104 protein-coding genes and 7 pseudogenes (2 of these 111 only partly in view) are annotated in these 114272 nt (G+C 59.4%); 46 read left to right on the top strand and 65 right to left on the bottom strand.

The features are described from left to right. Together ACVDG8_RS29950 and ACVDG8_RS29945 are read right to left on the bottom strand one after the other, a co-directional pair. Window positions 1-569, bottom strand: the 5' portion of a protein-coding gene (locus ACVDG8_RS29950; RefSeq protein ID WP_455707344.1) for an ABC transporter permease. 337 nt of this gene lie to the left of the window's left edge; the window shows 569 of its 906 coding nt (coding positions 1-569); it begins with the start codon at window positions 567-569; its stop codon lies beyond the left edge, outside the window. Window positions 570-740: 171 nt separating this feature from the next. Continuing rightward, entirely contained in the window at window positions 741-2318 is a 1578-nt protein-coding gene (locus ACVDG8_RS29945) for an ABC transporter substrate-binding protein (protein WP_447251670.1), read from the bottom strand. A 188-nt stretch (window positions 2319-2506) separates the two neighbouring features. Between ACVDG8_RS29945 and ACVDG8_RS29940 the strand changes: the two genes are divergently transcribed. The 6 genes from ACVDG8_RS29940 to ACVDG8_RS29915 all read left to right on the top strand — a co-directional run bounded on the left by ACVDG8_RS29940 (window position 2507) and on the right by ACVDG8_RS29915 (window position 10184). Next, window positions 2507-3481, top strand: a complete 975-nt coding sequence (locus ACVDG8_RS29940) for a GntR family transcriptional regulator (protein ID WP_447251669.1) — start codon at window positions 2507-2509, stop codon at window positions 3479-3481. Beyond that, on the top strand, window positions 3478-4179 hold the full coding sequence (locus ACVDG8_RS29935) for a creatininase family protein (protein ID WP_447251668.1): 702 nt from the start codon (window positions 3478-3480) through the stop codon (window positions 4177-4179). Before ACVDG8_RS29940 ends, ACVDG8_RS29935 begins: the two co-directional genes overlap by 4 nt. Further along, window positions 4170-5222 carry a ketopantoate reductase family protein gene (locus ACVDG8_RS29930; RefSeq protein ID WP_447251667.1) on the top strand — a complete coding sequence of 351 codons (1053 nt, stop codon included), beginning with the start codon at window positions 4170-4172 and terminating at the stop codon, window positions 5220-5222. Before ACVDG8_RS29935 ends, ACVDG8_RS29930 begins: the two co-directional genes overlap by 10 nt. Continuing rightward, complete coding sequence (locus ACVDG8_RS29925) at window positions 5219-5977, top strand: SDR family NAD(P)-dependent oxidoreductase (protein ID WP_447251666.1); 759 nt, start codon at window positions 5219-5221, stop codon at window positions 5975-5977. Before ACVDG8_RS29930 ends, ACVDG8_RS29925 begins: the two co-directional genes overlap by 4 nt. Next, window positions 5974-7386, top strand: a complete 1413-nt coding sequence (locus ACVDG8_RS29920) for a dipeptidase (RefSeq protein ID WP_447251665.1) — start codon at window positions 5974-5976, stop codon at window positions 7384-7386. Before ACVDG8_RS29925 ends, ACVDG8_RS29920 begins: the two co-directional genes overlap by 4 nt. Window positions 7387-8852: 1466 nt before the next feature. After that, complete coding sequence (locus ACVDG8_RS29915; protein WP_447251664.1) at window positions 8853-10184, top strand: UDP-glucose dehydrogenase family protein; 1332 nt, start codon at window positions 8853-8855, stop codon at window positions 10182-10184. Between the two features lie 200 nt (window positions 10185-10384). On the opposite strand, the gene ACVDG8_RS29910 is transcribed toward ACVDG8_RS29915, so the two are convergent. Further along, window positions 10385-10588 carry a DUF768 domain-containing protein gene (locus ACVDG8_RS29910; protein WP_455707343.1) on the bottom strand — a complete coding sequence of 68 codons (204 nt, stop codon included), beginning with the start codon at window positions 10586-10588 and terminating at the stop codon, window positions 10385-10387. 867 nt (window positions 10589-11455) lie between these two features. Here ACVDG8_RS29910 and ACVDG8_RS29905 point away from each other — a divergent pair. From ACVDG8_RS29905 to ACVDG8_RS29865, 9 genes and pseudogenes are all read left to right on the top strand, one after another. Then, window positions 11456-11833, top strand: coding sequence for a VanZ family protein (locus ACVDG8_RS29905; RefSeq protein WP_447251662.1), 378 nt, complete (start codon window positions 11456-11458; stop codon window positions 11831-11833). Between the two features lie 401 nt (window positions 11834-12234). Then, window positions 12235-14973, top strand: a complete 2739-nt coding sequence (locus ACVDG8_RS29900) for an AMP-binding protein (RefSeq protein ID WP_447251661.1) — start codon at window positions 12235-12237, stop codon at window positions 14971-14973. Further along, window positions 14964-15952, top strand: a pseudogene (nadE, locus tag ACVDG8_RS29895) (NAD(+) synthase). Before ACVDG8_RS29900 ends, nadE begins: the two are co-directional and overlap by 10 nt. A 4-nt stretch (window positions 15953-15956) precedes the next feature. Beyond that, window positions 15957-17969, top strand: coding sequence for an asparagine synthase (glutamine-hydrolyzing) (gene asnB / locus ACVDG8_RS29890; RefSeq protein WP_447251659.1), 2013 nt, complete (start codon window positions 15957-15959; stop codon window positions 17967-17969). Beyond that, on the top strand, window positions 17966-19519 hold the full coding sequence (locus ACVDG8_RS29885) for a class I adenylate-forming enzyme family protein (protein ID WP_447251658.1): 1554 nt from the start codon (window positions 17966-17968) through the stop codon (window positions 19517-19519). The genes asnB (ACVDG8_RS29890) and ACVDG8_RS29885 overlap by 4 nt, the downstream gene beginning before the upstream one ends. A 52-nt stretch (window positions 19520-19571) precedes the next feature. Continuing rightward, the gene (locus ACVDG8_RS29880; protein WP_447251657.1) at window positions 19572-19838 is read left to right on the top strand and encodes an acyl carrier protein; all 267 of its coding nucleotides are present in this window, start codon (window positions 19572-19574) and stop codon (window positions 19836-19838) included. 48 nt (window positions 19839-19886) lie between these two features. Further along, window positions 19887-20600 (top strand): N5-glutamine methyltransferase family protein, encoded by a 714-nt coding sequence (locus ACVDG8_RS29875; protein ID WP_447251656.1) that lies wholly within the window; start codon window positions 19887-19889, stop codon window positions 20598-20600. Between the two features lie 326 nt (window positions 20601-20926). Further along, window positions 20927-22633, top strand: coding sequence for a type I secretion system permease/ATPase (locus ACVDG8_RS29870; RefSeq protein ID WP_447257136.1), 1707 nt, complete (start codon window positions 20927-20929; stop codon window positions 22631-22633). 11 nt (window positions 22634-22644) lie between these two features. Next, on the top strand, window positions 22645-24003 hold the full coding sequence (locus ACVDG8_RS29865; RefSeq protein ID WP_447251655.1) for an HlyD family type I secretion periplasmic adaptor subunit: 1359 nt from the start codon (window positions 22645-22647) through the stop codon (window positions 24001-24003). A gap of 38 nt (window positions 24004-24041) precedes the next feature. Here ACVDG8_RS29865 and ACVDG8_RS29860 read toward each other — a convergent pair whose 3' ends face one another. From ACVDG8_RS29860 to ACVDG8_RS29830, 7 genes are read right to left on the bottom strand one after another with little or no spacing between them, the layout of a single operon-like run. Then, complete coding sequence (locus ACVDG8_RS29860) at window positions 24042-24683, bottom strand: hypothetical protein (RefSeq protein ID WP_455707342.1); 642 nt, start codon at window positions 24681-24683, stop codon at window positions 24042-24044. After that, on the bottom strand, window positions 24632-25264 hold the full coding sequence (locus tag ACVDG8_RS29855) for a polysaccharide biosynthesis/export family protein (protein WP_455707341.1): 633 nt from the start codon (window positions 25262-25264) through the stop codon (window positions 24632-24634). The genes ACVDG8_RS29860 and ACVDG8_RS29855 overlap by 52 nt, the downstream gene beginning before the upstream one ends. 53 nt (window positions 25265-25317) lie before the next feature. Beyond that, window positions 25318-26565 (bottom strand): hypothetical protein, encoded by a 1248-nt coding sequence (locus ACVDG8_RS29850; RefSeq protein WP_447251653.1) that lies wholly within the window; start codon window positions 26563-26565, stop codon window positions 25318-25320. Continuing rightward, the gene (locus ACVDG8_RS29845) at window positions 26562-27566 is read right to left on the bottom strand and encodes an SDR family NAD(P)-dependent oxidoreductase (protein ID WP_447251652.1); all 1005 of its coding nucleotides are present in this window, start codon (window positions 27564-27566) and stop codon (window positions 26562-26564) included. The genes ACVDG8_RS29850 and ACVDG8_RS29845 overlap by 4 nt, the downstream gene beginning before the upstream one ends. A 55-nt stretch (window positions 27567-27621) precedes the next feature. Then, window positions 27622-28311, bottom strand: a complete 690-nt coding sequence (locus tag ACVDG8_RS29840; protein WP_447251651.1) for a sugar transferase — start codon at window positions 28309-28311, stop codon at window positions 27622-27624. After that, a complete protein-coding gene (locus ACVDG8_RS29835) occupies window positions 28308-29444 on the bottom strand; it encodes a DegT/DnrJ/EryC1/StrS family aminotransferase (RefSeq protein ID WP_447251650.1) in 1137 nt (378 codons plus the stop codon). Before ACVDG8_RS29835 ends, ACVDG8_RS29840 begins: the two co-directional genes overlap by 4 nt. A 58-nt stretch (window positions 29445-29502) precedes the next feature. Continuing rightward, the gene (locus ACVDG8_RS29830; RefSeq protein WP_447251649.1) at window positions 29503-30225 is read right to left on the bottom strand and encodes a nucleotidyltransferase family protein; all 723 of its coding nucleotides are present in this window, start codon (window positions 30223-30225) and stop codon (window positions 29503-29505) included. Window positions 30226-30859: 634 nt separating this feature from the next. On the opposite strand from ACVDG8_RS29830, the gene ACVDG8_RS29825 reads away from it, so the two are divergent. Continuing rightward, the gene (locus tag ACVDG8_RS29825; protein WP_447251648.1) at window positions 30860-31534 is read left to right on the top strand and encodes a LuxR C-terminal-related transcriptional regulator; all 675 of its coding nucleotides are present in this window, start codon (window positions 30860-30862) and stop codon (window positions 31532-31534) included. Here ACVDG8_RS29825 and ACVDG8_RS29820 read toward each other — a convergent pair. After that, window positions 31531-33198, bottom strand: coding sequence for a PAS domain S-box protein (locus tag ACVDG8_RS29820; RefSeq protein ID WP_447251647.1), 1668 nt, complete (start codon window positions 33196-33198; stop codon window positions 31531-31533). The genes ACVDG8_RS29825 and ACVDG8_RS29820 overlap by 4 nt on opposite strands. 347 nt (window positions 33199-33545) lie before the next feature. On the opposite strand from ACVDG8_RS29820, the gene ACVDG8_RS29815 reads away from it, so the two are divergent. Both ACVDG8_RS29815 and ACVDG8_RS29810 read left to right on the top strand, forming a co-directional pair. Further along, window positions 33546-34232 (top strand): helix-turn-helix transcriptional regulator, encoded by a 687-nt coding sequence (locus ACVDG8_RS29815; protein ID WP_447251646.1) that lies wholly within the window; start codon window positions 33546-33548, stop codon window positions 34230-34232. Window positions 34233-34465: 233 nt separating this feature from the next. Next, window positions 34466-35542: an NAD-dependent epimerase/dehydratase family protein gene (locus ACVDG8_RS29810; RefSeq protein WP_447257135.1), complete on the top strand. Its 1077-nt coding sequence runs from the start codon at window positions 34466-34468 to the stop codon at window positions 35540-35542. A 386-nt stretch (window positions 35543-35928) separates the two neighbouring features. Here ACVDG8_RS29810 and ACVDG8_RS29805 read toward each other — a convergent pair whose 3' ends face one another. From ACVDG8_RS29805 to ACVDG8_RS29780, 6 genes are all read right to left on the bottom strand, one after another. Continuing rightward, window positions 35929-37047: an acyltransferase family protein gene (locus ACVDG8_RS29805; RefSeq protein WP_447251645.1), complete on the bottom strand. Its 1119-nt coding sequence runs from the start codon at window positions 37045-37047 to the stop codon at window positions 35929-35931. Between the two features lie 234 nt (window positions 37048-37281). After that, a complete protein-coding gene (locus ACVDG8_RS29800) occupies window positions 37282-39501 on the bottom strand; it encodes a lipopolysaccharide biosynthesis protein (RefSeq protein WP_447251644.1) in 2220 nt (739 codons plus the stop codon). 28 nt (window positions 39502-39529) lie between these two features. Next, the gene (locus tag ACVDG8_RS29795; RefSeq protein WP_447251643.1) at window positions 39530-41752 is read right to left on the bottom strand and encodes a GumC family protein; all 2223 of its coding nucleotides are present in this window, start codon (window positions 41750-41752) and stop codon (window positions 39530-39532) included. Between the two features lies 1 nt (window position 41753). Further along, the gene (gene asnB / locus ACVDG8_RS29790; protein ID WP_447251642.1) at window positions 41754-43748 is read right to left on the bottom strand and encodes an asparagine synthase (glutamine-hydrolyzing); all 1995 of its coding nucleotides are present in this window, start codon (window positions 43746-43748) and stop codon (window positions 41754-41756) included. A 2-nt stretch (window positions 43749-43750) separates the two neighbouring features. Beyond that, window positions 43751-45004, bottom strand: a complete 1254-nt coding sequence (locus ACVDG8_RS29785) for an O-antigen ligase family protein (protein WP_447251641.1) — start codon at window positions 45002-45004, stop codon at window positions 43751-43753. Then, window positions 45001-46212 carry a glycosyltransferase family 4 protein gene (locus ACVDG8_RS29780; protein ID WP_447251640.1) on the bottom strand — a complete coding sequence of 404 codons (1212 nt, stop codon included), beginning with the start codon at window positions 46210-46212 and terminating at the stop codon, window positions 45001-45003. Before ACVDG8_RS29780 ends, ACVDG8_RS29785 begins: the two co-directional genes overlap by 4 nt. A 905-nt stretch (window positions 46213-47117) precedes the next feature. On the opposite strand from ACVDG8_RS29780, the gene ACVDG8_RS29775 reads away from it, so the two are divergent. Then, window positions 47118-48575 (top strand): calcium-binding protein, encoded by a 1458-nt coding sequence (locus ACVDG8_RS29775; RefSeq protein WP_447251639.1) that lies wholly within the window; start codon window positions 47118-47120, stop codon window positions 48573-48575. Between the two features lie 272 nt (window positions 48576-48847). On the opposite strand, the gene glmS is transcribed toward ACVDG8_RS29775, so the two are convergent. Beyond that, on the bottom strand, window positions 48848-50668 hold the full coding sequence (gene glmS / locus ACVDG8_RS29770) for a glutamine--fructose-6-phosphate transaminase (isomerizing) (RefSeq protein ID WP_455707340.1): 1821 nt from the start codon (window positions 50666-50668) through the stop codon (window positions 48848-48850). A gap of 278 nt (window positions 50669-50946) precedes the next feature. On the opposite strand from glmS, the gene ACVDG8_RS29765 reads away from it, so the two are divergent. Further along, on the top strand, window positions 50947-51885 hold the full coding sequence (locus ACVDG8_RS29765; RefSeq protein WP_447251637.1) for a hypothetical protein: 939 nt from the start codon (window positions 50947-50949) through the stop codon (window positions 51883-51885). An 87-nt stretch (window positions 51886-51972) separates the two neighbouring features. On the opposite strand, the gene ACVDG8_RS29760 is transcribed toward ACVDG8_RS29765, so the two are convergent. From ACVDG8_RS29760 to ACVDG8_RS29740, 5 genes are all read right to left on the bottom strand, one after another. Next, entirely contained in the window at window positions 51973-53172 is a 1200-nt protein-coding gene (locus ACVDG8_RS29760) for an IS256 family transposase (protein ID WP_023780675.1), read from the bottom strand. A gap of 191 nt (window positions 53173-53363) precedes the next feature. Beyond that, complete coding sequence (locus ACVDG8_RS29755) at window positions 53364-53735, bottom strand: hypothetical protein (protein WP_447251636.1); 372 nt, start codon at window positions 53733-53735, stop codon at window positions 53364-53366. A 915-nt stretch (window positions 53736-54650) separates the two neighbouring features. Beyond that, window positions 54651-54995, bottom strand: coding sequence for a hypothetical protein (locus tag ACVDG8_RS29750; protein ID WP_447251635.1), 345 nt, complete (start codon window positions 54993-54995; stop codon window positions 54651-54653). A gap of 332 nt (window positions 54996-55327) precedes the next feature. Beyond that, window positions 55328-55621, bottom strand: coding sequence for a hypothetical protein (locus tag ACVDG8_RS29745; protein ID WP_447251634.1), 294 nt, complete (start codon window positions 55619-55621; stop codon window positions 55328-55330). 251 nt (window positions 55622-55872) lie between these two features. Beyond that, the gene (locus ACVDG8_RS29740; RefSeq protein ID WP_447251633.1) at window positions 55873-56667 is read right to left on the bottom strand and encodes a class I SAM-dependent methyltransferase; all 795 of its coding nucleotides are present in this window, start codon (window positions 56665-56667) and stop codon (window positions 55873-55875) included. 974 nt (window positions 56668-57641) lie between these two features. Between ACVDG8_RS29740 and ACVDG8_RS29735 the strand changes: the two genes are divergently transcribed. From ACVDG8_RS29735 to ACVDG8_RS29710, 6 genes are all read left to right on the top strand, one after another. After that, on the top strand, window positions 57642-57845 hold the full coding sequence (locus tag ACVDG8_RS29735) for a CsbD family protein (RefSeq protein ID WP_027162011.1): 204 nt from the start codon (window positions 57642-57644) through the stop codon (window positions 57843-57845). Between the two features lie 653 nt (window positions 57846-58498). Further along, entirely contained in the window at window positions 58499-59038 is a 540-nt protein-coding gene (locus ACVDG8_RS29730) for an inorganic diphosphatase (RefSeq protein ID WP_447251632.1), read from the top strand. 418 nt (window positions 59039-59456) lie between these two features. Continuing rightward, window positions 59457-59633, top strand: coding sequence for a hypothetical protein (locus ACVDG8_RS29725; RefSeq protein ID WP_447251631.1), 177 nt, complete (start codon window positions 59457-59459; stop codon window positions 59631-59633). A gap of 238 nt (window positions 59634-59871) precedes the next feature. Then, the gene (locus ACVDG8_RS29720; protein WP_447251630.1) at window positions 59872-61182 is read left to right on the top strand and encodes an NRAMP family divalent metal transporter; all 1311 of its coding nucleotides are present in this window, start codon (window positions 59872-59874) and stop codon (window positions 61180-61182) included. Between the two features lie 157 nt (window positions 61183-61339). Beyond that, window positions 61340-61852, top strand: a complete 513-nt coding sequence (locus tag ACVDG8_RS29715) for a YciE/YciF ferroxidase family protein (RefSeq protein WP_447251629.1) — start codon at window positions 61340-61342, stop codon at window positions 61850-61852. 121 nt (window positions 61853-61973) lie between these two features. Next, window positions 61974-62183 carry a hypothetical protein gene (locus ACVDG8_RS29710; protein ID WP_447251628.1) on the top strand — a complete coding sequence of 70 codons (210 nt, stop codon included), beginning with the start codon at window positions 61974-61976 and terminating at the stop codon, window positions 62181-62183. Window position 62184: 1 nt separating this feature from the next. Here the strand turns inward: ACVDG8_RS29710 and ACVDG8_RS29705 are convergent, their stop codons facing one another. The 3 genes from ACVDG8_RS29705 to ACVDG8_RS29695 all read right to left on the bottom strand — a co-directional run bounded on the left by ACVDG8_RS29705 (window position 62185) and on the right by ACVDG8_RS29695 (window position 64962). Further along, on the bottom strand, window positions 62185-63228 hold the full coding sequence (locus tag ACVDG8_RS29705) for a YihY/virulence factor BrkB family protein (RefSeq protein WP_447251627.1): 1044 nt from the start codon (window positions 63226-63228) through the stop codon (window positions 62185-62187). 11 nt (window positions 63229-63239) lie between these two features. Continuing rightward, window positions 63240-64343 carry a flavodoxin family protein gene (locus ACVDG8_RS29700; protein WP_447251626.1) on the bottom strand — a complete coding sequence of 368 codons (1104 nt, stop codon included), beginning with the start codon at window positions 64341-64343 and terminating at the stop codon, window positions 63240-63242. A gap of 313 nt (window positions 64344-64656) precedes the next feature. Then, window positions 64657-64962: a hypothetical protein gene (locus ACVDG8_RS29695; RefSeq protein ID WP_447251625.1), complete on the bottom strand. Its 306-nt coding sequence runs from the start codon at window positions 64960-64962 to the stop codon at window positions 64657-64659. A 130-nt stretch (window positions 64963-65092) separates the two neighbouring features. On the opposite strand from ACVDG8_RS29695, the gene ACVDG8_RS29690 reads away from it, so the two are divergent. Both ACVDG8_RS29690 and ACVDG8_RS29685 read left to right on the top strand, forming a co-directional pair. After that, window positions 65093-65236 carry a DUF6894 family protein gene (locus ACVDG8_RS29690; RefSeq protein WP_455707339.1) on the top strand — a complete coding sequence of 48 codons (144 nt, stop codon included), beginning with the start codon at window positions 65093-65095 and terminating at the stop codon, window positions 65234-65236. Between the two features lie 42 nt (window positions 65237-65278). Next, the gene (locus tag ACVDG8_RS29685) at window positions 65279-65569 is read left to right on the top strand and encodes an alpha/beta fold hydrolase (RefSeq protein WP_447251624.1); all 291 of its coding nucleotides are present in this window, start codon (window positions 65279-65281) and stop codon (window positions 65567-65569) included. Between the two features lie 1718 nt (window positions 65570-67287). Here ACVDG8_RS29685 and ACVDG8_RS29680 read toward each other — a convergent pair. The 14 genes and pseudogenes from ACVDG8_RS29680 to ACVDG8_RS29615 all read right to left on the bottom strand — a co-directional run bounded on the left by ACVDG8_RS29680 (window position 67288) and on the right by ACVDG8_RS29615 (window position 81156). Continuing rightward, entirely contained in the window at window positions 67288-67689 is a 402-nt protein-coding gene (locus tag ACVDG8_RS29680) for an ArsR/SmtB family transcription factor (protein ID WP_447251623.1), read from the bottom strand. A 181-nt stretch (window positions 67690-67870) separates the two neighbouring features. Next, the gene (locus ACVDG8_RS29675) at window positions 67871-68113 is read right to left on the bottom strand and encodes a hypothetical protein (protein ID WP_447251622.1); all 243 of its coding nucleotides are present in this window, start codon (window positions 68111-68113) and stop codon (window positions 67871-67873) included. A 90-nt stretch (window positions 68114-68203) separates the two neighbouring features. Continuing rightward, the gene (locus tag ACVDG8_RS29670) at window positions 68204-68956 is read right to left on the bottom strand and encodes a Ku protein (protein WP_447251621.1); all 753 of its coding nucleotides are present in this window, start codon (window positions 68954-68956) and stop codon (window positions 68204-68206) included. Between the two features lie 298 nt (window positions 68957-69254). Beyond that, window positions 69255-69503 (bottom strand): cytochrome C oxidase subunit IV family protein, encoded by a 249-nt coding sequence (locus ACVDG8_RS29665; RefSeq protein WP_447251620.1) that lies wholly within the window; start codon window positions 69501-69503, stop codon window positions 69255-69257. Beyond that, a complete protein-coding gene (locus tag ACVDG8_RS29660; protein WP_455707338.1) occupies window positions 69500-70135 on the bottom strand; it encodes a cytochrome c oxidase subunit 3 in 636 nt (211 codons plus the stop codon). Before ACVDG8_RS29660 ends, ACVDG8_RS29665 begins: the two co-directional genes overlap by 4 nt. After that, a pseudogene (gene ctaD / locus ACVDG8_RS29655) lies at window positions 70132-71774 on the bottom strand (cytochrome c oxidase subunit I). The gene ACVDG8_RS29660 and the pseudogene ctaD overlap by 4 nt, the downstream one beginning before the upstream one ends. After that, window positions 71771-72730: a cytochrome c oxidase subunit II gene (gene coxB, locus ACVDG8_RS29650; protein WP_447251617.1), complete on the bottom strand. Its 960-nt coding sequence runs from the start codon at window positions 72728-72730 to the stop codon at window positions 71771-71773. Before coxB ends, ctaD begins: the two are co-directional and overlap by 4 nt. Further along, window positions 72727-73482, bottom strand: a complete 756-nt coding sequence (locus ACVDG8_RS29645; protein ID WP_447251616.1) for an SCO family protein — start codon at window positions 73480-73482, stop codon at window positions 72727-72729. The genes coxB and ACVDG8_RS29645 overlap by 4 nt, the downstream gene beginning before the upstream one ends. Next, complete coding sequence (locus ACVDG8_RS29640; RefSeq protein ID WP_447251615.1) at window positions 73479-73961, bottom strand: hypothetical protein; 483 nt, start codon at window positions 73959-73961, stop codon at window positions 73479-73481. Before ACVDG8_RS29640 ends, ACVDG8_RS29645 begins: the two co-directional genes overlap by 4 nt. Window positions 73962-73965: 4 nt before the next feature. Continuing rightward, window positions 73966-75105, bottom strand: coding sequence for a hypothetical protein (locus tag ACVDG8_RS29635; RefSeq protein WP_447251614.1), 1140 nt, complete (start codon window positions 75103-75105; stop codon window positions 73966-73968). Further along, window positions 75102-75641 carry a c-type cytochrome gene (locus ACVDG8_RS29630; protein WP_447251613.1) on the bottom strand — a complete coding sequence of 180 codons (540 nt, stop codon included), beginning with the start codon at window positions 75639-75641 and terminating at the stop codon, window positions 75102-75104. Before ACVDG8_RS29630 ends, ACVDG8_RS29635 begins: the two co-directional genes overlap by 4 nt. Next, on the bottom strand, window positions 75638-77539 hold the full coding sequence (locus ACVDG8_RS29625; protein ID WP_455707337.1) for a quinol:electron acceptor oxidoreductase subunit ActD: 1902 nt from the start codon (window positions 77537-77539) through the stop codon (window positions 75638-75640). Before ACVDG8_RS29625 ends, ACVDG8_RS29630 begins: the two co-directional genes overlap by 4 nt. Beyond that, the gene (locus ACVDG8_RS29620) at window positions 77532-80516 is read right to left on the bottom strand and encodes a TAT-variant-translocated molybdopterin oxidoreductase (protein ID WP_447251610.1); all 2985 of its coding nucleotides are present in this window, start codon (window positions 80514-80516) and stop codon (window positions 77532-77534) included. Before ACVDG8_RS29620 ends, ACVDG8_RS29625 begins: the two co-directional genes overlap by 8 nt. Next, entirely contained in the window at window positions 80500-81156 is a 657-nt protein-coding gene (locus ACVDG8_RS29615) for a cytochrome c3 family protein (RefSeq protein ID WP_447251609.1), read from the bottom strand. Before ACVDG8_RS29615 ends, ACVDG8_RS29620 begins: the two co-directional genes overlap by 17 nt. A gap of 193 nt (window positions 81157-81349) precedes the next feature. Here ACVDG8_RS29615 and ACVDG8_RS29610 point away from each other — a divergent pair, with 193 nt between their 5' ends. Together ACVDG8_RS29610 and ACVDG8_RS29605 are read left to right on the top strand one after the other, a co-directional pair. Then, window positions 81350-83797, top strand: coding sequence for a membrane-bound PQQ-dependent dehydrogenase, glucose/quinate/shikimate family (locus ACVDG8_RS29610; RefSeq protein ID WP_447251608.1), 2448 nt, complete (start codon window positions 81350-81352; stop codon window positions 83795-83797). 418 nt (window positions 83798-84215) lie between these two features. After that, the gene (locus tag ACVDG8_RS29605; RefSeq protein WP_447251607.1) at window positions 84216-84401 is read left to right on the top strand and encodes a hypothetical protein; all 186 of its coding nucleotides are present in this window, start codon (window positions 84216-84218) and stop codon (window positions 84399-84401) included. Window positions 84402-84460: 59 nt separating this feature from the next. Here ACVDG8_RS29605 and ACVDG8_RS29600 read toward each other — a convergent pair whose 3' ends face one another. Beyond that, a complete protein-coding gene (locus tag ACVDG8_RS29600) occupies window positions 84461-84622 on the bottom strand; it encodes a hypothetical protein (RefSeq protein WP_447251606.1) in 162 nt (53 codons plus the stop codon). Between the two features lie 234 nt (window positions 84623-84856). Between ACVDG8_RS29600 and ACVDG8_RS29595 the strand changes: the two genes are divergently transcribed. Next, window positions 84857-85303, top strand: coding sequence for a PPC domain-containing DNA-binding protein (locus ACVDG8_RS29595; protein ID WP_447251605.1), 447 nt, complete (start codon window positions 84857-84859; stop codon window positions 85301-85303). Window positions 85304-85311: 8 nt separating this feature from the next. Here ACVDG8_RS29595 and ACVDG8_RS29590 read toward each other — a convergent pair whose 3' ends face one another. Then, complete coding sequence (locus ACVDG8_RS29590) at window positions 85312-85920, bottom strand: cysteine hydrolase family protein (RefSeq protein WP_447251604.1); 609 nt, start codon at window positions 85918-85920, stop codon at window positions 85312-85314. Between the two features lie 49 nt (window positions 85921-85969). On the opposite strand from ACVDG8_RS29590, the gene ACVDG8_RS29585 reads away from it, so the two are divergent. Next, window positions 85970-86491, top strand: a complete 522-nt coding sequence (locus ACVDG8_RS29585; protein WP_447251603.1) for a GFA family protein — start codon at window positions 85970-85972, stop codon at window positions 86489-86491. Beyond that, window positions 86485-87497, top strand: a pseudogene (locus ACVDG8_RS29580) (ATP-dependent DNA ligase). The gene ACVDG8_RS29585 and the pseudogene ACVDG8_RS29580 overlap by 7 nt, the downstream one beginning before the upstream one ends. Window positions 87498-87530: 33 nt before the next feature. Here ACVDG8_RS29580 and ACVDG8_RS29575 read toward each other — a convergent pair. Continuing rightward, a complete protein-coding gene (locus ACVDG8_RS29575; RefSeq protein ID WP_447251601.1) occupies window positions 87531-88742 on the bottom strand; it encodes an NAD(P)/FAD-dependent oxidoreductase in 1212 nt (403 codons plus the stop codon). A 147-nt stretch (window positions 88743-88889) separates the two neighbouring features. Here ACVDG8_RS29575 and ACVDG8_RS29570 point away from each other — a divergent pair, with 147 nt between their 5' ends. Continuing rightward, window positions 88890-89168, top strand: a complete 279-nt coding sequence (locus tag ACVDG8_RS29570) for a hypothetical protein (RefSeq protein ID WP_447251600.1) — start codon at window positions 88890-88892, stop codon at window positions 89166-89168. Window positions 89169-89253: 85 nt separating this feature from the next. Here ACVDG8_RS29570 and ku read toward each other — a convergent pair whose 3' ends face one another. Genes ku through ACVDG8_RS29550 form a run of 4 tightly spaced genes read right to left on the bottom strand, consistent with a single transcriptional unit; the run spans window position 89254 to window position 90829 of the window. After that, window positions 89254-90075, bottom strand: coding sequence for a non-homologous end joining protein Ku (gene ku, locus ACVDG8_RS29565; RefSeq protein ID WP_447251599.1), 822 nt, complete (start codon window positions 90073-90075; stop codon window positions 89254-89256). A 56-nt stretch (window positions 90076-90131) separates the two neighbouring features. Then, entirely contained in the window at window positions 90132-90326 is a 195-nt protein-coding gene (locus ACVDG8_RS29560; RefSeq protein ID WP_447251598.1) for a hypothetical protein, read from the bottom strand. Further along, a complete protein-coding gene (locus tag ACVDG8_RS29555) occupies window positions 90304-90621 on the bottom strand; it encodes a plasmid stabilization protein (protein ID WP_447251597.1) in 318 nt (105 codons plus the stop codon). Before ACVDG8_RS29555 ends, ACVDG8_RS29560 begins: the two co-directional genes overlap by 23 nt. Before the next feature lie 10 nt (window positions 90622-90631). Continuing rightward, a complete protein-coding gene (locus ACVDG8_RS29550; RefSeq protein ID WP_447251596.1) occupies window positions 90632-90829 on the bottom strand; it encodes a hypothetical protein in 198 nt (65 codons plus the stop codon). Window positions 90830-91050: 221 nt separating this feature from the next. On the opposite strand from ACVDG8_RS29550, the gene ACVDG8_RS29545 reads away from it, so the two are divergent. Next, window positions 91051-91596, top strand: coding sequence for a DUF4142 domain-containing protein (locus ACVDG8_RS29545; protein ID WP_447257133.1), 546 nt, complete (start codon window positions 91051-91053; stop codon window positions 91594-91596). A 62-nt stretch (window positions 91597-91658) separates the two neighbouring features. Then, window positions 91659-93445 (top strand): annotated as a pseudogene (locus ACVDG8_RS29540) (thiamine pyrophosphate-requiring protein). A gap of 120 nt (window positions 93446-93565) precedes the next feature. Here ACVDG8_RS29540 and ACVDG8_RS29535 read toward each other — a convergent pair. Then, entirely contained in the window at window positions 93566-94006 is a 441-nt protein-coding gene (locus ACVDG8_RS29535; RefSeq protein WP_447251594.1) for a GFA family protein, read from the bottom strand. Between the two features lie 178 nt (window positions 94007-94184). Here ACVDG8_RS29535 and ACVDG8_RS29530 point away from each other — a divergent pair, with 178 nt between their 5' ends. After that, a complete protein-coding gene (locus ACVDG8_RS29530) occupies window positions 94185-94409 on the top strand; it encodes a hypothetical protein (protein WP_447251593.1) in 225 nt (74 codons plus the stop codon). A gap of 297 nt (window positions 94410-94706) precedes the next feature. On the opposite strand, the gene ACVDG8_RS29525 is transcribed toward ACVDG8_RS29530, so the two are convergent. The 10 genes from ACVDG8_RS29525 to ACVDG8_RS29480 form a co-directional block, all read right to left on the bottom strand. After that, window positions 94707-95324, bottom strand: coding sequence for a flavodoxin family protein (locus ACVDG8_RS29525; protein WP_447251592.1), 618 nt, complete (start codon window positions 95322-95324; stop codon window positions 94707-94709). A 42-nt stretch (window positions 95325-95366) separates the two neighbouring features. Next, window positions 95367-95648, bottom strand: coding sequence for a hypothetical protein (locus tag ACVDG8_RS29520; RefSeq protein WP_447251591.1), 282 nt, complete (start codon window positions 95646-95648; stop codon window positions 95367-95369). A 122-nt stretch (window positions 95649-95770) separates the two neighbouring features. Beyond that, complete coding sequence (locus ACVDG8_RS29515) at window positions 95771-95974, bottom strand: hypothetical protein (protein ID WP_447251590.1); 204 nt, start codon at window positions 95972-95974, stop codon at window positions 95771-95773. Between the two features lie 474 nt (window positions 95975-96448). Further along, a complete protein-coding gene (locus ACVDG8_RS29510) occupies window positions 96449-97261 on the bottom strand; it encodes a DMT family transporter (RefSeq protein ID WP_447251589.1) in 813 nt (270 codons plus the stop codon). Between the two features lie 122 nt (window positions 97262-97383). Then, window positions 97384-99663, bottom strand: a complete 2280-nt coding sequence (locus ACVDG8_RS29505) for a xanthine dehydrogenase family protein molybdopterin-binding subunit (protein WP_447251588.1) — start codon at window positions 99661-99663, stop codon at window positions 97384-97386. Further along, window positions 99660-100682: an FAD binding domain-containing protein gene (locus ACVDG8_RS29500; RefSeq protein WP_447251587.1), complete on the bottom strand. Its 1023-nt coding sequence runs from the start codon at window positions 100680-100682 to the stop codon at window positions 99660-99662. The genes ACVDG8_RS29505 and ACVDG8_RS29500 overlap by 4 nt, the downstream gene beginning before the upstream one ends. Window position 100683: 1 nt before the next feature. Next, window positions 100684-101301: a (2Fe-2S)-binding protein gene (locus tag ACVDG8_RS29495; protein WP_447251586.1), complete on the bottom strand. Its 618-nt coding sequence runs from the start codon at window positions 101299-101301 to the stop codon at window positions 100684-100686. 144 nt (window positions 101302-101445) lie between these two features. Then, the gene (locus ACVDG8_RS29490) at window positions 101446-101952 is read right to left on the bottom strand and encodes a YciE/YciF ferroxidase family protein (RefSeq protein WP_447251585.1); all 507 of its coding nucleotides are present in this window, start codon (window positions 101950-101952) and stop codon (window positions 101446-101448) included. 195 nt (window positions 101953-102147) lie between these two features. Beyond that, window positions 102148-102324, bottom strand: a complete 177-nt coding sequence (locus ACVDG8_RS29485) for a DUF2934 domain-containing protein (RefSeq protein ID WP_447251584.1) — start codon at window positions 102322-102324, stop codon at window positions 102148-102150. Window positions 102325-102541: 217 nt separating this feature from the next. Next, window positions 102542-102958, bottom strand: coding sequence for a hypothetical protein (locus ACVDG8_RS29480; protein WP_447251583.1), 417 nt, complete (start codon window positions 102956-102958; stop codon window positions 102542-102544). Window positions 102959-103030: 72 nt separating this feature from the next. Here ACVDG8_RS29480 and ACVDG8_RS29475 point away from each other — a divergent pair, with 72 nt between their 5' ends. From ACVDG8_RS29475 to ACVDG8_RS29460, 4 genes are all read left to right on the top strand, one after another. Next, the gene (locus ACVDG8_RS29475; RefSeq protein WP_447251582.1) at window positions 103031-103213 is read left to right on the top strand and encodes a hypothetical protein; all 183 of its coding nucleotides are present in this window, start codon (window positions 103031-103033) and stop codon (window positions 103211-103213) included. 471 nt (window positions 103214-103684) lie between these two features. Beyond that, window positions 103685-105676 (top strand): protein-L-isoaspartate(D-aspartate) O-methyltransferase, encoded by a 1992-nt coding sequence (locus tag ACVDG8_RS29470; protein WP_447251581.1) that lies wholly within the window; start codon window positions 103685-103687, stop codon window positions 105674-105676. 91 nt (window positions 105677-105767) lie between these two features. Continuing rightward, window positions 105768-105974: a hypothetical protein gene (locus tag ACVDG8_RS29465; RefSeq protein WP_447251580.1), complete on the top strand. Its 207-nt coding sequence runs from the start codon at window positions 105768-105770 to the stop codon at window positions 105972-105974. Between the two features lie 44 nt (window positions 105975-106018). After that, window positions 106019-106495, top strand: coding sequence for a YbhB/YbcL family Raf kinase inhibitor-like protein (locus ACVDG8_RS29460; RefSeq protein WP_447251579.1), 477 nt, complete (start codon window positions 106019-106021; stop codon window positions 106493-106495). A 348-nt stretch (window positions 106496-106843) separates the two neighbouring features. On the opposite strand, the gene ACVDG8_RS29455 is transcribed toward ACVDG8_RS29460, so the two are convergent. Continuing rightward, on the bottom strand, window positions 106844-107728 hold the full coding sequence (locus ACVDG8_RS29455; protein ID WP_455707336.1) for an NADP-dependent oxidoreductase: 885 nt from the start codon (window positions 107726-107728) through the stop codon (window positions 106844-106846). A 586-nt stretch (window positions 107729-108314) separates the two neighbouring features. On the opposite strand from ACVDG8_RS29455, the gene ACVDG8_RS29450 reads away from it, so the two are divergent. Beyond that, window positions 108315-108503 carry a hypothetical protein gene (locus ACVDG8_RS29450; protein WP_447251577.1) on the top strand — a complete coding sequence of 63 codons (189 nt, stop codon included), beginning with the start codon at window positions 108315-108317 and terminating at the stop codon, window positions 108501-108503. A gap of 590 nt (window positions 108504-109093) precedes the next feature. Here ACVDG8_RS29450 and ACVDG8_RS29445 read toward each other — a convergent pair. Both ACVDG8_RS29445 and ACVDG8_RS29440 read right to left on the bottom strand, forming a co-directional pair. Next, window positions 109094-109303 (bottom strand): hypothetical protein, encoded by a 210-nt coding sequence (locus tag ACVDG8_RS29445; protein WP_447251576.1) that lies wholly within the window; start codon window positions 109301-109303, stop codon window positions 109094-109096. A gap of 116 nt (window positions 109304-109419) precedes the next feature. Then, entirely contained in the window at window positions 109420-110202 is a 783-nt protein-coding gene (locus ACVDG8_RS29440; RefSeq protein ID WP_447251575.1) for a gamma-glutamylcyclotransferase family protein, read from the bottom strand. A gap of 156 nt (window positions 110203-110358) precedes the next feature. Here ACVDG8_RS29440 and ACVDG8_RS29435 point away from each other — a divergent pair, with 156 nt between their 5' ends. From ACVDG8_RS29435 to ACVDG8_RS29425, 3 genes and pseudogenes are all read left to right on the top strand, one after another. After that, entirely contained in the window at window positions 110359-110562 is a 204-nt protein-coding gene (locus ACVDG8_RS29435) for a hypothetical protein (RefSeq protein WP_447251574.1), read from the top strand. A 101-nt stretch (window positions 110563-110663) separates the two neighbouring features. Then, window positions 110664-111403: pseudogene (locus ACVDG8_RS29430) on the top strand (DUF4142 domain-containing protein). 22 nt (window positions 111404-111425) lie between these two features. Next, a pseudogene (locus ACVDG8_RS29425) lies at window positions 111426-111668 on the top strand (general stress protein); the annotation flags it as partial. On the opposite strand, the pseudogene ACVDG8_RS29420 reads toward ACVDG8_RS29425, so the two are convergent. From ACVDG8_RS29420 to ACVDG8_RS29410, 3 genes and pseudogenes are all read right to left on the bottom strand, one after another. Then, window positions 111666-111905: pseudogene (locus ACVDG8_RS29420) on the bottom strand (catalase); the annotation flags it as partial. The pseudogenes ACVDG8_RS29425 and ACVDG8_RS29420 overlap by 3 nt on opposite strands. A 536-nt stretch (window positions 111906-112441) precedes the next feature. Beyond that, window positions 112442-112810, bottom strand: a complete 369-nt coding sequence (locus ACVDG8_RS29415) for an alpha/beta fold hydrolase (RefSeq protein ID WP_455707335.1) — start codon at window positions 112808-112810, stop codon at window positions 112442-112444. Further along, complete coding sequence (locus tag ACVDG8_RS29410) at window positions 112807-113256, bottom strand: alpha/beta fold hydrolase (protein ID WP_455707334.1); 450 nt, start codon at window positions 113254-113256, stop codon at window positions 112807-112809. The genes ACVDG8_RS29415 and ACVDG8_RS29410 overlap by 4 nt, the downstream gene beginning before the upstream one ends. A 439-nt stretch (window positions 113257-113695) precedes the next feature. Here ACVDG8_RS29410 and ACVDG8_RS29405 point away from each other — a divergent pair, with 439 nt between their 5' ends. Continuing rightward, complete coding sequence (locus ACVDG8_RS29405; RefSeq protein WP_447251572.1) at window positions 113696-114025, top strand: hypothetical protein; 330 nt, start codon at window positions 113696-113698, stop codon at window positions 114023-114025. Between the two features lie 100 nt (window positions 114026-114125). On the opposite strand, the gene ACVDG8_RS29400 is transcribed toward ACVDG8_RS29405, so the two are convergent. Beyond that, on the bottom strand, window positions 114126-114272 hold the 3' portion of the coding sequence (locus ACVDG8_RS29400; protein ID WP_447251571.1) for a hypothetical protein. 159 nt of this gene lie beyond the right edge of the window; 147 of the gene's 306 nt are visible here — the last part of the coding sequence; its start codon lies beyond the right edge, outside the window — the gene reads right to left on this strand; the stop codon is at window positions 114126-114128.

The raw sequence follows: 114272 nt of genomic DNA, 5'->3' as shown, positions 1-114272 counted from the left end.
GCGCGCAGATTGCGCATGAGCACGGCGGAAAGGCTTAGCGCCAGCGTCGCGGCGGGAAGGAAGAGATGATAGAGATCGTCGAGGAAATTCTGGCCATAGCCGCCGACCGGAAACCAGCGCAATTTTGCGGCAAACACGGTCAGCAGCACCAGCCCGACATAGAAGACGGGCATCGACAGGCCGATCTGGAAGGTGCCGCGGATGATGGCGTCCGGCGCGCCGCCACGGTTGAGGGCCGCGACGAAGGATAGCGGCACCGCCACCAGCAGCGCGATCAAGGCGGCCATCCCCGTAAGCATCAACGTGACGGGGAGACGGTGCGCGATCAGTTCGATCACCGGCAGCTTCAGGCCGATCGAGTTGCCGAGATCGCCGGTAAAGACCGCCTTGGTGAAGTAGAGGAACTGCACAGGGATCGGCTGGTCGAGCCCGAGCTTGGCATTGATGCGCTGGACGTCGGCGTCGATGGCGCGGTCGCCGAGCATGGCGCTGGCCGGATCGCCAGGCAGAAGCCGAACGAGGATGAACGTGACCACCAGGATGAACGCGATGGTCGGAATGGTCTGCAAAACTCGTCGGAAAATGAAGCCCAACAGCGGCAAGAGGCGATCCAGACCTTGTTGACTAGAGCACGATGCCCAAAAGTGTGAAGCGGTTTTCGGGCGACATCATGCTCTATCTCTTGACTTAGAGCCGGATGGCGGCGAACGATCGGACGTTCGCCGCCTCAGGCGATCAGGCTACTTTTGCAGCCACGCTGCACCAAAGATATTGTTGCCGAGCGGTATCTGCACGAAGCCTTGCACCTTCTTGCTCAACGCGACCGGATAAGGGGTTTCGTAGAGCGGGACGATCGGTCCGCTGCTGTTGTAGATGTCCTGCATCTTGGCGTACTGATCGGCACGCTTGGCGGGGTCTATCTCTTTCTGCGAGGCTTCGAAAAGCTTGTCGACCTCGTCGCTCTTCCAGCCGCTGTGCAGTGCGCCGATGGTCGGCGAATAGACGAAGTACGAAGCGATCTCGTTCGGGTCGGCGATGTCGTCGGTCCACGCCGACTCGCGCATCGTGAACGTGCCGTCGCGGTATTGCTGGGTGCGGCTCGGATTGTCGACCTGTTGCAGGTCGAGCTTGATACCAATCTGGCCCCACATCTGCTGCAATGCCGTAGCGATGCCGATCTCGTCCTGGTTGCCGGCGAGCACGAGGAGACTGGTCTGGAAGCCGTTCTCGAAGCCGGCGTCCTTCATCAACTGCTTGGCCTTGTCGAGATCGTAGGGAAAGAGCGGCTTGTCACCCTTGTGCAGCGGCGTCGCCGAGGACATGAACGAGGTCATCTGCGACCCCACGCCATGGGTCACCACTTGGATGATCGCTTCCTTGTTCGTCGCGTAGTTCATCGCCTGGCGGACTTTTTCGTTCGACAGCGGATTGTCCTTGTCGCCGATCTTCGGGCGCACGTTCATGGTGATGTATTCGACGCGGGTCGACGGGTAGAGTTTCATGTCGATGCCGTCGGCCTGCTTCAATTCGTCGACGCGCGCATAGGGGATGAATTCCGCGCCATCGATCTCGCCAGACTGCAATTTCAGGATGCGGGTGGCATCATCGGGGATTACTTCGAAATCGATGCCGTCGAGATAGGGCAGCGGCTTGCCGTCCTCGCCCTTTGCCCAGTAGTTCTCGTTGCGGGTCAGCTTCATCGACTGGCCGTGGTCCCAGGATTGCAGAACGAACGGACCGGAACTGATCGGATGCGCCGAAAAGCTCTTCGCCTTTTCGTCGTCGGTCGTCCCTTGCGAGGCTTCGAACGCCTTCATCGGCAAGATAGCGGTGTTGAACACGGTGAGCGCGGCGAGGATCGCCGGATCGGTGTTCTTGAGCTTGATGATGACGGTATGGTCGCCTTCGGTGGTAACGTCCTGGATCGAGCCGACCAGGAAATTCCAGATGCCTTTCTTCGGATCGGCGGCGCGCTTCAGCGACCATTGCACGTCGGTTGGGGTGATCGGCGATCCATCGGAGAATTTGATGCCGTCGCGCAATGTCAGCGTGACAGAAAGTCCGTCGTCAGAGACCTTCCAGGCCGTCGCCAGGCCCGGCTTCAGGCCCTTGCCGTCGTCGGTGGGCAGGATCAGCGTGTCGTAGAGATTGGACAGGACCCAGATGTCGACATTGGCATCGTTGAGCACCGGATCGAGAAAGAGGCTGTCCGCATAACGGCCGTACTTCAGCGTGCCGCCGCGTTCGACCGCAAGCGCGCTGTAGCTGGTTCCAACGAGAAGTGCCGCGCTCAGCGCAGCCTTGACGAGCATGTTCATAACGGCTCCCATATCTCCGGAGGAATTTTAAGTGTTCTTGTTGGCCATAACGTTTTCATGCGTGGCCTATCCTGTCAACGGGATTGTCCCACCCAATTCGCCGCTCTAGCGCAAGAACACGCTTGTCACCCAAGATCGACCGGACTAAGCGTTATAGGTGAATGATACACCTGATTGGACTGATCTGAATGGAGTTCTCGGTTGACCGCGATCTGCCGGTGCCTCTGCGTACGCAGCTGCAAGGATTGATCGAATACGGCATCGCTTGCGGCCAGTTGGTGCCGGGAGAGCTGCTCCCGTCGGTCAGGGAACTGGCCGAGCGCATCGGCGTGGCCCCAATGACGGTCAGCCAGGTCTATGGCGACCTGAAGGCTTCAGGCATGATCGAAACGCGTCCCGGTTCTGGCTCCTTCGTCACCAGCAGCGGGCGTGCACGGCTCGCCGCCCGTCCGGAGGCGATGGAACTGCATAGGCGGATCGACGCACTGATTGACGCCGGAACGGCCGCGGGGATCCGGCCGGCCGAACTCGTCTCGCTGGTCAGCGCGCGCGCCTTCTATCGCGACAGCGTAGGTGCCCGGACCAGGATCGTCATGATCGGACTGTTCACCGACGCCACCGCCAGCTATTCGCGCTTCATCGCCGCACGCCTCGGAAATAGCGTGACCGTCGAGCCGCTGACGATCTCGGCCATTGAACGTGACCCCGCCGCCCGCGCGCGCGCCAATTCGGCCGATCTCGCCGTCACCTTCGTCAATCGTCAGCGCGAGGTGATGTCGCTTGTCACCAACACCAAGGTGGTGTCGATCAGCTTCATCCCTTCGGAAGAAACGCGAAAGGCGCTGGCCGCGCTGGATTCGCTGGCGCGTGTCGCCGTTATATCCAGGTTTCCGGATTTCCTGCCGATCATGAAAGCCGGCGTGCAGCGCTTCGCCCCCCATGTCGAGCACCTGACTGGCGCCACGCTCGACACGCCGGATCTGGAGGCCCTGCTTGGCAGGTCCGATGTCGTCGTGTTCGCCAGCGGCGCAGAGGATGTCCTGGCGAAATTGCATGCAGGCGTCGCCGCGTTCGAATACCGGCACGCCCCGGACACCGCCGAGATCGAGCGTGTGCTGGTGCCGCTGATCAATGCAACGGACGAGGAAAGGAAGGCGTCGTGAGAATTTCCGAATGCAACTGGCGGCAGGTCGAGCAGTATCTCTCCAAGGACGACCGAGCGATCCTTCCACTGGGCAGCACCGAACAACACGCGCAGCTGTCTTTGTCGGTCGATTCGATCCTGTCCGAGCGCGTCGCTGCGGAAGCAGCCGAGCCGCTCGGCATTCCGGTATTTCCGGTCGTCGCCTACGGGCTGACGCCCTATTTCATGGCCTATCCCGGTTCCATCAGCCTGCGCATCGAAACCTATATACGCCTCGTCAGGGACATCCTCGACGGCATGCGCGCACAAGGGTTCCGTCGCATCCTCATCGTCAACGGCCACGGCGGCAACCAGCCGGCCGGCGCGCTGGCGATCGAATGGATGGCCGACAATCCGGATACCGCGATAAAATTCCACAATTGGTGGGCTGCCCCTGCCACGATGGGCAAGGTGCTGGAGATCGATCCGGTCGCCTCGCACGCCTCCTGGATGGAGAATTTCCCCTGGACCCGGCTGGCCGGCGTGAAACCGCCCACGCAGCAGAAGCCTATGATCGATCTCGCCCGCATGCGTCTGATGTCGCCCAAGGCGGTTCGCGACTATCTCGGCGACGGCAATTTCGGCGGTTACTACGAGCGGCCGGATGAGGACATGCTGGCGATCTGGGACATCGCGGTCAAGGAGACGCGCGATCTGCTCGAAGGTCCATGGTCATGAATGCGACCGGACCGATCCTGATCTGGGGCGCCGGAGCGATCGGCGGCACGCTTGGCGCCGCCTTCATCCGCGCCGGCCATGCCGTCACCTTCGTCGACAGCGATGCCGGCCATGTCGACGCGATAAACGCGAATGGCTTGCGCATAGACGGACCGATTTTCCAGGATACGGTCATGGCACCGGCCTTCTTGCCGGCCACCGTCACCGGCCGCTTCGAGCGGATTTTCCTGTGTGTCAAGGCACATCATACGCGCGTTGCCGCCACGGCGCTGTTGCCTCATCTGGCCGATGGCGGCTGCGTGATATCGGCCCAGAACGGACTGAACGAACTCACCATCGCCGAAATCGTCGGCAACCAGCGCACGGTCGGCTGCTTCGTCAATTTCGGCGCGGATTATCTGGAGCCGGGCGTCGTCCACTACAGCGGCCACGGCGCGGTGGTCATCGGCGAACTCGACGGCAAGCACACCCCGCGCATTTCGGAGCTTCACCGGCTGATGCAGGATTTCGAGCCGAAGGCGGTGCTCACCGACAACATCTGGGGCTATCTCTGGGGCAAGATGATCTACGGCGCGCTGCTCTTCGCCACGGCGCTGACCGACGATGCCATCGCCGATGTGTTTGCCGACCGCCGCTACCGCCCGGTACTGACGGCGATGGGACTGGAAGTCGGCGCCGTCGCCAAGGCGAATGGCGTCAAGGCAGAGGCATTCGACGGCTTCGACCCCGGTGCTTTCGCGCCCGGCTCACCCGCCGCAGCCGCCGACCGCTCCTTCGACGGGATGGTCGTGCACAACCGCCGATCGGCGAAGTCGCACACCGGCATCTGGCGCGACCTCGCCATCCGCAAGCGCAAGACCGAGGTCGATGCGCAGATATCCCCGATCGTCGAGATCGGAAGAAAACTCGGCGTGCCGACGCCGCTGACCGCGCGCACCGTCGAGATGATCCACGAGATCGAGGACGGCAAACGGCGCCTCGTTCTGAGCAATCTGGATGAACTGGCCGAAGTCATGCCCGGCACTCCGGCGGGCGCCAGATGAACATCGTCTTCGACAAGCGCACCGTCATCGTCACCGGCGCCGCACACGGCTTTGGGCGTGCGATCGCCAAAGCTTTCGCCGAACGCGGCGCGGCGGTTCATATGCTGGATGTCAACGAAGCCGGCCTTGCCGAAACGCGCCAACTCTGCGGCGACAACTGCCGCTCGCATGTCGTCGATGTCGGCGAACGCGACGCTGTACAGACAGTCGTCGGCGCGATTGAAGCCGATGCCGGCGCGGCGGACATTCTCGTCAACAACGCCGGCGGCGTGCGCGGCCAGGTCGGGCGACCGCTGGAGGAAATCTCGCAGGCCGACTGGCAGACCATTTTCGACGTCAATCTCTCCGGCGCCTTCTTCATGACGCAGGCCGTGGCCCCCGGCATGAAAAGGCGCCGCTATGGGCGCGTCATCAACATCTCCAGCGGCGCCGGGCTCGGCATCAGCCTCACCGGTATCCAGGCCTATGCCAGCGCCAAGGCTGGCCAGATCGGGCTGACGCGTCAGCTCGCGCATGAACTCGGCCCCTGGAACATCACCGTCAACAACGTCGCGCCGGGTTTCGTGCGCTCCAATCCCACCACCGAGCGACAATGGCAGGCGATGGGCGAAGACGGCCAGCAGAAGCTGCTCCAGAATATCGCGATGAAGCGGCTCGGCTCGCCCGACGACATCGCCGCGATGGTGATGTTCTTCGCCTCCGATTTCGCCGGCTGGGTCAGCGGTCAGGTGATCAGCGTGGACGGCGGCAAATGAGCGCCGTCGAGGCCTATCTCGTTGCCCACGCCGACAAGGCCCTGGAAGACTTGAAGGCGTTCTGCCGCATTCCGAGCGTCAGCACCGATCCGGCCTACCGCGACGGCATCCGTTCGGCGGCAAATTTCGTCGCCCAACGGCTGACACGGGCCGGATTCCCAACCGTCGAGATCGTCGAGACAGATGGCCATCCGGCGGTGTTCGGTGAAATCGTCGGCGACGACGCGGCGCCGACCATTCTCGTCTACGGCCACTACGATGTGCAGCCGCCGGATCCGGTCGAGAAATGGACGACGCCGCCTTTCGAGCCGACGGTCCGGGACAACCGGCTCTATGGGCGCGGCGTTTCGGACGACAAGGGCCCGGTGCTGATCCCGATGCTGGTTGTCGAGGCATTCCTGAAGACCGCAGGACGCTTGCCGGTCAACATCAAGATGCTGGTCGAGGGCGAGGAGGAATCCGGCAGCCCGCATTTTTCGCCGCTGGTTGAAAAAATGCGCCGGCGCCTGGCCTGTGACCTCGTTGTCTCCGCCGATGGCGCCATGTGGCGCGCCGATCGGCCGTCGATGACAGTGGCCAGTCGCGGCATGGTCGCGCTCGACGTGGCGGTGACGGGCGCGGCGAAGGATCTTCATTCCGGCCGCCACGGCGGCAGTGCGCCAAATCCCATTCGCGCGCTCGCCGCCATGCTGGCCACCTTGCATGACAGGGACGGCGCTGTCATCGTGCCGGGCTTCACGGACGGCGTCACACCGCCCGACCCCGCCATTCTCGATGCGATCGACGATGCCGCCTTTGACACCGCCGCCTATTTCGCCGGGATCGGCGCACCGGCGCCCGATCCACTGCCCAGCGGCTACGACCTTCTGGTTCGTCAGTGGCTGGTGCCAACGCTTGAATTCAACGGCATATTCGGCGGCTATTCGGGACCGGGCACCAAGACGGTCATTCCTTCGTCGGCTGGCGCCAAGATCACGTGCCGCCTCGTCGCCGGGCAAGAGCCCGGCAAGGTTGCCGAGGCGATCCAGCGCCACCTCGAAGCGCAATTGCCGACAGGCTATTCGCTTGACGTCAAACGCCATGGCCCTGGAACCAAGGCGTTCTCGATCGATCCCGGCCTGCCGGCGCTTGCCATTGCCGAAACGCTGCTCGGCGAGATGATGGGCGTGAAATCGCTACGCGTTGCCATGGGTGCGACGATCCCGATTGGCAGCGTCTTCAAGGAGCATCTCGGCGTCGGCACGATCTTCTTTTCGTTCTCGACCTCCGACGAGGACTACCACGCGCCGAACGAATTCTTCCGGCTGGAAAATTTCAACATCGGCCAGATCGCCTGGGCACGGCTGTTTCAGCGCTTGGGAATGTCGATGAGCGGAAACTCGAGGTCGGTCGGCGGCTGTCCGTCATGACCGGCGCATCGCGTTTGGTCGCGCGGTTCGGCATTTGCTTCATGGTTCACGTGATCAGGTGTTCTATCCTGATCGGCGGCCTCTCACGAGAATTTTTCGTGCGGAATCGGACAGTTTCGGATCGTCATGCGAATGCGGAGGCCTTGACAGCTGCCGACTAGGGACTGTGGTCTTACCTCGCGGGTCTTTGGTTCCCAGACACGAAACAAAATGCAGGCCGCTGCATTGGGGCACGAACTGGCGAGCAACGTTCCCTTCGTCGTCAGTTGGTTGGATGCCGCCATTTCCCGCGAACTGGCGGGCATCCATCAAAGGCTGGAGGTAACAGTGTCGATACCCGAGGAATTGCGGGATGTGAGCATCCGGTATGACTGCCCTAACTGCCGTCGCCCGATTGTCAAAAAAGGCTCGTGGTTCAAGTCCGTGAGTATCTTCAGGTGCAATGCATGCGGGACCAAACTTCGGCTGGGCTACTCGACTAAGCTGGCCATTTTCGGGAGCCATCGACAGTCGGGATCGTCCGGAGGTGGAGTTTGCGTTTGAGTGCCTGCTCGGCGCCACACTAATTGATCGGAGACAATCATGATCGAAACTTCCAGAGCCTTGCAGCCCTGCGACCGCGGTAACCTCCGCGAGCGTCGGAGGGGCTGTAGGATAATTATCACAACGTCCTTCGTTCAAAGGGCGCGACCATTAGCCAAAGTTGATACGGAAGCGGTCAGCCGACTGTAAGGTCGGTTAGGCCCGGCGGTTCAACCCGATCCCACCCCAAAACGGCGGACTGTCGGGCCGCTCTGCTTTGTTGCGCCTTACGATCGAAATGAAGCGGAGTGCTTCTCGAACAAGGTTATCTTTTCGGCATATCCAAGCCTGCGCATGGCTCCGCAGCCCTGACATTTGAATGTGGAAATCACCTTGAACCACGAGCCCTTCCTTACGAAGGTGTGATTACATTCTAAACACTTGAATTCGAGATCGACATCTTTCAGCGCGGCTCGCAGGGCCATTTTCCTGACCTCCAATTGGCAGAAACGGTTTCCTAATTATGGGCAAAGCTGCTCCAAAACTATGAGCAAGATCACATCCTAGGGCTGAACCATTTCGGCTTGATGACTAGCTGGAGCGGGGTACCGACGGCCCTGCAAGAACGGTGGTGAGCTTCGCCTTGCAAACAACGACGACCATGGACGTGGGCGAAGGGCTTGACCACCCACCCTCGCATTTCGGCTCGACAAAGCCACTTCCGCCCGGACGCCTAAAACCCCGGTTTAGCGAGGGGGCTTCTTCAAGGGCTTCTCCAAAGGCTATGCACCGATGCCGATGGGAACCAACCGCATCCCGACAATCGAATGAGGCGCAGGGGCTCGCATGCAGTATAAGTAACAGCAACTAGGCTTCTAGGCTTGGGCTATATCTGAACCGGCCGGATCGCTTTGTGGCCCGGCCTCGAGCAGGAACTATGCCGAATGAACTTGACGGTGTTTGGGATTGGCTATGTCGGTCTCGTCCAGGCTGCGGTGCTAGCCGAGGTTGGCCATGATGTGGTTTGCGTGGACATCGACGCGGCCAAGGTAGAGCGGCTCAACCAGGGCTTCATCCCGATTTTCGAGCCGGGCCTCGAAAGCCTCGTCAAGGAAAACCACGCCGCGGGCCGCATTCGTTTCACCACCGACGCCGTCATGGCGGTCAAGCATGGCGAGATCCAGATGATTGCCGTCGGCACCCCGCCGGGCGAGGACGGCTCGGCCGATCTCAAATATGTGCTGGCCGTCGCCGAGACCATCGGCCGTGAGATGGAGACAGCCAAGATCGTCGTCGGCAAGTCGACGGTGCCGGTCGGCACTTGCGAAAAGGTGAAGGCCAGGATCGCCGAGACGCTGAAGGCGCGCGGCCGCGAGGATCTGGGCTTCGACGTCGCCTCCAATCCGGAATTCCTCAAGGAAGGCTCGGCGGTGGCGGACTGCATGAAGCCGGACCGCATCATCGTCGGCACCTCCAGCGAGGACACCGAAATGGTGATGCGCGAGCTCTACGCGCCGTTCAACCGCAACCACGAGAAGATGATCGTGATGGACGTGCGCAGCGCCGAATTCACCAAATATGCCGCCAATTGCATGCTGGCGACCAAGATCAGCTTCATGAACGAGATGGCCAATCTGGCCGAGCAGCTCGGCGCCGACATCGAGGAGGTGCGCAAGGGCATCGGCTCGGATCCGCGCATCGGCTACCACTTCATCTATCCCGGCCTCGGCTATGGCGGCTCGTGTTTCCCCAAGGACGTGCGCGCGCTGATCAAGACCGCGGAAGGCGTCAAGTTCGACGCCAAGCTGCTGCGTGCCGTCGAGGAGCGCAACAATGCGCAGAAATCGGTGCTGTTCGACAAGGTCCATCGCTATTTCAAGGGCGCCTTGAAGGGCAAGACCTTCGCCGTCTGGGGGATGGCCTTCAAGCCGAACACCGACGACATGCGCGAGGCGCCGGCACGCGTCCTGATGGAAGCGCTGTGGGCCGCCGGCGCCAAGGTGCAGGCCTATGATCCCGAAGCCATGCAGGAGTGCCAGGCAATCTACGGCCTGCGCGACGACCTGCTTTTGTGTGGCACCAAGGAAGCCGCTCTGCGCGGCGCCGACGCGCTGTTGATCTGCACCGAATGGAAGAGCTTCCGCGCGCCGTCCTTCGACGCGCTCAAGGACGCGCTGACCACGCCGGTCATCTTCGACGGCCGCAATCTCTACGATCCGAAAGTGATCGCGCGCTACGGCATCGAATATTTCTCGATCGGCAGGATGGCGGCGTGATGGTTCCAATCGGCACTTAATACCGACACATCGGCTGGGGTGGTTATATTCTACGGCGCCCGGTCAGAGCCTCACGACCCGCATTCTTCGCTCGTTCTGATTGGCGATCCGCCGCCGTGATAGCCGAGCCATTGTTCCCTCCGCCAAGTCCACCCGGCAGAGTTGCTTATATCTGTGCGGCAATATCTTTTGCTGTGATCTCAATCAGATTCTTGCTCGCGACTTTCGAGCGCCTCATACATCGTTGAGAAGATGCTTCCCACCTCCTCTGAAATCTCTTCCGATGAAATCCCAGCCTCTTTTGCGTCGCTTGCTAATCGCGTCGCAAGCTCTCGCGCCAAGGTCGCGTCTGATGATGAATGATGCGGCAGATTGCCATCCATCCATTCGTGCAGGAATTTCAAGCCCCGAGCGCTCAATGTAAAACCGTTCCTGGGTTGCGTAAAACCGTTCCTGGGTTGCATCCGTGATAACTTGCAATCAAATTCGACAAATTATCCCCACTATAATTTGCCCACTCCAGAATCGTTCCCTATTCAAACGCACTCACTGCCTTTATGGTCCGCTAAAACGCACTCACTGGTCCACCATGGAACAACGAAACGCCATCCGACGGGGAACGGACAAGCTTTGGGAAGTCTACGATGTAGGCAACCAGAAGGTCCTGCTCGTTGACGGTATTCCTTTGGCGGATTTGGAGACTGAAGAAGCCTTGGACGCCTTGGAATTGCTAGCAGGCGGCTTCCTCGTTCCGAGTGATATGCCCCGCACGGATTGAAGTCTCATTTCCCGACCGTCGCTCTCCTCTCTGCCTTGCACCCCGCTTGACAGCACGCGTTTCCAGGCAGCACGGATTCCGTCGTCCGTTAATTTCATACGCGCACATAGTTCGTTCGCATGTTTCGCTCGGAGTTCGCCCGACTGCATATGTTCGTTAACCGGCAAGTCCCCAACCCGAAGCCGGCTAGGCCCGGCGGCAAACCGCTGCCACCTGAGTCGCTGGGCCGCCCCTTCAAGACGACATGTTACGGCCTCCCCAGAACGTAGCCGCTTTATGCGTCAGTGTAGGTGAACCGCCTCACATTGCCCCGATGCAGGCAGCTTGGCCCCGAGCATTTGGGTAAAGGCACGTTCTGATACCGGTTGATGCCAGATCTTCATTCATTTGGCCGATGCATCTGCCTGCCAGATTGCCGATGTTGGAGAATTGCAGATGCAATCTGCTGCGATTTTCGAACGCCACAGCAATCTCGAGTAAAGGATCACTCCCTTTGTTGCCCATAGATTCCTATCCAGTGGCAGCGAGGACGATCTTCCCTTTTACTTTGGCGCTGGTTCTCCTGCTTGCACTCTTGCCCGGGCGCATCCTTGAAATGCTCGGCTTGGGTTTTACGTTCAGTCACGACAAGCTCAACCATGCCACCGCCTTCACAGTTTTGGCGGTGCTTGGCTGCCTCGGCTGGCCCGAGCAACGGGCAAGGCTAGTCGTATTTCTTTTCGTTCTCGGTGCAGCGATCGAAGTCCTTCAGGGCACACAATTGGTGGCGCGTGATATGGATTTGTTCGACTGGATTGCCGACTGTGCAGGTGTTACCTGCGGTCTGGTCATTGCGACCTGGACAAAGAGAATTGCCGACCGATTACGCTAGCTGTCACAGACACGAAACCATTCATAGCGATGGAGTCCTGAGACATTGAACGGCTTCGTTCGGGCGGGGCGCCAGCGGCATGCCGCCAACTTTTTCGAAAATACTTAGGTATCGCGCGTACCGAGACTCGTGCGTGATAGACCCATCTTGCCGAAACAAGAAAAGGGACCCGGTTTAACGAGGCGAGCTGTAGCGAGGCAAATTCTGCCTCCTTAATAGGCAGCGTTGCGCCGGCATTAACTGTTGTAGCCGTGTGACGGATCTCTAGGGGCCGTTCGCGATCACCAAGCGCTGCGAAAAGTTCGATATGCACCGCATACGCCACAAGCATCATCAGAATGATCGATGAAATGGTTCGGGTGGACAGCGATAACTGGCGCTAACCTTAGCGTGAGTCAGTCATGTCGCCAGCCTATCTAGGATCAGAACGCACGATTGAGGATCCGCAGACGGATTTTCAATTGTCGGCCTTAAGCAAATGGTCAAACGTCCCGGAATACGCGCTGGACCAAGACGGCCCTGTCATGCGCCCGTATCAGAGGATGGACATCGATTTCGCAGACGTCGCGGTCCTCGACCATCTGAGAAGCGTCGCCAGCCAATATCCAGGGAAGCTGGCGATCAGCGACGGCACCAATCGTTTTACGTACTCGGAACTCCTGTCGGCTGTTGAAGTAATGGCCAACCGGATCATCGCCATCACACCCTCCGGAAATGCCGTCGGTATTCTCCTGGCTAACTCGGCCTTTTTCCCGTTGGCAATGCTGGCAAGCATGGCCGCGGGGCGACCCATGGTGCCTCTCAACACGAGGGACCCGGACACGAGGATCAATACAATCGTGGCCGAGGCGCGGTTGTCCACCGTCATAGGCGATGGAGATGTCCGGCCCACGGGCCTACCGCGCATTGTAGGTTGGATCAATGCTGCCTCCCCCGGCACGCCGAAAACAAATCGGATTCCCCAACTCTATCCGGTCTCCGTGGATTCACCGGCAATCGTGCTCTACACCTCCGGCAGCACAGGGCGACCCAAGGGCATTGTCAACAGTCAGCGCAGCCTTCTGTGGCGTGTCCAGCAATACGTAAACGCCTGCCACATCAACGCGCACGACATCTTCTTGCCGCTGACGGGACCAGCGACCATTGCCGGATGTCGGGAGATTCTCGCAGCTCTGCTCACCGGCGCTACGCTGCATTTGCTTGAAGTCGAAGCTGTCGGCCTGCGCGCGGTATTGGGGCGCATACAAGCCGAGGGAGTGACAGTCACCTATCTCGTGCCGGCCCTGCTCCGCGCGCTTATGGCAAACAAATCTGAAGACGCCTTCCGGACGCTCCGCGTCGCTCGGATTGGAGGCGAGAAGGTTTCGTGGGCTGACATCAAACTGCTGCGCGAAGCGATCTCGGAAACTTGCCTCGTGCAGATCGGATACTCGTCAACCGAGACGACTGGCTCACAGTGGTTTTTGCCGACCGATTGGCCGGAGCAGGGCTCTTCGGTCCCCGTCGGCTGGCTCCTTCCAGGAGTTACGTTCGCGATTGTTGACGAAGGAGGACGCCCCGTGGCGCCCGGCAAGACCGGGGAGCTCTTGATAAGAAGCCCTTATGTATTGCTTGGCCACTGGGAGAATGGAGCCGTCGTGCCGGTGACCTCAGACCCCGGCAACCCCTCCCTCCGCATCTTTGAAACGGGTGACCTCGTTCAACTGGATAACCATGGCCTGCTGCGGATCGTGGGGCGTAAGGGACGTCAGATAAAAATCAATGGCCGGCGCGTTGAACCCGCGGAGTTGGAGCGGGTATTGCGTAGCGCGCCGTCCGTCGACGACGCCGTGGCAATTGTGACGGCAGCTACGGAGCTCGTCGCATTCGCCGTACCGCGTGGGCCGGCCAGCTCCAACTTTGCGGACGATCTTCGTCATCGTGCCAGGACAACGCTGCCGCCGCCCCTGTGTCCTTTGCGGCTGCATGCCATCGCCGAAATCCCACGCCTGCCGGGTGGGAAGATCGACATGGCGAAGCTCAGCGAACTGGACAGTTCGAGCGTGAGGATGGACCGCGGCGTCCAGAACTCGAATGCAGGACAGGAGCGGACTGTCCAGCAGATCGTGCAACGTGCCTGGACCAAGATCCTGAACACGCGCGTCGCCGGGGGACGTTGGGATGATGCCGGCGGCGATTCGCTGAAACTGTTGCATTGTGTCATGGAGATCGAAAGCGTTCTCGACCTGGAGATCGACCTTGAACCTTTCACCGTCGGAATGAATTTCGACGAAATGGTGAAAGCCGTCACAGCGCAGAAAGTAGGTAACGACCAGGCCAGCGCGCGTAAAGAGCATCCGCCAATTCTCTTTCTGCTCCCCGGGTCTGTCGGATATGGCCCAAGCCTTGCCGCCTTCGCGTCCTCCATGGGCAGGACCGCTCGGGTTATCCCAGTCAGGTATCCGGCTTTGGCAATGATATTGCAGGGAAAGAACTCGGTCGCAGACATGGCTGAAGCCGCGTTCGACCAAATTCGACGCGCCCAGCCTGAAGGCAACGTACGCCTTCTTGGTCATTCACTTGGCGGTGTTGTTGCTTTTGAGGTTGCTACAAGGCTGCAGGCAGCCGGCCGGAATGTGAAATTTCTGGGCATCCTTGACACAAGCCTTCTGGGCGAGCGGAGCAGTTACCGGGAGACCATCACCCGTACATATCATCGCATTCGAACCAATCGCATTACCGCTACCCGCATGGCTTGCCGCGCGCTCGCGAAGGTCATTGTGAGATTGGGCTACGAACAGCAATTCGCCCGCATGCTCGATCGCTATGCCCAAGGGAAGTTCAACGCCACCAGCTTCAGGGCAAAGCTGGAGCTTCAAGAAGTATTGCGTGCCAAGGCCTTCTTTCAGTGGCTGCAGGCGCCAAGGCCCAGACTACCGATTACGGGTACCTTGTTTCGCTGCGCCCGACCTGGAATGCCTCGGGACATCGGGTGGGACAGCGCGTTCGCAAATCTGGATGTGATCCCAATCGTCGGCAGCCACATCGACATGGTCTCAGAACCGAATGTCGGGTCGAACCGCCCGCTCATTGAGGCGGCCGTGGCCCAAACTTACCTGCCAAATGAATCTCTCCAGGGGGAGGAACGGTCATCGACGTGATTTCAGGGTTTGGCAAGGACACCCTCTTGCTCGATGCTCGTGTTGAGGTCGATCGCATCCTAGAAGCCTTGCGCCAACAGGTCTTTGGCACACTTCGGCGCCGAGGCGTGGTTGTCGGCCTCTCGGGGGCATCGATAGCTCCGTCGTCGCGGCCCTTTGCGTCGGTGCGTTCGGAAAAGACAAGGTCCTCGGTCTATTCATGCCCGAGTCCCATTCTTCTGGCGACTCGTTGCGGCTTGGCCAAGTGGTTGCATCGCAGCTCGGCATTAACTCTATCGTCGAAGACATCACGCCAGCACTGGAAGGCATCGGCGCCTACTCGCGGCAGATCGATGCGATCCGAACTGCCGTTCCCGCCTATGGTCAGGGCTGGAAATGCAAACTGGTGATGGCTTCAGTTCTAGAGAACAACGGCCTCAACATCACCAGGCTGACCGTGGAAGACCCGGACGGCAACGTCGACACCGTGAGGCTGCCACCCGCGGCTTATCTGCAGATCGTTGCCGCCACCAACTACAAGCAACGCGTGAGAAAGATGACGGAGTATTACCACGCCGACCGCCTCAATTACGCGGTGGCAGGTACGCCAAACCGGCTGGAACACGACCAGGGTTTCTTTGTCAAGCAGGGCGATGGAATCGCCGACATATTGCCAATCGTTCACCTCTACAAGACGCAGGTCTATCAGCTGGCAGAGTATTTGGGCATAGACGCGGAGGTTCGGCGCAGACCTCCGACCACGGACACATTCTCCATGGCGCAGAGCCAGGAGGAATTCTATTTCGCATTGCCCTATCAGTTGATGGACCTGTGCCTCTATGGTCTGAACCACGGAATTTCTGCCAGCGAGATCGCGGCGGTTGCTGACCTTACTGCTGATCAGGTCCAGAAAGTCTTCAAAGACATCGAAAGCAAGCGGCGCGCAGCGCGTTATCTTCACGCGAGACCCCTGCCCGCCGTCCAGATGGACGAGGGGTGACGGGGTGTGCGGTATAGCCGGAATCGTGGCTCTGGACGCTGCCGCGGCACGACCTTCGCGGGAGGCGCTCCTGCGTATGGCGGGCTCCCTCGCCCATCGCGGACCTGACGAACATGGCCTCTACCGCGACAAGCGCGCGGGGCTGGCCCATGCACGCCTCTCCATCGTCGACCTTTCGAGCGGTCAACAGCCGCTCACCGACACGGACGGCAGGACCTGGATTGTCTTCAACGGCGAGATTTTCAACTACCTTGAGCTTCGCGAAAAGCTGGTCGCACTCGGCCACCACTTCCGCACACGTAGCGACACCGAAGTGGTGGTTCATGCATATCGCGAATGGGGTGATTCCGCCTTTGAGCGAATGAACGGACAATGGGCAATCGCGATTTGGGATTCACTGGCCGGTCGCCTGGTCCTGTCGCGCGACCGGTTCGGCATATGCCCCCTGCATTTCTGCGAGCATGGAGGACGCCTGTATTTCTCCAGCGAAGTGAAGGCGATTTTCGCGGCGGACACAGCTTTGCCGCGTGCCTTCGATCCGGCCGGCCTTGATCAGACGTTCACGCTGTGGACTGTGGTTTCGCCGCAAGGCGTGTTCAAGGGCATTCGAGAACTCAAGCCAGGGCACGTTCGGGTCTATGAAAACGACACTGTCCGTGAGCGAGCCTTCTGGAAACCTAGCTATCCTGAAGATGAGCAATGTGAGTTTGCCGGGTCGCTCGATGACGCCGTCGATAGGGTGCGCGAGACGCTACAGTCCGCGACGGCGCTGCGGATCGAACAGGCCGATGTGCCTGTCGGCTGCTACCTCTCCGGCGGACTGGACAGCTCGCTTGTCGCCATTCTGGCCAGGCGTATCGCCGGAGACCGCTTCCGGACCTTTTCGTTACGGTTTGCCGATGCAGAATATGACGAGACCCGATACCAGCGTTTGGTTGCAAGTGAGACTGGCAGCGAACACCACGAGGTGACGGTTTCTCGCAGCGACATCGCCGATGTCTTTCCCGAAGTCATCTACCACACCGAACGCCCAATCCTCAGGACCGCGCCGGCGCCGCTTTTCCTTCTTTCAAGATTGGTGCGTGAGCATGGTATCAAGGTCGTACTGACGGGAGAAGGCGCCGACGAAGTGTTCGGCGGCTACGACCTATTCCGGGAAGGTAAGATCCGTCGCTTCTGGGGCCGTCAGCCGTCCTCGACGCGACGTGCGCGATTGCTGGAGCGCCTCTACCCCTATCTCACGCGCTCACCGGTGCATCAGCAGGCCATGGCGCGCCAGTTCTTCGGACGCGATATCGAAGCCTATGACGCGCCAGGCTTTGCACATGACACTCGCTGGCGCACCACCAGCGCCGTCAAGCGCCTGTTCTCAACCGACATGCGGGGCAATACGGAATCGAGCAATGCGGTCTCAGAACTTCTTGCCCGCCTGCCCGTCGAGTTTTCGCGCTGGGGCTCTCTCGCGCAGGATCAGTTCATCGAAATTCAGACCCTTATGTCAGGCTACCTGCTCTCCTCGCAGGGCGACAGGATGCTGATGGGAAACTCTGTCGAAGGACGCTTCCCATTCCTCGACGACGATGTCGTAAAACTCGCGAACTCGCTGCCGGCCGACTACAAGCTGCGCGTGCTCGATGAAAAGCATGTGCTGAAGCGAGTGGCCAAGCCGATCCTGCCGCCGGAAGTCGTTGCGCGCAAGAAACAGCCCTACAGAGCACCAAATGCTCAGTGCTTCTTTGGCGATAATGCACCGGCCTATGTGCGCGAGGCACTTTCGGAGTCAGCATTGCGGGAGGCAAACGTCTTCGATCCGAAGTCAGTGGAGCGCCTGCTCGGCAAGTGCCGAGCCAGACCCGGGGATCAAGATCTTTCCAATTCCGACAACATGGCGCTGGTTGGCGTGCTTTCAACTCAGCTGCTTCATCAACAGTTCATAGCGAGCCGTCCAGACGGTGCCCGAAAGATCAGGCTCAGCGTCGATGTCGACTATGAGGTCAGGGAAGAGGTGTTGGCATGATGCATGGGGCGATACCGCTTCTACATGACTATCTCAGACACTCAGCCGACCGGCTGGGCGACAAGGTGGCCTTGGTCTGCGGCGGACAACACCTGACTTATGCCGAGATCGAGACGCGCGCCAATCGCGTGGCTGGTCACCTGGCAGATGCCGGCGTGGCGCGCGGCGATCGCGTGATGATTTTTGCCGACAACACCATCGAGACGGTCATCGGCTTCTGGGCTGTCCTCAAGGCGAATGCCGTGGTGTGCATCGTCAATCCGCTTACCAAGAGCGACAAGCTTCATTACCTGCTCAACGATTGTCTGCCGACCGCGTTGATAACGGACAGCCATCTGACGTCGATCTTCCGCGAGCCGGCTCAGAAGTGCCCGTCACTGCGCCGGACCGTCATCTCCGGGCCGATGGATGACGCCGAGTTGAAACAGCTGCCGCATGCAGTGCGCTGGAATGTTGCTGCTAGCGGCGACGGTGCGGCACCGGCGCGCGGCTGCATCGACATCGATCTCGCCGCCATAATCTACACGTCGGGTTCTACAGGCGAACCCAAGGGCGTTATGCTCACCCACAGAAATATGATGACGGCGTGCACCTCGATTGCCTCATACCTTGAGCTTGAGGAGAGCGAAGTCATCCTGAATGTCCTGCCGCTGGCCTTTGACTATGGCCTGTACCAAATGATCATGGCGTTTCGCACAGGCGCCCGCCTGGTGCTTGAACGCTCGTTTGCATTCCCCGCCCAGATTCTTGCACTGATCAAACAAGAGCGTGTCACGGGTTTTCCCGGCGTCCCCACCATCTTTGCCGCGCTATCGGAGCTCAAATCGCTGAAGGACCAGGACTTTTCGAGCATTCGCTATGTGACAAACACCGCGGCTGCCCTGCCGCTGAAGCATATCCTGATGCTGCAGGATCTTTTTCCCAGCGCACGCATCTACTCAATGTACGGTCTCACTGAGTGCAAGCGCTGCACTTATCTGCCGCCGGAGGATCTCGCGCGCAAGCCGTTGAGCGTCGGAGTAGCCATACCGAACACGGAAATGTGGATTGTCGACGAGGACGATAAGCGGGTCGGCCCCGACGTCGTAGGCCAACTCGTCATCCGGGGCGCGACCGTGATGAAGGGCTACTGGGGCAAGCCAGAGGCGACCGCAAGGAAGCTCAAGCCAGGTCCTCTCCCGGGTGAACAGGTACTCTACACCGGCGACTACTGCCGAATGGACGCCGAAGGCTACCTCTATTTCGTAGGTCGTGGCGACGAGATCATCAAATCCCGGGGAGAGAAGGTCGCCCCCAGGGAGGTTGAGAACGCGTTGATTGGCATTCCGGGGGTGCGCGAAGCCGCTGTGATCGGCGTTCCGGACGAACTTCTCGGGCAAGCGGTGAAGGCGTTTGTCGTGATGGAGCAAGGCAGATTCATCGACGAGAAACAACTGCAGAGAGAGTGCCAGAAACGATTAGAGAATTTCATGGTCCCGAAGTCGATTGTTATCGTATCCAGCTTGCCGATGACAGATACGGGAAAATTGAAGAAAGCGGCTTTGTCGTAAGGCTTTTCTTACAAAACATTGCCCAAATGCGTTCACCAGTGGAGAAAATCCGATGCTATCCAACAAGGAAACAGAAGACGCTTTTAGCGAGAAAATTCGTGGCTTTTTAGCTTCGAATTTCTACGTAGCTGACGCCGAGGCTTTGGAAAACCACACGTCGCTACTTGACCAAGGCATCGTCGACTCGACTGGAGTGCTCGAAATTATCGGCTTCATTGAAGAAACCTTCGGCATCATCGTCGAGGACAGCGAGCTCCTGCCTGAGAACCTCGATTCCGTTCACGGAATTGCACGATACGTCATGCTGAAAAAGAACTGATCACAGCGGTATGTGGAAGGGCGCCGTAGGAAAGTAGGTGGGTCTGTCGTGAGCCAGGAAATCAGCGTCGAGGACGCTTACAGCAAAGGGCATACCACCTTCATGGGGCTGGAATTGCTCGTGGCACCTGGCGCGCTCGTACCGCGACCGGAGACGGAGTTACTCGCAACAGCCGCCCTAGATGCCTTGGGTCGATTGACGATTGCGGAGCCCCGCATTGTCGACATGTGCTGCGGCGCCGGCAATCTTGCTTGCGCCATAGCGCACTATGCCCGCGCGGCTCGGATCTGGGCGAGCGACTTAACCGATGGATGCGTGGAGGTCTCGCGTCGCAACGTGGCCTTTCATGAATTTGCCGATCGCGTTTCGGTTCATCAGGGCGACTTGTTCGAGGCTTTCTCGAACCTGGAACTGGAAGCCACGATCGACATGATCGTCTGCAATCCTCCGTACATTTCGGAAAAGCGCCTCGAGGGCGATCGCTCTCACCTGATTGACCTGGAGCCGCGCGAAGCCTTCGCGGCTGGTCCTTATGGGCTGAGCATCCACATGCGGGTTATAAAAGACGCACAGCAATACCTGCGCCCCGGTGGCATCCTGCTCTTCGAGGTCGGCCTTGGTCAGGCTCGGCAGGTCATGGGCCTGCTCGATCGCTCGAAGGCCTATGAGCATATTGGTTCGATCGCCAACGAAGGGGGCGAGGGCCGTGTCGTCGTCGCTCACATAAAGAGCTGCGGCGAATCACTCGCTCCGGAAGTCTGACCCAATCACGTTTCAACTCAGCAGACAGGCAAACGTGTCTCGACAGAGACGCCACATCAGTGGTCCGTCACATGACGATGCATCAGCGCCCTGAGGCCGGTTATCCCCAGCCCGATTCACGATTTAGCGCCTCGACGTCACGATTTTGCTGCATTTTGATAAAAATAGGCGAATGTTAGCTTGGTTAAATATTTTGGGGTGGGCAGGGTCACAACGAAAGGCAAGATCTTGTCCTATGCTTACGGAGCCCTCGAGCTCGCGCGACAATCCCAAGCGGAAAGTCGCACATCGTGAAGGAACATCGCACGCAGCAATTGCCCTCAGCCATGTCAGGCTGTTGGCATGGGCTGGTTGGCGTCGGTCTTTTTTCGGCAATGATAAACGTTCTAGCCCTCACAGGCTCCGTTTACATGCTGCAGGTTTACGACCGTGTGCTTCCTTCGCAGAGCGTTCCAACGCTTATCGGATTCACAATCGGCATGCTGGGTGTTTACGCCATATACGGGCTGCTCGATTTTGTACGGCTTCGCCTGCTGGTTCGAATAGGCAATCGCCTCTACAGAAATTTGCAGCACAAGGCCTTCACCATATCACTGTCAGTGCCCTTGGTAGCTGGGCAGGATGCGGGCCGGGTGCAGCCGCTTCGCGACTTGGACCAGCTGCGAGGTTTTCTCTCCGGTCTGGGGCCGACCGTTTTCTTCGACGCCCCATGGATGCCGTTTTACATGGTGATCATTTACCTGTTGCACCCTTCCCTTGGGATACTGGCGACCATTGGCGCCGCCGCTGTGGTGCTTTTGACGGCGGTCGCGGAAATTGTCAGTCGCAGACCCGCGGCCCGGGCTTCTGAAACACTTATCGCTCAGCGCATTCTTGCCGAGGCAGGCCGGCGCAACGCGGAAGTCGTCCGGGCGATGGGTCTCTCCGCCAGGCTTGGCCGACGCTGGGAAGAAGTCAGCCATGCGTATCTCAAAAACCAGGAACGGCTTTCCGACATTGTGGGCGGAACAGGGTCGTTGTCGAAGACACTCAGGATGGCCTTGCAATCGGGCGTACTCGGGCTTGGTGCTTATCTGGTGATAGAGGGGGAAGCTTCCCCAGGTGTGATCATCGCGTCCTCCATATTGCTCGGCCGCGCTTTGGCGCCGGTCGACGCCGCGATCGCAAACTGGAGAGGATTTCTAGCTTCCCGCCGAAGCTATTCCGACTTGATGGCGGCGCTGGATGCTTTCGGCAACCAAAAGCCGCCCATGGAGCTGCCGCGGCCGCAGGGACAGCTCTCCGTTGAGGAATTGACGATAGCTCCCCCAAGCGTACAACGACCAACGGTTCTAAACGTAAGCTTTCGCCTGGCGAGCGGTGCCGGCATGGCAATCGTCGGTCCTAGCGGCTCCGGGAAAACGACACTGGTGCGAGCCCTCGTCGGGGTATGGGCGCCAATCCGGGGAGCCGTTCGATTGGACGGAGCGGCTCTCGATCAATGGAGTTCGGAGCTGCTCGGCGCTCATATCGGCTATTTGCCGCAAGACGTCGAACTGTTCGATGGAACGGTTGCCGACAACATCTCGAGATTTGGGGGCCAGAGCGACCCGAAAGGTGTCATGGCAGCCGCTCGAGCAGCCGGCATCGACAAGATGATCATGCGGTTGCCGCAAGGATTTCAAACGCGAATCGGCGAAGGCGGGACGGCTCTATCGGCCGGGCAGCGGCAGTTGGTAGGACTCGCCAGGGCACTTTATGGCGATCCGTTTCTTGTCGTTCTCGACGAACCAAATTCCAATCTAGATTCAGACGGCGACATTGCGTTGGCGGGGGCAATCCTGGCTGTGCGTCAGCGTGGCGGCATCGTGGTTGTCGTTGCGCATCGCCCTTCGGCGCTCGTCAACATTGATCAGGTGCTCGTCATGGCAAACGGAATGATGCATGCATTTGGCCCGCGAGAAGACGTTCTCGCAAATGCGGTCCGACCTTTCCCGCTTACCGAAAAGCCAACGGTCGTTCCGTTACAGAAAGGTGTTAGCGGGCATGCTTGAGGATTTGCTCCGTGTCTGACGCGATTATTTCCACTTATGCTCGCGTCGATGCCGCGAGCCAATGGCCCGGAACGACTCCGACCAATGATCCCGACGGCATCCGGGCCAATCTGCTTCTGGGCGTGGCAACCACCGCCTTCTTGATTGTCGGCGGAGGAATGTGGTTGGGAATGACCAAGATCGCCGGCGCTGTCATTGCGCCGGCGACTGTCGTGGTCGAAAGCAGCGTAAAGAAAGTCCAACACCGGACGGGCGGCACCATCGGGGGGATATTCGCCCAGGATGGGGATCATGTACGTTCTGGCGCCGTATTGGTCAGGCTTGACGACACGCTCACGCGATCCAACCTGCAAATCGTCAGTGAAGATCTTGATCGCGTCACCATCCGCTTGGCGAGGCTCGAAGCAGAGCGACAAGGGCTGTCTGAAATGCAGATGCCATCCAACCTGCGGGTCCGCATGGGTGACCCGCGGGTGGCGGCGCTCGTCAACGGGGAACGCGCCTTGTTCGAAAGCCGAGCTACGGCGTTGGCCGGCCAGAAGGCGCAATTGCAAAGCCGCTCGGTGCAACTCGGACATCAGATCGATGGCCTTAAGGCTCAGTTGGCAGCGACGAATGATTCCTTGGACCTCCTTACCCACAGCCTTGCCGACGTCCAATCTCTTTACTCCAGGAAGCTGGTGTCCAAAGAGCGACTTAGCAATGTCGCCCTGGAAGAGGCTCGTACCCGCGGTGAGTCTGGTCGACTTGTTGCGGCAATCGCCGAGGTGCAAGCCCATATCAGTGAAACGGACTTGCAAGTGCTTCAGCTCGATGAGCAGAGGCGCAGCGATGTGACCAGCGATCTAAGGGAAAACGAAGCCAAGCGCACCGAGCTTGAAGAGCGCAAGATAGTTGCGGACGACGAACTTGCGAGGACCGATATCCGTTCTCCTCAGACCGGAACGATACAAGAATCCTCGATACACACCGTCGGAGGCGTGATTGGGCCGGGCGAGGTGCTGATGGTGGTTGTGCCGGACACTGACAATCTGGTCGTGGATGCACTCATTCCGCCAACCCGAATGGATGACGTTCAGCCGGGGCAACGGGTATCAATCCGCTTTCCTTCTTTCGATGTGGGGACGACGCCTGTCTGTGAGGGATCGGTCAAGCGTATCTCCGCGGATTTGATCAAGGACCAGGAACATCAGCTTTCCTATTTTTCGGCACGCATCCACGTCGACAATCAGGCTACCTGCCTGAAAGGTGACAAAATACTCAAACCAGGCATGCCTGCCGAGGTTCACATAAGCACCGACGAACGCAGTGTCTGGTCGTATTTGCTGAAGCCTTTCGCCGACCAGATTTCCAGGGCTTTCAAACAATAGCTCCCACGACTGGGCCGGTTCCGGGCCAGTTCAATGGTCTATTGGATTGCCACACTTTCGAGGCCGCTGCTGAACCTGACCTCTATCGTGTCTCCTGGCAGCACCTCCGTGTCTTCCTCGACGGGCTGCTTTCGCCATTCTTCGCCAACCTTGCGCACGATCGTGATCTTAGCCTGGATGGTTTCGCCACCGACTGGCAGCGGCTGCGCCGAAGCACCAGCGGGCTGCAATTTCTGGCTGGCGGCCTGAAGCCTCGCGGTCGTGTCGGCAAGGCGCACCTCGGTGTCCTTCAACTCCGTCAGCAAACCGATCTTCCGCACGTTGTCGTTGCGCTCACGTTGCCGCAGGAAGTCTTCCTGCTGACGCCGCGCCCGCATGAGCTCAACCGATGTCTGGAGCGCGCCATTGGAGGAGAGAAGCGCTGAGCGCCTGACATCGGAGAGCCTGGCGTTGGTCAGATTGCCCGCTTGAAACAATTTCGTCACCCTCGCCAGATCATCTTCATCTGCCTTGACCCCATCGTTCTCAACCTGTTCGCGCTTGGTTAGAACGTCGACTTGCGCTGCGGCATCGTTTGCGCCCTGTTCAACGTAGCTTTGCTCCTGCCGGAAGTTGTCGAGGGAAATCTTCAGCGATTCTGCCTCGGCCTTTGCAATCGCCGCGCTGAAAGCGGCGGACAATGGCGACCCTTGCGGCGGTTTTGTATCGAAACCTGCCTGATCCTGCAGTTCGGCGCGAATGCGAGCACCATGGAAGTAGTCTCGGGTGTATTCACCCCAAAGCGATTGATAATCGCGCTGTAGATCCACCGGATCAGGACCGGCCTGATTTGCACGTGATCGCAGAAGGCTAAGCCCCCGGACACTGCAACCGCCTGCCTCACAGTCATGAGCGGCCGATAGGCCTGCTGACCCGGAGTCAACACGTCACCCGTCACATAGATCGGACGATATTCCGCGACTATGGCCGTCACGTCACCGGGCTTGACGACGATCATCTGCTCCCGCCCGTCGGGCAGACGCTGGTGCAATATCTTGGTAGGCAATATCGCTGCCATGTGGGCCTGCAGTTCGGCAGGTGTCAGGCCGCCGACTGCTATCATCCCGACCTCGGGAATCGCGATCGTTCCGTCCATCTGGATTACGGCGCGCTGAGTTCGCTCAGGTATCGACGAGATCCCAATCTCGACTATGTCGCCAGGAGAGAGTTTGTAAACGCCTCCCGCGTCCGCCGCAGAAGCAGTATCCATCGCGGCCAGCATGCCAAGCGCTACAAAAAGCTTCGCTTCGTGAATAGCATGGGTGAGGTCTCCATTCAGTTCGACTTCGGCTCTTCCGGCCAGTCGACACGGGTGACGAAGTCATAGACGGGCCCGCCGGGCACATCCCAGTTGCTCGACCAGATTACCTGTGAGCCATCAGGGGATGGCGAGGCATGGGTCTCGCTTCGATAGTCAAAATCAATGCTATGTGTCTGCGCAATGCGCCGGACCTCTCCGCTGCCATCGAGGCGCAGTGCAATTATCTCTCGTGCGTAAGGCGCCATTTCAGGACGGCTTGAAATCTCGTCCGGATTGCCGCCGTAGCTCAGGAAGACCCAGCCGGGTTTGGCCAACGAGCGCAATGAGGCATGCGAAGCCTCTCCGTATTTCATAAGGGACGTCACTCTCCCGTCAGACAGCCGGCGCTTGATCACCTGATATTTGTCGGGGTCGGATTTGCTGATGCCGACATAGATTTCGCTGCCATCGGCGTCGACCGTCATGTCGCCGTGCCCGGGCCGATGATGTTGTGTCCACTTCTGGCCTGGAGTGCCGTCGACCGAGAAGATAAATGCCTGTTCGGTGCCGTCCGCCAGTTCCTGAATGCAGAGAATATTCTCACCGAGAGGTGAAATCGAACAATTGTCATTGTCGCCAGCAAGCTGCCCAAGCGCGATATCCACGAACTTGCGTTGCAGCTTGAGATCGTAGGCAAAGACGACCTCGGCACCATCCGCGCGAAGCGCACGCACCGCTATGCGGTTGCCGTCTCGGCTTGGGTTGCCTTTGCCTGGCCCGAAGTGCAGATCCCGATAGTCCTTTGAATCGAACAGCACATCCTCGCGGTTGGTCCGAGGCGCCCAGGTCGATATTTGCTGGCCTCGAACGCAGATCATCAGATCCGCGTTTTCAGGGTGCCATTCGCATTCGCCCGATCGATCACGCATCAGCAGCGGGACGAATGTGTGGCCATCAAGAAAGCACATTCCATTGCAGCCATTGGTTATAACGAGAAGGCTCTGGTCGGCATTCCAAGCTTGGGCGCTGGAATAGCGGTGGCTGCAATAGTTTTTTACGCACGCGACCCCATTGCCGAGCGGCCCGGGCTTTGTGATCCGGGTGAAAGTTTCCCCAAACGCAGGATCGATAGTCGGGCGCAGATAGTCAGGTAGACGCATCGCAGCCGTGGCAACAAACAGCGTTGACGTGCTGCTGTCTTGGCCTGCAGCAGCCTGCAAACAAAGAAATGCGACAGCGGCAATCAATGGCACCGCCAACGCTGGTCGGCGAAGAAAGATCATGTCATGTAACTCATTTCTCGCCGTACCCGGCCTTCGCTAAGGCGCCCCCTCCACCATGAGATGGTGCGCTCCAGTCCATCTCGCAGATTGGTACGCGCTTGCCATCCGGTTTGGGTTTCGAATTGCGTCGAGTCTGCAAGAAGTGCACGAACCTCGGAATTCTGCGGGCGCAAGCGGCTTTCATCTCGATGGATAGGTTTCTTCGAACCGCTCAGCTCGATTACCAGATCCAAGACTTCCGCAATCGTGGCGGCGCGCTGGCTTCCGGCATTGTAGGCATGGCCGAATGCAAGTTCTGCAATGCCTGCGGTCAAAAACGCCGCGGCCGTGTCTTCGACAAAGGTCAGGTCTCGGATAGGAGTTGTGTCCCCTACCATGATGGCCGAACAATTGTTGTCCAGTGCCTGCCTGATTATGGTCGGCACTATGGCTCGTTCGCTTTGGCGTGGGCCGTAGGTGTTGAACGGCCGCAAAGTGACGACGGGGACGCCAAATGACCTGGCGTAGGCTTCCGCCATCATATCGGCCCCAATCTTGGACGCCGAATACGGGGATTGGCCCTGCAACGGATGAGATTCCTTGATGGGCATGGTCAGCGCCGTGCCATAGACCTCGCTGGTCGAGGTGTGCACCACACGCTCGGTATCCCACTGACGGGCTGCCTCAAGGACATTCATCGTGCCCAGGACGTTGGTTTCCACGTATGACTGGGCGGCCGCGTACGAATATGGAATTGCGATCAGTGCCGCCAAATGGAAAACCACGACCTGGCCACGTATAATCCTGTTCAGGAATGCGCTGTCGCGTACATCACCACGCACGAAGTGCAGTTGGCTGCGAATGTTGTCGGGCAAATCGTCGAGCCAACCATGACTGTCGAACGAATTGTAAAGCGCCAATGCCGTGACATCCGCCCCACTGCGGACCAGCGCTTCGGTGAGATGCGACCCGATAAATCCATCGGCGCCCGTGACCAGAACTTTCTTGCCTTCGTAGCCCATGACTAATCGTCTCTCTTGCCATGTCGGACTCTGATCGTGGAATTGACCAGAGTTTCTATCCTGAATGCACTTCCATATTGATCGGTGATGGCGGTACACTGCCGAAGACAGCTAGAAAGCCGCGAACCATCCAGACGGCGTCAGCCATCAGGGTTCGTCGCGGATAATAGGAAAGGTCGATTTTGGCCTTGGCGGGAAATAGAATCTCCCGGTAATACGTTAATGGGTCCAAACACTGCGGATATAATCTGGCTTCATTTCGAAAGAGAACCTGCGTAGGCCCGAGCAATCCGGGCTTATACCCCAAGACAGCCTCGGCTCCCCCGTGGAAACAATCGGCAAATGCCAGGCTCTCGGGTCGTGGCCCAATAATTGCCATGTCGCCTATAATCACATTCCATAGTTGCGGCAGCTCATCGAACTTTGTTGCGGCGAGGACCCGGCCTACCCTCGTCATGCGGTTGTCACCGGCAACGGTCAATGCAAAGCCATGAGGATCGGATCGCACATCAAATTTGCGGAACTTGTACATGCGGAAGGGCCGGGCGCCCGCGCCTAGACGCGTTTGCGCAAACAAAACGGGCCTGCCGCCTTCGATAAGAAGAGCGATAGCAATCATCAGCATCAACGGAGTGAACAAGACCGCAGCAAAGCCTGCGACAGCAATGTCGATCAGACGCCGCACAAACCCATGGTCCGAGACGGCAATGAAACGCCGGTGAAGGGATCGATCTGTTGCATTCATGCGGCTGTTCCTGCTTGGGCGCAGCTGTTCACCGCGGTTGCCAAAGCCTCCACAACCGCTTCGACAGTTGCTGACGTCATCTGCGGGTGAAGTGGAACCGTCAGCTCCCGCTGTGCAAAATCTTCTGTACGCGGCAAATGGGTTCCGGGAGAAAGCTCGCGATACAGTGTCAGCTGGTGCACTGGCGAATAATGGATCGTGGTCTGGATCCCCTGGTCGCGCAGTTCGTCGATAACGTCCTGCCGGTCAGCGTATCGCGGTAGAAGGATCGGCATGATGTGGTGCGCCGAAGTCCTCGGTTCACTGAAGGGAACCGTCACCGCTGGGCAACGTGTCGCAATGTGACGCCGATAAAGGACGGCAAGGATACGTCTTATCTCGTTCCATTCCTGCAGGTTCTGCAGCTGGACGAGTCCAATCGCCGCCCGCATCTCATCCATGCGATAATTGAACCCAAGCATGGTAACGTCATACTGCGGCGTGCGACTGTTCAGCCGCTGGTGTGTGCCGCTGGTCATGCCATGCCCGCGCGCCTGGCGAATCCTCTGAAGCAGTTCGGGATCCTTGGCGATTACGGCGCCTCCTTCGGCGGTTGTCATGTTCTTGTTGCCGTAGAAGCTGAAGGCTGCCGCAACGCCATACGTCCCCACTTCCTTCAAGCCAGGAGCATGCGCCGCGTCTTCGATGATGTGCAGTCCCCGTGCACGGGCGAACCGTTGCCATTGTTCCCGATTGGCGAGATATCCCGCGAAGTGGACGAGAATAACGGCCTTCGTGCGCGTCGTGCACCGGGCCTCGGCTTCCGCAAGCGACATCAACGGCAGGTCGGCTGACTCGATATCGACAAAGACGGGAGTAGCGCCGACATAGAGCACTGAATTCGCGGTTGCCACAAACGTTAGCGACGGCACCAGCACCTCATCGCCTGGACCGATACCAAGTCCGTGCAAAATGAGATGAAGTGCCGCCGTACAGGAACTGACCGCAACGCAATCCTCCGCGCCATGCATGCGGGCGAATGATTCCTCAAACAGTTGCACCTGCTCGCCCATGGTCAACCAGCTGCTATCAATGACTTTTGATAGAGCCGCCTTCTCCGGAACACCCAAAATTGGGGCACTGACCAAGAGCATGGTAACCTCACTCCCATATTGATTATTCGTGTTTGAGTTTCTCGCGGCCGGCGATCTGTCAGGCGGCCGCTGCCGCGACTTCGATCGAAGCCGATTGCTCTTCCCAGGAAATGGCTTGGGCATTCTGAAAATCATCGACGCGGCCGATATCGAGCCATAGCCCTTCATGCTTGTAGACATGGACGGGCGTGCCCTGCTGCATCATCTGAAGCATCAAGTCGTCGAATCCGAACGGTATCCCCGACGGAATAAAATTCAGAACATTTGGGTTCATGCAGTAGATGCCCATGCTCACGAGATGAGAAAGCGTCGGCTTCTCGCGGAACATCTGCACTGCATTGTCGACTTCGTCTATGACGCCGAAATCCATCTTGATGAGGCGGTTGGCGGTGGCGATGGTCACCGGGTCCTTGTGTTTGCGGTGCGCGGTTATAAACCGACTGAGGCTGAGGTCGGTGAGAACGTCGCCGTTGAGCACAATAAAGGGCTCATTCAGTTCATCTCTGATCAGCGAGAGTGGCCCAATAGTGCCCAGTGGCTCCGACTCCTGCGTGTATCGTATCCTCAGGTTCCATTGCGAACCGTCGCCGCATACGCTGCGGATGAGATGTCCGAGATACCCAGTCGTGATATAGACGTCTTCAATGCCATTGCGTCGCAGCCACTTCAAAAGCAACTCGAGCACGGGCCGAGCACCGATCGGCATCAAGGGCTTCGGCAAAACCGACGTGAAGGGACGAAGTCGTGTTCCCATTCCACCGCATTGAATAACCGCTTTCATCCGATCCTCCATAGGTCATGGCCAGGTCCATTGTTGCTGCCTGGATAGACGCGCCTCGTCGCTCGAACATGAAAATTCGGACAGAAACTCACCTGCACGTCAGTCCGAGCATCTTATGAAGAACGGTATTTGACCGCTGGAGGGATGTCGTCGTGCAATCGAATGGCACCAGTCCATCGCCTCCAGCGGTCAACGGCTACACCTTATCCGTCGCGCGGGCGACGGCGGCAAAAGTGCCTGCCAGCATCGAAAAAATTGCTTAGCCACGAACTTTCACGCCAGTATGGAGACCGGAAATTTTCACCTGTTTGAGTTGGCTTGCTGCCACCCCGCAAGATGCTGAATTTCAGATGGAATTTTCCTTAGCTGGCCACCGACACGCCGGATCGAAACATAACTTTTTGACGAAGCCGGAGATGGCGCGATTCCAGTCGGTTAATCGAACCTTTGAAAAAAGGGGAGATTTTTCCGACATTTACGATTATATTAGCGCAGCGGTGTGCAAGTGCCGAGGACTAATCCGGACGTTCGACGAGTGGTTGGCCAGCCCGCCAAGGCCTCCCGCCGATCGATCGTTCGGCGCAGTAAGTTTTCTAAGGCCTCGTTTGTTGGGGCCTGCGTTGGGGTGGCAACCATGTATCGAATCGTCATTGCCGACGATCACGGTCTGTATCGTCGTGGCCTGAGTCTGGCGCTGAGCGCTGCTTTTCCGGAAGTCGAAATATTCGAGGCCGGGTACCTTGACGCGGTCATCAACCTCTTGGCGCAGCGAGAACATATTCATCTTGCCATTTTGGATCTGAACATGCCGGGGCTGTTCAACCAGCAAGCGCTCAGCGATGTTTTGTCAGCGTATCCCGATACGCGCTTCGCAATCGTTTCAGGCAACGATTCACGGTCAGAGATATTGAGGGCATTGTCGATCGGGCTTCACGGCTACATCGTGAAATCTCAGAAAGATGAAGAAGTGGTGTCGGCAGTGCGCGAGATTCTAGCTGGCCGCATCTATGTTCCGGCGCTCTTATCCCGAACGTCCGCAGGTTCTGTGGCAAACGGATCCCAAACAGCGAGAGCCGTGGCGCAGCGGCGAATTGTAGCCGCCAGCCTTAGCAAGTTGACCTCGAGGCAACGAGATGTGCTCAAGCTGATGGCCGAAGGCTTCTCGAACAAAGAAATAGCTCGCAATCTGGATATCGCTGAGGCAACGACGAAAATCCACGCCGCTGCCGTTCTGCGAGAGTTAGGAGTACGCAACCGAACGGAGGCAGCCGTTGTGCTCCAGAACTGGCATTCGAAGAATATTGATTAAGGCTCGATTTCGCGTCGCGACAACCGGATCGAATATCGTAAACCGCCATCCAATATTTCGAGCTTCGAAGAATGGCCGATAAGCGGCGCAGTATTGACGCCCAATATCATCGAACCGATGCCATGGCCAGCGGCCTTGGCTTTTCCGCGTCGCCCCGATTCAATCCAATCGAACACGACGTCATCGCTTTCCCCACCTTCTGGCGTGAATGCCCATTTCACCTCTAGCCGCCCCCGTGACTCGCCGAGTGCTCCATATTTCACGGAGTTCGTCGTAAGCTCATGAACAATCATTGCAAAGGTCTCGGCGGCGCCACTCGTCATCGTGACGTCAGGGCCGTACGTCGCTATCTTGCGCGTTTCCACGTAGGGTAGCAATTCCTGAACCACGAGATCCTTAAGCAGCACGGAGTTGCCGTTACCGCGCGAAATCAATGTATGCGTCTGTTCAAGGGCCCGTATACGATCGATCAAACGCTCCTTGAATTTCCCGATATTATTTTCAGGAACATTGACCATTTTCACCAGCGCTGTGACGACCGAGAAAAGATTGCTAAACCGATGCCGCTGCTCGATCAATTTGCGTTCCCGTCGCCTTACCGTGGCGCGCAGGAGCGTGGTCTGCCGGCGCTCAGTCAGGTCGGCTGCTATTCCGATTAGCAGCGTTTGATCATCTTGCTTTCTCCCGCGCAGGGCGACCCAACGGATGAGTCCATCCGGCCGCCGCACCCTTATCTCGACGTCGTAATTCGAAACGGATCCTTCAGGAACCGCGATCTTGGGCCAATCCCCCGGATGTATGACAGCAGCAAGCTCCTCAATTGGCCGACCGACGGAGTCGGGCAGACCAAGAATCTCCCAGAATTTATCTGAACCTGCGACAATGCCGCTTTTGAAGTCGATTTGCCAGGTTCCTAACCGCCCGGCTGAAAGGGCTAAATCGAGGCGTTCTTTCTGAGATCGGATCGCTTCACGCGCCGTCCGTCGTTCCGAAATGTCGTCGACAACGACGATCGCGCTCTCCGAAAGCAGCCCCTCGGAGCGTGACGAGGACAAGCTCAGACGAGCCCAAAATGGAGAACCGTCCTTCTTCAACAAACGGACTTCCGCACCAAACGGTGCCGTGGAATTGCCCCGATCGGCGAGTGCCTTGATCACGACATCACGGTCATCGGGATGAACAAGACGCACAAGCGGAAATTGAGCAAGTTCGGCTTCCCTATACCCTGTCAGCTCACACAGACGCTTGTTGGATTGCAGAAGCTCACCTTTTTCGTTGGTATTCGCAAAGCCGATCGCCGCACGCTCGAACACCGAACGAAAGCGGCTTTCGGTCGCCTCGACAATGGCCAATCTGTTTTCGGCGACCTCTAGCGCGTTCCTCAGATCCTGCCGTAAGCGGCTGAATAGGAAGGCGATCATAAAGCCAGAAACCAGGAGGGAGATTGCCCGCAGCCAATCCTCCGAGGGAATTGGACCGCGTAGAATTCTTTCAGCTCCTAGGCCGGCGGCGATCGTCGCCAAGGTTGCAATGATTGCAGCGCCGCGCCCTACAAGATATACCGCTACAATTATAGCTGGTATAGAGGATATAAACGTTTCTTCTGTTCTTGCACTGTATAAGTTTGTTATTTCCAGCACTATTGTAATAACCAGCACCGACATGGAAGCCACGTGAGCTAGCGATATACCTTTTAGACGCGAAGACAATCCATGCAAACGCAACCTCATATGGCCAGATTACAACCTTTGGCTTAGTCCGTCGAGCCTAGAACGCTACCAACCGGTCTAGTCCCCCTGCCGGATTGCGGGTCCCAAATCCCAGATTACTATTGCTTTCCGACGAGCCTAGGGTTCGTTCGGATCGTCGTAAACGTGCGGTTCAAAAAACGCTGCAAGTTCCTGAGAAAGAAGCACTTTCTAGACAGAAGGCGCCTGTTTCTCGCGTGATGCAGCGACATAGTAGGAGACTTGAGGAGTTCAATTCGGCCAAACACGGGTGGGGTAAGGCTATGTCTTTCATCGATAGGCGCAACGACACGGTTGCGAATAAGCGACACATTGTTTTGAGCACTGCCTTTGGCAGGGTTGAGCGCACAACACGCGACACGCCAGACAAACAACGCACCATTGCCGGCGAGTCGAAGCGAAGGAGCATGGAATCCGTCACCGGCATGCTCGATCGCATTGGCTGCGGCTTTCTCGTCCTGAACCGCGAAAGGAAGGTGGTGGAGTGGAACACCGCTGCTCAAAGCACCTTCGAGCGCCAAGGTGAGGCGGCCGGTACGGCTCTGGAGCTTACGGCTTCGCTAAGACGGCTGGTCGCGAACGTTCCAACCAATTTTCTGCCAGGCTCGTTGTCGTGGGTGGTGATCCGCACCGCTGACGACCGACCGGTGATACTCAACGAGGGCGGGGTCATTACCCCCGACGGAACGAGTATCGTGGCGTTGTTGGACCGAGGGAATCGGTCTTCGGCCAATCCTCAGACACTGCAAAAAATGTTTGGCCTTACAAGTGCGGAAACTCAGCTTGCGATGCGATTGGCTCAAGGGGACGCTCCCCTGGAGATCGCCCGCAGCTGGCGGCTCAGCCGCACGACAATACGATCCCAACTTGCCGCGCTATTTGCCAAGACTGAAACCAAGCGCCAGGGTGAATTGGTCGCTCTCCTCGCACGGATTTCCGTATTGCCGTGACAGAGCCGCCTCGATCGCGAGGCGGCGTTTGCCCAAGAGATCTGGATCGGAACGGCATGGCGATTGTGCAAACCGCAGCCTCACCCGATCCAGCTGAAAACCTCGATGTTGCAAAGCTCGAAGCGGGAAAATTCGTCATGGTCGGAGAGAAGTCCAAGCGCAAGGGCGCGGACAATGTTCAGCGCGACGTATCCGGTCCCACAGGGATGAGACCTGATCGATCCGATTCGGATATGGCAGCTAAGCATCTGGCACCAACAGGACCTATCGTAGTCACCGGTGCCGCGGGGTTCATCGGGTTTCACGTGGCTTCGCGGCTTTTGCGCTACGGTGCGGACGTCATAGGCGTGGATAATTTCACGCCCTACTATGATCCAAGACTCAAGGAAGCCCGTTTCGCACACCTATGTGCCGAGTCACGGTTCACTCCGATACGCATGGATTTGGCAGATCGGTTGCCGGTGCAGTCTCTGTTTTCCGACTTTCGACCTTCACATGTCGTCCACCTGGCTGCTCAGGCGGGCGTACGCTATTCGCTTGTCGACCCGCACGCCTATGTCCAGTCCAACATTGTGGCGTTTCTCAATATTCTGGAGGGCTGCCGGCACGTCGGCACCAGGCACCTGGTCTACGCCTCGTCGAGTTCGGTCTACGGCGCCAACCAGACCATACCTTTTTCCGAACACCATGGCGCCAACCACCCACTCAGCTTCTACGCCGCCACCAAGTGTTCAAATGAAGCCATGGCGCATTCGTACAGTCATCTGTTCGGCTTGCCGGCGACGGGATTGCGGTTCTTCACTGTCTACGGGCCCTGGGGTAGACCCGACATGGCGGTCTATGCATTCACCCATGCCATCGCCGAAGGACGCACGATCGATGTGTCCAACGCCGGCCGTGTCTGGCGAGATTTTACCTACATCGACGACATCGTCGAAGGAGTAGTCAGAGTGCTCGGCGCGTCACCCTGTGCCGATCCGAATTGGGATGCTCGTGCTGCTGATCCTGCCATCAGCTCAGCTCCATATCGCCTCTACAACATCGGCAACGATCGTCCCGAGGAGATTAACCGGCTGATCGCGCTTATAGAGTCAGCCCTTGGTCGCCGGGCGCTTCGCAGGGATGTGCCTTTGCCTCCAGGTGACGTTCTTGAGACACGCGCTGATGTCGGCGACCTTCGTCGCGCCGTAAATTTCGCGCCCGCGACGACGCTCGAAGATGGCGTGAACCGCTTTGTCGAATGGTATCGACACTTTCACGGAAGTGGCGCGAGATCCGTGACAGAGCAACAAACGCTCGTACCTGTGTAAGCCTTGCCGGCGGCTGGTGCTGCGGTCTGGTGTGCCGACCTGCTGTCTGATGCCGGCAAGCCAGGCTATGTCGGCCGCCGCGGGGCTATTACTCCGAGCACGCACACGTCCTCGTGGAGCGATGTGATCCATGCCAGACATCAAAGCCCGGATCAGCGGTTTGCTCATTGGCGTTTCGATGAAACGCCAATGAAAAAGAAGCAATAAGCATCTGTTGGCGACCTTCGTCGCGCCGTTAACTTCGCTCCCGCGACCACGCTCGAAGATGGGGGGACGGCTTTGTCGATGTCGACACTTTCACGGAAGCGGCGCGAAATCCCTGACAGAGCAACAACGCTCGTACCCATGTAAGCTTGCCGGGTGCCGTCGTCTGGTGTGTCGGCGAGTCAAGGGCTATGTGGCGCCACGGGGCTGGCGCTCCGAGCACGCACGGATCCTCCTGGCGCGATGTGATCCATGCCAGACATCAAAGCTCGGATAAGCGGTTTGCGTATTGGTGTTTCGATGAAACGCCAGACCAAAAAAGAAGCAAGGAGCACCGCTAGCAGTACGACAAAGAACGCGGCGTTCTTGCCGACTAGCGGATACAGAGCGTTGAGAGAGATGTAACCGATATACTGATGAAGAAGATAAAGTGGGTAAGTTAATCCGCCGAGCATCAGAACGGTTTTTGAAGCACCCACGATGGAGCGGACCAGCAGTGCGCCCACAAAAATCCCAAAGACAAACCCATTGGCGACGAAGAGACCGGGATAGGAGACGGCCATTCCGTAATGCTCCTGCATCCAGCCTTGATCGAATCTGATCGTCTGGCACGACAACAGGAATGCCGCGGCAAGAAGGACAAGCGCCGCCGGCGAACGACCTTTTGTAACAACCTGTTGGGCCAAAATACCGAAGGCAAAAAAAGGCGCGTAGCCTGTGATAAGCAAAATTCGTATCGCCGTGTTTCCGAAAAAGAGCTCATTTCCTGCCGAAATTACGAGCCAGACGGCGACGATAGCCAGCTTCCAACGCTGGAAGGCTCCCGCAAAAATGAGCGCCGCAACCCAGCCATAGAACACGATCTCGAGCATGATCGACCAATAGACGCCGTCCATCGACGGTCTGCTGAAAGCGCGGGCGAACATGGAAAGATTGGCGACATATGTAGAAATGTTTGTCGGAAATCTCGGATTGTCAGCGATCGTGAGAATTAAAAACGTCAACGTCATGCAGACGAGAAATCCAGGATAAAGCCTCACGAAACGCGCGACGGCGAATTCCTGCCACGTTCTCCCCTCGGCCGACCACGCGATGACAAAACCGCTGATAAGGAAGAAAAGACTGACACCGAGATAGCCATAGATGGCGAACGGCGCGGCGGCAGGGTAGCCGGCGCTGACATCTCCGGCAATTGGCCCCCGAAAAAGGTAGTGAAAGCACACAACCGCCAGGGCAGCGACCAACCGCAACAGGTCGAGTGATGCAAGGCGCGATGAGTTGGTGTTGCCACCTCGTTCCATTGCCCCCTCCTCGTCGCTACAGGGTCTTTTGACGCGGACTGCAAGCTTGGTCTCTAGGCTTCAAGGTCCAGAGAAGGCCTCAAGCGCGCATCAATAGTGCTTGTCGCCTCCGCCCATATCATCGTGCGTTTGCATGAGTTTGGCTTCGTCACCAGAATCGGAGAAAAGGTTCACGATGCTCTCGCGATAGAATGCTGGTCGCGATATCCCGGTGACGGCCAAAGCCGATCTGGATCAAGGTAAAAACCAATACCGTTGGTGGGTCTCGACTGTGCGCGCTTTCAATGACATCAACGCATGAATCAGCCCAGGCGTGATCTTCAGCCGCTTTCGGATGTAGACCGCCATTGCAACGTTCCACACAAGCAAGGCAAGGGCCAGGCCAATCGCGGCACCCAGCGGGCCGTAGATCTCTATCCCGATAACGCAGCCGATGACGCCAATGGCTGCGCCCATGATCATCGTCACCGCGGCAGCCCACTCGTTCCCAGTCATGGTCAAGAGATTCAACTGCGGTCCGCATAAGGCCACGAATACGTACCCAAGCATCAGCACCCTCGCGATGGGCGCCCCGCTACCGAAGTCTTCGCCGAACCAGCTCAAGAGCGGTCGAACAATCACCAGCAAAGGAATTGCCATTGCAATTGCGGCGCCGGAAGACAGTAGGGCAGCTCGCGAAAACAGGTCCTGCAAACCCTTGCGGTCGTTTCGTGCGTAGAGCGTGGCCGCAGCTGGGGAAAACATCGTGGAGACCGCCACCAACGAGAGACCAACAAGCAACGCGACATTGAGCCCCAAGGCAAAGATGCCCGCGTCACGTATATGGCCGGTCCAGCCCAGCACCATCACCCCTGCCCGGTTGATGAAGACGTCAAGACCCGCCATGAGCATGATCGGCGGAACCGCCGACCACCAATCCTTCGATGCGTCCGCGGGTTCAGCCTGTCGCAAACCTGGCGGCTGAAATCTCATCGCCAGGATGAATACCAACCCGACTGTTACCGCTGAACTTGTCAGCACCGCCTGCATGACCAACGGCGCGTTCAAAGTCCACGAGCCGGACAACGCTGCGATCGCCAGCAATGTCAGCAGCAACCCGTCACGCACAATGCGTTCTGGCAAAAGCGCAGAGACCCCGCCGCCGAAAGCACGGATGAGAGCGGCCCCGAGGGCCGAAGTCGTGACCAATGGAACAGCTGCCATACCAAGCAGCTGGCTGATCGCGAGTTCTCTGTTGCCGGAACTCGATGACAGACAGATATAAGTCGCACCCGCGGCGCCAAACAGGGTCGCCACCGCCACGGATCGCTGAAAGGCAAATCTGATCACACCGTGAGCCAGGTCAAGACGCCCTTGGGCTCTGTAGGCGGATACGAAACGCAGCAATGATACGTTGAACCCAAGCGTCGCGAGATAAGCGAGGACCGATGTTGTTGAAAGAACATAGGAATAAATACCGTAGCTGGTTGAACCTACGATACGCGCGATGAGCAATTGCGCCAGGCTCGTCAGACCTGCGCCAGTCACGTAGATCATAAGGGCAAATACAGTGGCATAGCCCAGGCTACGCTTTATCTCCTCCTTGCCGAGCGCCGCTGGATCCACCTCAATTGCAGATGCGATGGCCTTTGGTATTGTTATCGTATCGCCACCGTCGTCGAGATAGGCTGTGTCCGCTGTCAAAGGTTGATGATCGGCTTTGTTTGGGCGCATCGGAATAACCCGATCGTGAACAATCTCGGAGATGATCTTGCGGCTGACACGCTGGACGCTTTCTGACAATGAGCGGTCGTCCAAGGTTTCAACCGAAACTGTCTTGCGGCCGCTTGCCACAAGAATGTCATCGATATTTTGAAACACGCCGAACGATCGCATGTTTGCGTCGAAATCCGCCTCAAGAATTCGCTCGGCCGGAGCCTCATGCCTTATTCGTTCAAGCAAGCGAGCCTCGACTGCTGATCGAGGCAATACGACCCTGAACGTAAAATCTGCAGCGGGGGTGACTTTTAAAGCCCTTGCTATCGAAATGCTGTCAGCGCATCCGCGAAAAATCGCCAGTGACGCGACTGCCTGAACGTATCCCTGGTCGAATATCGTTATCTCTTTTGATTGCCTAGCCTGATCCCACCGATAGGAAAGGTTGACAATATTTTGCCATATCCTGGCTTTCCAGATTAGTTTTCTTGGCTGTATTTGCTTTATCATCGACGATGCCATCGATATATATTTTATCAAATCAGGAGTATATATAAATAGCTTTGCGGTCGCAAATATAGCCGCGAACACCCTAAAAACAAACATAAATATTCCAAGATCTACGCTTCTTGCCCTCCTGCTTGGCTTATGACTGAGGACCACCTCCGTGGCGTATCCTTGCCCACGCAGCCGGTGGGCAAGCGCATGAGCAAACACTGCCTTGCCGGCGCCAGGTGGCCCAAAGAGTTCGATAATCATTTCCGGTGACCGCAGCTCGAGTGTTCTATCAGTTCCCAACCAGCAGAAGATCGCCACTGTCTCCAAAACGATGCTTGGCGTGCTGTTTGAGGTTAACTTCAGTGAGAACGATACCCACTGGGACGGACCTCGGCCCGTCGGGCTGCAGCGCCCCCAGGATGCTCCGTGCTATACTGCGTGGTGTCCTGGCCCAACGAACCGCGAATAGAACGGAATCCGCCCAGCTGGTCAGTAGTCGTGATTCCGGACCTTCCAGGGCAGGCGGCCCGTTTAAGACGACGAGATCGTATTCCGCGCCCAGTCTGTCCGCGAGGTGGCGCGGCTCATCGACTTCAAACAACAACTTCAAAAGGTCATCAGAGACAATGGGAGCGGCCATGAAATCCATGCCGATGTCAGACATGCCAACAACCACATCGCCTAAGTCACTGCGGCTCTTCACATAATCTTCAAACGTTTTGCGAGGCTTCGAAATACTGAACTCGCTCACAAAATCATTGGTCAGTTGTTGATCATACGGATCGAGATCAATGAACAGCACATGACCGCCCAGACGCGTGGCCGAGAGTGCCAAGCTCCATGCAAGCTCTGTTTTCCCATCATTTCCACCACTGGAAGTAACCAGAACGATTTGCGACGATCGCCCTGTAACCGGTTGAGGTACCGCATTAATCAGCAGGGACAATGCAGCGCGGCCAAAGGTAGAATTTTTCTGGCCCAAAATGAGGTTCTGCAGGCGCCTGGCGTGAAGTCGTGATGTCTTGGGGAGCAGCCCCATGCAAGGGAAGCCAAGGGCGGCTTCAGCTTCGGCTTCACCGCGCAAAGTCCTATCGAGACGATTGCCGAGAAGGGCCAGGACACCACCGATGAGACCGAACACGACGATGCCCGGAGGAATGAGATACACCGGCGAAAGGCTCTTGGGGACCGTTGGCGGCCAGGCCGCCGAAATGATCGCGACTCCGGGTGACGGGCTCGCGATGCGCCGCGTCAAGTCCTGCTGCCTGGTCAGCAACTCATTGTAACGCTGCGTCAGGATCGCAACAGTCGGCTCAAGCGCACGCACCCCGGAAACCCGGCTTGCGGTATCAGCCACCACAGCGTCCAAGACTCTCTTGCGCTCATCCAATGCGGCAACCTGGGCGCGATAGATGTTTGCCTCAGAGGAAATGCCGGCGATCTCTTGTTGGATCTCGAGCTTGATTGCGGCGTCAACACTCTGGTCGGCGTGGTCTTTTGCTTGACGGGTCACGAGGTCTGTTAGAGCGGGTGACCCGATGGCTTCTGCGAGCGAGGCAATCGGCGCGCCCGACGCTTGCACGTCTTCGATACGCTGGAGGCGAGACTCGACGCCGGAGAGACTGGCCTTCGACATCGAGAGCTGCTGGTTAAGATCAGCTGTTTCTCTCGCGGCGTTGTCCATCGCGCCTTGATCGACCGTGCCGTGGGTTAGCCGGTATGCCTCCAGGCGGTCTGTTGCCTGCGCCAGATCAGACTGGAGCTTGGGCAGAGCGGCGGCGACAGAGACCAGCTCTGCCCTGTCGGCTGCCTGGCTATTGGCTGCAAGATCATCGACATAGACTTGAGCAAATGTGTTTGCCACCAAGGCTGCCCGAACAGGATCGACATCGGTAAAACCGACGGTGATGACCCGGGACCGCAGCTCTTGGCCAACTCTTATGCCGCGCCGCAAAATCTTCAATTCCGCTGCATCCGCGGCCGCTGGACTCAGCTTGGCGTCATCGCCACGGTGCCAGATCCGGCCCAGCAACTCGGCCGCAAAAGATTGCTTCTTCACCGAAGGCACTGGAAGGGTGCCCTGCCCTGCAGTCTTGTCGGCATTATTTTGCGCATTGGTCTCGATCTTGCCCAGCGCAACAGCAACACGGCGCATATGACCTGGCGAAGTCAGCAAGGTGATATTGTTGTCTATGCTGGTATCCAGCATGTCCTGAGCCGCGGCACCATCACCAGTGCTTCTGACCGTACCATCCACAATGATCTGCGTTGTCGCCTCGAACTGAGCAGGGCGAGAAAAACCCACAAGCGCTGCAATCGCTCCGCCGAGGAGTGCCATGGCCACGAGGAACCATTTCCGTCTTGCGATGGTGACCCACAGTTGGCTGAAAGGAGTCTGGGCCTCTCCTGGATCACGCAGAGGACGCCTCATGCGCGGATTGGGCTCGCGCATTGCGAGATGCATTTCTGCGGTTCGCGGCAGCTGAATTCGGCTGACTATGGATCCTTCCATCTTAAACTCCCGTCATTTCAAGCATGCGCGACCGGTTCGCCGGCGCCGGCGCCGAACCGGCGTCGCCGCGCCATGCTAGGAACATCAATGTTGCCCAGAGATCGCGGGAGTGATCCCGCTTGCCGTCGAGGTGATCGCGCCAACATGTCTGGACCTTGTCAAAGTCCAGAAGCCCATCCCCGGAATGGCGCATGTCGGCGAATAGGTCGCTTGCCCATGCACGGAGCGGCCCTCTCAACCAGACTGCAATCGGGACGTCGAAGCCTTGCTTGGGCCTGTCTATAAGGCGCCGCGGAACGTACCGATGCAGCACCTGGCGAAGGAGCCATTTGCCCCGACCATGGCGGACCATGGCATCCGATGGCAGGCGCCACGCGAATTCAACAACGCGATGATCAAGCAGGGGGCATCGCCCCTCCAGCCCGTTCGCCATGCTGGCGCGGTCCAGCTTCACCAGGATGTCGCCGGGCAGGTATCCCTCCATATCGGCGTAGATCAGCCGGGAAAGCAAATCGTCGAGCCGCGGCACGGGGCGAGCTGATGCCCGGGATCCGTAGCGGGCCAGGATTGTCGTCGACGACCCCGTCAGGCGCTGATATAGCTCTTCTTGATCCGAAGCGGCGAGCAGTTGGGCCAGTCGTTGCAGTCGATCGCTGCGCAAAGAATGCCCGACCAGAGCCGAAAGTGGCAACTTGCTGAAGACATCATGGCGGGTAGCACGAGCTACCAGTCCAATGGCCGCAGCCAGTGAATCACGCAACTGCGACGGCAGACGATGCTGTCGGTTTGCGCGCGCCGCCATGAGATGGCGAGCGTAACCGGCAAAGCACTCATCGCCACCGTCGCCCGTCAGCGCCACCGTGACATGCTGGCGAGCAAGTCGCGCTACCAGCAGGGTGGGAATTTGCGATTCGTCGGCGAACGGCTCGTCCCATGTATGGGGCAATTGCGGAATGATGTCGCGCGCGGAAGCAGAGGAAAGATGCAGTTCAGTGTGGTCAGTGCCTAGATGCCGAGCGACCGCTGCGGCATGAGGGGCTTCATCAAATCCGCGTTCGCTGAAGGCAATGGTAAAAGTGCGCACGGATTTTTGCGATTGAGCCTGCATCAGCGCCGCAACGGTCGAACTGTCGACGCCGCCAGATAGGAACGCGCCGAGCGGCACATCCGCGCACATGCGCTCTCGAACAGACAGCCGAAGCAACCGATCGAGTTCGTTCGTCAACTCTTCGTCGCTGCCCACCATTGGGTCCTGCCGGCCTCGTGTGGCGACATCGGCCAGTGACCACCAGAACCGCACCTTGTTTCGAACGGATCCCGTACGACGCGCTTTGGCGAAATCCGCTGCCGTCAGAGACAACGTCGATCCCGGCGGCAACTTGAAAACGCCGCGCCAGATGCAACTGTCATCCGGCACCCAGCCCTTCGAAAGCATGGCCCTGGCTGCATTGAGATTGAGTTCCGGATGGAAATCCGGGAAACACCGAATGGCTTTGAGCTCGGAGCCAAAAATCAAGGCATGGCGGGTCGGGGCGACATAGATCGGTTTTTTTCCCACCCGATCGCGGGCCAGATGAAGCGTTCTGGTCTTTGCGTCCCACAATCCAAATGCGAACATGCCGGCAAATCGCGTGAGCGCTGCCTCAAGACCCCAATGCTCAACCGCGGCAAGTACAACTTCTGTATCGCCTGTCCCTCGAAAATTTTGACCGGCACTTTCGAGCTCTTGGCGCAACTCGTGAAAATTGTAAATTTCGCCATTGAAAGTGATGACATACCGGCCACTCGCTGAATGCATTGGCTGACGGCCAGTCTCGGACAAATCTATGATGGCCAATCGATTGTGACCAAAAGCAATACCGGCTTGGGTGTCAGTCCAGAAACTTTCACCGTCCGGACCGCGATGGCGAAGAGCCCCTGTCATTTGCACAACAGACTTGAGCGCCCTTGCTGCGGGTGCGTCTGGCGCTAGGAGAATTCCGGCGATACCGCACATTCTTATCGCCTCACAGCTTGGACACTTGCCACAATCGGCCCGGGTGTCCCGGATACGAGGCAAAGTGTGAGCAAGAACCACACGATTGGGTGGCGAACGATCAGGTGCGGGAAACCGAAAATGCCGATTGACACCAGCATTGCCACCAAAGCGTCGATCTTGGAGCGCCACGCGTAGATTGCACTGACGCCGAGTATCCAGAACAGCGCGAGAACCGCCAACAGCCCGCCTTGCGTGTATAGATCGAGAGGCGTGCTGTGGGCCTCGAACGGTAGATCGCTGAACTCCTTGTAGACGATGGATCTGTCCGCATGAGGGCCGGGACCGAGGCCCATCGATCCGGATTCCAGCCCTTTGGTAATTGCGTTGTTCCAAAGATTGATCCGAAGCGCCGCGGTCTCGGCCGTAGCCGCGCCGCCGTCGCCCTTGGTCAGGCTCTTGGCGAAATTTTCGACATTGGTGGTTTCAGCAAGAACATAAGGCGAGAGGGAAAGTGAAAGCGGGAAAAGACCCACCAGCAACCAGAGTGCCGCTTGCCGGCCGACAGAGGCTCGTTGGCCAGTCGTGATCCAGGTCCGGAGCCGCAGGCCTACAAACACCAGGCCGGTCAGCACGGTTGTCAAAAGATAAGTATCGCTCTTGGTCAGCCTGCCGACATAGACAATCAGAACCAGGCTCGTTATTGCGAACAGCCTTGCCAGTCTGTTGTTGCTGGTGGTTGCCAGACTCAACGTAAGAGAACCAAACATTGCGCAGTAGAGCGCGAGTTGGTTCGGGTTGTCGGACCAACCCATGAACCGATCCCAGTACCATGGATTAACACCAGACTGGTGGATCAAGCCAAAACCAAGCGCAAGTTGAGCGGCAAAACAAACGTCGGCAATAACGATTATCCACCAGGACGTGCGATGCAGGTGGCGATCCGCATTGGGGTCTGCCGCGAGCAGGCAGGTCACGGAAGCAAGCAGCACATAGGCGATCATGTCATGAACCGGCGCCGCCAGGTACCACACGGTCGTCAGGAGCCCAACGATCAGTCCCGCAGCGAGAGCGAAGGTGAGGACCAGCCAGAAGGTCGCGAGAATGGAGAGGGCCGGCGTGACCTGCAGCTTGCCGCCGGCTAACACGCGTCCAATGGAGAGCATGACCCAAAGCGCAAGGAACAATTCGCTATATCCAAAGGGTGCTCCCGGGATTTCAAGCTGCGACGCGTAGGCCATCGCAACACCAGCCGCCAGCAGCACATCGCGGATCATTGGCGTACCCCGTCGAGTCCGCTGATCACGGCGTCCTTGCCTATCCTCGCAACTTGATGTGCCGTTCCGCTGCGCGGAATGGCGCCAAGAACACGCTCGTAAAGATTGCAGTACTGGTCGACTACCAGCGGCAATGCGAAGTGCTGCTTCACGAATTCGATGGAACGAGCGCCCATCACCTTGGCCTGGGCACGCTCGGATAGGATTTGGTTTATTAGGGAAGCAAAGGCATCCGCGTCGCCGGGCGGAGCGAGATATCCATTCCAGCCGGGCTCGACCACCTCGTTGCAGCCGGGCATGTTCGAGGCCACGATAGGCAATCCCGCCAATCCCGCCTCTAGTAGGACGCGTGGCACTCCCTCCCGGTATTGTGTGGGAAAGGCAAACAGATCCGCCATGCCGAGAAGGGCGGGAACATCGCGCCGCGGCCCCAGCGCGATAACATGAGGGAAATGGCGCTCGATTTCCGATTTCTCGACAGCGAACGGGCCTTCGGATTCCCACGGCCCGACAAGCACGAAACGCGCATTGGGCCTTTTTTCAAGAACGCGAGGAACTGCCTTGAGCAGCGTTGGAATGCCCTTCTCGCGCGTCAGTCGGCCAACAAAAATGATCACCTCAGCCGATGAGAGACCGAGCTCCTCGCGCATTGTCTGCGACGACGGCGCGGTCTGCCTTGACCTGGCAAAACCGTCAACGTCAATGCCGGAACTGCGGATCAAGTGGCCGGTCCCGCGCGCCACAAGTCGGCAGCGCTCGAAGAAGGCTTGATCATCTCGGTTTTGGAAAACTGTGGCCGCTGTCCAGCGCGACGAGACCCACTGCAATCCGCAAAATACCGGGCGCAGCGCCATAGCTCTCGGCTCACGGGAAGAAAACGTCCAGCCGAGGCCATTTATGGTGCGGATAACCGGGACGGCTCCGCGCACCGCCAATGGCGTCAATAAGTTGGGTTTGGTATCAAAGCTCTGAACAACGTCGGGGTGCAGTTCCGAGATCAGCTTTCTGATCGTTCTTATGGCGCCTCCGCTGCCACTGGAAAATCGGTCGAAACCGTAGCGGTGGTGCGGGATGCCGTGCTGCAAGAACGCCGCGTCACTGCCACTTGATACCGCGGTGACTTGAAAACCCTTCTGACGCAGCGACAGCAAAAACGGAATTCTGAAGGCATGATCCTCGCCCCCGACACACACGAGATGCGGGCTCATCATGCCTCTCCCGGCCGCGCGTCTGACCAACATTGCGTGAATTGGTCAGCTTTCTTTCCTGCCTTCATGATCTTGCTTCGCTACTCGGATACATGTTGCGCCTAGGTTCAGGGTACGGGCAGGCTTGCCCAATGTCCTCGTCCGTTTGAATGAGCGGACCCATCTCCGGGCACGACAGGCTGCCCCGAAGCTCGAATTGAACGTCCGTTTGGGCGAGCTATTCAGGCCCAGTTTTTACAGAAGTTGGTGGCGAGGCCCGCGAGCGAGTTCCTTCTGCTGGGCCGTCCCTCAAGTCTAGGTTTGGCGAGTGCTGCTTCCCTCTGCAATTCCAGCGCCGGCGAAGCGGTAATAGATAAAGCTTGCAGCGCGATCCCCTATAGAAAGTGGGACATTGCGAAGGATGGCATCCTCAAGAAATATCGAACTATGCTGAAAATCCGGGAATTGATCCTAACGGTTGGTTCATTATTGGTGTGTCTCCCTACCGATCGTCAGCGATTCTGTCGCTGTCGGGTTTGTTTTGGTTCCGGTGAGTAGCGTCGCGGGCGCAAGGCTGAGCATTGTCGAACCAAGCGAGGGATTTATGGCAACTCTCCATTACGCAGCTGGTGGATATGCATCGGACGTCGCTACTGCCGGCTTCAATCTGGTGGACGTTCAATATCTTGCCCAGGTCAACGCCCTGCCGGATGGGGAGGCGTGTTGCCGAATTGTTGATACGGGCTAGCCCGGCGCTTCGCTAAACGCAAACCCGGCGCGGGGGTTTTAGAACCGCCGTTTCGGTGCTGGCAAAGCCCTCGATCAATCATTCTATCAACGCATTTCCTTATTTGATTTGGCGCTAATAGAGACTGTCGTTAGGCAAGGGTCGGGGTGCTACCGACCAGAAGAAGAAGGATGTTCGCATGGCTACCATGCATTACGCCTATGGCGCCCCAGCCACGGCTGCCATAGCTGATGGCTTCAACCTAGTTGATCTCCAGTACGCGTCATCGGTCAACGCCTTGCCGAATGGCACTAAAGCCTTGATTTACCTTAATGAAGGCAACGGAGTGACGCAATCTTTCATAGACAAGGTGACGCCTCTCCTGGGCAATTCCAAGGTTTTTGGCTTCTATCTCACCGATGAGCCGGATCCGACAGGCAAATATCATACGCTGGTCACCGCCGCGAATCTGAAGGCCGAATCAGACTGGATTCACTCCCATTTCCCGGGCGCGAAAACGTTTATCACGCTGATGGAAATGGGGACGTTCACGGCCTCCGACTACACCAACACGTACAATCCAACCAACACCGGGATCGACTACTACGGGATCAATCCCTATCCGGTGCGCTCGACCGTGGTCGACTTCAACTACATCGACAGAGCGGTCGCAGCAGCGGAGAAAGCGGGCATCCCGCAGAGTGCAATCGTTCCGGTGTACCAGGCATTTGGAGGCGGCGGCTGGGCAACCAACACGGGCGGGTCTTACGTGATGCCCACCACCGCCCAGGAACAGACCATGTTGGACCATTGGGCAAAGCTCGTGCCGTCACCGGCCTTTGATATGGTTTACAAATGGTCCTCGCAGAATGGCGAGACGTCGCTTGGCAACACGCCGTCAATGCAAGCCTTTTTCCTGGATCACAACACCCATTCCGGAACTGGGACGACAACACCGCCTCCTGTCACGCCGCCTCCGGTGACCCCGCCACCCGTTACGCCCCCATCCGCTGATATAACGGGCACCAGTGGCAACGATGTTCTACGCCCAAGTGACAGTGCCGCTCACACCATGGCCGGCTATGGCGGCAATGACGATTACTATGTCAACAATGCCGCCAGTAAGGTGGTCGAGGCCGCTGGCCAGGGCCAAGACAGGGTGTGGACTTCTGTTAGCTATGCGCTTTCGGCCGGCTCGTCGATTGAAGTCCTTGGCACCCAGAAGGATGCCGGCACCACGGCAATCAATTTGACCGGCAACGAACTCGCTCAGCACATCATCGGTAACGCCGGCAACAACATCATAAACGGCGGTGGCGGCAACGATACGCTGACCGGCAATGGTGGTCATGACACGTTCGTTTTCAACAGCGCGCTTGGCAAGGGCAATGTCGCCACGATCGACGACTTCAACCCTGCCGATGACAAGATCCAGCTCGATCACTCAATCTTCAAAGGGCTGGCGACGGGGACGCTCGCAAGCACTGCCTTCTATGCTGGCACGGCCGCGCACGACAGCTCCGATCATATTGTCTACAACAGCGCGACCGGAGCGCTCTATTTTGACAGCGACGGATCAGGCAGCGCGGCCCAGATCCAGTTCGCCACCCTTGCCCCGCATCTTGCGGTTACGGCAAACTCGTTCGCAGTGGTTTAGGGTGCATCACATCCTGCATAGTGGCGGTCTGGCAAATTTACGGGTGGCGGGGTTCGCTGCCTGCGGGCAGGCGCCGCTATGAGCCTCTAGAGCGCTTCACCGTTTCAAGGAACGGCGAAGCGCTCTAACTCTTGTTTGACGCAATTCCGAACGGAAAACCGCTGCTCACACTTTTCCTGGAATTGCTCCAGTCGCTGCAGAACCGCGCAGCGGTTTGCGGCCGAAATAGAGCAAGCAAAATATTGTCGGCGACGTTGTTTCGCCGGCAATGCCTACTCCACCGTCACCGACTTCGCCAGGTTGCGCGGCTGGTCGACGTCGGTGCCCATGAACACGGCGGTGAAATAGGCCAGCATCTGGATCGGCAGCGCGTAGATGATGGGCGAAATGATCTCCGGCACTTCCGGCAGGATGATCGTTTCCATCGTCTTGACGCTGGCCTGGGCCGCGCCCTTGGCGTCGGTGACCAGGATGATCTTGCCGCCGCGCGCCGCCACTTCCTGCATGTTCGACACGGTCTTTTCGAAGATGCGGTCATGCGGCGCGATGACGATCACCGGCATGTTCTCGTCGATCAGCGCGATCGGCCCGTGCTTCAGCTCGCCCGCGGCATAGCCCTCGGCGTGGATATAGGAGATTTCCTTGAGCTTCAGCGCCCCTTCCATGGCCAGCGGGAAGTTGGTGTCGCGGCCGAGATAGAGCACGTCCTTGTAGCGCGACAGCTCGCGGGCGATGCGCTCGATCTGCTCGTCGAGCTTCAGCACCTGGGTGGCGAAGCGCGGCGCTTCGAAAGCTCGCGCACCAGCTGCTTTTCCTGCTCGCGCGAGCGCGCCGCGCGCGACGCCCGCCCGCACCGCAAGTGCCGCCAGCACCGACAGCTGGCACGTAAAAGCCTTGGTCGAGGCGACGCCGATCTCAGGCCCGGCCAGCGTCGGCAGCACGACGTCGGATTCGCGCGCCATGGTCGATTCACGCACATTGACGACGGCGCCGATCTTCATGCCGGCCTTGCGGCAATAACGCAGCGAGGCCAGCGTATCGGCGGTCTCGCCCGACTGCGAGATGAAGAAGGCGGCGTCATTGGCCGACAGCGGCATCTCGCGGTAGCGGAATTCCGAGGCGACATCGATGTCGACGGGCAGCCGCGCATAGCGCTCGAACCAGTATTTTGAGATCAGCCCGGCGAGATAGGCCGTGCCGCAGGCCGAGAGCGCCAACCGGCCGATCTTGGCGAAGTCGAAGGGCAGATCGAGCGGCTTCGACGCGCCCGAGACGAAATCGACATAATGCGCCAGCGTGTGCGAGATCACTTCGGGCTGTTCATGGATTTCCTTTTCCATGAAATGCCGGCGGTTGCCCTTGTCGACCATGAAGCTTGTCGACAGCGACTGCTGGCGCTTGCGGGCGACCTTGTTGCCGTCGATGTCGTAGATCGTCACGCTGTTGCGGCGCACCACAGCCCAGTCGCCGTCTTCGAGATAGGTGATCGAATTGGTGAAAGGCGCCAGCGCGATCGCGTCGGAACCCAGGAACATCTCGCCTTCGCCATGGCCGACCGCAAGCGGCGGACCGTTGCGGGCGCCGACGATCAGGTCTTCGTCGCCCTTGAACATGATCGCAAGCGCGAACGCGCCCGACAGGCGCTTCAGCGCCGCATGCGCGGCCTCGACCGGCTTCAGCCCCTTGGCGAGCTCGCGCGCCACCAGATGCGCGACGACCTCGGTGTCGGTCTGCGACGAGAAAGAATAGCCATCGCGGGTGAGCTCATCGCGCAGCTCGGCGAAATTCTCGATGATGCCGTTGTGGACGATGGCGACGCCGTTGGAAAAATGCGGATGCGCGTTGGTCTCGTTCGGCACGCCATGCGTCGCCCAGCGCGTATGGCCGATGCCGATCGTGCCGTCGAGCGGCTCTTCCTTCAGCCGGCGTTCGAGATTGATCAGCTTGCCTTCGGCGCGGCGGCGGCCAAGCTCGCCCTTCTCGACGGTGGCGACGCCGGCCGAGTCGTAGCCGCGGTATTCAAGCCGCTTCAGCGCATCGACGATGAGCGGCGCGACTTGGCTTTGGCCGACGATTCCGACGATACCGCACATGGCTTTGCCCCCATTTCCGGCAGAATCTCGGCCTTGGTCGCCGTCAGGACCACATTATCCCTGCTTGATTACGAGCTGGTCGTTCATTCGAACGAGCATCATCATATTTATTCCGACGCCGGATCATGGTCCCGATGTCGAACGCTGTTCGAGGGACAGACTTTAGCTATCGCTTGAGCGATACCCGTCAGCCCATCGGCCGAACAGATGAAGCCGGATTTCTTTATACAAACTACAAAGAGAGCGATGCGGGACGAATTTTGCCGGATAGCTGAAACATGTCGCTGAGCTCAATCTGCAGGTATTCCGCAGCCTTCCGACCCACGCAACCCATCAATTCGAAACCCATCGCGCCAACAACTTCGTCACCCAAGCTCACACGCATGGGCAGCCTGTGCGTATCGGCATTGCTCGTGCTTTACGGCCAGTCGGCACTGTCCGCGGAAGCGCGCGAAAGAACCCTTCACTACACCTCCGGTGGCTCCGGCGCTGCGATCGCGGCCGCAGGTTTCAACCTCGCCGACGTACAATATGTCGAGCAACTCAATGCCTTGCCTCCCGGGATGAAGGGGCTGATATGGCTAAACGAATCCAGCGGAGTGACGCAGAGCTTCATCGCCAAGGTGAAGCCATTTATCGGCAACCCACGGCTGTTCGGTTTTCGTCTCTGTGATGAGCCGGACATCACCGGCAAATACCATTCTCCAGCAGTCAGTCCGGCGACTCTCAAGGCCGAAGCCGACTGGATCAAGGCCAATGTTCCAGGGGCGCTGACGTTTGTTACTCTCATGGACATGGGATCGTTCGACGCCCCTGTTTTCATGAACACCTTCAATCCCGCCAACACGGGGATCGACCTTTTCGGTCTTGACCCTTATCCCGTGCGCGGCACGGTTTTCGACTTGGATTTCATCGACAGAACGGTCGAGGCAGCCGTTGCCGCGGGCATCCCGCTCGACAGAATTGTGCCGGTGTTCCAGGCTTTCGGCGGTGGCAAGTGGACAACCCGAACCGGCGTCACTGCGGATGTCTATGTACTACCGACACCGGACCAGGCGAACCAGATATTCGCACGTTGGGCCATATACTCGCCCGCTCCTGTATTCGACTTTGCGTATGCGTGGGGATCGCAGGACGGGGACACCAAATTGGGCAGCACCAGTGCAGATGCGCTCAGCCTTCGCTCAGCTTTCCAAGAGCATAACACGGCGCGGTAGCCACCTGGCGAAATCGCCGATCGTGTCCCGGGGAGTGGTGTAGCTGACGGCATTGGTCGCCGTGCTCTCCGGCATGGGCCGGGCTGATCAGCGCGCCACGGCTGGCAAGCTGATCAGGGGATCATCGCTCATCTGGCTGATCGTTTCCAGAGTCATATATCTGGCCCGCTGCACTGCCCATTCATCGTTCTGTTCGAGCAGGATTGCGCCGACCAGACGCACGATCGCATCGTCGTTCGGGAAGATTCCGACGACCTCGGTGCGCCGCTTGATCTCGCCGTTGAGACGCTCGATCGGATTGGTCGAGTGCAGCTTGGCGCGGTGTTCTTTCGGGAAGGTCATGTAGGCCAGCACGTCGGGCTCGGCGTCGTCCATGATTGTCGCCAACTTCGGCACCTTCGGCCGGATCTGGTCGGCGACGGCGCGCCATTGCACGCTTGCGGCCTCGGGCGTTTCCTGGGCGAAGGCGGTGGCGATGAAAGCGGAGACGACCCTGCGGCCGCTCTTGCCGGCATGGGCCAGCACGTTCCTCATGAAGTGGACGCGGCAGCGCTGCCATGTCGCGCACAGCACCTTGGTGACGGCCGCCTTGATGCCTTCATGGGCATCGGAGACGACGAGCTTGACGCCGCGCAGGCCGCGGCGGGTCAGCTTGCGCAGGAACTCCGTCCAGATCGGCTCGGCCTCCGAGGTGCCAATCTCCATGCCCAGCACCTCGCGCCGGCCGTCCGCGTTGACGCCGACGGCAATGATGACGGCGACCGAGACGATGCGGCCGCCGCGGCGCACCTTCAGGTAGGTGGCGTCGATCCACAGATAGGGCCAGTCGCCCTCGATGGGTCTTTCAAGGAACGCTTTGACCTTGCCGTCGATCTCCTCGCACAGCCGCGAGACCTGGCTCTTCGAAATGCCGCTCATCCCCATGGCCTTGACCAGGTCGTCAACCGAGCGGGTCGAGATACCCTGGACGTAGGCCTCCTGGATGACGGCGGTCAGCGCCTTCTCGGCCATGCGGCGCGGTTCGAGGAAACCGGGGAAATAGCTGCCCTTCCTGAGCTTCGGGATGCGCAGCTCGACGGTGCCGGCGCGCGTCTCCCAGTCGCGCTCGCGATAGCCGTTGCGCTGGGCCGTGCGCAACGGGTTCTTCTCGCCATAGGCGGCGCCGGTGGCGGCCCCAACCTCCATTTCCATCAGCCGCTCGGCGGCAAAGCCGATCATCTCGCGCAGGAGATCGGCATCCGGGGTCTTCTCCACGAGCGTGCGCAGGTTCATCATGTCGTCGGTCATCGGTGGTCCTTCCGAATTGGGTTGGCGTCAACAACCAAACCCTACCGGAAAGCGCCGATGACCACCGCAAAGCCGCTCGCTCGCTACAGCGCGACTAACGGCGCACTCGCGAGCGGCTTCACTACCGCCGAGCTACACCACCTGTGGGGACACGACCAAATCGCCCTAACCGAGCATGTGCTATTCCACAGCTATCTAAGCAGTCGATGCACTTGACCGTTGAATTGGACGCCAAGTCCTTGGCTTCGAAACTTGTGAATGATTGATCTCATTTCCCGCCAGCGCCGCTTCTCGGCCTGGCGCCCGTGGAACCACAGGCTTCCAGCACCAACAAGACAACATACGCCAACACCGAATATGAAGAGAGGGTCACCCTGTTCTCCGCCACCAAAGAATATCGCGGAGACGACAAATACACCACTTGCAAGCAAGCCGGTCAGTGCCATGGTGCCGTGCCTTGAAGATTGATCGTTTTGGCCACAGAGAAAGCGATAGCGTTCCGCAAGGCGCGCTTCGTCTTCGCTCAGATTCACGACACTGTCTCCCTTGGCTTCATGCAACATATTGGTCGATCCAGTATTTCTTAGATACGGGATATCGGAGACAAATGTTTCATTCGAGCGAGGGATAAATCCAGATTTTTAGCACCTGAATGATGCCACCATCTCGATTCGGCGATGTGATTGCAACAAAGCTGACGTGCTGACGATGATCACGATCCGATCGAACGGCCAATTCGACACCACCGTCTGTGACGTGACATCAACGGGACACGGATGGTGCTAAAGATGAACGAAGACGATGGTCGCACCATCGGCGCTGCCACCGACCTGGCGCGATGTCGCCAAGGCCGTCGGCGCACGACCGGCCTAAATCAACCGTATGGCGACCGCCTTCGAGCACGATGATCTCAAGAGGGCTTGGCACTCTGGACGAAGGCCTGATGATTTTCGGCCACTCGAGGGCGGCATCCGTCCAGGGGCGTCCACGACCGAGGTTAGAACCCGCCCATTTGCACGTCGTAGCCGCCGATTACCGCACCGGTTTCTGGAAGGTCTTTCGAAGCCGCGAGTCATGAGCTACGTGTGACGAGTGCCATCAACGTGAAGGAGCAAATTGACGAATAACGCCAAAACCATTTCTTACAAAAATCGACGACATATCGAACAACGCTTAGTTCAAACTCGAGGAATTAAGCACAAGGCATTGATATGTAATAATTTGGTAGGCCCGGAGGGCGTCTTACAGGCATTGATTTCGTTACGTTTTTCGTGGGCTAAAATCAGAAAGCTTCCCGTATCGTTTCGCAGGCTCCCGTGACGCAAGACAGTCGACTGTAGCCAACCTCGTTTTCGAAGGTTCGGAGCCATGCTGGCAGAACGGCCGCATTGGGGCCGAAAGCGCTCCGTCAGCTTACAGGATGATGTGTTTAGAAGCTGCCGTTCCGCTGTCTGACCTAAAGCAGACACTCAACTCAATTAACCAGTGTAATCATCATCCAGCAGTGCCTGGCGTTCTCGCGAGAAAGACCAGACATTTGCCTCGTCTGCTTCGAGTACCCAGATACTGTCGAAATCATCATCGGGCCATGATTGCGGAGCGATCCCTGTGTCACCGACAAGTGCAGCTGTCAGAGCAGGAATAGACTCGTGTTGCCAGCTAACCAACACCGGTGATTGGGCTGTGCGGATGGCATCCGCCGCTAACTGCTCTTGGCCCTTTGAATGACTGACATCCGGTTCAACGCCAAGGCGCCTTGCCAGTGGAGTGATTGTCTGGCTGGGCCGCTTGCTCCGAGTGCCGGAATCATCTCTTTTGATCATGCCCGACGCAACAATTGATGCAGGTCTGCCCAGAGGTAGAGGCGGCTCGTAAAAAAATCGGCAAAGGCCTCCCGCGCGATGCCAGCCGCGCACCGTCAGTGGTGCGGGATCACTTTCGCCCTGTTCGGTGACCCCGAGGTCCGGACCGCCTGGGATCGGCTTTCGGCATGACGAATGATCATTACGAACTTGTTTGGCATCGTTTCGCCTACCCTACGCTAGCGTTGGATCAAGTCTACCGGTGTCACTGGATCGCTCTCGATACAAGCTCGTTTCTACTGTTGTAGACCCGGCATAGCGGCATCGGTTTGCCGGACCAAGATTTCCTGCGTCTAACGGAGCGGGATGCCAAGATAACGCTCCCGACTTTTCACCTCGGCCTCGCTTAAATACCCCATTCGGAGGCAGTTCGCGACTTCATACGAGTGGCTCGGCAGGATGGAAGACGTGGCGTTCAAGTCATCGAGGCACCCTTGCCGCAGCGCTTTGTCCACCAGCTGCTGCGACGTCGCTTCCTTTCCTTGCTGGTGTGATCGATGTTCGCCGAGGACACAGTACCCAACCCCGCCGGCAATGGCTGCGAAGGCACCGGCGACCAGCAGTCCCAATCGCGCGTTATTGGGCATTGGCCCTCCGCGGAGCAGCGCAGCTTTTCAGCGTACCCGGCTTGGTCGGGATGTCCATGCCGGTCAAACCTCCGGCTGCTGCTTGGCCCTCGGTCAGAACTGTTTGGCACCGGTCGGTGTTGGCGATGGGATCCGCGCGCTCTTGGGCCCAGTAGTGGCGGCAATCGCTGTCGTCATTGTGGTTGGCATCGGCCACGCAGGTGGTGCTTCGAGGATGGTCAGTTGGCGCGCCGTACACCCTGCGCACCACGTCACCGCTTGCACAGTCGCGCCACCAGGCCGCGAAAGCCGAAGGGCAACCAAATCATTTGAACATCGATTTGATCCGACGCAAATGCGCTTTTGCCGAGGAAATCCTCAAGTCCTTTTAGATCAAACGTTTGTCGGGTTTCGGGGCCAACGAATTGCAACCTCTTCATTGAAGAGCAATCTGTCGCGTAGATCGACATTGTTCCGCCTGGACGCAGAACCCTGTGGGCTTCCGCCAAGGCGGTTCCGGTCGGCGAGCAGAAGTAGATCACGTTGACGGCCAGAACCTTGTCCATTGAGGCGCTTTCCACTGGCAGCCGCTCGAAGGTGCCCTGGATCAGTTTCAGCTTTCCGTCTTGAATTGCGGCTTGATTTCGAATCTGGGCTTGACGAACCATCGTCGGCGACCGATCCACCCCTGTAATCGTACCGCTGGGCGCAAGTCTGGCCATTTTCTTGAGCGCCCAACCCGGCCCAAATCCTATTTCAAGGACGTCATCCCGCTCGCCGATGTCCAACAGTTCGATGGCTCGCCTGTTGGGCAGGTGATTTATCAGGCCCATGATTGCCCCGGTCGCACGCCCGCACATGCCCTCCGGCATGGAAAACTGTTGCGCAATAAAGTTGTGCAGGCCAATGGTGCCTATGCCATCGAGTGTCTCGACGACCGATGCACGTGGTGGTGCCGCTTGCCAGCCAGCCGCGCCTTGGAACGCGAAGCCATCGTTTCCGCCGCATCTGTCAATCTGTGGAACCAACGGTATTGCAAGCGGCTCCTGGGCTTTTTCATCCAACATTCATTGTTGCTTTTTAATTGCGGGCGATGCCCAGAACGCAGTTCGATGCGGCAGTGTGCGAAACGTATCCGGCGCCATGGCGGCAGCGGCCATCGTTGCAGCCGCAGACACACTCACAGGGCTACGATCGCCCAACGACGGTGTAGGTCGTCTCTATGGTCGGAGCAATACGGGACCGATCAGCCGAGCCTTTTCGAGTGGAGGGATAAACGACATCGCCGCAACAGCGGTGATGACGATGAACCCTCCGCATCGCGACAGGAAGCACGAGCGCCAAAAAGCAAACGATGGCAACGATCAGTACCGCGACGGCTGCAAAGGCCGCGCCTAGAACCAGCGCGTATGCAATCCAGAAGGTTCAGCAATCCTGTTCATTGAGATAACTCCATTCTCCTCGAAGCAATGAGCCATTCATCTTTCCCGCGCATTTCCGCTGGAATACATATTCGTAAGATGCCGTAGTGGCGGGCGCATTGGAAAAGGGGTATCGACCTCGCCAATCGAGGCGCAAAAAAGATCAGGAAAGATGCGCGTCATCCAGGCAACGGAGAAAGTGTCGAGGCTGAGGGTGCGCGCGTGAGGCGCAAGCATCCGATTGACAGTCTCGAATTCCTCGTCGGTGCTTGACTAATTCACGCGCCCCCTCCAGTACCGTCGTCAACAATGAACTGCCGGTATCTGGCGTCGGGCCCTGACGCGTCGCAAATGTTCGATGTAGGGTCGGCCGGTCTTCTGTCCGCGACGGACTTCTTCAGCGATTCTGGCTGCGTCGCGGAGCACAATCTTCCGGCCTTGTCACAAGGAAAGCCCCCGGAGAGGGACGGCCGAGGCGGGCCTGCTCGGGTCTGAACCCGGGTCCGGTCGGCGATCGGCATGACGCCGGAGTTCGGGCCGCATGTCAGGCAAAAGCTTTTCGACAGGAACCTCCGACAGCCGTTGCCGTTAGCCTTTAGGTCCAACAGGAGGTCCGACAAATGGATTGGAACCGCGTCGAAGGCAATTGGAAGCAGGTGAAGGGCAAGGTCAAGGAACAGTGGGGCAAGCTGACAGACGATGATCTCGACCGCATCGCGGGAAAGCGCGATCAACTCGAAGGAAAGATTCAGGAACGCTACGGCCTTGAGAAGGACCGCGTGCGCCGCGACGTCGACGATTGGTACAGCATGCAGGGCTGGTAGCAGCCGGCTCCAGCGAAGAAGGGGTTAGCCAGCGCCCTTCTTCGCGTGAGGCCGGTCAGGGATGCGCAGGGCGGCCGCCTGTCTCCGCCTCGATCTCCTCGATCACGATTGGGCGCTGGAACAAGTCCGAACGCACCCTATTTCGCAGTAGGCAGGACCGCGTAAAAATGGCCCCACGATCGAACTCCCAACGAAGGTCTCGCCAGGTTGCTGAGCCGCCAGTTTTCCGACGGTGATGAGGCGGCATTTACGCGCGGCATGAATGGCTCGTAGGAGCAATCGTCATCTTCCTGCCATACTTGGCTTCCTAGGCATCCGGTGACGCCAAAATTGAGTGACGACTGTTGTGGCCCCGCCTTTGCCACGGCGGGGTCAAAATTAGCGGACTTTTTATCGAACATGTTTTCAACGAATCGCTGCAGCAGGTAGCTGTTCGACTCGACCTATCTCAGCGTGACGTGCGAGCCGCGCTAGGTTTAGCGCCGGCCACTTCGTTGCTGGTCTAACGGTAGGTTCGAACCAGCTAAAATTCAGACTGAGACGCTACCTTTCGGATTGCGCGATTCACCGGTCGTCCCCTTCGCCATGGAACATTCAGGTCATCGCGAAGTTCACTTTGCGCAATGATAACCTGGTCCGGCTTCCGGTTTGCAATGGCTAATTACCTGACGCTTCCTGCAACCTCTCGTAACCTGTTCCGTGTGGTCGTTGAAACGCCGCGGGGTTCGGCCGCGAAGCTCGCCTATGACCCGGGGACGGGCGTGTTCGAATATTCCCGCCCCCTTCCCGTAGGCAACACCTATCCCTACGACTGGGGCTTCGTGCCATCGACGCTGGGAGACGATGGCGATCCGCTGGACGGGCTTGTCATCCACCAGGCCGCCGCCGCCCCGGGCGTCGTCATCAAATGCGACCTCTTGGGCGCGCTCAGGATAAAGCAACGTGATCCGGACGGTTCGAAGGTTCGCAACGACAGATATATTTTCTGCCCTCACAAGGAAGACGCGCCAGATGAATCCGTGGCGTCGGCCGACGTGCCCGAGGATCTCCGCCGCGAAATAGAGCAATTCTTCCTTTCTTCTGTGTTGGGCACCGGCAAGAAAATCAAGCTGAAGGGCTGGCAGAACGCTGCCCAGGCAAGAGCCTCACTGGCGAAGGGAATGAAATCCTTCAAGCGAAAATTCGCCCGCTGAACGCCCGATGTCTGTCTTAGGCCCGATCCCCGCAAACGCCGTGCATATCTGTGTCGATATGCAGCGCATGTTCATGCCTCCCGGTCCGTGGGCGGTCGGGTGGTTTCCACAAAGCCTGCTAAAGATTATACAGCTTCCGCAGAGCAGGCCGCCGCCGACGATATTCACGCGCTTCATTCCGGCGATGCGCCCAAGAGACGGTCACGGCCAGTGGCGCAAACTACTACGAACTCTGGGCGGAAATGACGCTCCAGAATGAAGGTGCGGACACATTATCGAACTGGCGCCCGAGTTGAAGAGCTTTGTCCCGCCGGCGCGACAATTCGATAAGCCGGTTTACTCGCCGGTTCGACGGAACCTTAGGTCGCGCACTCGCAACGGAATAGGAACCGTAATCGTCAGTGGGGGAGGCCGATATGTGCGTTCTGCGCTGCTCGGAGCCATCGATTTCGGGTTCCGTACGGTGCTGACCGAAGATGCGATCTGCAGCACGTCGGACGAAGCTTATGACGGCATCGTGAGACTGTTCACCGAAAGATATTCGCATCACGTGGAGGTCGCACCGGCAGACGAAATCCTGGACTTCTGGGTTTAGCTGGCTCGAACTCGGGCCGGCTGACATAAACAAATGTGGATGAGGGGTGCCATTCCCGTGAAGGTGATGGTTACCGTGGAACCGATCTCCTTTTTCTCCATTATCCCATGCGCTCATTAGCAATATCTCATTTAATGCGAGACAACCGTCCCCATACTGTCGTCCAACTCGCGCCGATTGTCGCTCACGCCTCGACAGCCGTGGCTTTCGCCAGTGAGCGGATAGGGAACAGTGGGCAATGACCGAAGTCGGTTCGCAGATGGAGCGGGAACAAAGCAACACGCTGGCAAAGGGCCCTTTCCAACGATTCCTTCGCACGATTGGGCCGGGCTTTATTACCGGCGCTTCCGACGACGACCCGTCCGGCATCGGAACTTACAGCCAGGCGGGTGCCCAACTCGGTTTGAATATCGGCTGGGTCATGCTGTTCACCTTCCCGCTGATGGCGGCGGTTCAGGAGATCGCCGCTCGCACCGGCCGCACCACGGGCAAGGGAATCTCCGGCAATCTCAGCCGGCACTATCCGGCCCCGCTGCTTTATCTTGTCGTGATGTTTCTGTTCGTCGCCAACGTGATCAACATCGGCGCCGATCTCAGCGCAATGGCGGATGCGTTGAAACTGCTCATTGGCGGGCCGCGCCCGCTCTATGTCATCGCGTTCGCAATCATCTGTATCGGCGCGATCGTCTTCCTCGACTACACCCATTACGTGAGAGTGCTCAAATGGACCACTTTGAGCCTGTTTGCCTACGTCATTGCCATGTTCGCGGCAAATGTGCCCTGGGCCGATGCGGCGAAAGGACTGTTCATTCCCCACATTGAATGGAGCGGCGCCTTCTTCACCACGCTGCTCGCAATCCTTGGCACGACCATCTCGCCCTATCTTTTCTTCTGGCAGGCCTCGCAGGAGGTTGAAGAGGAGGAGCTCAAGCCAACCGCCAAGCCGCTGCGCTGGGCTCCTTGGCAAGCTGCCGGGGCTTTCCAGCGCATACGCGCCGACACACTGGTTGGAATGGCCTTTTCGAACTTGATCGCTCTGGCGATCATCCTCACCACGGCCGCGACGCTTCAAAAGGCGGGTGTGACGAAGATCGCTTCGTCCACCGACGCGGCAAAGGCACTGGAACCCGTGGCCGGAAAGTTCGCCTTCATCATCTTCTCGGCGGGGATCATCGGCACCGGACTTCTGGCAGTGCCGGTGCTGGCGGGCTCGGCGGCTTTCGCCGTCGGCGAAGCGATGCGCTGGCCGGTCGGGCTGCAGCGAAAACCGAAGCAGGCAGCGGCATTTTACTCGACACTTGCCGGTGCAGCCGCCCTGGGGACCGGCATCACACTTACCCCGATCGACCCGATCGAGGCGCTTTACTGGAGCGCCGTGATCAACGGCATCTGCGCGGTCCCAGTCATGACCGTCATGATGCTGATGGCTTCGCGCAAGGACATCATGGGGGAATTTCCGGTCCAAGGCTGGCTGCGCAGCCTCGGCTGGCTATCGACATTGGTAATGGCGGCCTCGTCGCTCGGCCTCGCCGCACAGTGTTTTTGGTAAAAGGACCGCGCCGTCGCCTTAGCGCCGGGGCGGTGCCCTTTTCATTGCCCAGTCAATAGCAATTGAGTGTTTCCGGCTGGCCGTCGCAAAAATTCTTTCCGGAACAAGTAGCGGCTATCTCTGTTGGTGCTGATCCATCCATTCAGGAGATGCAATTATGGCGACGACGAAAGCGGCCTCGAACAAGAGCCTCAACGACCTCTTTCATGACACGTTGAAAGACATTTACTTCGTGGAAAAGAAGATACTCGCCACCTTGCCCAAGATGGCCAAGGCGGCACAGGACGATGCGCTGAAGATGGCATTCGAGAAACATCGCGAACAGACCGAGGAACATGTGGCGCGCCTCGAAGAGGTGTTCGAGGTGATCGACAAGAAGCCGGTCGGCAAGACCTGCGATGCCATCATGGGCATCACCAAGGAAGGCGCCGAGATCATGGACGAGTATAAGGGATCGCCGTCGCTCGATGCCGGCCTGCTGGCTGCCGCCCAGGCGGTCGAGCATTACGAGATCTCGCGCTACGGCACGCTCCGTACCTGGGCGCAGGAGCTTGGCCTCACCGAGGCCGTCACCTTGCTCGACAAGACCCTGGTCGAGGAGAAGGAAACCGACGCCGCGCTGACCGAGCTTGCCGAATCCGCAGTCAATGTCGCAGCGGAAGCAGCCTAGAAACTTCGACCCTGGCGCTGACCAACCGGGAAGGCAGGCCTCGCAAGTCTTGCCTTCCCGAGCCCATCGGCCATGGAACTTCAGCGCGAGCCGACAGTTCAATGTTCGAAAAGGGCTACCGATGACGAGAGCATCGCTCCATCTGCTCAAAGGCATAGGCTATCTGATCTCCACCGGCAGCGTGATGCTGCTCGCCATCGTCAGTTGGTCGAGCGCATCGCAGAACCCGTTGCTGACTGCCTGTCTGCTCAGTGGCGCCGCGACCTCTGTGACAGGCATGTTCTGCCGCTGGCTATCCTACGAAATCGAAAAGCGCCGCGAGGAGCGGTAAGTTAGTCTCGCAGCGAACGAGGTCTTGTATCACGCGGCGGGTCGGCTCCTCTTTGTTTCCTTCCGGTTTGCGACATCAGCACGGTGAGGAGGCTGGACAGGACAATCCATACCGCGACTTCCGTGCCCGAGGCTCCGCGCACCGGCAATGCGGCGGCGGTCGCTTCATCCGGGTCGGCGGCCACCGCCTGCGCGAGATCGCGCCGGCTGCCGCGCCGCACCGAATATGCGCGCGTGATCTCGGCGCCGAAGAGGAAAATCTGCGCCGAATAATAGATCCAGACCAGCACCACCATCAGCGCACCCGCCGCGCCGTAGGAGGTGGCGATGGCGCTGGTGCCGATATACCAGCCGATCAGCGACTTGCCGATGGTGAAGAGCAGCGCCGTGACCACCGCGCCGATGCCGACGTCGCGCCATTTGAGCGTACGGTCCGGCAGGATCTTGTAGATCGCGGCAAAGAGCAGCGCGATCAGCACGAAGGAAACGACCGTGTTGATGGAGCTCACGATCAGTTCCCCGAAGGGCAGGCTGCGGTTGATGACTTCACCGAGCGCGGCGATGGCCGTGCTCGCCGCGAGCGACACGAGCAGCAGGAAGCCGAGCGCCGCTACGAGACCGAGGCTCGCCGCCCTCGCCCGCACCAGGCGCGACAGTGAAACCCCATTGGGCTTCACCTTCCAGATTTCGTTGAGCGACTGCTGCATCTCACCGAAGACTCCGGAGGCGGTAACGAAAAGCGTCACCAGTCCGATGAGCGTGGCAAGCGTGCTTGACCAGCGATGCGCGGCGCTCTCGATCGTTGCCTTCAGCAGGTCAGCACTTTGCGGCCCCATCATGCCGGATATCTCGGCCGAGAGCGCGATCTGGGCAGCATCATTGCCGATGACGAAACCGGCGATCGCCACCACGATGAGAAGGATCGGCGCGAGCGACGTCGTGGCATAGAACGCGATCGCCGCGCCGTGGCTTAACGCATTGTCGCCGACGTAGCCGCTGACGCTTTCCCGCAAGAGCACCCAGCCTTCGCGAACCCAGTCCAGCATCGTCGCCTCACCTATTTCGGACGCGGATCCTCAAGCCCGGCGCCGATGGCTGGGAACTCCCTTGCCCGGCGCTTGGCCACTGCATCCGCCAAGGCCAGCGCGGCGTTCTTCACTTCGGCCTGGATATCGCTGTCGGCGTCGAGTTCGTCATGGCTGGTGGCATAGGGCTTCCAATAGCCGATGTAGCGGTCGAGCTCGCCGGCCTCGCCGACCGGATCGAGCTTCATTGAGCGTAGCCAATCGGCAAGGGCGTGCCGCACATTTGCCGCGCCTTCCGTGTCGCCATGGACGACGACCGAGAACAGCCGGCCGGCGAGATGGCGCGGGTAGTCCCAGCCGGCGAGCTCGGCCTTTTTGGCAAGGGCAGCGTCCTTGCCCTGCGTCAGCGAAGGGTCGGGATTGCCGCCGTCGGCGCAGACCAGGCGGTCCATCATCAGCTTGATCGGCGACGACGTCTGATACCAGTTGACGGGCGTGACGATCATCACGCCATGCGCTTCGACCCAGAGCGGGTAGATGTCATTCATCCAGTCCTGCACCTGGCTGAGCGAGTGGTTGGGAAAGCAGGAGCACGGCCAGTGGCAGAGCGCCGCCGCGGTCGAGAAGCAAGCCTTGCAGGGATAGATCCTGCGGCCATATTCAGAGGCGAGCCGCGAGAGGTCGAGCACCTCGACCGAAAAGCCGGGCTTTTGCCCGATGGCGCGGCGCGCCAGCTCGACCAGGCGGAAGCTCTTCGACATCTCGCCCGGGCAAGTATGCTCGCTGCGCGAAGAGCCGTTGATGATCAGGATGCGCGAGGGTGCGGCCTTGTCTTCGTGGCGGCGCTGCGCCGCGTCGACCGCTTCATGGGCGGCGATCCATTCGACCGAAAGATCGTAGCCGGGATCGTGGAAACCTTGCCCAGCCCTCCGGGTCACCGGGCTCTTGCGTTCCTCGCTATAGGCCTGCCATGCGATTTCGGCCAACCTGCCGATGGCATCCGCTTCCGGCTCGAAAGCCGGATCGTAGAACAGCTTGCGGTAGCGCTGCTTGAACTCGCTCTCGCCGAGCCGCGGGCTCGGCATGCCCTTGCGCGGCTCGATATTGGCTTTGGTAGATTGCGTCTGCTCTGCCATTTGCTTTGCCCCACGCCGAATACGGAGCGGGCCGGGTGAGACAGAGCTCGACTGCCTTTTTCGTCGGCCAGGGTGGGATGCCGGAGAAATCAGCGCTATTCTCGTTGCCACTAGGTCCGACTGACGCGGCCCGCTGAGCACAACCCGGTGCCGGCGCGATGGTTCCTCTCGTGAACGGGCCTCTACTTTGCCCGCAAACGCGGCCTGACCCGCGACGAGGCATTGCAAATGGTACGCGAGGCCCAGATCTTGCCGGCCGTCCAGGCGGCCGAAGGCGCGCAAGCACTAACCCTTATCGTCGAAGATGCGGGCCTCATTGACCGGTCTGCGGCGGCACCTCACCTGGCATGTCGCTGCTGGCCGGCGGTGGGGTCTTCGCGTTCTGGTCGCCGGTCGGAGGCGGCTTCAGCACGCCACCGCAATTGCCGAGCTGCTTCGACAATTCGTCCGTTTCGGCCTGCTGCTTCTGTTTTTGCTGCTGGTCGTTGGCCGCGGGCTTGGCCTGACAGTTCTGCGTCTGCTGATCCTCGGGCTGCTGGGCGGCCTGGGCCGCAGCCGGCAGCGCCGGAATCAGCGTGAGGGCTGCGATGAGAAGCGATAGGCAGCCTCTCGGCCGCATTGCCTAGCCGGCGTGCCGCCGCGACGCCGATTCCCGTCAGGGTGATCCGCGCTCTACTTCGACCTGCACGACGCCGATAACAGCCAGGAGGACACGGAGGCCAGCTTTTGCCAACCGCGACCGCGCCGGAATGGAGGCGTTGCGCATTCTGCATGACGTCGCTCGCGACGAGATGCCGGGCGGCAGGCATCTGTCAATCACGGTGAAGGTACTTGACGAAAAGCGAGACCAGATTATCGAAGCGTCGCTGACATCGAATTCTGCCTGGAGTTGAGGCGGCCTGAGCTGTCCGCTCCAGCCACCTGAGAGGCAAGTAATGTTCGAGGAGTTCGAAAGCCGCGAGATCGATACCGGCGAAGCAAGGATCTTCGTCCGCCGCGCCGGCAACGGGCCCGGCCTCGAGACGCATCTGATATGGCGCGACTTGGCGCCCAGCCCGGCGCGGCATTTCACCGTCGTCTGCGCCGATTTGCGCGGCTCAGCGCTCGAATTACCTTTGACCTGGGGCCATGATGCTGGTTGCTTGCTGCGCGTTCTCCGGGGTTTTTCAAAAACTGTCGGGTCTAGCAGGCAGAGCCGACGAAGCGGTTTCAAACCGATTCGGTAATCGCACTTTCAATCGGCTTAGCAAATCCGACCATGTCCGCTATGCCCCGAAAAGACGGCCGTGCATCGTCCCTCTCTTTGGCTCAATCGGCGAAAATGACAGCCCTGCCCAATGCGCCCGCCACCACGGCATCTTACGAATGTATGCCAACGGAAATGCGCCGGAAACAAAGATGGATCATTGCTTCGGAGAGAAACGGAGCCATCTCAATGAGCACAGTCGCTTAGACGTTCCGGATTGCATCCGCGCTGTCTCTAGATGTGGCCCTTGCGGTCGTCGCGGTGCCGATCGTTGCTATCGTCTGCTTTTTGGCGCTTACGCTTCCCGTGGCAATGCGGAGGGCCATCGGCACCGCTATTGCGGCGATCGCCTGACGATGGATGGGCAGCTAGGTTCGCAGCCGCCGTCGCCGAGCATGCCGATCGTGACCTCAATATTTCGTCACCGGCTGACGGAAAGTCGTCATCGGATAGCGGGGGGCAGGACGCTCTCGCGGTGTCGTCGATGGAAACGCTCTGCAAAGAAAAGTGGCCATTATCGCAGGAGTCACAATTGCTGCGTTTTTCCTCCGACAGATCCGCGATCGCGCCGTTCCGCAGACCATTACTTTAGTTATCTGACATATGGGCGGACCTAACAGCCCGCTTGGCCGGTGCTCCTCAGGCAATTCCACTCCAACGGAAAGCAAGGGCGCCGGCCGCCCTGGTAAAGAAAAACCCGCCGACCGAAGCCAGCGGGTCGCGTCTCTTCCTGAACTCTGCCACCCGCCAGAGCAACATCAGGACCCCAACGCTGAGATGCAGTCTATTGGCGATTGCTCGTATGCGCTGTAGCGCTTTGGCAACATCGCTAGAAATATTTAGAGAAGATGCATATTCGGCGATATTCCGAGGCCGAAGGCGGCGGGCGTTATGTGCTCTCAGAATATTAGCGTTAACTGATTGTACACCATGCTGTCTCAGTCTGGCACGGCGCGACCCTTGTCCAATGGCCGCGCAGGCGGCTTCGACCTTCAGGCAACAACCCCAACCCCGGTCGGAGCCGCCACCTTCGTACCAGAAATAGCTGAATTAATGCCTACTGAAATCCTGGCGGATGTAGCCCTAATTGTTACCGGAGTTCGATCCGCCTCGAATGCTGATATGTTTCTCGAAAATCGAAGATTTGAGGCTGTATGTCATCCGAACATGTGCCGAACACCCACCACATTTGAAGGTCTTTGCGCTCTTAACCCAAGACCCCCTTCTTCGCGTTTCTCGCCCGCAGCCCGGACAATTGAAAATCATGACGTCGCCTAAAAAATCAGATGAAAGTGACATTGCAGCGTGCCCCGGTCGAACTCAATTTTGCACACGTGTTCCGTGCCTATTATGACGGAACGCAAAAAGTGTATCCCAAGCTACAACCGCCAGCATAGGCGTTGCGATTTCCAGGGTGTGCAGAACGTTCCGATAGGACGAGAGCGGTGCACGGGCTATGGATGCGTGACGTCACCAAACGGCGGCGCCCCACATGAAGTTTCGATCCTGAGGCTCACCGCAACGCTGTTTGTAGTCTCCAAATCAGTCGACAGGCTGCCTTCGCGGTGATGCGTCGCCTCGAAGATAATTGCGAAGACGCTGTCGAACTCCTCGTTGATTTCGCGGGCCCCGATGCCTTCGCGTTCGGAAGGAGCACAGCCATCTATTTGTCAACGAAGTCGATGCCGCGGGCGCTCATCAAACACAAGCCGGCGAATGATCGTCTGTTCCACTTGGGATCATTTCAGTTGCGGCGAGGCGATCGACAAAACGGACGACCCGTTTGGCTTCTCGCGATTTGCAGGAATAGTACCGCCTACCGCGATCGACTCGGCTTTCGACGATGTCGAGTTCAAGTAACTTGCTTATATGTTGCGACAAAGTGCTCGGGCTGCATCCAATCTGAGAAAGTAGATCTGCCACAGTCCTTTCGTTGTCCAACAAATGGACGACAATCAATAACCGTATGCTAAAACCTAGGCCAGAGAGTAACTCAGCTGCCAAACTCCGTTTGTCGCGGGAAGGATCCTTATCAAGTGCTCGACGGAGTGCTGGATCAGCACCAATTTCCGCGAGCCGTTGTCGGACATATGAACTCATAGCTCTAGCTTACCAATCCAGGGCGAAATGAAACTGGTGAACCGGACCGATCTAGTCAAGCGAATGCTAAAGCCCCCGGCCGGAGCCGAGGGCAAAGGGGTTCGGCTTCGCCTGCCAAGGCTAAGCTCCGATACACTACTCCCTCCACCCGCGGTACGCTCTCACAAATGTTATGCTGCGTCTAATGTTCGGCCCGAGGAGGCCTGACAGCGCGCTCGTCAAGCTCGCCTTTCAGCTGGTTGCCCACCAGCTTCTGCTCATCGCCAAGAGGCAAGCCGTCGAAGCCCTGAAGACATGCGTCGGCGTGTTTGGCCCAATAGTCCGGCACGGAACGTTCCTTGCCGTCCTTGCGCGCATGCTGGCCATACATCCAAGCATAGGTAACGCGCTCCTGGTCCTTCTTGGCGACGCCATTTAAGCACATCCCCGATGATGGAAGATGATCACGCCGTCTTGCGTTCGGGTTTGCCAGCCTTGGCGTCTCTCTTGATGCCTTCCTGCGCCAGGCTCTTTTTCAACACGGAAGCAAGATCAACCACGTTCTCGTTGGACGAGACGCCGGCTTCGGGGGTTTCTTACCCTTCCGCTTTGCATCGATCATGGCGATCAGCGCATCCTCGTAGGTGTCGACGAACTTCGACGGGTCGAACTTCGTGACCTTCTTGTCGATCAGCAGGCTGGCGATTCCAGCAATTCGGGATCGTATTTGGGACCCCTGAGATCGTCGAAGACGCCCTTCTCGGACGTCATCTCGTTGTGGGTCCGCAATTCGGTGAGCAGCATGCGCTTGCCGAAAGGCTGGATGACAACCTCGCGCCCGCGCTGATAGCGCACTACACAGGATCTGGCGGCTACGCGCTTCTTTTTCATGGCTTCCCGCAACACGGAGAATGCCTGCCGCGGCTCCATCGGCGGGGATCACGTAATAAGGTTTCTCCAGATAGCGAGTCTCGATGTCGTCTATGGCGACGAACTCGCCGACCTCCAGCGTGTGCTGCGACGTAAGTTTGAGCTTCTTGATCTCGTCGCGCTCGATCTCGATGAATTCGCCCTTCTCAACCTCAAAGCCTTTCGTCTGGTCTTCCGAGGCCACCGCGTCACCGGTTTCCTCGTCGAGATAAGCCGTTTTGACGGGCAGGCCGTCCTTCCGGTTGAGGATCTTGAAATGGATTTTTGACGACTCGCTCGTTGCGCCGACGAGCTTGACCCCACAGGTGACAAAGCCGACTGTCAAGAAGCCTTTCCAGACCGCGCGCGGAGCCACCATATTCCATCCTCCTCCAGAGATGCGGATCAACACATGGCGGCCTCACGGGTTCCAGAAGCCGTCAGCCTTCCTCGCCGCAAATCCTGCAGCGAGGCATGACGCAAATCCTCCTCGCCGCGCAGATGGCGCACGCGGCCGATCAGCCTTAGCTAGCCAAATACCTCCTTTGTTAACGTTCGGAAGTCAGGTTCCAGAATGACCGCGGTGAGGTCGACAGCGGACGGATCGCGTTTGAAGAATGCCTGCCTATAGCTGGTCTTCACATTCGGCATCGCATCGGTAATCGCCTCTCGGCTGCCTATCGGCCGATCAGCGTCAGCCCGAACAGGATGACGAGCCAAAGTCCGGAAGCCGCAACGGCGAGCCGCGGCAAGGTGCCGGTCAAGTGCATGAATAGCGTGGCGATTAGGATCGCCTTCGCGGCGGCGATCGCCAGGTTGAGCGCGACGTTGAATCCGCCGAGATCGACCAAGGACGATCCTACCGTCAGCGCCAGCAGTGCGAGCAGCCCGAGATAGCCGAAGGTGAGTTTGCGCAGATCGCTCATCGGTTGATCAGATACAGAACGGGGAACATGAACACCCAGACGATATCGACGAAGTGCCAGTAGAGGCCGATGGCGCGGACGCGACGAAGCCGGCTGGCTTCCGTAGCACGTGCCCAGAGCGACAGCATGCCTGCAATGACGGCGAGCCCGCCAATGAGATGCAGCGCGTGCAGCGACGTCATCGCGAAATAGAGACTGAAGAAGAATTCGGCGCGCGCCGGATCCGGCCCGGCATAGCGGAACGGCAAGCCAAGCACTGGCGCAAGTCCTTCGCCGATCTCGTCGCGATACTCGATCGCTTTCACGACGAGGAAGCACAGGCCCAGTCCCGACGTTGCCAGCAGCGCCCACAATGTCGCGCGCCATCGTCGATCAAGCGAAAACATGTGCGCCAGCGCCATGGTGAAACTGCTGGTGATCAGGACAACGGTGTTCAGCGTTCCGAGCGGCAGCGAAAGATGTTTGGACGCCGCGGCGAAAGCCGCACCGTAATCGATATGGGCGATGAGGAAGACGAGGAAGATCGCGCCGAACAACATCGCCTCGGAGCCGATGAACGCCCACATGGCAAAGGTGTCGGCGCGCCGTTCGCGCTGCGGACTGTCAAATGCGATGCCTTCGGTCCTGCTCATCCGCTAGCCTCCAAATGCGGGCTGAAGCGCTCATGCTCAAGCCCCTTCATGTCGTAGGCGTAGGCAGGGGTCGTCACGACCGGCATCGTCTCAAAATTGTGCGGCGGTGGAGGCGAAGCGGTCTGCCATTCCAGACCGGTCGCCCCCAAGGATTGGCCGGCGCGCGCGGGCCGCGAAACATCGACCAGCCAAGATAGAAGAGCGGCATCAGATATCCCACGGCCAGCACGACGGCGCCGGCCGACGACAGGATGTGCCAAAACTGAAATTCCGGCGGATAGGTATGATAGCGCCTGGGCATGCCCAGGAAGCCGAGCACAAACTGCGGAAAGAAGGTGAGGTTGAAACCGAGAAAGGTAACCGTGGCGGCAATGCGACCCCACGTTTCGGAATACATGCGGCCGGTCAGCTTCGGCCACCAGAAATGCAGCCCGGCCATGTAGGCCGTCACCATGCCGCCGACCATTATGTAGTGGAAATGGGCGACGACGAAGTAGGTGTCGTGGACATGGACGTCGATGGCGAGAGCCGCGAGGAACAGGCCGGCCAGCCCGCCGAAAGTGAACAACGCGAGGAAGAATAGCGCGTAGAGCATCGGCGTTTCGAACGTGATCTCACCTTTGCGCAGCGTCAGGCTCCAGTTGAAGACCTTGATCGCCGAGGGGATCGCGACGCAGAAGGACAGGAACGAGAACAGCACGCCGGCGTAGGCCGACTGGCCGGAGACGAACATGTGATGGCCCCAGACGAGGAAGCCGAAGACGGCGATGGCCATCGATGACAGCGCGACGGCCTTATAGCCGAACAGCGGCCGTCGGCTGAAACAAGGCAGCACCTCCGAGACCACTCCCATGCCGGGAAGAATCATGATGTAGACGGCCGGATGCGAGTAGAACCAGAACAGGTGCTGGAAGAGCAGCGGATCGCCACCAAGCGCGGGATTGAAGATGCCGATGCCGAACACGCGCTCCAGCACGATCAGGATCAGCGAAGCAGCGAGCACCGGCGTCGCAAGTACCATGACTAGTGCGGTGGCATACATCGTCCAGACGAAGATCGGCAGCCGGAACCAAGTCAGGCCCGGCGCCCGCAGCGTGTGAATGGTGACGATGAAATTGATGCCGGTCATGATTGTCGAGAAGCCGACGATAAAGACTCCAAGCGCCGCCATCGACACGAAGCCATTGGCATAAAGCGTGGAGAGCGGCGTGTAGAAGGTCCAGCCGGTATCGACGCCACCGAAAAGCACGGACGCCAGGGCAAACAGGCTGCCCAGCATGAAGACATACCAGCTTGCCAGATTGAGGCGTGGAAATGCGAGGTCGCGCGCGCCAATCATCAGCGGCAACAGGAAATTGCCGAGCGTGGCGGGGATCGACGGCACCAGGAAGAACCACACCATGATGATGCCGTGCAGGGAGAACAGCCGGTTGTAGGTGTCATCGGACACGAGATCGCCGGCAGGTGTTGCAAGCTCTATGCGTATGAGAACGGCAAACGCTCCGCCAAGGAAGAAGAAGGCGGTGAGTGAAACGAGATAGAGCCAGGCGACGCGCTTGTGGTCTGTGGTCAGCAGCCATGCAGCGGGACCGGCGCCCTCGCCCAGATAGCTCGAGGACCTCAATGCCTCTATGCTCATTGGACTGCCTCGCTGTTGGTCGTTGCCCGGGGCGAAAGAGACTTGAGATAGGCAAGAAGCATCTGCATCTCCCCCTCGTCGATGACACCGTCGAAACTCGGCATCACCGGATCGTAGCCAGCGGCAATTTCCTTTTTCGGATTGAGGATGGAATCGCGGAGATAGCGGTCGTCGGCCAAGACCGTCTGCTGATTATCCAACGCCACCGGCCGTCCGAATATGCCGTCCAGATCCGGCGCCCTCACCTTGCTTGAGTTGCCGTGGCAGCCTGAGCAGCCAAGCGCGCGAAACAGCTTTTCGCCGTCGGCGGCAAGCGTGTTGCCCTGCCCTTGGCTGCCAAGCCACGCGGCATAGGCCTCCGGCGGCATCACCGTCACCCATCCGCCCATTTCCGAATGCTGTGTGCCGCAGTATTGCGCACAGAACAGATGGTAGCGTCCGGGCTCGTCGGCGATGAACCAGACATGCGTCGTGCGCCCAGGCACAGCATCCTGCTTGACCCGGAAGGCCGGCACGAAGAAGGAGTGGATGACGTCCTGCGATGCCAGCGACACGATCACAGCCTTGCCGACTGGCACATGCAATTCGTTGATCTCGCGCTGGCCGCCGGGATGGCGAAACTCCCACATCCACTGCTTGCCAAGGCCCGCGATCTCGAGTGCGTCGATGGGCGGGTGTTCGCGGCGCAGGAACATCACCGCGCCCCAACCGAATATGACGAACGCGATCAGCAGGCTGACAGCTGTCCAGGCCGCCTCCAAGGGCAGGCTGCGGGTGCGTTCGCCGGTTCGCTCGGCCTTGGAGCCGGCCCGGTATTTGATCGCGTAGAAGACGACGAGGCCGGCCAAAAAAACGCCCAAGGCAAAGGTGAAGGCGAGCAACGTGTAGAACAGCGTGTCGACGCTGCCGGCGATCGACGACGCCTCGGGTGGTGTGAAGGGAACACCGAAGCTCAAACCCGCCTCCGCCGCATCAGCAGGAAGAGGCCGGCGCCGAGCGCGAGCAGCGTCGTCAAACCTGCCATCTTCACCGTCGCCTCTACCGTAGAGGTGTACTGTCCATTCGAATTGTCAAAGCCGGCGCAAAGCAGGAACACATGGTCGGCGATCGAGCCCAAGCGACCGGCCGATGCTTCGACCAGAGCGAGCTTGAGATCGCGAGGCTCGAATGTCAGCGCTGGCAGCACCTGCGCGATCCGCCCCTGCGGTGTCAGTGCGATGATGGCGATCGGATGGATATATTGGTTTATGCGATCGCGCCGATCGAAGGTGATGCCGGCCTCTGCGGCGAGTGCCGCGCCGGCATCGTCGGCACTGGTCAGGAAGCGCCACGCAGCCAATCCCTGATGTCCGGCGGATGGCGCAATTTCGGCTTTTGCGGCGATCGCATCCTGAGCGGTCTCGGAGGGATCTATCGAAACGAAAAGCGCCCGGTAGGTCCGGGGGTCGAGGCCCGTCTTGTTGAGATCCGAGGCAACCGCCTGCTGGGTGACGCCGCACAGGTTGGGGCATTTGTCGTAACCGAAGATGACAAGAGCCGGACGTCCGTCGAGAATTTCCGACAGACTAGCCACCGTGCCCGAGGCATCACGAAACGCCCTGTCGAGATCGAGCTGCGCGCCGATGTGCGGATCGAAGGTTGGGCGCTCTACCGCGCCGGCCAGGCTCGGAGCGAGAAACACGGCCAAGACCAGGGACCATCGTGTCATGGCCGGACCCCCGGCTTGACATGGTCCTGCGGATGCATGGCGTCATGGGGGAGAGCCTGTCCGGGAGCCGGACTGCATTTGCTGGCCTGGCGCGCGCGCGGGGTCTGTTGCTCAAGCAGCGCGCAATCTTGCCCCACCGACGTGACTTGCCGAGCCCATTCCGGCAGTCCCTGCGCGGCGATCAGTTTCATCGCATCACCGATCGGAATGCGCGCGATGCCGGCATTGCGATCGATCCAGGCGAGCTTACGGAGTTCCTGATCTTCCTGCGTGCGGAATGCGACGAGGTCGGTCGCCGGGGACCGCTGCAACGTAGGATCTGCTTCAGAGCCTGTCGTTCCGGCATCCGTCAGCGGCCAGTATGGCGTCGTGTTGAAAAGCAGCTTCAGGACGATTGCCGCCACCGCCAGAAAGACAAGCAGGCCGGCACCAAACAGCAGCAGCGCCCGTGGCCGCACATCACGCGTTTCCGGATGCAAGGCTTTAGCCACGGACCTGCCTCCCACGCCAAAATGAAATCCGGTCCGGTTTGGACAACACCCAGAAGAACCAGGCGCACCAAGCGCTGCCTGTACCGGCGATCGCCGTCATATCGGTCCAGGATATCGGCGCACCGCCGGCCGACAGGCTCGGGCGAATGCGCCAGAGGACATCGAGAAAGTGTCCGGCCAGGACAAATGCTCCGAGCCCTAGGAGGCCGCGATGGCTGCGCTTGACCGACCGGTCGAGGAAGCCGGCGAAAGGCACGACGAATTGCAGCGCGATCAGCAGCAAGAGCAGGTATTGCCAGCCGTCCTGGCTGCGCAGGACGTACCAGTGGATTTCTTCCGGCAGATCGCCGGCCCAGATGACGAGCCACTGCATGAAGGACAGGTAGGCCCAGATCAGCATGAAACCGAACAGCATGTTGGCGACGTCTTCGCCCAGCGCTGTATCGTCTTCGCCGCCTGGCATCACCTCGATCGCACGACCTGCGGCGAGCACCGTCAGAGCCAATCCAAAAGCGCCTACGACCTCCGCCGCAGCTTCCATCATGGCATAGATGCTGGAGATGAAGTCGGGCTCGATCGATAGCATCCAGTCGACGGCAAACACGGTCACGGCAAGGCCATGAACGATGAGCCCAACAGCGTAGGGACCGCTGCTCGCGCGTGCGGATTTGTTTCTGTCGGACTCCGTCCAACCGAGGATCAACCAGCCAAGCACCAGCCAGATCGAGGCGCAGGCGATGAAGCGAATGAAGAAGAACGGCACGTTGAGATAGGCGAGCTTTTGCCGCACCGTTTCCGGCAGCATAGCAGGATCGTTTCCCACCCACGGAAAGATCAGGTCGAGTCGCGCAAGCACAGGCAGTAGCAACAGCAGCGACAGCGGCAAAGTCGCAACGATGGCGCGCAGGGGCGCACGCAGCGCCTCGGCCCAGCGACCGCCGGTCAGTCCATGAACCATAAGGATCGTCATTGCGCCGATCGGCAGGCCGAGCAGGAACAAGGCTGCGGCCAGCCAGCCGGCTAGTGTGGCGCGAGCATCGAGGAAGAGACCGACGCCGCACAGCACAAGCCCCACGGCGGCCAGCGCGGTCAGCGGTGCAAAATATCCATTGGGCCATGCGGGGCGCTTCATTGCGAGGCCTCCGCATCGAGCTTCGTGCGCAGGTCATCCGGCAAAGCGTTTACGGGCGCGTAGCGCGAATATTGCAGTGCCCTGATGTAGGCGACCATCGCCCAACGGTCCTCGGGCGGCACGCGTGCGCCATAGGGGTACATAGCGCCGTAGCCATTGCTGATGACATCATAAAAGTGTCGGTCCGGTGCATTGCGCAAAGCATCCTGATGGTAGCTCGGCGGCGCCGGGAAGCCGCGCTGGACCACCATGCCGTGGCCGTCCCCGGTGCGGCCATGGCAAGGCGAACAGAAGATGTCGAAGCGTTGCTGGCCACGCTGCAGCAGCACCATGGTGATTGGGTAGGGAAATTTATCGGGCGTGGGCGTCAGGTCAGCATCGCGCGTCACCGTGCCGTCGACCGGCGTCCTGGCCGACATGCCGTCGGCGAACTGTGTGCTGCTTGCTTCAGGATTGTAGCGCGGCTGGTCGGCCATGTCCTGCTTGCAGCCAGCGATCAGCGGGAGGAGCAGCAACAGGAGCGTGGGCGCTCTCATGCCTCCACCTCCTCGACCGTTTCGGCGCCAAGCCTGGTCAACTGCCCTCTCGTGACGCCCTTGCGGTAGTTCGGGTCGGCCGCTTCGACCAGCAGATAGAACTTGCCGCCGCGCGCGTAGGTGAAACTCTTGGCGTTGAAGACCGGGTGGTAATATCGCGGCAGACCGTTTGCCCATAGCATACCAAAGAACCCGGCCAACGCCGCGCCGAGGATGGCAGCTTCGAAGGCGATCACCGTGAAAGGCGGCCATGAGTGCAGCGGCCGCCCGCCGACATTGATCGGGAAATCCACCTCGACCGAATAAAGGATCAGCGCATAGACGAACGCGGCACTGGCGACGGCGCCTGCCAGCACTGTCCATGGCAGCCGTGTCTTTCGCATGCCGAGGATATCGGCAAGGCCGCACACCTCGAATGGCGAGAACGCATCCATGCGGCGATAGCCTTTTTCACGCATCGCCCGTGCTGCGTCCGTCAGTGCTTCAGGATCGGCGAAGGCCGCGATAACGCCGTAGAGGCTCATGCCGCGCCCCCTCTCCTCGGCCAATTCCTCGACCTCGAATATGGTGATCGCCGGCAGGATGCGGATGAACAGGAAGACAAGCGCGAAGAAGGTGCCGATCGAACCGAACAGGATGCCGAAATCGAGCCAGGTCAGCGATTGCTCGCCCCAGGAAGACGGCAGGTAGTCGCGGCTCGGACCCGTCACCACGATGACATAGCGCTCCAGCCACATGCCAATGTTGATGACCAGCGCGATCGAAAACATGAGCGGCATGTTGAGCCGCACGCGACGGAACCAGAGAAGCTGCAGCACGGCGCAATTGCAGAAGAGCATGGTCCAGAACAATGGCGCGTACGGGCCGACCGCGCGCTCAGCCATCATGGCGCGCTCATAGGGCTGCCCCGAATACCAGGCGAAGAACGCCTCCGAGGCATAGCCGTAAATGACGATCATGCCGGCGGCGATCATCAGCTTGGCGGCGTTTTCCATGTGGCGCAGGGTGATCAGGTCCTCGACCGCGAAGGCCCAGCGCAAGGGGATGGCGATCGTCAGCACCATGGCGAAGCCGGACAGCAGCGCGCCGGCGACGAAGTAGGGCGGAAAGATCGTCGAATGGTAGCCTGGCGTGATGGCAAACGTGAAATCGAGCGCTACGATCGAATGCACTGAGACGACGAGCGGTGTCGCGAGTGCTGCCATCAGGAAATAGACAGTCTGGTAGCGCGCCCAATGAAACGCCGAACCGCGCCAGCCGAGCGCGAGGATGCCATAGAAAACTTGCCCGGCGCGCGACTTTGCCCGGTCGCGCAACAGGCCGAGATCCGGCAGCAGACCCATATACCAGAACAGCAGCGAGACGGTGGCGTAGGTGACGATCGCGGCGAAATCCCAGACCAGCGGGCTGCGCCATTGCGGCCAGTGCATATGGGTGTTGGGCAGGGGCAACAGCCAATAGAAGAACCAAGGTCGGCCAAGGTGCAGGATCGGGTAGAGCCCGGCCATCGCCACGGCAAACAGTGTCATTGCCTCGGCAAAGCGGTTGATCGACGCGCGCCAGGGTTGGCGCAAGAGGAGCAGGACGGCTGAAATCAACGTGCCGGCGTGGCCGATGCCGATCCACCACACGAAGCTTGAGATCATCGTGCCCCAGGCGACGGGAATGTCGATGCCGTAGGCGCCGACGCCGACTGAAACCAGGTAGGTGATGGAATAGAGGAACAACAGCACGAAGACGAAACAGACAAAGAAGGCGGCCCAGAACAGCCGCGGCAACTTTCCGTCGAGAACGACGGCACTGATGCGGCCGCTGATCTCCGGAAAATCGTGATGGCCGCGCAGCACCGGCTGCGGCCGTGGCGCCCTTCTGGCTCTGGCGGCAGCGGCCTCAGCCATGGCCGGTCTCCGTGCCGGGCTTAGCCGCAATGCGGCCATTGGGATTGGTGATCTTGCCGAGATAGGTGGTGCGCGGCCGCGTGTTCAGCTCGTCAAGCAGCGCATAATTGTGTGGCGCGGCTTTTTCCCGCACGACTCCTGAGCCCTTTTTGTTGAGATCGCCAAAGATGATGGCCTGGGTGGGACAGGCCTGCTGGCAGGCGGTCACCACCTCTCCGTCGGCGATGTCACGGTTTTCGATCTGCGCGCGGATGCGTTTTTCGGAAATGCGCTGGACGCAATAGGTGCATTTTTCCATGACGCCGCGCGAACGAACGGTGACGTCGGGATTGTGCGCGGCCTGTTGCGGCCCCGCTTTGTCCTTGTCGAACTCCTGATAGCCGAAGAAATTGAAGCGCCGCACCTTGTAGGGGCAGTTCTGGGAACAATAGCGGGTACCGATGCAGCGGTTGTAGACCTGCGCGTTCAGCCCGTCATGCGTATGAGTGGTCGCGTTGACCGGACAGACCACTTCGCAGGGCGCCTTCTCGCAATGCATGCACGGCACCGGCTGAAAGAAGATCGCGGGATCATCGATCGCGCCGGCATAGTAGCGGTCAATGCGCAGCCAATGCATTTCATGGCCGCGGGCTGCTTCCTCCGGACCGACGGTCGGGACGTTGTTCTCGGCCTGGCATGCCGACACGCAGGCCATGCAGCCGATGCAGGCCGACTGGTCGATCGCCATGCCCCAGGCTTCCTGATCGTAAGTCCAGTCGGGATACAGGGACTCGGTCGGCTCCGGCGGCACACCCTCGCGGACGAAATGCGGATCATGCCTGAATGCGTCGAGCGTCGTGTGACGAACGATCGCCCTGCCCTCCATCGCCTGATGGTGTTGGGTTGTCACGACACGCGCCGAGCTTTCGCGCGCGGTCAAGACGAAACCATCCGCGAACCAGGGCGCATCGGCAGTCCGCAGGGCAAAGGCATCGTAACCGCGGGCCAGCGCGGCAACCGATCCGGTCTTGCGTCCGAAGCCGAGCGACAGCGTCACCGTGTCGCCTGGTTGGCCAGGCGTGATCCAGACCGGCGCGTCGAGGTCCTTGCCGTTGCGCGCCAGGTTGACGATCTGCCCGTTTTCAAGTCCGAGGCGCTCCGCGGTGCCGGGCGAGATCAGCGCAGCATTGCCCCAAACGAGCTTGCTCAGCGGCCGCGGCAGCTCTTGGAGCCAAGACGAATTGGCATTGCGCCCGTCGCGCAGCCAGGGATCGGCGACGAAGCGAACTTCCAGCCGATCAACGACAGAGGCTCTTGGCGGAGGGGCGCCGAGGGCCGGCGGCGTTGTGACGGCGACAGGCGCCGCCGCACTATTCGGCACGACGCCGTCGCGCAGCGCCTTGCGCCAGGCCTGCTCGTCCAAGGCCTTCCATGTTGCACGCACCAATGCCTGTGCATCACCGTCATAGTCGCCGCCGAGCGCGGCGAGCAGCTGATGCAGGCTCTTGCCACCAAACAAGGGCCGTATGAGCGGCTGCACGATCGAGGCTGTGCCGTCGTGAGCACGGATGTCGCTCCAACCTTCCAGCTCATGCGTGGCCGGAATGTGCCAATGCGCCAGGAATGCCGTTTCGTCGCGGTAAAGCCCTGAGTGAACGAGAAGCTTGAGCTCGGAAAAGACCTTGCGGACTTCGATGTCCGATGGCGCCGTGTGCAGGGGATTGGGTCCCAAAACGAAGACCGTGTCGACAGAGCCGCCAGCTACTTCCTGGCAAAGGATGGCAAGGTCGCCATCGTTCGGCATGACATCAGGAGGCTCGATGAATTCCAGCGTGTTGCCGATGGCGCCGAGCCTCGCATTGATCCCAAAGGCTGCAGCATGGACAAACGGTGACTGGTGCGCGCCGGGCACCACCAGCGCGTTGCGGCCGGCACTGCGGAGATCGTCGACAAGCGCTTTTGTCCATGCCGGCTCCAACGGCGGCGATCCGCCCGAGGCCAAATCGCCATCCAGACCTGTCTTGATCATAGCCGCAATGCCTTCGACCGCACTGGCTCTAACGGCGCGGCGATGATCGGCAGCAGCGCCCGTGATAGTCGGCGTCGACTCGACGGCATAGAGACGGCTCATCGAGTCGGCAGGTGAACGCACGCGACGCCGGCTGGCGAAATCTCGGGCATAGGCGAGACGGCCTGGACCGTCGCCGAGGTAGTCGGCATCCAGGCTGACGATCACGTCGGCGCGGTCGAAATGGTAGATCGGCGTGAGCGCTCTGCCAAACAGCTTCATGGTGGCCTGCTCGCCGCAGACAGTCGCCAGCGCATCGTGGCGGAAGACCCGCAATCTCGGATAGCGAAGCTTCAACGCCTCGATCTGGGCTTTGGTCGTCGGCGATGTTGTCGCTTCGACCAATAGCGCCAAGCCTTGTCCGCCGGAGGCTGTCCATCCGCTGGCAAGCGCCGCGACGTCCTTCAGGAAGTCGCCATAGCTGGCCGGGTCGCCTTGTTTGAGCGGCGTGCGTGATCGTTCGGGATCGAACAGCGACAGGAGCGCCGCCTGCATGATGGCATCGGTTGCGCCACGCGATGCCGGGTGATCCGGATTACCCTCGACTTTGGTTGGCCGGCCTTCATGGCATTCGACAACAGCGCCGATACCGTAGCCATCACTGGAAAGCGCTGTCGCATAGTAGAGCGGCTTGCCGGGAATGACGTTTTCCGGCTGGCGCACATAGGGCACGATATTTCCTGCCTCGCTGCAAGCGGTAAGGCCGGCAAGCGATAGCGACGCGCTCATCAACTTCAACATCATGCGTCGGTCGACAGTGACCGGCATGCGCTCCGCGATCGCTGGAAACTCTGCTTCGACGAAGCGTTGGAATTCGGCTGTGTCGGCCAGCTCGTCCAGGCTTCGCCATGGCTCACGCCTCGCAGCAGCAAGCCGAAGTGCCGCAAGATCGGAGGCCGAGACCGGCTTGCTGTCAGCGATGGCAGACATAGCAATCCGTCATGGTCTCGGGATGAATGTCGAGGATGCTGATCAACGACCGCCTGACTTCTTCAATGTCCTTCGGCGGCTTCCAACGCATGAGGAAGACATCCTGCGGCGGGCGCAGATTGGGACCGGGATCGCGGTGGCAGCCGAGGCACCATTCCATCGACAGCGAATGAGCCCTTTGCATCAGCGGCATATCGTCGACTTCGCCATGACAGGTCTCGCAGGCGACGCCTTTGGCGATATGGATCGAATGGTTGAAGTAAACGAAGTCCGGCACCGAATTGACGCGCTGCCAGTGCAGGGGCTGTCCTGAAGCCAGACTTGCCCTCACCGGCGCCAGCATGGCGGCGTTGGTGAAGAGCTGCGAATGGCAGGTCATGCACACTTCGGTCGCGGGCAGACCAGCCGAAGCCGATGTCTCGACATCGTTATGGCAATAACGGCAGTCCAGTCCGATCTCGCCGACATGGTGCTTGTGACTGAAAGGAACTGCCTGCGCGATCGGTCGCCCGACCCCGGTGATGAAGCCGGAGCGCAAAAACGCTGTTCCTCCGATAGCCAGCACCATGGCGAAAACGCAAACTCCCCACAGGGCGAAGCGGGCAATCCCGTTGGCATTGCTGGAAAAAACCTGCGGCATCCCCTCGCCGATTAAAGAAGCCAGCTTCTGGATCGAGCGCGTAACGGCCCCGAGGCGGCAAAGGTTCCGCCAGGTCGATTTGCTCACAAAATGGTGACCCCGCCGCTGGCTGGAAAACCGTGCGAGTTCGCAACCATCGGCAAACGCTGGCGTTCGAAATAATCACGACTGATAGACAGCTGGAAATCTTGCCATGACGCACCGTGCCGCGAGCTCGCCCGTCACTTACAACCGCCCCTCTGGCGCCGCCTTCTGGTGGACCATGTTCGTTGGATTGCTGCTGGTGATACTTGGCCTGCTGATCGGCGCGGGCGGGGCCTGGCTGATCGCACTGGGCGGCTCGTGGTACTATCTGCCGACCGGCATAGCGCTGCTGGTCTCAGGCGGCCTGCTGTTGCGCGGCAATGTTGCTGGCGTCTGGCTCTACGTACTAACCTGGATCGCTACGCTCGCCTGGGCCTATTGGGAAGTCGGCATGGATGGCTGGGGCTTGATGCCTCGTGTGCTGGCGCCCACCGTGATCCTGGTTTTCGTCTTGCTGACCTGGCCCGCCTTCAGCCCTGGACGCATGAACCGGCTTGGCGCGTACGGGATCGCATCGGCAATTGTGTTTCTCGCCTGTGCATTCGGCTACCATTTCACCATGACTGCCCAGTCGCAGGAAGCACCCGCTATCGCTCCTGCCACCACAGCGACGCCAATGACCGGTACCACCGGCCGGCCTGACATGGCGGTCCACACTGCCGGCCCTGATTGGCCAGTCTATGGCGGTTCCGAACTGGCAACCCGCTATTCACCGGTCAAACAGATCAACGCCGATAATGTCTCGCAATTGGCCAAGGTCTGGGATTTCCACACCGGCGACATGCCCGACAAGGCGGCCAAGGACAAGTATTCGCCGGAAAACACGCCGCTGGAGGTGGGAGGCCATCTCTATGCCTGCTCGGCGAAGGGCATGGTCATCTCGGCCAATGCCGCTACCGGCAAGGAGGAGTGGCGTTACGACCCGAAAGTGTCGGATGATGCGATACCCTACGGGGCCTCCTGTCGCGGCGTCGCCTACTACGCCAAACCGGATACCAATACCGATCAGCCTTGCGCCACGCGAATCGTCTGGGGCACGCTCGACGCGCGGCTGATCGCAATCGATGCCAAGACCGGCAAGCTCTGCGCCGATTTCGGCCAACAAGGTATCGTCGATCTCACGCAAGGGCTCGGGAAAACGGTACCGGGGTGGTATTCCGTAACGGCGCCCCCGACCATCGTGCGTGGCATCGTCGTGCTTGGCGCTCAGGTGAAGGACGGACAGGCCGAGGATGCGCCTTCGGGTGTCGTGCGCGGCTATGATGCGACCTCGGGTAAGCTGGTGTGGGCCTGGGATATGGGTCATCCCGACCGCACCGGCGCACCGCCTGCAGGCGACACCTATACGCGCGGCACGCCGAACATGTGGACCGTTGCCGCTGCCGATCCGCAACTCGGCTATGTCTACCTGCCGCTCGGCAATGCTGCCGTCGACTATTACGGTGTTGATCGCAAGGACTTCGAGAATGAGTTCAACTCATCCATCGTCGCCATCGACGTGACGACCGGCAAGCCGATCTGGCATTTCCAGACCGTCCATCACGACCTTTGGGACTACGACCTTGGATCGCAACCGACGCTCGTCGATTTCCCGGCAGGCAAGGGGAAAATCCCCGCGATCATCGTGCCCAGCAAGCAGGGACAAATCTATGTGCTCGACCGCAAAACTGGAAAGTCGCTCTTCCCGGTCGACGAGCGGCCGGTGCCGTCCGGTGGTGTCGAACCCGACAAGCTGTCCAAGACGCAGCCCTATTCCGGCTATGCACACCTGGATCAACCGGTGCTGACCGAGAAGAACATGTGGGGCATGAGCCCGCTTGACCAGCTCTATTGCCGCATCCAGTTCCGGCAAGCGTCCTACCAAGGTGAATTCACCCCGCCGACCGTCGACAAGCCTTTCATCGAATATCCCGGCTACAATGGCGGCTCCGACTGGGGCAGCGTCGCCGTCGATACCGACGACGGCATCCTGATTGCCAACTACAACGACATGCCGAATTACAACCAGTTGATCCCGCGCGAAAAAGCTGACCAGATCGGCTTCAAGTCGATCGAACAGGGCGGTGGTTCGCAGAAGGCCAAGGACATGGGCGATCCGCAGATGGGTTCTCCCTATGCCATATCGGTCAATGCCGGCTGGCGGCTGTCAACAGGACTGCTGTGCTCCGAACCACCCTATGGTCATATCCGCGCGATAGATCTTCAAACCGGCAAGACGTTGTGGGACAAGCCGCTCGGCAGCGCAGTCAAAAACGGGCCGTGGGGCATTCCTTCCATGCTGCCGCTCGATATCGGCACGCCGAACAATGGCGGGCCGCTGGTGACGGCGGGCGGGCTGATCTTCATCGCCGCGGCGACGGACAACAAACTGCGCGCCATCGATATCAAGACCGGCAAGGTGGTTTGGCAGACCGACCTTCCGGCTGGCGGGCAGACCACGCCTATGACCTACGAGATCGACGGCAGGCAGTATGTCGTCATCGCGCCCGGCGGCCACCATTTCATGGAGACAAAGGTTGGCGACGACGTGATCGCCTATGCGTTGCCGAAAGGCTGACACCGCTCTTCCGACGGGCTTCGCCGCGCCTTTCTGCCGCGAGACAGCCATGCTGGAATGCCTTTATCTTACTGGCTGAGGCGATTTTCCTTCGGAACGGAATTTGAAATCGGCCAAGATCTCGTTTCGTTAGGATTACGGGCTGTCTACAGCACCATGCTGCTTGATGGCCTGGCGGCAGGCTACAAGGTGCTGGGGAATGACGGCCGGCAATTCACGTCTCTGCCAATCCCCGGCGATTTCGTCGACCTCCATCTTGGTAAAAACCGTACAAACTTTTGATATTGGATGATCCATTCCTGCGGTCATATAATTTCGAGCGTCACCGGCCTGAGCTATGGCGCGCCGATCTTTGAGCTATGGCGCGCTGGTGCTTGAGAGCAGAGCTAAGCTGGCGCCTTGATGGGAGGTTGGCATCATGCCCCAACCCGGTGCTTTATCGGCTTTTGACTGCGATATCCTGCGCAGCGCCTTCATAAAAATGGTCATCGAAAAGAACATTCCAGAGCACAAATGGCGGGCCGAGGCCGAGCTTTTGATCCGCAACTATACCGATTGCGATGACATCGAGTCCGATCTACTGGAGTGGATCGTACGAAAATAGCACGGCGTTTTGTCCGCCGAGATGACAGACATCGGCAAGCTATCAGGCCCTCGACAGTTTCAGCCGGTCAGGTCGTTGCCACGCCGCTTCGCCGTTTGCAGCCCGCGCCGCTTCTGCGCTAGCCGCCGGCTTCGGCGCCTGGCGAGGAAATACATCCAGATCAGAATGAGGATTAGCGGAATGCCGGCTACGGGCAGCATCCACATGCCAATGTGAAACATGGGTCTCCCCTGCCAAAGGAGATGATATCTGTGCGAGTTCGCCGCCAGGTATGATCAGCTAAAACCCGGCGACCGGTCATTGCCGCTAACCACATAGCCGCAGCATTTGTTCCGAATTTATCCACGAAACGGCCGGGCTTCACCAGGACGTGTTCCACGGCCTCGCCCCCAAGGCACGGAACATGCAACCCGATTTCGAGTTCTTCGTCCCAGACGGTCGAAGTGGTGTTGATCATGAAATCGAAACTGGTTGGCAAGACATCCGAACAAAGGACATTTGTGATCGTGCTTGATCCGGGCGAGGAAGCTTTCGCATCGCTGACGGCCTTTGCGGTCGAGCTGAGCATAACTGCCGCCTCCCTGACCGCAATCGGGGCATTCGAGAAGGCGGTGGTCGGCTGGTTCGATTTCCAATCGAAATCCTACCGCAAGATTCCTGTCCAAGAGCAGTGCGAGGTGCTGAGCGCTATCGGCGATGTTGCCCTCGACGACAGTGGCAAACCCAGTCTTCACGTGCATGCCGTGCTCGGCCTCAGCGACGGGTCGACGCGAGGCGGACATCTGCTGGAAGGCTTCGTGCAGCCGACGCTGGAAGTCACCATGCTGGAATCGCCTGGCCACCTTCGCCGCAGGAGGCGTTCCGAGCTCGGCATTGCGCTGATCGACCTCGAGGCATCATAGCGCCTCGGTCAATTCCAGGCCGAGAGAACGAACTCCATCTCCACCGTCTCAACCTGTTGGGCAAAGCGCTGATGATAGACGGTCATCAGCGCGTCATGGGTGGCGTCGGAAGAGCTGCAAAGCGCATCCGTCACCAATACGACGCGGTAGCCGATGTCGATTGCCCCCAGAACGGTGGCGAGCACGCAGACATCGGTTTCACCTCCGGTGATCACCAACGTGTCGATCCCGCGGCTGCCAAGCTCGGCCTGCAGCCTGCCCTCCGGCCAAGGCGAATAAACATGCTTGTCGATCACTTGCGCCGGGGGACAAAAAGCCCGCAGCGCCGGCAGCAAATCCACCATCTCCGGACCGACGGCCTCGATCGTCATCGAGGCCCAGCGCTCGTAATAGCGCTTCCAGGTGCCGGCGCCCTGCCCTGCCCTTGTAGCCGGCATGAAGCGAGTAAAGATTGTTTGCTCTGCCTTTCTTTCGACCAGGCTCACAATTCTCGGAAGCACCCGGGTGATCCAGGGCGTCGCCCATTCGGAGGGTGCGGCGAACAGCTTTTGCATGTCGACGCAAAGATGCGCGCAGCGATTGCCGAGCGGCCCATAGCTCAAGCCTGGAGCCGACATTAGAATGCCAAGCCTTGTTTCGACGCGCCGCAGCGGTGCTTGAGATTCAATGTTCGATCTCCTGAATGTTGGACAAACGCCGCGCTTGGTTACGCGGTTCCCGCCGGCAACCACATCCTGGGTCAAGCGTTCAAGCCGAATGGTTACTGCAGACAATTCCACCGGCGCCGCTTCTATCGAACGCACAGGCGGATGCCTTTGCGGCAAAATTCGATACCGGGTGACTAGCGATCCACGCGTGCATTACTGCCATTGCGATATGTGTCGGCGTACGACCGGCAGCGCGTTTGCTGTGCTTGCATGGCTGCCTTCTGCCGAGGTTTCCTGGCTGAGCGAGCAACCCTATTTTCGGCGGTCGTCGCCTCTTGCCAAGCGCGGCTTCTGCCAAGCATGCGGCTCTCCGCTTACCCTAGCTTACGATGCCGCCATCGACGAGATCGCACTGCATGTTGGAACCTTCGACAATCCAGCCGAGCTTGAGCCGCAATACAATTACGGATCGTCGCAGCGGCTCAGCTGGATTTGCTGCGGCATAGATCTGCCTCATCGCGATACGGAAGAACGATGGTAGCGGCATCCGGCGCTGAGTTTCCCTTGCCCTTGAGCACGCAGCCGATGGAAGCGCGCACCGCGGAGGCATTGCCGCGCGACGATGGTCCTTGGCAGTACGAACCGAAATGGGATGGCTTCCGCTGCCTTGCCTTCAAAGGCCACAAGGACGTCGACCTCAGGGCGAAATCCGGCAAACCGCTTGGCCGCTATTTTCCCGAATTGACGGCGGCCCTGAGCGCGCTCATGGCAACGGAATTCGTCGTCGACGGTGAAATTCTGATCGAGATCGAGGGGCGTTCCTCGTTCGACGCGCTACAGATGCGGCTTCATCCGGCAGAGAGCCGCATCCGCAGGCTCAGTCGGGAAACCCCGCGCGGTTGGTTCTCTTCGACATGCTCGTGGCCCCTGGCGGAAGGCCGGTGATCGAGCTGCCGTTGCACGATCGGCGCGCGGCAGCTGAAAATCTGGTTGCCAGGTCACGGAGCAAGGGCTTGCGGCTTTCGCCGGCCACCACCAGCCTTGCGGTAGCGAAGAAGTGGCTGAGGGGCGCGGGAAACGGCCCAACCGATGGCGTCGTGGCCAAGCTGCTCGACGATCCCTACAGGCCGGGCGAACGCGCGATGGTGAAGGTAAAACGTCTGCGCACGGCCGACTGTGTGGTGGGCGGGTTTCGTTATCTGAACGGCAAACGACGGGTCGGGTCCCTACTGCTCGGCCTCTATAATGGCAATGGTCTGCTCGACCATGTCGGCTTTACCTCAACCATAGCCAACGACGATCGTTCGATGCTGACGGACAAGCTCGAGCACCTGCGCGGCGGGCCCGGCTTCACCGGCAAGGCGCCGGGCGGACCGAGCCGCTGGAGCACCGAGCGCAGCGGGCAGTGGGAACCGGTGAAACCGGAGCTTGTTGTCGAGGTTCGCTTCGATCACGTCACCGGCGAGCGCTTTCGGCACGGAACGAAACTCTTGCGTTGGCGGCCGGACAAAGCACCGCGCCAATGCACTTTCGAGCAGATCGAATAGTCCAAAAGCATAAGCCCGACCAATTCCTCGCAATCATGCCCTGAAAGCGAAGAGATCCGCATCGGTGTCGTCCGCACCGGCAATGAAGGCCGAGACCAGTTCCGAGGCGATTTGCGAAAACACGATGCCATTGCCGCCATAGCCCATGACCGCATGGATGCGTGGATGCCCGGGCAAAGTACCGATGATGGGCAACCCGGTACCGGTCGATCCGAAGGACCCGCTCCAAGCGAACTCCACTTTTGTGTCCAAGTGCGGAAAGATCCGCCCCAGCTTCTTCGCCAGGATGATTGCCTTTTTCGATGTCAGGGCATTTCGCCTTTGCTCGTGAGTGAAGTCTTCATCCTCGCCGCCGCAAACCACCCGACCATCCGACGTAGCCCGAATATAGAGATACGGATCGGATGCCTCCCAAATCATGGCAGCGTGTGGCCAAATTTTCCGGGGTTGACGCGACGTCGCGATCGCCCATGTCGACATGACGCTGTGCCCTGCGCAGGGGACGACATCCAGGAGTTCATATCCGGTCGTCAAAACGAGATGCCGAGCGCTTATTGTGGGACCTTGCCGCGTCGCGACCGTCACGCCCCGTCTATTGTCCTCGATCGCCGTCGCTTCCGTCCGGGCATAGTAACGCGCTTTGCGCTGCAGACCGTTGAGCAACAATCCGGCGGTCAGCTTTCGCGGGTCGAGCGTCAAATTATCATGACTGAGAAGAGCGGCGGGGCGGGCGATCCCGAATCCGGCTCTCAGCGGCCCGCCCGTGAGATATGACGCGCCGATCCCTGCTTGCCGGCGGGCCTCTGCTTCCTTGCGCAACCCGGAAGCATCGAGCACCGTGCCAGCCAGGTAGAGCGAAGGAACGCTTGCCTCCCGGCAACGAATACCGAGTTCGGAAATCCGTCCGCTCAGATTGAAAAGCGCCAGACGCGAGCGTCGCCATGCCTGCTGCGCGGCTGCGACGCCGATCATCCGCGATAGCTTCGTGAGCGGCTGATCGATTTCGAATTGAACCAGTGCCGTTGTGGCTGCAGTCGAGCCTTTCAGCGGTCCGCGCCTGTCGATACACACGAGGGAAAGTCCATCCCTTGTCAGCGCCTCGGCCATCATCGCGCCGCTGATGCCCATCCCAACGATCAGCACGTCGGTCTTGATGTCCCGGGTAAGCCGGTGCGTGGGCACCGACGGCGAACGATACGCGGACCAGACAGGCGTTCCGCCTCTGAGATCGAGCTTGCGTGGCATGAAAACTTCCCGTTGCCATTCTAAAGTCGGGCTAAGCGCTGCCGGTTCCATCGACGACTGTGTCGCCGGGCGCAGTTCGTCGGAACATCCTATCGCTTGGACGGTTTTGCTCTGGGTAAGGCGCCAATCAAATCGTGGAGAAATGAGATGGAACCGCGCAATAAACGAACCGCCCGGGACGGCCAGACTGAAGCTCCAACAATCGAGCAGCAGGATTGGAATGACGTTGAAGGCGCCAGGATTCTTCCGGATAGCGTAGCGGTCGAGGACGGCACGAACGATTCCGCGGGCACAGACGACACGATTGCTGAAGAAGATGACGACAACGCCTACCAGAATAGCGACGAAGCGTTGCCCGATGACGAAGAGGAGCGCGTTCTGTCGCGAGACCCTTCCAAGGAAGGAAGCCGATTTGACGAGGTATGAGCAGGTGACCCGCCCGGTTCCCTGGCGCCATTCGCCGGCAATCACTGCCGGCCATTGAGATTTTTTCTATGGTGAAGCCGGTCGATTAGGCAGATTTGCGTCTCGGCTTGGCCGCAGGCTTTTTGATGCCTTCTTTTGCCAGGCTCTTGCGCAGGACCGATGCGAGATCGACGACGTTTTCCTTTGGTCTCGGCGCCGGCTTCGGCGGCTTCTTGCCCTTGCGCTTGGCGTCGATCATGGCGATCAAGGCGTCTTCATAGGTGTCCTCGAATTTGGAGGGGTCGAATTTGGTCACCTTCTTGTCGATCAGCAGTTCCGCGATTTCCAGCAGGTCCTTATCGTATTTCGGGCTTTTGAGATCGTCGAAGACGCTGTGTTGCGAGACCATCTCGTTGTGGGTCCGCAGCTCCGTCAGCAACATGCCTTTGCCGAAAGGCTGGATGACGACCTCACGGCCACGTTGGTAGAGGACCACGCAGGATCTCGCCGCAACCCGTTTCTTCGCCATTGCCTCACGCAGGACGGTGAACGCTTCAAGCGAGGCGCCATCGGCGGGAATGACGTAGTAAGGCTTTTCCAGATAGCGGGTGTCTATATCGTCGATCGCAACGAACTCGCCGATATCCAACGTGTGCGCCGACGTGAGCTTGAGCTTCTTGATCTCATCGGGCTCTATCTCGATGAAGTCGCCTTTCTCAGCTTCATAGCCTTTGACCTGATCGGCTGTGTCGACGACGTCGCCAGTCTCTTCATCAACATAGGCGCTCTTCACCGGAAGACCGTCTTTACGGTTGAGGATCTTGAAATGGACTTTAGAGGCTTCGCTCGTCGCGCCAATGAGCTTTACGCCGCAAGACACCGAGCCCATCTTCAGGAAGCCCTTCCAAACAGCTCGCGGCGCCACCATGATCATCTTCCTCACTATCAGACGTCCGCCCCCACGCGGGACGCCGTTGCTGACCCTTATGGACAAGCCGTCGAACCGGCGATCTCTTCGGCTATCGCAATCAGCGCTCGCGAGAGATTGAAAAGCTTGCGCTCTTCAAATGAGCGCGCTTTTTGCTGAAGCAACAGGATGCAGCGAGTTCGTTCCGCGGCGGCGGCGGTGTCATCGCGCGTCAGTGCCGGCGCCATGTCAGTGGGAACTGCGATGCTCATGACTGGCCCGCGTCTTGGCGGCCTTCTTAGCCGACGCCGAGCGTTCGGCTGCCGTTCGGTTGGCGGACGCCGCGCCACCCGTCTTTCCACCTTTGTGGGCGGCAGGGTTGCCTGTGTGCTCGCCGCGGCCCGAACCGCCTTCCTTCTTGCCGCCACCATCGTCCTTGTTGACTGTTGCCCAAGCACGCCGCTCGGCCTCCTTGTCGGACACTCCGCGCTTTTCATAGCCTTCCGCGATATGGTCAGCTTTTCGTTCCTGCTTGTCGGTGTATTTGGATTTGTCGCCGCGTGGCATGATTTTGCTCCTATTTGTTTCGCCTCGTTTTCATCGCGTCGCCGAGATTGCGTTTATCGGGCTCCTTGAGATTCTCGCCAGCAGCATCACGGTCCTCATCGGGATCGTCGTTGGCGGGCAAATACCCGCGCGGCCGATTTTCCGGTGGGCCTTCCCAACGCGGCTTCTGATCGTCGGTGCCCGAGACGCCGTTTCGTTGCGTGGTCATTTAAAGCCTCCTATCCGCGACGTTTATGCCAAAAGCGATTCTGCGCTCGCGCTTCGGCGGACACAGCTTTAACCGACCGAAATTGAAACGGTTCCAGAGAGAAGTGAGACATCGAACATCTCGCCTCTGAAGGTCTGGCCACATGCCGACGCACGTTATTCGCTTGCCATGGGAACAAAGCCAAAGGTGACCGGTTTGGGCAAGCATTACAGGAGATGACGATGATACGATTGATCTTGACCCTCGCCGTAGCCCTTCTCGCCACGTCGGCATGGGCTCAAACCAATGCGCCTGCCCCATCGACGACAGAAAAGACCGGCGTCAATTCGGTGCTGGGCGTCGCGCCTTCCACCCAGGATTTCGTGACCGAGGCCGCAACCAGCGACATGTTCGAGATCGAGTCGAGCAAGCTCGCGCTTCAACGCTCCGATGACGCGACAAAGGCTTTCGCCCAGCAGATGATTACCGATCATGAGAAGACCACGGCCGACCTCAAGGGCCTGGTAACCGGCGGCAAAGTTCAGGCAACGCTCCCGACGGGGATGTCGGACAAACAACAGTCGACGCTCAATGAGCTTAAGGCGCTGCAGGGCGCCGATTTCACCAAGCAATATCATTCGATTCAGGTCGATGCCCACAAAGATGCCGTCGATCTTTTCAAGCGCTACGGTGAAAGCGGCGAACAAGCGGATCTGAAAGCCTGGGCAGCGGCAACGCTACCCCATCTCCAGCATCACCTGGACATGGCCAACGGCCTCAACAAGTAGCCATCCGACGGTGGAGTCGCCTCGCTTAAGGCGGCTCCAGCCTTTGCGACCAGAGGCCCACCATGACCAAGACTGTCGGAGATTTCCTGGTTTCGCGGCTCCATAGCTGGGGGTGCGCAGGATATTCGGTTACCCCGGTGACGGCATAAACGGCGTGTTCGGCGCGTTGAACCGGGCCAAGGACAAGATCGAGTTCATCCAGGCACGGCATGAGGAAATGGCCGCCTTCATGGCATCGGCCTATGCCAAGTTCAGCGGCGAGCTCGGCGTCTGTATTGCGACGTCCGGGCCGGGCGCCACCCACCTGGTTACCGGCCTCTACGATGCGCGCATGGACCACCAGCCGGTCCTTGCCATCGTCGGCCAACAGGCACGCGCGGCGATCGGCGGCCATTATCAGCAGGAGGTCGACCTGGCGGCACTGTTCAAGGATGTTGCTGGCGAATTCGTTCATCAGGCCGCTGTTCCCGCGCAGGTTCGGCATCTCATCGATCGGGCGGTGCGGATCGCTCTGGCGAAAAGGACCGTCACCGCGGTCATCCTTCCCAACGATCTTCAGGAATTGGCTTACGAGGAACCGGGGCGCGTCCACGGCACACTGCGTTCCGGAGTCGGCTATCGGCGACCGAAGGTCGTTCCTCATCAGGACGACCTGAAGGCCGCGGCCGATATCCTGAACGGCGGCGAGCGAGTGGCGGTGCTCGTTGGCGCGGGAGCCCTCGAGGCCACCGACCAGGTGATCGCCGTTGCGGACCGTTTGCGCGCCGGCGCCGCGAAGGCGCTTCTCGGCAAGGCGGTCCTTCCCGACGCACTGCCTTGGGTGACCGGATCGATCGGTCTGCTTGGCACCGAGCCGTCATGGAAGCTGATGCAGGAATGCGACACGCTGCTGATGATCGGATCGGGCTTTCCCTATTCCGAGTTCCTGCCGAAAGAAGGCCAGGCACGAGGCGTGCAGATCGACATCGACCCCGCAATGATGTCGCTGCGATACCCAATGGATGTCACTCTTGTCGGCGACGCGGCGGAAACGCTTGGCGCGTTGCTGCCGCTGCTCAAACAAAAGCGGGAGCGCGACTGGCGCGGCGGCGTCGAAGGCAACGTCGAGCAGTGGTGGAAGCTGCTCGGCCAGCGAGCTCATGCGAAGGCCGATCCCGTCAACCCGCAGCTTGTCGCGTGGGAACTTTCAACCCGCTTGCCGGACGACGCTATCCTCACCAGTGACTCCGGTTCCTGTGCCAATTGGTACGCTCGCGATGTGAAGATCCGACGCGGCATGATGTGCTCGCTGTCCGGCGGCCTCGCCTCCATGGGCGCTGCGGTTCCTTATGCGATCGCCGCGAAGTTCGCGCATCCCGACCGCCCGGTTGTTGGACTGGTCGGCGATGGCGCCATGCAGATGAACAACATGGCGGAGCTCATTACCGTGCAGAAATATTGGAAGGGTTGGACGGACCCGCGTTTCGTCATCTGCGTCTACAATAACGAGGATCTCAACCAGGTCACCTGGGAGCAGCGCGTGATGGAAGGCGATCCGAAATTCGAAGCGTCACAGCGCATTCCCGACGTGCCCTATCACCGTTTTGCGGAACTCATCGGACTGAAAGGCATCTTCGTCGAGCGGCCCGCCGATCTCGGCCAGGCTTGGGACAATGCATTGTTCTCCGACAGACCGGTCGTGCTGGAGGTCAAAACCGATCCCGAAGTCCCGCCTCTGCCGCCGCATTTCACCATGAAGCAGGTCCAGAACTTTGCAACCGCACTTGCGAAGGGTGACCCCGACGAGGCGAAAGTCATCGGAGGAACAGTCCGACAGGTCCTGAGCTCGGTTTTGCCCGGTGCCGATTAGCATAGAACACGGACTACAGCGCTTCACTATTTCTGGAAACGCTGGAGCGATCGATGTTTGTCTACGCAATTTCGGAGGGGAAACCGCTCGCAGTTTTCCGGCAATTGCTTTAGCGGAAGATTACCGACGGTCGCGCGGATTTCCGAGAGATGGATCGCGTTGGCGCGTGTAACCCTCCACGCGCGGCAAGTCGTCGTCCATAACGACAAAGGGCAGCCGCATTTCCCAATAGGCATGGGCCCGCGGCGCAAACTTCTCGGGCGCATCCATGAACCCAATGGAGACATAAAACTCGTTGGGAAGACCCTGATCGGAATAACCAATGGAAGTACCGCATCGCCCACAGAACGATCGAACCACGCCTTTGGTCTTGGAGAATGTCCTGGGGTTCGCACCCGTCCATCGCACTTCTGTTGGTCGGTAGCCGATCCAGATGGTGAGCGGGCTGCCGATTGCCCGCCGGCAATCATCATCGTGGTCAAAGCATATCCAGAAAGGCTCGCCGATAAACTCTGCCGAAACCTCGCCGCAAAAGCAGCGGCCTTGCTCGACGCGGCCCATTTCTTGACGACCCTCCAATCCAGATGGCGTGGATATTTCCAATTTAGGAATGGATGGCGGCGCTTCAACAGAGGGTATCGGCAAGAGCCCGAGTCCACGAAATTCCGCCTCGGCAACGACTTGATCGCAACCCGAGGCGCGGTCATGCGTTTCAATCCGGCAACGAGGAGGAGGCGCCATGTCCAAACCTATCGAAACCTGGAATGACACTTATGACCCGCAGGTTCTTGCCGACAAATACGGCCTGACTGTTAACCAGGCCAAAGTCATCATCAGCTCCAACGGCCCATCCAGGCACGGCTGCGACATGGGCGCCCTGGCGTTCCAGCAAGCGCTTAGGATGAGAACGGCCGCCAAGCCGACGCCGGGTCGGCAGAGAATCCCGACGCAAACGCCGCGATAGCGGCTGCACCCCGGTAGGGTTCCAGCAAGCCGAGCCTTGGTCGCTGTCCCTCCGCAAACGCTATCGCATGGCGCTTCGAACGAGCAAACCGCAACCTTGCCCATTCTCTGACGCGCGGACGGATCATTCGAATTCCAAGATCGAAAGCCGTTACGACAACCTGGAAAACCCGCCGTCTGAGAGCATCGAGCGGTTTGGCCCTTGGCCCATTGCCTTTGCAAGATCTGACTTGGAACAGAATTCGCCTTGTTTCCCTGCCGGCGTAACATCGCATCGCCACGGCAAACGATCCGGCGGCTATTCCTCGACGACACCCGGATAATTGCCGCCTGCCAGCAAGCCGGCCAGATGAACGGCATTGGATACGGCCATCTCGATGGCTTCGACGACCTTTCCAGGGCTCTTGGGCAGGTCGACATAGTTCACGTCGCCCATCGCCTCTCCAACCCAATATACGCCTGCATTGGCAGGCAGGGTGAAGCCGACATCATTGAGCGCCTGGAAGCATTCGGCGTGGCAGTGATGCGCGCCGTCTTCATTGCCGACAATGGCGACCAACGCGACCTTTCCGGCCGCTGGCATGCGGTGCTTGTCGTCGGTTTCGTCGAGAAAGGCGTCCATCCGTTCCATCACGCGTTTGGCGACGCTGGAAGGCTGGCCCAGCCAGATCGGCGTACCGAGAATGAAAATATCAGCGGCCAGGATTTTCCTGCGCAGCTCTGGCCAGTCGTCGCCCTTGCCCATATCGGAAAGCACTCCGGGCTTGATGTCGTGATCCAAGGCACGGACGGTCTCGCCGGTCACGCCGCGTGCCTTGAGCGCGGAGAGCAGGTCGGCAAGAATTTTGTCGGTGGAGGATTTCTCCTTGTCGTCGGAGGCTTTCAGCGAACAGTTGAGGGCAAAGGCCGTGGGCATCCTGGTATCTTCCTGTGCTTGCGTGGGCGGGACGATCGAAATTTAGCCGGAGCGCATCACGCCCGGCTCTTCATTGGACAGATTGCTTTGGTCTGCTGGATCGTCTCCCAACGCGTCTGAGAAATTGACGGTCGCGATAAGATCGCCGGCGTCGTCATAGACCCTGACGTGCGAGCCTGAGTGATCGGCATCGGGGCGATTGGCTCTGACAGCCGCCTTCGCCAGTTCAACAGCCTTGGGACTAGCCAGATCGACGCTCGCAAGATTCTCCTCGATGATGCTGGACCGACCGCCAGCAACGGTCTCGAACCGAAAATTTGGCATTCGCTGTTTTCCCTGAAGGAAGGTTCGTCGGTCGATCGGGTCGGAGATCGCATAATCTCAGTTTGCGCTCCGGCGGCGCGCTCGCAGTGATCGGGTCCCGGCGTGATCCGTCGGCCTCTCCGCTATTTCTGTTGCGCCGCGGGTTGAGCCGGCTGGACACCCTGCTGATCGCCTCCGGTGCTCGATTTTGCGGTTGGATCCCTGTCCACTTGCGGGTTCTGATCTGGCGGCTGGTTGCTTACCGAGCCTGTCTTGGAGCTGTCGACGTTATTGTCGCTGCACCCTGCGACGAGACCGGCGATCACTACAAAAGCCAATCGTTTCATGCGAGCGTTCCTTTACTCCTGAACTACCCGCGAAGCAGAATGTTCCGAGCAATGGCGGGTGTTGCCTTGGAGTGGCAGAGTTCGCCCTGACGTCTTCAGGGCCGCTTTTTCCATCTGGAGAAAAGAGAGCCAGCAGAAGCACGCTGGCAGACACCATCTCAAATCACCGACGTGGGTTGTCCCCCTTTTTCCAAGCGATCGAGAATTTCGCGGAGCCGGTCGGGAAGCCATCGTTCGACTTTGAAGAGAGGCAAACTTCGCAGATGCCGGCGCATCCTTTCGTTGGCAAATTGCTTTCTGAGAAGCGCGGCAAGTCGGGTGCGGATCTCGCGGCATGTTTTCCAACTGTGCTTTTGATGTCAAACTCGGCTGATTTCCGTTGGTTCCTTGTGCCACGCCCAGAGCAACCCGTCGCTTGAAGTGTCCAAGGCCGTCAAACAAGGAGAGCCGCTCAAACGTCGCAAGAGAACGAACTCAACCGCTCATACGCGCATGTTCCCAGCCGACGAGAAGCACGCCAGCGAAGACGATGGCAAAGCCGATCAGATGCGCCGACCGGAACTGTTCATCGAGAAGAACATAGGACAAAACGAGCGCCGACGCCGGCATGACGCCCATGAAGCCCGCGGCCACAGCGCCTTCGGCCTTCTCGAGGCCCGAATACCAGAGCCAGGTTCCGGCCGCGAGCGTGCCGGCACCGTACCACAGGACGGCGAGCCAGGCGGTCCACGGCACATGAGACGGCGCGAAATCAGCCCATTGCCAGATGGCGAACGGAATGAACATTGGAATGGCAATTGCCGAAGCTAGGAAGGCGATGAGGATCGGGTCGACGGTTTCAGACGCCTTCTTGCCGACCAGGGTGTAAACTGCCTCGCAGCAGACAGCGCCGAAGACCAGCAGAGATCCCAGCACAAGGCCACCTCCTCCAGAGGACCCACCGCTACCGCCTTGCGTGACTTGCAGGATAAGAACGCCAGAGACCGCGAGAGCGACGGCGGCGATCTTGCGCCATGTCGGCCTGTCACCGAGGAATGTCATCGACGCAGCCGAGGTCAACGCCGGTGTTGTGCTCATGACGGTCGCACCCACCGCACCCGGCACCAGCTTCATGCCGTAGAGCATCAAGGCGGAAAAGCCGAACATTCCGAAGGCCGAGATCACGCCGACCAGCAACCAATCCCGCCGGGAAAGAGTTCTAACGTGGCGCCATTCGCGGTACGTGAACGGCGCCAGCACCATGGCGCCGACCACCATGCGCGACACAGATCCGACAAAGACCGGCATTGATGCCGCGACGATTTTGCTTATTGGCGTGGCGGATCCGAAAAAGGCCATGCCCAAAGCCAATTCGGCATAGGTTGTCCCTTTGCCGCGTTTGGTCGTGCGGTTCGGCATTGCTTCATGGTTCACGTGATCAGGTGTTCTATCCTGATCGGCAGATCGCGGATGCGTTTTCCTGTTGCATGGTAGACGGCGCTTGCAACCGCGGCAGCCGTGCCGACGTTGCCGAGCTCGCCCAGGCCTTTGACGCCGGCAGGATTAACCTGATGATCGACCTCCGGCACGAGGATCACGTCGACTTGCTTGATGTCTGCATTGACCGGCAGGAGATAGTCCTGCAGGTCGCGATTGACGTAGCGCGCGTAACGCTGATCGACCTCGGTTGCCTCATGCAGCGCCTGGCCGATGCCCCAGATCATGCCGCCCATGAGCTGGCTGCGCGCGGTGCGCGTATTCATGATACGCCCTGCAGCGAAGGCGCCGACGATGCGCGGCACCCTGATTTCGCATGTGTAGCGATTGATGCGAACTTCGACGAACTCGGCGCCAAAGGCGTATTTGACCGAGTCTTCGTCGCCTTCCCCGCCATGGAATTCGGGCTGTCCGGCATAGAGTTTCTTAAGAGCTTCGGGCGATGAACCCTTCGGCGCGAACTCGGCATATTCCTCTATGGCGCCGACCTGCATGGCCTTGAAGATGTCGGCGAGCTTCGCGGACTTGCCGGTCTCGGCAACGACTTTGCCGTCCGCCATGTCCAACTTTGCATTGCCGGAGCCGGACAGCGGACCGTCCTTGCCGGCGGCCGCCGCGAACAGTTTCTGGCGCACGGCTTCGCAGGCTTTCATCACCGCCGAGCAGACGCTGGCCGTCGATATCGAGCCGCCCGAGACAGGCGCGGGCGGCAAGGCGCTGTCGCCCATCTCGACGCTGACCTTTTCGATGGCAACCCCAAGCAATTCGGCTGCCATCTGGCCGGCGATGGTGCGAACGCCGGTGCCGATTTCATGCGAGCCGCACTGAACCCGGACGTCGCCATCGTTGGTGAGGCGAACCCTGGCCGCGCAAGGGGCAACGCTGGTCGGATAGATCGCCGTCGCGCAACCCATGCCGACCAGCCAATCGCCGTCGCGCATGGAGCCCACTTTGGCATCGCGTTTCGACCAACCGAAGGCCTCTGCCGCTTCATCGTAGCACTTGATCAGCGAACGGCTGGAAAACGGCTTGCCGCCGATCACTTCCTTTGCCGGCTCGTTGATGCGGCGAAACTCGACCGGATCCATGCCCAGCGCTACCGCCATTTCATCCATGGCGTTCTCGAGCGCGTAGACGTAAGGCGTCTCCGGCGGAGACCGCATGTAACCAGGCGTGTTGCGATCGGCGTGGACGAGCGAAACATGCGTGAGCACAGAACCATAATCATACATGCGCGCCGTCGCCGACGTGCCGCCGACGACATAGGGATCCGGGCGTGACGTCACCTCCCAGCCCTCATGCCCGAACGCCGTGATATGGCCGTCCTTGCCGGCGCCAATGCGTATCCGGTGACGCGTCTCGGCGCGATAGGTCTGCGTGCCGAAAGCCTGCATGCGGCTGACCACACAGCGGACCGGCCTGCCGATGCGACGCGCCGCAACGGCGACGATCGCCGTGCGTGCCGTCATCGGTCCCTTCGAGCCGAACGCTCCGCCGATATAGGGACTGACGATGCGCACATTGGCCGGATCGAGCTTCAATTGCCGCGCGAGTTCCACCTTCCAGCCGGTCACGTTCTGCGACGGTTCGTGGATCGTCAGCTGATCGCCCTGCCATATGGCCGTGGTCGAGAACAATTCGATCGGGTTGTGGTGCTGGGTCGGAGTCGAGTATTTTTCGTCGATCCTCACCGCCGCATTTGCCCAGGCGGCATCGAAGTCACCTGCCTTTGCATCCTCCTTGAACATCGGGTTCGTGCCGGCCGCGGCTTCGGTCTTCGTGCCTTTGGACTCGAAGCCGGCGCTCGGCTCTTCATCCTCGTAGTCGGCGCGGATCAACATGGCGGCTTCTTCGGCAGCCTCGAATGTCTCAGCGACGACCAGGGCTATGATCTGGCCGTCATGGAAGATAGTTTTGTCGTGCAAGGGCCCGATGGAGCTTGCGGACGTGTTGCCGAATTTCGGTCTCTCGATGGTGTTCATGTCGCCATAGGCCACAATGTCCAGCACGCCGGGCACTGCCTTGGCATCGTCCGTATGGAGCTTTGAGACCTTGCCCCGGGCGATGGTGCTGGTTGCCAGCACGCCATAGGCGACGTTCGCCGTAGCGATGTCGGCGGGATAGCTGGCCTGTCCAGTAACCTTCAAACGGCCATCGATGCGTATGATGGGATCGCCTTGATTGTCCTTGGGTATGGGAGCGGCCTGGTTCATGATTTCATATCCCGGGTTTCGAGCAGCGCCCGCGTCAAGGTGGACTTGCCGAGCGGTATCTTGAAGCCGTTGAAGGCAAGCGGCCTGGCGTCGGCGAACGCAGCCTCGGCCGCCTTGTTTGCAGTGGCCTCGTCGAGCACCTCGCCTTTGAGCACGTCTTCCGCGGCACTGGCCCGCCATGGCATGGTGGCGACGCCACCAAGCGCGATGCGCGCTTCCCTTACGGTGTCACCGTCCATGTCCAGCGCGACGGCCGCGGAGGCGAGCGCGAAGGCGTAGGATTCGCGGTCCCGTATCTTCAGATAGCGCGACCGGCTGCTCCAGGGCCCGAGCGGCACCTCGATGGCAGTGATGATCTCGTCAGCGGCGAGATCCGTCTCGACATTTGGCGTCTCCCCCGGGCGCCGATGCAGCTTGGCGAACGGCAGCGTGCGGCTGCTCCATCGGCCCTGGATGTCGACAGTGGCATCGAGCGCAATGAGCGCCTGCGCGAAATCGCCATGGTAGGTTGCAATGCACGCATCGCTTGTGCCCAGCACGGCATGCTGGCGATTGAACCCGTTGATCGCCGAACAGCCGGAGCCCGGCTTGCGCTTGTTGCAGGGCCAGGAGGTCTCTCGAAAATACTCGCAGCGCGTGCGTTGCAGCACATTGCCGCCGAGGCTCGCCATGTTGCGCAGCTGGCCGCTGGCAGCCAATTGCAGGCTTTCGGCAACAACAGGACAGTGGCGCTGGATATCGTGGCTGTCGGCTGCCTCACCCATGCGGACGAGTGCGCCGAAGCGGATGCTTTTGTCGGTGATTTTGATCTGCCTGAGCGAAGCTTCGGTGAGACCGTTGAGATCCAGCAAACGCTCGGGGCGCGCAACGTCGAGTTTCATGTAATCGGCAAGGTTCGTGCCACCGGCAATGAATTGCGCACTGGCTTCGGTCGGCGGATCGTCCTTCACGGCAAAATTTGAAGCCAAGGCAAGCGCGGCCGAAAGGGTTTCAGGTCTTTCGTAGGTGAACGGGCGCATGTCAGGCCTTCCTTATTTCGTCGCGGGCCTGGACGATGGCATCGACAATGTTCGGATACGCGGCGCAGCGGCAAAGATTGCCGCTCATATATTCGCGAATGCTATCCAGCGATCCGGCATGGCCCTCGTTGACGCAGCCTATCGCCGACATGATTTGGCCGGGCGTGCAGTATCCGCATTGGAAGGCATCGTAATCGAGGAAGGCTTGCTGCATGGGATGCAGGCCACCGTCCTTCGAAGCGAGCCCTTCGATCGTGGTGATCTCGCGGCCCTGAGCCATGACGGCAAATGTCAGACATGACAGCACGCGCTTGCCGTCGACCAGCACGGTGCAGGCGCCGCATTGGCCATGATCGCAGCCCTTCTTGGTGCCGGTCAGGCCAATATGGTCGCGAAGCGCGTCAAGCAGGCTGGTGCGATTGTCGAGCGCCAGATTGTAGGTCTGCCTGTTGATGCGCATCGATAGCGCGGACAAGTCTCTCGGCTCGGCGGATCTGGCAGGCGGCGCCTCGGCGGCCTCGGTGGATTTTGCCAGGAGCGGCGCTGCGGCAGCAGCAGACACTGTCCCGGTCATAAAGGTCCGCCTGCTAAGGCCAGAGTGATTTTTGGCATCGGACATGGCTTGCTCCTGGCTGGCTGGCTGGTCTGGGCCGAACAAACAGTCGCGAGCAAGGTTCCCTGCTCACACGGACGTGATAGCTTTCAGGGAGCCCTGCCGCCTCAGCGCATTGATCCGCGACCGGCCAGCAGGCCGATGTGACAATTATTCCGCTGCCTGCAGATTGATCTTGCTCTCCGCGATCTCGGTGAGCTTGCGATCAGTTGCCTGTTCTTCCTTCAGGTTTTTGGCCAGCACGTTGGCGCAGTCGCTACGGCCGAGCTGTCTGGCCCAGGCGATGAGTGTGCCGTAACGTGTCATCTCGTAGTGCTCGACAGCCTGAGCCGATGCAATGAGCGCCGCGTCGAGAACTTCCTTGTCGTCGACGTCGCCGCTGACATCATCGGCTTCCTCAAGAATGCCGTCGATAGCGGGGCAATCGACCTCCTTGGCCTTTACGCCATGCAACTCGAACACCTGTTCGACGCGCTCGATATGACCCTTCGTCTGCTCAAGATGTTTTTCGAAACCGGCTTTCAGTTGAGCGTCGGTTGCTTTGTCGATCATCTTCGGCAACGCTTTCTCGATCTGCTTTTCAGCATAGTAGATGTCGCGCAACGTGTGCACGAAGAGATCATCGAGTGTCTTGATATCCTTCGAAAAGAAGCCCATGGCCTTTTCCCTTCAGTGTTCATAGATTGATTGCCGGTAACGAAATTGCGCTTCACGACTACGCCGTTTCCGCGTGCATGTGGAACGTTGCGAAACCCGAGTCGTTCCAAAGATCCCCGGACCGCTATCGCGCCGTCTTTAAATCCACTTCAAGGGGGCGCGACCGAGACCGCAGAGCGGGACGGACCTTATTTGCTATGAAGGCGCAGTCGCCGGGTCAGGCACGACCGGACCGCGTTCAGTCTCTGAACCTTCTGCCTCGATCTCCTGCACTGCCCGATCCCAATGCTCCTGTTCACGGCCGGTTGGGCGGCCCTCCCGTTCCCAGATTTCATGGGCTCGCCGCTTGATGTTTTCTTCCCTGCTATCCATGGTTCGATCCTCCGATTCAGTAGCCTCAATTCTGGATCATATTTTTTGTTCCTGGTCGGTCACGAAAGGGCACCATCGCAGCCAATATCGCGGACGCGTGAATTGCTTTCGGGCGGATAAGGCACGGCCGGTCGTGACGATCTTTCACGCCGTTGGAGCGTCGGAAACAACTTGGAACTCAAAGCTCTTGAGCCTGCTGCTTGGCACGCAGTATCACTCAGTCCAAGACACGCTCGCAGCCTTGCATGACCGAAAGGCTGCGATGCGCGATGACACGCTCTTCGTCGGTCGCAATCACACGCACTTCCACCTTGCTGCCGCGGGTGCTGATGATTGCTGCGTGAGCGGCATTGGCGGGCTCGCTAAGCGCAACGCCGAGCCACGGCAGCCTCTCGCATATCAGCTTGCGAACCAAGGCCGAGCTTTCGCCGATGCCGGCGGTGAACACCAGGCACTCGAGTCCACCGATCGTGTTTGCAAGTGCTGCTGTCTCCCTGGCAGCACGGAAGGCGAAAAGCTCCTCATGCCGGCATGCAAGGCGACCGACCGCGAGCTGGAGGCATTGCTGGCGGCCGCATCGATCGTGCACGGCGTGCCCGTAGCCTTCGACGCACGGACAGCCGATGACGCCCAACCGCGCCTTCATTCGTAGACCAAGCCGTTGTCCGCGCTCGCGCCGCGACCGCCATCGTCGGACGTTCGCCTGGTGATCATCCATTACCTGATCGACAATGTCGGCCCGCCGAGCATCTCGATGTCCGAGGCCAGCCGCGCCATGAGAATAGCCCTCCCGCTTGGCGAGCTCACCGACTGGGAACTTTGCGATCTAATCGCGCGAAGCGCAATCGACGCGGTATTTGCCATCGAGTTCGACGGGGCCGGTTCCTGATCGTGCCTGTCGAGACTGATTTGAGCAGAGTTCGTCGTGCGCAAAACCACAATTTGGCTCCGCGACTTGCGCGTGGGCATTTTGGTACTCCGCTCGGGTGATTTCCAGCCATATATCCACGCCTTAAGGCCGTTCGCCGCCTTCTTGCGCAGAGCCGGGTGCGATCAACGCTCCTTGATCGCGCTGCGAGTATCGGAAGCCAATAAAAAACAAGCCTACGATAAGCAGACAAATCACGAGTACGGTTGCAAGGGTTCTCGCGGGGTTTGGGGCCGACGGTTGGTCTTCCATGGCATTTCGCCTCGATGGATAATCCGCAGGATACCTCAGCGGTTCCAAAAAGCGCCGCATCCGGCAAACATTCCGGTCTGGCAACGCCTTCCAACCTTGCCGCACCGAGATAGGACGATAATTGTCGATGGGAACGCTGCCGGGCGGCGGTGACGGGATTTTGGATCAGAGGAGCCGGATATGCTCGATCTTCCTCGTGCCCGCGACCGAATGGTGAAAGTTCATATCGCCCGGCGCGGCATTGGCAATCGCGACGTGCTGTATGCCATGCGCGAGGTCCCGCGCGAGGCTTTCGTAGAGCCCGGTTTCGAGGAATTCGCTTATGAAGACGGACCGCTGCCGATCGCGAACGGACAGACAATTTCCCAACCTTACATCGTCGCGTTGATGATCGAGTTGGCAGAGGTCAAAGCCGGGGATCAGGTGTTGGAGGTCGGCACCGGCTCGGGCTATGCCGCCGCCGTGATGAGCCGGATCGTCGACCAGGTTTACACGATCGAGCGGCATCCCGGTTTGGCCAAAACGGCAAAACAGCGGTTTGAAAAACTTGGCTATGAAAACATCGAAGTGCGGACAGGCGACGGCACCAAGGGCTGGCCACAAGCAGCGCCGTTCGATGCCATCGTGGTGGCGGCCAGCGGACCTGGCGCGCCGCTGTCGCTCCAGGAACAGCTCGACGTCGGCGGCGTGCTTGTCCTTCCGGTTGGCGACGATCCGGATTCGCAGCGTCTGCTCAAGGTGACGCGTACGGGCGCCACCACCTACAGTGAAGAAGATTTCGGCGGTGTGCGATTCGTCCCGCTCATCGGTGAACAGGGCTGGCCGCAAGACGGCAAGCCAGCCGTGATCGGGCAGCCGTTGCGACATCCGCAGCCGGCCAGTCTCCCCGAGATGATCGCGATGGCGGCCGAACCGCTTCCCGATTTCGACGACCCGGCCTTCGGCGCCCTGTTCGACCGGTTCGTCGATCGGCGCGTCGTGCTGCTTGGCGAGGCAAGCCATGGCACGTCGGAATTCTACAAAGCGCGCGCCGCGATCTCGCGCCGGCTTATCGAAAAGCACGGCTTCACCCTTATCGCCGTCGAAGCCGATTGGCCCGATGCCGCAGCGGTCGACCGTTACGTTCGGCACCGCGAGCATAAGTCAGGCGCCGTTGCCCCGTTCCAACGGTTTCCAACTTGGATGTGGCGAAACACGGATATCGCGGCTTTCATCGACTGGATGCGCAATCATAACGAGAAGCTTCAGATATCGAGGCAGGCGGGATTTTACGGTCTCGACATCTACAATATGAGTGGATCCATCGCCGCGGTTCTGGATTATCTCGACCGTGTCGATCCAGCCTCAGCCAAGATCGCGCGCGAGCGCTATGGCTGCCTGACGCCATGGCAGAACGAGCCATCCACCTATGGCCGCGCAGTGCTCACTGCCGGCTACCAGAAATGCGAGACAGCGGTTCTCGAGCAGTGCCGGGACTTGCTTGCCAAACAGCTCGATTATGCGCGATCGGACGGCAGCGATTTTCTTGATGCCAGCCAGAATGCCCGGTTGATTGCCGCCGCCGAGCGTTACTACCGGATCATGTACTATGGCGGCGCCGACTCCTGGAACCTGCGTGATACCCATATGTTCGACACGCTCGAACACCTGCTGGATGCCTCTGGTTCGGATTCCAAGGCGGTCGTTTGGGCGCATAACTCGCACATCGGAGATGCCCGCTACACCGAGATGGGTATCGTCAGGGACGAGTTGAATATCGGTCAGCTCTGCCGGGAACGGTTTGGCAGCCAGGCGGCGCTGATCGGCATGGGAACGCACTCCGGCACTGTCGCCGCCGCCACCGACTGGGATGGCGAGATGGAAATCAAGCAAGTCCTCGCTTCTCGCAGCGACAGCTATGAGAGGCTTTGCCACCAATGCGGCCTCCCGCGCTTTCTGCTTGATCTCGGTCGCGACCAACTGTTGCGCGAACGGCTGCTGGAGCGCCGGCTGGAGCGGTTTATCGGCGTGATCTATCGGCCGGAGACCGAACTGCAAAGTCACTACGCGGATGCTTCCCTGCCCCGGCAATTCGACGCCTTCGTCTGGTTCGATGAAACCAGCGCGGTGACGCCTCTCGGCCCACAACATGTAAGAGCCGGCGTTCCCGATACCTATCCTTTCGGGCTTTGACACTTCGGCCGCACGAGCCGGGGACACGGTCGGAACAATTCCACCGTTGCGCGGTTTGGCGGTAGGCGGACTTGTGGAAGGAAGTTATCTCATGAGCGAGAATAAGCATCCAAAGGGGAAAAAACCGAGCGACGCCGACCTCGCGAACAATCCAGGCATTGCCACATCGAAGGGTACGATCAAGGAAGGTGAGGACCTCGACCTTGAAGGCGAGAACACGGTTGAGGGCGATGTCGAAAACGACACGAGTGCCGCAGGCGGGATCGATCCGCGACAGAAGATGCGGACCAACAAATAAATAGCCCTTATGGCCGAGCCTTGAAGTACGCGAAGGAGCCAAACATGCCTCTGACACTCGCCAGCCCAGCATTTTCCGACGGCGGTGACATCCCTGGGCGATATACGCGCGATGGCAAGAATATATCTCCGCCGTTGAAGTGGTCTGGGATTCCAGACGAGGCGAAGAGCCTTGTTCTTGTCGTGCAGGATCCTGACGCGCCTAGCGGAATGTTCGGGCATTGGGCGGTATTCAACATGTCCCCCAAGGTCGGGGAACTTCCCGAGGCAGAAAGCGGCAGGCCAGGCCCCCAAGCGCTCAGACAGGCGATAAACGATTTCGGCAACGCCTATTACGACGGCCCCGAACCGCCGGTCGGACATGGAGTTCACCACTACCACTTCAGGCTGGCCGCACTCGATACGCCAGCGCTCTCCGTGCCGGCGGACGCGGGCATCGAGCCTATCTGGCGAGAAGCGCAAAAACACGCGATCGCCCAGGCTGAGTTGATCGGAACATACGAACGAACCGGTTCACCGTGATTTCTGCCACCATAATTCCCGGCGTTGCCGGCCAAGGCGATATTCCATGTCTGGGACCATCATGTGGTTCATCGTCGTTGCAGGCAGGCCGCTGCTGCTCGGGCTTCTCAACCGATGCCGGGGGTAGCCGCGCGGGACGTGAGGAAAGCCGACGCGCCACCGAACGACTCTATCGCGAGGATGAATAGCGCTCTTCAGTTGCATACGGGTTGAGGAAGCATCATGCTTGGCAACGAATGGCAGATATCCTAGCGGATTGTGTTCCAAGTTCACGAAATCGCATGGGATGTTGTACCATCATTGGCGTCTTCATCGTCCCGATGGCGTGAGGTCCGCCCTCACGAACGCTTACGCCGCAATGTCCAACACGATTTTCCCGCGCACATGTTCGTTTTCAAGCATGCGCTCTGCTGCTGCCGCGTCGGCGAGCGGGAAGATGCTACCAACCTCCACGCGCACTCGACCGGCATCGATCAAACGGCCGATCTCTGCAAGTTGATCGCTGTTTGGCTCGGCCATGTAGTGAACCCCGCGTGCGTTGTGGGTGGCCGCCTTCTCCTTCGACGGCTCCTTCAATGTCGAGACGATGATCCCGCCGTCTTTCAGCACCGACCATGAGCGATCCTGTGTCTCGCCGGCGATGAGGTCGAAAACAACGTCGATGTCCTTGGCGACGGCCTCGAAGCGCTGGTTCTTGTAGTCGATCACTTCGTCAGCGCCGAGGCTGCGCACGAAGTTGATATCGTCCTGGGAACAGGTGGCGTAGACCGTAGCGCCATGCGCCTTGGCCAGTTGCACCGCGAAGTGGCCGACGCCGCCCGCCGCGCCGTGGATCAGGATATTCTGACCATCGGCCAGCCCGCCATGATCGAAAATGCCTTGCCAGGCCGTGATGGCAGCCAATGGGACGGCGGCGCCATGGACATGATCGAGTTGCTTGGGTTTGGCCGCGCATCCAGCAACACCCACGGCGACGAACTCCGCGTAGCCACCGCGATCGCGCGGCAACATCGCATAGACCGCATCGGCGGGCTGGAACTGCTGTACATTTGAACCAACGCTTTCGACGACGCCGGAAATATCCCGACCGAGCGTGAGCGGAAGTTGGTCCGGCGGCACGTAGCCGCCATTGCGCATTTTATAGTCGACAGGGTTGACGCTTGCCGCATGGACGCGGATCAAGATTTCATCGGCCTTTGGCTCCGGTATTGGCTGCTCCTCGAGCTTCAGCACATCGGGGCCGCCAAATTCATGAATGCGAATACTGTGCATCGTCGTCTCCTCTGAGTCATTGGCTGAGTGCGGTCGCCGCCCTGCGCGATCGACTGGATTTCACCGCCTAACCATGAGGATTGGCGATGGTTCCCTCAGGCGTCGCAATGGCTTTGAATTTCACCGCATTCGGAACGCAATGGGTCTGCATCTTCCGGTGCTCATCGAGTACTTCGAGCGCTTTACGTTTCGTCAACGCACGGAGGACGTGCGGCGTCCACCGCGAACAACCCGAACTCGCTGTCGGTCCAAGTCGATGAGGCCGCGACCCGCATCCGAGAACAGGTCGACGCCGATATCATCGTCGCGCCATATTCGACCGAGGCACTTGGGAGTGCGGCGGCCTTGACGGCCGCCGATTAGGACTGTGGTCTTACCTCGCGGGTCTTTGGTCCCCAGACACGAAACAAAATGCACGCCGCTGCATTGGGCACGGACTGGCGAGCAACGTTCCCTTCGTCGTCAGTTGGTTGGATGTCCGCCATTTCCCCGATCTGGCGGGCATCCATCGAAGCCGGAGGTAACTGTGTCGATACCGCGAGATATTATGACCAGAAATTCCAAGGCCCTGGAGACCAGGGTGACGGATTTGCAAAGGAGAATGCAGGCCGCCAGCGTGAGCGTCGACGACATGCAGGCATTTGAAAGGGTCGCAGATCTTTTGGAAAATCGTCGCGGCTCCATCGATGGGGACGACTTGGTCGCGCTTTCCTTTGTCACTTCGGATGAACTCTAAGGAACGTCCAGATGGACGCGACAGCGTGGGCGATCCAGAGGCTGCATCGGTCTGCCGGCATGTCGAGATGGCGCACCCGATTTACTCATCGGCAGAGCTTTGCAAAAATCGTCGACTGCGCGCCTGGCTAAAGCGACCAGCGGCCAACTGATCGGTTGGTGTAAAGAAATTGACGTCACTGAGACTGCTTCACTTCCAACCGGATATACAATTGTGGCGGTGACTCGCGGCGCAGAAAGCAAACTTCGAACCGGCAGCTACATCGTGCCTCGGAAGACAGACTACACAGCCGGTGTTACCGATCGCCGCAACACTCCTCTTCCTTTGTACTCGCATCTTTCTGACAAGGGAAAGCAAGCCGCGACCGGGTGGAGAACCTATGGACGCGCTACGATTTCGGCCGCAACCGGTCTTCGCCGCTTGGTGGGAGACCTACAGAGCAAGACCTTTCTCGATATCGGCTGCGGATCAAACGCTCCCAAGCCTTCGAGGCGTTCGGTCGATGCGAACGTGACGGCCGCGGCTGGCGAACTTGACGTTTCGGTCCGCGCAGTCAGCCATCAGATCCACCCAGAAGAACCGACTCCCAATCAGTTTTCATCTATCAAACTAGCCTCAACTTTCCGCAGGTGCTCGCCCGCGATCTTCAACAGCGCTTCGGCGCTTTCATGCGGTGTCCACCCCTGTGCTTCTGCGGCAGTCACCAATTCCGCAAACGCGGCTTCCAACGCGACTTCACAGTTGACCATCCGATCTGGATTGCCATCAGGTAGGATTGGTGGTTCGACGGACTGGGGCATCCCTTGCTTTACCGCAGTCCCAAAAAGCTCAGAATTGCAATGACGATCACAATGGCTCCAACGAGCCAAATAATCCTATTCATGCTCTCTCTCCCGCTTGGTGGAAGCCCACGCCTCTAAGAACGCGGTCCGATCGGATGCGCGATCTTCGGCAGGGGATGCAGGGCATCGCCTGCCGCAAACATCAAACTTTTAGAGACGGCTAATGTTCCATCCTGCCGCTTCAACGTCGACGAGATTTGGCTGAAGATAACGGCATTTGCGAAGACACCTCCCGCGCCTTCCGCCCGTTGATCCAGAGGGTTATGCCAAACCTTAGCGGAACCTAATGTTGTCGCGAAACTACGCGAGAAATCATGCAGGCGCGCTATTGAGCGGCGCCAGGAATTTGCCAACGGGAACTGAGGTACCCGCACCAAAGAACATGACCGCGCCACGATGCAATGATGTTCTGCTGATGTTCGCGGCTGGATCGCTTGACATGAACTATCGCAACCATGGCGGGATGAAACGACTGTCGAGATATTCGTCGAGCGGCTGCGTGTGCCGTGGCACTGCAGGTCCGTCGCCTTCATGTAAACCATGGCTCGGATCGGAGAACCGCCGGCTTCAGGTATGACACTGATGTCGAGGCGATAATTGCCGGGCTTGTCTACGGATTCATCGAGAGCAGCCAGTTGCTCGGCATTGATGACATAAAGCTCTCCGGTCACGCGCTTCCCGGCGCCCGGAGTATTGATCATCGTCGGCGCATACCAGGGACCTGCGACCACCATCGGATAGACCTGCGCTGTGCAATAGCCTCCAAGAAAAGCAGCCCCACGCAGGCCTTGGTCATGGAGCGCGAAGCCGTGCTTGAGCGTACCGAACACAAACAGTTTCAGGTAATCTCGCTCCATCAGCCAACCCGTTCCGCCTTTTAGCGGCCAACGCACCTGCCCCTTTCAGGGTTCCCAGGAAGCGCAGGTGCGAGACATGGATCATTTTGCCATTTCGCCGGTTAGGCGTCGTGGCGGTTTTAGGCGTGAGCGGCTTCAGGCAATACGAGGTCGAAAATGGGCAAGAGGAAGTTGGAATCGGGGAACAATGAGCTGCAGCGGGTGAGCGCCGGCGTCGTTTCCGAGGCGAGCTACTTCGCCCGCAGGTGCGGATTGACCACTGAAGAAGCGGTAGCGCTGATGATCGCGGATCATGGTTTTCTTGAGAGCGAGACCGTTCCGATCAAGAAGTCCAAGCATCATCGAAAAGTGCCGAGATGAACAATTCTGTCGAGGCGGCAAGCGCGACCGATCGGAATAGCCCGAACGAACCGCTTGCCGGGCAACAAAGCTGCTCGCTGCTTGTTCCGCTCCCACCCCGATTGAAGCAAAGGCTTGCATCGCTGACATTGGCATCGGCGGTGACGTTCGCACCGCCCGCCTTCTCTGCCGACGACGCGCTGACGTTCGTCAACAAGGCAGCCATCGGCGGAATGTTCGAAGTCGATTCCAGCAAGATCGCGCAGGCCATGCCAAGGATCAAAAGGTCAAGGACTTCGCCCAGAAGATGATCAACGATCACGGCGCGGCCAATGCCAAGCTGCAATCGATCGCCGGGGAGCAGAAGTTGCAGGTGCCGGCCGAATCCGACGCCGCGCACAAGAGCGACCTGGAGAAACTGCGGAATACCTCGAACGGCTTCGACCAGCCTTACGTTCAGTTGCAGCGCAGCGCCCATGCCGATGCCGTCAACCTGTTCCAGTCCTACGCCAAGGACGGCGATAATGCGACGCTGAAGGCCTTTGCGGCGGAGACGCTGCTGACACTCAAGATGCATCAGGACATGATCGAAAAGATCGCCTCGGCGATGCCGTCGACGGCGGACGCAGGCATGCCGGTTCGTCAAGTCGAGCTCGAGCCCCAAACCGGCTGCGCCGGTCCCGGGCGCCAACAGCTTCACCGAGACGCAAGCCATGAACCGCATTCAGGACGCCGGCTATAGCGACGTCTCTTCCTCTCCAAGGATGCCCAGGGCATCTGGCGGGGCCAGGGGAAGAAGGACGGCAAGAGCACCTCCGTCGCGCTTGATTATCAAGGCAACGTTTTTGCCGGCCAGCAATAAGTCACAACGAGGAGAGATCACGATGCAAACGATCACCGCACTGTTCGACGACTATGACGACGCTTCCGACGCCGTAGGCGAGCTCGAGTCCGTAGGTGTGCCGGCTGCTGACATCAGCATTGTCGCCAATAATGCCGATGGCCGGGACCAGAATGCCGCCTCCGCCGCCAGTGAGGACGCAGCCAGCGGCGCCGGCATCGGCGCCGTCGTCGGAGGCGCCGGTGGCTTGGCGACCGGGTTGGGTGCGATGGCCATTCCAGGGCTCATGATCGAAGTGGAAGATTTTTTCACGGAAGTGGAAGTCTTCGATCAGCGTCGGCCCGCGTTCGCCGACCTTGAGCGTGTTCTGGTCGTCCGAAACCGGAACGCCAAGCGCCGTCGTCAGTACCTCGGTCTTGCCTTCGGCAATCTGATGCAGCTCGCCACCATTGCCGCGGACCAGCTTCTGATCGTGGATGGCAGCCGTCGCCTGCTCGTCGGTCCGATTGGCTTTCCTAGGCATTCCCGTCTCCTTGAGGATGGTTTGGATGGATGTCAGGTCGAACCGTCGACAAGAAGGAATGTTCCAGAACGATTTGACCGACCTAGTCTCTCAGCGATGTCACGCTCTGGTTTGCTTTCGGTTGGCCGGATTCGCCGGTTCCCGGAGCGTTGTTTTGGCTTCGGCCGACGCCCGAACCCGGTCGAGGTCGGGCGCCTCGGATTTCTGCCGATGCACCCAGGCCGGAAGAAGCTCGGCCAGCAGGCTGCGCATTCTGGCTTTCATTCCATTAAATCGCTTCCGCATGAGCTTGTGCCGGACGGTTTGCGGCCGGTGCAGGGATGCTGATATCCTTGGTGATCACCTTGGCCGCGGGTCTTGACGGGATGTTTTTATCCGACTGGACTGTCTTGGCCGCAGCGGCAGGGCGCGCGTGGCTGCGTGCTTCGGCACCGAGAATTAGAATCTTCTTCCAACGATCATTTGGGAATTTCCTTGTGAGCGCGCCTAACGTAGAGCGCATGAAGTTGTTCCCGCCTGGCGAGAGGGAACTCCTCCTATTCGTTTTGCTCGTTCAGAAATTTTCCGAGCGCCTGGCGCACTTGCTCCGGCGCCTCGCGCGTCGGGAAGTGTCCGACGCCGGGCATCAGTCGCCGGTCATAGCCAGCCTTGAAATAGCGCTCCTTGCCCTCCGACGATTTGGCCAACACGACGCGGTCAGCCTCGCCGTGTAACAGAAGTGTCGGTAGCGTGATGCTTTGGGCTTCTATTTGTTTGCGCGCCAGTTCGGCGTAACGCGGATCAGGCTCGGTCTCGCCCCACCGCACGCGATAGGAATGCAGGGTCACGTCTGCCCAGTCGGGATTTTCAAATGAGTTGGCCACACGGTCGAAAAGTTCGTCGTCGAACCAGCCGGGAGGGCTCAATTGTACCATTGGAAGCGGGCAAAGGCGCGCCTGTCTTTTCGCACGCTTTCCTCGCCGCGTTTCGTGGCCATGAACCACTGGTACCAGAATGCCTTCACCTGTTCCAAAGGCGGTGTCGACAGTTTGCCGGGCTGCCAGCCGAGCGACATCGCTGCACAACATCTCAAGCGCGCGGGACAGACCGAGGCGAGCAGATAGACGATGCGTGCGCCCCAATCGTGGCCTACCACGGCAAATCGCTCAAGCCCGAGCGCGTCGGCGAAATCGAGCACGTCCTGCGCCATCGCAGCGATCTCGCCTGAACGGATTGTTGCATCGGAAAGGAAGGCCGTCGGCCCGAACCCTCGCAGCCACGGCGCGAAGGTGCGAAAGCCGGCAGAGTGCAGGAAAGGCACGACGTCCGCAAACGTCGTTGCATCGTCAGGCCAACCATGGAGAAGGAGCACCGGGGGGCCGTCCTTCGGCCGCCGCCCAAATAGCCGATGCGCAGAAGCATTGTCGCAAAAGGAAGGTGCTTGCATTGGCGAGCTCGGTTGCAGCGCCCGGTTCGAGCTCCGAACGCTTAGGCTGCTGTCTACCAGGCAGCCCAAACCTATGAAGGTCAGGATTGTTCCGCAAGCGTGAGGCCGGCCGTTTGTCTCGCAAGGTCCAGCCCGGGCGCCTGCGATGCCAAGCTCGAACAAGCGCCAGGGCCCGTCATACCGGAATGCAGCTCACAAGCCGATAGAGACATCCACCTAACGGGACGTGGATCTGACCCGCATTCTCAATGACGATTTCCGGCGATCGCGAAATACTGTTTGGAATGCCCGGCGACTGGGAACATCTCAAACGTCTGGAGGTTCGGACCGTATCGCAATCAGGCGATCAAACCAGGAGATTACAATGATCAAACTTCTCACGGCATCGATTCTCGCGCTGGCTTTGACAGGCTCGGCCATGGCACAGACCGGCTCTGGCTCCGGAACCGGCAGCGGCAACACCAGCGGCGGCGCAACCATGGGTACCGGCAATGGCACCGGCACGACGACAGGAGCCGGTAGCGGCGGCGGCGCGGGCGGCACCAACAACGGCACCGTCGATCCGAACGCCACCAACAGCACGACCAATTCGAACGGGATGAACGACCGCTGCAAGGATGCAGCCGGCAACGACACCGACAACAACACAGCAACCGGCACCACTGCGTCCAACACGCAGAACTGCAACAAGTAGGCCTCCGCCTAAGGCTGCCGCGAAAATTGGCCCGCCGCTCTGGCGGGCCTTATGTCGCAGGCCGACCGCGCGCAGGCGGTTCAGCCCTTTCCTTAGTCCTTCACATAGGCCCCGGTTGGCGACCGGTCCTTGGCGCCTTGGCATCCTTGGAACGCTCGGCGATCGACGGGCCGGCACCGGAGGTCTTTTGCGTTGCCGAGCTGGGCGTCGCGCGGCCCGGCGCATTTTGACCGTCCGACTGGTGGGT

The sequence above is a fragment of the Mesorhizobium sp. ORM8.1 genome, assembly GCF_053005525.2.
This window is presented reverse-complemented; position numbering and strand designations above follow the sequence as displayed.

Coding starts and splice junctions, on each gene's coding strand:
- ACVDG8_RS29575 (WP_447251601.1), bottom strand. CDS start 88,742: ATGCCACGCAAGCTCGATCTCAGAGGCGGAACGCCTGTCTGGTCCGCG.
- ACVDG8_RS29825 (WP_447251648.1), top strand. CDS start 30,860: ATGTATCGAATCGTCATTGCCGACGATCACGGTCTGTATCGTCGTGGC.
- ACVDG8_RS29745 (WP_447251634.1), bottom strand. CDS start 55,621: ATGCCCAATAACGCGCGATTGGGACTGCTGGTCGCCGGTGCCTTCGCA.
- ACVDG8_RS29500 (WP_447251587.1), bottom strand. CDS start 100,682: ATGCGCCCGTTCACCTACGAAAGACCTGAAACCCTTTCGGCCGCGCTT.
- ACVDG8_RS29610 (WP_447251608.1), top strand. CDS start 81,350: ATGACGCACCGTGCCGCGAGCTCGCCCGTCACTTACAACCGCCCCTCT.
- ACVDG8_RS29450 (WP_447251577.1), top strand. CDS start 108,315: ATGACCAGAAATTCCAAGGCCCTGGAGACCAGGGTGACGGATTTGCAA.
- ACVDG8_RS29600 (WP_447251606.1), bottom strand. CDS start 84,622: ATGTTTCACATTGGCATGTGGATGCTGCCCGTAGCCGGCATTCCGCTA.
- ACVDG8_RS29680 (WP_447251623.1), bottom strand. CDS start 67,689: ATGAGTTCATATGTCCGACAACGGCTCGCGGAAATTGGTGCTGATCCA.
- ACVDG8_RS29870 (WP_447257136.1), top strand. CDS start 20,927: ATGTCAGGCTGTTGGCATGGGCTGGTTGGCGTCGGTCTTTTTTCGGCA.
- ACVDG8_RS29550 (WP_447251596.1), bottom strand. CDS start 90,829: ATGACCACGCAACGAAACGGCGTCTCGGGCACCGACGATCAGAAGCCG.
- ACVDG8_RS29560 (WP_447251598.1), bottom strand. CDS start 90,326: ATGAGCATCGCAGTTCCCACTGACATGGCGCCGGCACTGACGCGCGAT.
- ACVDG8_RS29835 (WP_447251650.1), bottom strand. CDS start 29,444: ATGCTCTTGGTCAGTGCCCCAATTTTGGGTGTTCCGGAGAAGGCGGCT.
- ACVDG8_RS29615 (WP_447251609.1), bottom strand. CDS start 81,156: ATGCCGCAGGTTTTTTCCAGCAATGCCAACGGGATTGCCCGCTTCGCC.
- ACVDG8_RS29775 (WP_447251639.1), top strand. CDS start 47,118: ATGGCTACCATGCATTACGCCTATGGCGCCCCAGCCACGGCTGCCATA.
- ACVDG8_RS29735 (WP_027162011.1), top strand. CDS start 57,642: ATGGATTGGAACCGCGTCGAAGGCAATTGGAAGCAGGTGAAGGGCAAG.
- ACVDG8_RS29940 (WP_447251669.1), top strand. CDS start 2,507: ATGGAGTTCTCGGTTGACCGCGATCTGCCGGTGCCTCTGCGTACGCAG.
- ACVDG8_RS29795 (WP_447251643.1), bottom strand. CDS start 41,752: ATGGAAGGATCCATAGTCAGCCGAATTCAGCTGCCGCGAACCGCAGAA.
- ACVDG8_RS29595 (WP_447251605.1), top strand. CDS start 84,857: ATGAAATCGAAACTGGTTGGCAAGACATCCGAACAAAGGACATTTGTG.
- ACVDG8_RS29490 (WP_447251585.1), bottom strand. CDS start 101,952: ATGGGCTTCTTTTCGAAGGATATCAAGACACTCGATGATCTCTTCGTG.
- ACVDG8_RS29740 (WP_447251633.1), bottom strand. CDS start 56,667: ATGTTGGATGAAAAAGCCCAGGAGCCGCTTGCAATACCGTTGGTTCCA.
- ACVDG8_RS29530 (WP_447251593.1), top strand. CDS start 94,185: ATGTCCAAACCTATCGAAACCTGGAATGACACTTATGACCCGCAGGTT.
- ACVDG8_RS29520 (WP_447251591.1), bottom strand. CDS start 95,648: ATGCCAAATTTTCGGTTCGAGACCGTTGCTGGCGGTCGGTCCAGCATC.
- ACVDG8_RS29750 (WP_447251635.1), bottom strand. CDS start 54,995: ATGATCAAAAGAGATGATTCCGGCACTCGGAGCAAGCGGCCCAGCCAG.
- ACVDG8_RS29445 (WP_447251576.1), bottom strand. CDS start 109,303: ATGCCCCAGTCCGTCGAACCACCAATCCTACCTGATGGCAATCCAGAT.
- ACVDG8_RS29710 (WP_447251628.1), top strand. CDS start 61,974: ATGACGAGAGCATCGCTCCATCTGCTCAAAGGCATAGGCTATCTGATC.
- ACVDG8_RS29460 (WP_447251579.1), top strand. CDS start 106,019: ATGCCTCTGACACTCGCCAGCCCAGCATTTTCCGACGGCGGTGACATC.
- ACVDG8_RS29855 (WP_455707341.1), bottom strand. CDS start 25,264: ATGCTGGCCGCGATGGATACTGCTTCTGCGGCGGACGCGGGAGGCGTT.
- ACVDG8_RS29620 (WP_447251610.1), bottom strand. CDS start 80,516: ATGTCTGCCATCGCTGACAGCAAGCCGGTCTCGGCCTCCGATCTTGCG.
- ACVDG8_RS29515 (WP_447251590.1), bottom strand. CDS start 95,974: ATGAAACGATTGGCTTTTGTAGTGATCGCCGGTCTCGTCGCAGGGTGC.
- ACVDG8_RS29505 (WP_447251588.1), bottom strand. CDS start 99,663: ATGAACCAGGCCGCTCCCATACCCAAGGACAATCAAGGCGATCCCATC.
- ACVDG8_RS29700 (WP_447251626.1), bottom strand. CDS start 64,343: ATGGCAGAGCAGACGCAATCTACCAAAGCCAATATCGAGCCGCGCAAG.
- ACVDG8_RS29510 (WP_447251589.1), bottom strand. CDS start 97,261: ATGCCGGTCTTTGTCGGATCTGTGTCGCGCATGGTGGTCGGCGCCATG.
- ACVDG8_RS29690 (WP_455707339.1), top strand. CDS start 65,093: ATGGAGGCGTTGCGCATTCTGCATGACGTCGCTCGCGACGAGATGCCG.
- ACVDG8_RS29630 (WP_447251613.1), bottom strand. CDS start 75,641: ATGAGAGCGCCCACGCTCCTGTTGCTGCTCCTCCCGCTGATCGCTGGC.
- ACVDG8_RS29800 (WP_447251644.1), bottom strand. CDS start 39,501: ATGATTATCGAACTCTTTGGGCCACCTGGCGCCGGCAAGGCAGTGTTT.
- ACVDG8_RS29880 (WP_447251657.1), top strand. CDS start 19,572: ATGCTATCCAACAAGGAAACAGAAGACGCTTTTAGCGAGAAAATTCGT.
- ACVDG8_RS29465 (WP_447251580.1), top strand. CDS start 105,768: ATGAGCGAGAATAAGCATCCAAAGGGGAAAAAACCGAGCGACGCCGAC.
- ACVDG8_RS29715 (WP_447251629.1), top strand. CDS start 61,340: ATGGCGACGACGAAAGCGGCCTCGAACAAGAGCCTCAACGACCTCTTT.
- ACVDG8_RS29525 (WP_447251592.1), bottom strand. CDS start 95,324: ATGCCCACGGCCTTTGCCCTCAACTGTTCGCTGAAAGCCTCCGACGAC.
- ACVDG8_RS29670 (WP_447251621.1), bottom strand. CDS start 68,956: ATGGTGGCTCCGCGCGCGGTCTGGAAAGGCTTCTTGACAGTCGGCTTT.
- ACVDG8_RS29920 (WP_447251665.1), top strand. CDS start 5,974: ATGAGCGCCGTCGAGGCCTATCTCGTTGCCCACGCCGACAAGGCCCTG.
- ACVDG8_RS29810 (WP_447257135.1), top strand. CDS start 34,466: ATGGCAGCTAAGCATCTGGCACCAACAGGACCTATCGTAGTCACCGGT.
- asnB (WP_447251642.1), bottom strand. CDS start 43,748: ATGTGCGGTATCGCCGGAATTCTCCTAGCGCCAGACGCACCCGCAGCA.
- ACVDG8_RS29840 (WP_447251651.1), bottom strand. CDS start 28,311: ATGAATGCAACAGATCGATCCCTTCACCGGCGTTTCATTGCCGTCTCG.
- ACVDG8_RS29845 (WP_447251652.1), bottom strand. CDS start 27,566: ATGGGCTACGAAGGCAAGAAAGTTCTGGTCACGGGCGCCGATGGATTT.
- ACVDG8_RS29545 (WP_447257133.1), top strand. CDS start 91,051: ATGATACGATTGATCTTGACCCTCGCCGTAGCCCTTCTCGCCACGTCG.
- ACVDG8_RS29930 (WP_447251667.1), top strand. CDS start 4,170: ATGGTCATGAATGCGACCGGACCGATCCTGATCTGGGGCGCCGGAGCG.
- ACVDG8_RS29435 (WP_447251574.1), top strand. CDS start 110,359: ATGGGCAAGAGGAAGTTGGAATCGGGGAACAATGAGCTGCAGCGGGTG.
- ACVDG8_RS29695 (WP_447251625.1), bottom strand. CDS start 64,962: ATGCGGCCGAGAGGCTGCCTATCGCTTCTCATCGCAGCCCTCACGCTG.
- ACVDG8_RS29405 (WP_447251572.1), top strand. CDS start 113,696: ATGATCAAACTTCTCACGGCATCGATTCTCGCGCTGGCTTTGACAGGC.
- ACVDG8_RS29755 (WP_447251636.1), bottom strand. CDS start 53,735: ATGTTGCATGAAGCCAAGGGAGACAGTGTCGTGAATCTGAGCGAAGAC.
- ACVDG8_RS29850 (WP_447251653.1), bottom strand. CDS start 26,565: ATGATCTTTCTTCGCCGACCAGCGTTGGCGGTGCCATTGATTGCCGCT.
- ACVDG8_RS29765 (WP_447251637.1), top strand. CDS start 50,947: ATGTCGCTGAGCTCAATCTGCAGGTATTCCGCAGCCTTCCGACCCACG.
- ACVDG8_RS29625 (WP_455707337.1), bottom strand. CDS start 77,539: ATGGCTGAGGCCGCTGCCGCCAGAGCCAGAAGGGCGCCACGGCCGCAG.
- ACVDG8_RS29945 (WP_447251670.1), bottom strand. CDS start 2,318: ATGAACATGCTCGTCAAGGCTGCGCTGAGCGCGGCACTTCTCGTTGGA.
- ACVDG8_RS29470 (WP_447251581.1), top strand. CDS start 103,685: ATGCTCGATCTTCCTCGTGCCCGCGACCGAATGGTGAAAGTTCATATC.
- ACVDG8_RS29685 (WP_447251624.1), top strand. CDS start 65,279: ATGTTCGAGGAGTTCGAAAGCCGCGAGATCGATACCGGCGAAGCAAGG.
- ACVDG8_RS29570 (WP_447251600.1), top strand. CDS start 88,890: ATGGAACCGCGCAATAAACGAACCGCCCGGGACGGCCAGACTGAAGCT.
- ACVDG8_RS29760 (WP_023780675.1), bottom strand. CDS start 53,172: ATGACCGACGACATGATGAACCTGCGCACGCTCGTGGAGAAGACCCCG.
- ACVDG8_RS29820 (WP_447251647.1), bottom strand. CDS start 33,198: ATGTCGGTGCTGGTTATTACAATAGTGCTGGAAATAACAAACTTATAC.
- ACVDG8_RS29780 (WP_447251640.1), bottom strand. CDS start 46,212: ATGAGCCCGCATCTCGTGTGTGTCGGGGGCGAGGATCATGCCTTCAGA.
- ACVDG8_RS29635 (WP_447251614.1), bottom strand. CDS start 75,105: ATGAAGCGCCCCGCATGGCCCAATGGATATTTTGCACCGCTGACCGCG.
- ACVDG8_RS29785 (WP_447251641.1), bottom strand. CDS start 45,004: ATGATCCGCGATGTGCTGCTGGCGGCTGGTGTTGCGATGGCCTACGCG.
- ku (WP_447251599.1), bottom strand. CDS start 90,075: ATGGTGGCGCCGCGAGCTGTTTGGAAGGGCTTCCTGAAGATGGGCTCG.
- ACVDG8_RS29605 (WP_447251607.1), top strand. CDS start 84,216: ATGCCCCAACCCGGTGCTTTATCGGCTTTTGACTGCGATATCCTGCGC.
- glmS (WP_455707340.1), bottom strand. CDS start 50,668: ATGTGCGGTATCGTCGGAATCGTCGGCCAAAGCCAAGTCGCGCCGCTC.
- ACVDG8_RS29585 (WP_447251603.1), top strand. CDS start 85,970: ATGTTCGATCTCCTGAATGTTGGACAAACGCCGCGCTTGGTTACGCGG.
- ACVDG8_RS29555 (WP_447251597.1), bottom strand. CDS start 90,621: ATGCCACGCGGCGACAAATCCAAATACACCGACAAGCAGGAACGAAAA.
- ACVDG8_RS29730 (WP_447251632.1), top strand. CDS start 58,499: ATGGCTAATTACCTGACGCTTCCTGCAACCTCTCGTAACCTGTTCCGT.
- ACVDG8_RS29815 (WP_447251646.1), top strand. CDS start 33,546: ATGTCTTTCATCGATAGGCGCAACGACACGGTTGCGAATAAGCGACAC.
- ACVDG8_RS29665 (WP_447251620.1), bottom strand. CDS start 69,503: ATGAGCGATCTGCGCAAACTCACCTTCGGCTATCTCGGGCTGCTCGCA.
- ACVDG8_RS29675 (WP_447251622.1), bottom strand. CDS start 68,113: ATGTGCTTAAATGGCGTCGCCAAGAAGGACCAGGAGCGCGTTACCTAT.
- ACVDG8_RS29720 (WP_447251630.1), top strand. CDS start 59,872: ATGACCGAAGTCGGTTCGCAGATGGAGCGGGAACAAAGCAACACGCTG.
- ACVDG8_RS29645 (WP_447251616.1), bottom strand. CDS start 73,482: ATGACACGATGGTCCCTGGTCTTGGCCGTGTTTCTCGCTCCGAGCCTG.
- ACVDG8_RS29535 (WP_447251594.1), bottom strand. CDS start 94,006: ATGGGCCGCGTCGAGCAAGGCCGCTGCTTTTGCGGCGAGGTTTCGGCA.
- ACVDG8_RS29660 (WP_455707338.1), bottom strand. CDS start 70,135: ATGAGCAGGACCGAAGGCATCGCATTTGACAGTCCGCAGCGCGAACGG.
- ACVDG8_RS29705 (WP_447251627.1), bottom strand. CDS start 63,228: ATGCTGGACTGGGTTCGCGAAGGCTGGGTGCTCTTGCGGGAAAGCGTC.
- ACVDG8_RS29885 (WP_447251658.1), top strand. CDS start 17,966: ATGATGCATGGGGCGATACCGCTTCTACATGACTATCTCAGACACTCA.
- ACVDG8_RS29440 (WP_447251575.1), bottom strand. CDS start 110,202: ATGGAGCGAGATTACCTGAAACTGTTTGTGTTCGGTACGCTCAAGCAC.
- ACVDG8_RS29915 (WP_447251664.1), top strand. CDS start 8,853: ATGAACTTGACGGTGTTTGGGATTGGCTATGTCGGTCTCGTCCAGGCT.
- ACVDG8_RS29830 (WP_447251649.1), bottom strand. CDS start 30,225: ATGAAAGCGGTTATTCAATGCGGTGGAATGGGAACACGACTTCGTCCC.
- ACVDG8_RS29925 (WP_447251666.1), top strand. CDS start 5,219: ATGAACATCGTCTTCGACAAGCGCACCGTCATCGTCACCGGCGCCGCA.
- ACVDG8_RS29805 (WP_447251645.1), bottom strand. CDS start 37,047: ATGGAACGAGGTGGCAACACCAACTCATCGCGCCTTGCATCACTCGAC.
- ACVDG8_RS29590 (WP_447251604.1), bottom strand. CDS start 85,920: ATGTCGGCTCCAGGCTTGAGCTATGGGCCGCTCGGCAATCGCTGCGCG.
- ACVDG8_RS29900 (WP_447251661.1), top strand. CDS start 12,235: ATGTCGCCAGCCTATCTAGGATCAGAACGCACGATTGAGGATCCGCAG.
- ACVDG8_RS29495 (WP_447251586.1), bottom strand. CDS start 101,301: ATGTCCGATGCCAAAAATCACTCTGGCCTTAGCAGGCGGACCTTTATG.
- ACVDG8_RS29485 (WP_447251584.1), bottom strand. CDS start 102,324: ATGGATAGCAGGGAAGAAAACATCAAGCGGCGAGCCCATGAAATCTGG.